Raw genomic sequence first — 115,343 nt, 5'->3', positions numbered from 1 at the left:
ACAGGAGCCATGAGTGTCTGGTCGGGCCCGGACCTGGGCCTGGCCGACAATTACAACCTCATCCTCGCCACGACTCCGCAGGGAGAACTGGTCATTGGATCTCAGGATGACGGCATCAGCGTGTTCGATCCGGTCCGCGAGTCGTTTCAGGTGTACAAGCAGCTGCGCGGAGACCGCCGGGGACTGAGTGACAACACCGTGCTCTCCGTGTTGGCCCCGAATCCGGAATCCCTGTGGATAGGAACGGATCTCGGGTTGAACGTCGTCGAGCGCACAACAGGGAGAGTGCGCATCCTGACTAGCGCGGACGGGTTGCCGAGCAACCACATCGTGGGCGTGGAACTGGATCCTCATGGGGTTCCCTGGATTGCCACCAATCGCGGTCTCTGCCGGTTTGACATGGCCCGGCGCTCGTGCAGCTTGCTCACGGTCGAGGACGGCCTTCAGGAAAACGGATTCACACGAGGGGTACACGGGCGGACCAGTGACGGTCGGCTGCTGTTCGGCGGATCGAATGGATTCAACGTCATCCACCCGAGTCGCGTCGGCCTGAACAAGACGGCACCAAGGGTCGCGCTCACCGGATTCCAGCTGTTCAACCGGGAAGTGGATCCGAAGGACCCCGACTCCCCCCTGCAGGCGCACATCAGCGTCGCGCCCAGCCTCACGCTCAGGTACGACCAGAACGTACTCACCTTCGAATATGCTGCTCTGGACTTCACCAACCCGGCCAAGAACCAGTATTCCTATCGACTCGTCGGATTCGACCCGGACTGGCATGATGTAGGGACCCGGCGCCGCGCCACGTACAGCAATCTCGACCCCGGGACCTATGAACTACTTGTTCGCGGTTCCAATTCCGATGGGGTCTGGAGCACCGAGCCCGCTTCGCTGAACATCACCGTCCTGCCCCCCTTCTGGAAGACCATCTGGTTCAGATCGCTGATGGCTCTGGTCGCCGTCGCACTCATGGCCGGCTTGCTGGTAGGCGCTCACCGCATCGGCCAGGTAGGCACGATACGCCGGAAGCTGCGCGTCGAGGCGGAGCTGCGTGCCAAGGCCCAGGCGGCCAACGTGGCCAAGGACCAGTTCCTGGCCAACATGAGTCACGAGATCCGGACGCCCATGAACGGGGTCATGGGCATGATCGAACTCACGCTGGATTCGCCGCTGACCTCCGCGCAGCGCGAGTATCTGGACATGGCGGCCACCTCGGCCAGGTCATTGTTGTCGATCATCAACGACATACTGGACTTCTCCAAAATCGAGGCCGGTATGATGGGCATGGAGGCCATCGCCTTCGATATCCGGAAGCGGCTCGGCTCCACCGTGAAGTCTTTGGCCTTCCGCGCGCAGTCAAAAGGACTGAATCTGGCGCTCGACATTGACCCTGCGGTGCCCCGCCTGCTTCACGGCGATCCGACGCGGCTGGCGCAGGTCATCGTCAATCTGGTGGGCAATGCCATCAAGTTTACCGAGACCGGGGAAATCGTGGTCTCCGTCGCTCCCACAGAACGCTCCTCTGCAGAGTCGATTGAGCTGCAGTTCTCCGTGCGCGACACCGGAATCGGAATTCCGGAGGCCCAACAATCAAAAGTATTCGAAGCATTCGTGCAGGCGGACATGTCCACGACCCGGCACTACGGCGGGACGGGGCTCGGTCTGGTGATTTGTGGCAGGCTGGTCGAGCTCATGAAGGGCCGCATCTGGCTGGAGAGCAAGCCAGGGGAAGGAAGCACCTTCTCCTTCACGGCTCAGTTCGAGCCTTCGAAGGACGTGGTGCCTAGCCTGGCCCTGGCGCAGGACACGCCGCTCGAGGGGTTGAACGTGCTTGTTGTGGACGACAACGACACCAACCGCTTTATCCTGGAGCGAATGCTCTGCAACTGGCGCATGACGCCCACGCTGGTAGCAAGCGGAGAGGATGCCCTCAGGCACATGGAGGGACCGGACGGCAAGCCGGCATTCTCACTAGTGCTGCTGGACTACCAGATGCCCAACATGGATGGCCTGGAGGTTGCCCGAAACATCCGGCAGCGCTGGGGGGCGGACGAGGTAGCGCTGGTCATGTTGACCTCTCTGACTGAATTGCACCTGACCGAGCAAATCAGCGCTCTGGATGTCGCTGTGCATGTGCTCAAGCCGTTCACCCAGTCTGAGGTTCTGGACGGCATCCTGGCAGTCACCCAGGGTGAAGTTGCCGGGATCCCTGCGGACTCCGCGTCGCTTGATGGACGCCGCGTGCGCATCCTTCTCGCCGAAGACAACGCGGTAAACCGTACGCTGGCCATTCGCATTCTGGAGAATGCGGGGCACGAAGTGACTATTGCAGAGAACGGCGAACTGGCTGTCGAGGCATTTCGCTCAGGCACATTCGACATCGTGCTGATGGACATGCAAATGCCGGTGATGGACGGTTTCGAAGCCACCCGTCTGATTCGCCAGGCCGAGTCCACCAGCGGAAGCCGCACTCCCATCGTCGCACTCACCGCGCGTGCGCTCGACGGCGATGAACAGCGGTGCCTGGAGGCAGGCATGGACGCCTACATCTGTAAACCGATTCGCGCCGCCGAACTGGCTCAAACAATTCGTCGCCTGGCCGGCGGAGCCGCCGACCGCGCTACGGCCTAGCGCACGAAAAACGGGATGTTGGCGTGGGCGGCGTTTCCGGCACCGTCGTAGACATAGACGAACAATCTGTACGCGCCTGACTGGCTGGGAGCGGTACCCGAGACGGAAGGCGAATCCGGGTTGTCCACCAGGCCCGACAGCGTCTCCGGAACAGACTCCTGGTCACCACCGGTCGAGGTCTCCGTGGTCTCTCGCATGATCTCCCAGCGGTACATGAGGTCGTCTCCATCCGGGTCGGCGGCATCCGTGGTGGCCGTGAACCGCTCTCCGGCTCCGAGATAGATGCCCTCGTAGGCCGTCATCCCGTTGATGGAAGCGGTTGAAAGCCTCGGGGACCGGTTTTCCGGCCACTCATCCGTCCAGATGTATTCCATGACATCCACGGACTCGGTGGCCTCTCCGGTCGGCATGAACATGCCGTACCAGGTTGGAGTGCGTTCCTGCTTCTGTCCCCACAGGAATACAAACGAGCCGAGTCCGAGCGTGGTATCCGGGGCGATGGCCTCCTGGTAGCGCTGAAGATAGAAGTCTGCCTTGACCGACGACGTGTTCTCAATCGACGCGCCCCAGGGCGTAGTGTCTATCTCCCAGTGCCCGGTAGCACCCCACTCGGTGACCAGATACGGGCGGTCGAGCCCGGTCTCTTCGATATATCGCGGCAGGTTGATGATGTCCGCGTACATCTGAATGCTGATGATGTCCAGATCCGGAGCCCGCTCGTTCAACTGCACAACCAGTTCGGGACCGATCCCGGCGAGGCTCGTGGTTGTCGGGTGATGGGGATCGATCTCGTGGATCATCTCCGAGATTTCGTTGACGGCGTTCCAGACCCTCGGGTTGGTGGCCTCCAGGTTCAGCTCGTTTCCGATGCCCCAGGCCAGCAGGGCGGGATGGTCCTTGTACTTCATGACCTCCTCCCTGACCGCTTCCAGCTGGGCAGCGACGGCCTCCTCATCGTCGTAGTCGAACCCAAAAACGCCTACGCCCTGACCTGGCCGTTCTCTGGCGATCTCCAGACCCATGAGCACCATCAGTCCGTGCTCGTGCGCTTCGTCAAGGATTTCGCCTCCCGTTCGACCCGCCTCGTCCGTTCGCCATGTCCGCATGGCGTTGGCTCCCCGGGCTGCGAGTTCAGCTATGCTTCCCTGCCCCGGGGGTTGGCGCTCCACGCCGGCGCCGTTTACAAAGAAGGGCTCTCCGTCGACGTAGAGCTGGTACGCTCCGTTTTCCTGGCGGACCTCAACGGTGGCTGGCCCCTCGGCGGGAGGGGCTTCATCTGAGGGAGCGCAGCCAACAAGCAGCGCTCCGACCAGGACATAGACAGGAAGGCGGTACATGGCAGTCATGGGATCAGGGGAGATCAGGCTTTGACAAGGATGGCTTCGAGTTCTTCGAGGGAACGGCCCTTGGTTTCCGGCAGCTTGGCCACCACGAATACCAGACCCACCACGGCAAACAGGCCATAGATGAAGAAGGTGGTAGCACTTCCGAGCGTGGCGAGCTCCCAGGGGAAAACCAGCTGCACGCCGAAACTGACGGCCGAGTTGATCAGACCGACAAAGGAGATGGCAATGCCCCGGATGCGATTGGGAAAGAGTTCGGAGAAAAGCACCCACATCACCGGTCCGAGCGAAACGGCAAACGATGCCACAAATCCCAGGACCCCGATCAGCACCAGCCAGGGATTCATCGAGATGGCGGCTTTGATGAAGGCGGACTCGTTCTGCGTCGCCTCCGCTTCACCAAGTGCGTCCTGCAGGGCCTGTTTGAAGGCCACGTCATTGTCGTAGGTCACGTCCTGCATGGGGGCGACGGCAGCCACGTTCAGTTCGGTCGGCAACGTGGCGATACTGTCTGCGGTCAGGGTGTACGTGGCGGAGCCGAACCCGAACGTGAGCACGAACATGGAGACCGTGATCCCGGACAGGCCCGCCACCAGCAGGGCCTTTCGGCCCAGCTTGTCGATGTACATGATGGCGATCACCGTGAACACCAGGTTGATCAGACCCACCAGAATCGCCTGGGCAAAGGACGCATCGGTCCCGATACCGGATTGCTCGAAGATCATCGGCGCGTAGAAGAACACCGAGTTGATGCCCGTGATCTGCTGGATGACACCGATCACGACGCCGATGGTGATCACCAGCCGCATGGCCGGGGCGAACAGCTCGCGCACCGAAGCCTTTTCCTTGTCGGCATCCTTGGCCAGGCTGGCCTGTATGTCGGCGACCTCCCGGTGGGCTTCCTCCTTGCCGACGGCGTCCTCAAGCACGCCGCGAGCCTCCAATTCACGACCCTTCAGCATCAGCCAGCGCGGGCTCTCAGGCACGAAGAACAGCCCGACGAAGTAGAGTAGAGCCGGCAACGTCTCCACGCCCAGCATCCAGCGCCAGTTGTTGGCCTCAAATGCCAGGGACTGCACCCATCCCGCATCGCTCTGCCCCAGTTGCAGGATCAGGTAGTTGCTGAAGAACGCGGCGGAGATACCGACGACGATATTCAGCTGGTTGAAGGACACCATCTGGCCTCGCACAGCCGGCGGTGCAATCTCCGCGATGTACATCGGGGCAATGATGAGCGATGCGCCCACGCCAAATCCACCGATCATGCGCGCGACGACCAGGGTCCAGAAGTTTGGCGCAAAGGCCGACGCAATGGCGGAAACCGCGAAAAGAATGGCAGCCCAGAAGAGGACCTTTCGCCGACCGAATCGGTCGCTGAGCGGCCCGGCGGTCATCATGGCCAGTGTTGCCGTCAGGGTAAGTGAGCTCACGGCCCAGCCCAACTCGATTTTGCTGAGGCTGAACTCCGTCTCAATGAACCCCACGACCCCCGAAATCACGGAGGCGTCAAAGCCCATCAGAAAACCGCCCATCGCGACTGTAAGCGCGACGCGCATGACATAGCGGTACTTGGTCATGGTATCAGGTGTGAGATGTTGGCCGGACGCACCACGTTATCGGCTTGGGCCCAGGTGAACGACGATGCGGTGTTCATCACCTGCGTCGAGTGCAAGAAGGTGTGATCGGGCGATGCGCAAGGTGCCGCCTTCAACCGCGATCGGTTCGGCGCCCAGTGCGGCCTCCGCAACACCGTAGGCATCGGCATCTAGACCTGCGGGATTGTTGACCTCCACGGTTAGGCGGCGACCTGCAAACCCGAAAGAGACGGAAACAGAGCCCCCTTCAAAGGCTTCGGCCGGGAGTCCCGGCGAAACGGTCAGGTCTCCCTTGTCGCCCCGCACGCCCATCACCCAGGTGAGCATGACGTGCAGGTACCAGGCCGCCGAGCCGGTGAGAAACGGATAGCGCCCACGCCCTGACGGATCCACGTACTCCGGGAGGCCCGGATACATGCGACTGCGCTCGAACCCGCAGGTGTGGCGATACAGATGGTTGACCAGTTCCCAGCATTCGCGGGCCATGCCATATCGGGCCAGACCAAACGCGAACATGACGGCCATGTGCGTGAACATGGCGCCGTTCTCCTTGTGGCCGTAGGCGAATCCGAACGCCCGGCCGAGATCCATGCGAACCTCGTCGAAATCGGTATTGAGCAGGTAGCCGGCCATTTCCGGCCGCCAGAGATGCTTTCGAGCGGATGCGTAGACCCGGGAGGCCTGCTCATCGGTGGCGATACCTGCCAGCAGCGGAAACACCTGACCCGTCAGCGTCATGCGGGCTTCTCCGTCAACGTGCCCCTCCACCCTGCGACCGTGGTTGTCGTAGTAGCCGTTGAACCAGCCGTCCTGCAGCCACTCCTGCTCGCGAACGCGCTCTGCAAGGGAGTCCGACAGGCGGCGCAGTGTGGCCGCGAGATCCCTGGCTGGCACGCGCATGCTTTCGCTCGGGCCGCTCAGTATGGCATCCACATAGTCGTCCAGCACCTTGCGACGAGGAGCGGGATCGGTCTGCCCCGCGCCGTCGAGCAGAAGCTGCAGGTCACTCGCCAGCTCCAGGGACGTCTGCCCGTTGGCCGCCAGCCAGTCCACGAGATCCGCCAGATCAGCGAGATTTCCGGCATACAGGGCGGTGAATGCCACGCTCTCTCCGCGCTCCCGGCCCAGATCCATGCCGTCATTCCAGTCGGCGTCTTCCAGGCGCAGGCACCCGTTCTCTCCCGCATTGTAGTACGCGGTGAGATGCTGGAGAACCAGGTGCTCCAGGATGGTGCCCCGCCAAATTTCTCCCGTTCGGCTTTTCTGCACTGTGCCGGAGCCTTCAGACCACTGGTCGTCCAGGGCGCGGGCCCGGCGAATAAAGCGATCCCGGAAATACACCTGCTTGCGCAGCAGGAAGTCCGGATCTCCGGACCGGTCCAGCAAAAGTCGCACGGTCAGCAGCGGCCATGCGCCATGATCCATCCAGACTCGTGCGATCGCATTCCGGTCGGCCAGGAATTCGCCCGGACGAGACCCGATGATGGTCGCGTTCGTGCCGTCCATGCGCACGCCCGCAAAGTGATTGTAGAGTTGCTCCTCGACGTCGTCTTCTCCCATGAGCAGGAGAGCCAGAGAATCCTGCCACAGGTCTCGCCAGCCGCGTCCGCCCCGACCGTAATCGTGATAGGGCAGAAACGAATTGCCGAAGTGACGGCGGAGAATGGGCTGGATGCCGACCCAGCGAAGCCAGCCGTCGCGCTGGCGGTCCCCGAATCGGAAAGACAGCGCATCCAACTGCTCATCCCAGAATTGCCGCGTGCGCTCCAGTACATCCGAATCCGGTCCGTACTTCCCGAGGATCTGCTCGGCAGCAGGTGCTTCGGGACGAATCCCCATGACCAGTGACCAGCGGCGCGTTTCTCCTGGCCTGAGGGAGCAGGTGGCAAACTCCAGAGCTGCAATAGCCTCCTCGCCGTCGACGTCACCGACTCGGCCCGCGTGCTCGGGCGCCACTACGGCGGCGGGCCAATCGAGGTCTCCCGCCTCGCCCGTGAAGGCAGGTAGGCAGGATCGGATTGCAGCAGGAGCGGCACCTTCCTCACCCGCTCCGTACACGAAATAGGCTACATCACCGCGCTTGTGACCCCGCTCGTCGAAGATCATCCGTGGCCGAACGACCACGCCGTGTTTGACGGTCTCTGCGTGATTCAGCAGGGCCGTGACGTGGCGGTGGTCTCGTACGGAATCGGCCGATCGGCCGTAGATAGGCATGGCGGGCACCAGATCGAACGACGCCTCCTGGTCACCGGCGTTTTGCACGGAGATGTGCAGCACTTCCGCATCGCCCTCCGGAGGCACGAGGCTGGTCAACTCCACCTTCAGCCCGCTCGCTGCGTGGATGCGGGTGACCGAGTGCCAGAGCGGTCCTGCGGTGACCGTGGCGGACTCGTCCCGGTCAAAGCGTGCGGCGCGTTGCGCAGCGGAGCCCCCATCGGCCGCCCAGGCTTCGTGGCCATGAATGCGCAGCCATACGGCGCGGCGCCAGCGGGCTTCATGCAGGTCCTCCACCGACGATGGCACCGAAAGGAAGTGCTCGTGGCTCAGCGCGTGATCACCGGCCATTCCCGGAGACACGGCCGCAAACGGCCCACCCTCTCCCACTAGCGGGAAATACAGGTAGCGCGTGCGGTCGGCGTCCGGCAGGCGGAAGGTGCCGCGATCGTCAAGAATCTCCCAGGACGCCATCGTTGGCGCTTCAACGGGTGCACTCATAGGGCGAAGGCTGGTGGGCGTGGGCGTCGGGGTGAAAGAATCGAACCCCTTGCGTACCTTCTTGAAAAGGTTTTCAGACCAATATAACGTCACACCATGCGTCGCGCCACGCTGCTTGTCTGCCTCCCGATCTTCCTCATTTCGTGTTCATCTGAGCCGACCTGGCAGGTTGACTTCTTCGACGACTTCGAGACGTTCGACGAGGCCAACTGGCAAGACCAGATCCTGTGGGTGAACAACGAGGACCAGTGCTACCTGCGGGATGGCGAGCACGGGACACGCGAGGTGTCGGACGGCACGCTGAAACTGCGGGTTGTGGACCTCGGAGAACCCGTCGAATGCGACAACATGAGCAAATTCGGGGAGCAGCATCCGCCGACACAGTTCGTCGCAGGTCGCATCGCCTCAAAGAACCGGAAGGAGTTCGTCAAGGGGCGATGGACGGCGCGGCTTCGCGTGCCGGGGACCGGGCAGCCGGGCATGTTTCCGGCCTGGTGGCTGCTGGGTGCGCGCAACAATGAGCCTCCCGTACAGGAGGCCGATGAGGACATCTGCTGGCCCTCGGTCGGATCCGGCGAAATCGACATCTTCGAGCACCATGGCGCCAATCCGGAGGACAAGTACGTGGCCCGGGCCATCAAGGAGACAGAGCCCTGCAACGGTGATTGGTGGACGTATCAGCGAGACCTGGAAGCGGACATTGACGAGTTCCAGGAGTACGGCGTCGAGTTCGGTGAAACGGACCTCATATACCTGCTCAACGGGCAGGAGGTGGCGCGCAACGACAGTCTGGCCTCAACCTACCCCGAGCCCCTGTTCGCCATCCTGAACTTTGCCAAGATCGAAGCGGGACCCATGGAGGGTCCGTGGGTGATGGAGGTCGACTGGGTCAGGCACGAGAGCCTGAAGTAGGCTGGTCGGCCGGCGGCACAATTTCGGCCACCGGAATCATCACGCTCTCGAGCGCTTCGCACCGGCACACGTCGCCAGAGGCCCAGACTTCTGTCTTCATGAATCGAGCCTCGCTCGGCTTGCGATATCGTTCGACCCTTCGGCCTTCCAGATCGACCACCCAGTACTCGGGAATCGCTTCCTCTGCGTAGAGTCTGAGCTTGGTAGACCTGTCGGACTCCAACGACGATTGCGCGACCTCAATAATCAGCAGACAGTCCTCCCCCCGCAGCCCTGATTCCCAGACATCGAAACCGGGCCGAAGCACAGCCACATCCGGCTCAACCTGAGTATCGCCGGCCATGTTGATCGCGTTCTGAATGGCGACCTGGATTGGCGACTCCAATTGGTCATGCAGGAGGCGTGACAGTCGCTGAACGGATGCGGCGTGCCAGTTGCCGGTCGGACTCACCGTGACCACCTGGCCTCTGATGAGTTCGACACGTTCGTCGTCGCAAATAATCCCTGCTTCCCCCATTGCGAGGTATTCCGGGATTGAGAATCGCCGTGAACCAGCCGAAGGCCGAGAGAGCGACATTGTTGTAAACATTGTAGGAGCAAGGGTCTGACGCAGGCTTCCAGTGGGGTGTTTCTCCACTAGAGGCGCGCACCATCGCTCCTGTAACGCCAGAGGGAGCGCTTGACCAGGTCCTAGTACGCTGGCCCCAGGAAGATCGCGTTGGTCAACAGCCGGCTGGATCCGTGCCAGAACGCGCGGAAATAGACTCGGTCCATGAAGGCCGTCACGTGCCCGCGCCCCTGCTGCTGAACCACCACGCCGGCCGAACCCGGGAGGTCGGCCAGCTTCTCATCGGAGATGTAGCCACTGAGGATACCCCGGTCTGAATACCGACCAACGCCTGCACTCGAGAGCTCCGGAGCCTCATAGAACGTGTTGCCCTGTCGGAATACAGGCAGCCGCTCCGGCAGCCCAAAGGCCAGCGGGTGCGTGGTATCCAGTTCGAGCTCAAAGATGGCTCCTCCGATGGCCTGGGCACCCCGCGTGTCGCCGAGATCTTCGTAGGCAACTCCGTCCAGCGGCAGGTCGAATTCTTTCGCTTCCAGCGTCAGGAGTTCATTCTGACGCGCCCAGTTGACAGCCGAGTCCTGCAGGATCAGGCGCCCGCCTCCCCGCACCCAGGCGCGGACCGCATCGGCATTCAGATCCCCGTACCACCCACCGGCCAGGATCAGGGTGGTGTAGTGGTCCAGATCGTCGCCGATTCCATCCGCGTCGCGCAGCGAAACCGGCATTTGGTAGTGCTCGGAAAGCAGGTGCCACACCTCACCGGCCTGGTACATGGACGTGCCTTCTCCGGTCACCAGGGCAACGCGGGGCAACTCCAGCGGCTGCGTGCTGCGGCCTCCGAGGTCAGGCCCTGCCGGGGTCAGCCCCGTGTCGGCTGCATACACCTGAACGCGCTCGTTGGCTACGGCTTCGGCAACCAGCGCATGCACGTCCGGGCCAGCCTCATCCGCGGAAGCGAACGCCCGCGGGACGACCGGAACGATCAGTGTGCCACGTTCGAAGTCCAGCACCTCACCCCCGACCATTGCGGAAAAAGGCCGCGTTGCGACCGTGGGTGTCACGCCCGCCTCCAGAATCCGAAGCGCCGCCCGGGCAGCCCACTGCTGGTCCCATGGGATGAGGTAGGCATGCCGCGCGCTCGTTCCGGTAATGCTTCCGGAAACGCTACCTGCCTGAACCGGGTCTCCCAGAAGCCCTGCCGGATCGGCGGTCAGTTCCGCGTACTCCAGGTCGTAGGCCAGCGGCAGGGTCCAGGTCGAGACATCGTAGAACAGCGAGTCTCCAAACGTGCGCATCGTTTCGAATGCTGCTTCCAGGAGGCGCCCCTGGCGCTGGGCGATCGGCAGCACATAGGCCGCACCGGCCTCAAATCGCCGGCCGTCGACCACCACATCGTCCGCGAGCTCAAACGCATCGATGTCGTGTCGTGCCATGAGCTCGAGCATCATGTCTGCGCGCACTCCGCCACGATCCAGACTGACCACGTAGCCCTTTACGGGGCTCCGCCGGGTGAACTCCGGGACAGCTGCGTAGAAGTCGCGGTGGTTCTCCAGAAGCTCGACACGGTGCTCGACGAGACCCTTCAACGTCGAAATGGACGTCGCGAACTGATTGCGCACGGTGAACGCGTAGGTCATGTCGCCCAGGGAAGTCGACGCCTTGAGAGCGCGCGATGAGGCCTGCTCGAACAGGATGCCGACAGCTCCATTGATATCGGGGAAGGTGGAGCCTTTGCCGTAGTAGAAATCGTCAAAGCCCTCGGCCGTGTAGTAGGCCGTACCGATTGCATCCAGCGCCGCGGCATGGTGGTCCGCCAGGGCGGCGGTCAATTCAAACGTGCGCTCCGGGGTGTTCGGATTGTTGCGGCTCGGCACGCCCGGCATGAAGAAGAAGGTCGCATCGCCACCCATTTCGTGGTGGTCTGTGAGCACCTGCGGACGCCAAGCATGAAAGACATTCATGCGGCCCTGGCTTTCCGGGTGCTGCGCCGGCAGCCAGTCGCGATTGAGATCGAACCAGTAGTGATTCGTACGGCCGTAGGGCCATGGTTCGTTGTGCTCCCGGTCTTCCGGGTCCACCGTCGCCACGGTACCGCGATTGCCGTTGACCCAATCGGTGAAGCGATCCCGTCCGTCGGGGTTGAACAGCGGATCCACGATGAGAATCGTCTGATCGAGGGCCTGGTCGATCCAGTCTCCCTGGCCTGCCGCCAGGTAGTACAGGTACAACACCGCGGCTTCGGTGCCGGAGGCTTCATTGCCGTGGATGCTGTACCCCTGGTAGGCCACCACCGGCATATCGGTCAGATCGGCCGATCCGGGGTCCTCGGAGAGCTGAGCGTTTGCCGCCTGCAGCTCCGAGAGCCGGGTGTGGTTGCCCGGGGAGGTGACAATGGCGTGGATCAGGGGTCGACCCTCATAGGAGCGCGCATGCTCGTCCACGGTGACCCGATCGCTGGCCGCCGCCACCGCCTCGAAATACCGCACGACCTCATGCGGAAAGGTGTGCTTGGTGCCTATTTCATGCCCCAGCACCTCTGTCGGCGTCGGTATCGCGGGATCGAACCGCTCGATCTCCGGGAAGGGCACCGAAAGCGAAAATGGAAAATTCTGGGCCTGCAGCGGCAGCGTCACTGCCAGCGTGACCAGCACGCACACGAAACGACTCATGGTATCCAATCGGTTGATGCCGCAACTTCCGGCATTCTTCCATGAGTTGCCTACTCCGGTGAGCGAAGCTTCGAACCTGATTTCCCGGCTTGGCCTGTCGCCGCACCCCGAAGGAGGGTGGTATCGCAGGGTCTACGAGTCGGGCACGAGCGATGCGGGCGAACGGCCCGTAATGACGTCCATTCTGTATCTGCTCGCTGCCGGCGAGATCAGCCGATGGCATGTGGTGGACGCCGACGAGGCCTGGCACTTCAGCGGCGGCGCCGGAATCCGGCTGTACACGTTCGACCCGGAGTCCCGCACCCTGCAGTCCGTTGTGCTGGGACCAGCCTCCGCCGAGGAGAGTGCCCCCAGCCATGTCGTGCCCGCGGGTGTCTGGCAGGCAGCCGAGCCAGTCGGTGCCTTGGGTCTTGTCGGCTGTACCGTTGCGCCCGGATTTCGGTTTGATGGTTTCAGCCTGATCGCCGAGACCGGCGAGGGCCGTGAGCACTTTGAGGGCCCGCTGAGGGGCCTTGATAGACTGCTCTAGTCGGCCGAGCGACCCTCCGGAGGTAATCTCCCCCTACAAACAACCGGCTCCCGACCCGTTCTCCCGCATGAAATGCCTTCCCGCCCTCCTGTCCGTGATAGTGACTGGCTCTTTCGTGGCTTGCTCGAACCCGGCGCCGCCGGCCCCCGGAGTGCCGCTGCAACTCGCTCAGGAGCGCGCCGAGCGCTTCTCGGACGTGCGCTATCGTTTACACCTCGAGCTCCCCGAGTCGCGCACCGAGCCCATCGCCGGCGAGATCACCGTCTCGTTCCAGCGGCATGCGCCCGGCCCAGTCGTGCTTGACTTCGTGCCTGGCACCGTGGACAGCGTCGCCGGCGGACTGGATTTCGAGGTCGTCAACGAGCACGTGGTCATCCCGGGAGCGATGGACTCGATAACTCTCCACTTCACCGCCGGCGACGCCTCGCTGAATCGCAACGACGACTTCCTCTACGCGCTCTTCGTCCCGGACCGCGCCCGCATGGCCATCCCCGTTTTCGACCAGCCCAATCTGAAGGCGCGCTGGAGCCTGTCCCTGGCTATCCCCGAAGCGTGGACGGCAGTCAGCAACGGGGCGCTGACGGGCGATGAGCTCTCCGGCGGAACGCGCCGCCTGGAGTTTGCCGAAACCGAGCCGATTCCCACCTACCTGTTCGCCTTCGCCGCCGGCCAATTCCAGACCGTGACCGGGGAGCGTGACGGCAGGTCGATGACCATGTACCACCGCGAGTCGGATATCGACAAGGTCACCCGGAATCAAGGCGACATCTTCGATCTGCACGCGGCATCGCTCGCCTGGCTCGAGCAGTACACCGCCATCGACTACCCCTTCGGCAAGTTCGACTTCGTACTCATCCCGTCTTTCCAGTTCGGCGGCATGGAGCACCCCGGCGCGATCTACTACCGCTCCTCGAGCCTCATGCTGGATGAGAATCCGCCCGTCACCAGGCAGCTGGGGCGCGCAAGTCTGATCGCCCACGAGACGGCGCACATGTGGTTCGGGGATCTGGTCACCATGGACTGGTTCGACGACGTCTGGACCAAAGAGGTGTACGCCAACTTCATGGCGGCGAAGATCGTGCAGCCTTCCTTCCCGGAGATCGACCACGAGCTGCGCTTTCTGCTTTCGCACTACCCCTCGGCCTACGGGGTGGATCGAACGGCAGGTGCCAACGCCATCCGGCAGGATCTGGACAATCTGAACGAGGCCGGCAGCCTCTACGGCGCCATCATTTATCAGAAGGCCCCCATGGTGATGCGCATGCTGGAGCAGCGCATCGGCGAGATCACATTCCAGGACGGAATCCGGGAATACCTGGAGCGTTTTGCGTTCGGCAACGCCACCTGGCCCGAACTGATCGAGATCCTGGACGCGCGCTCGCCGGAAGACCTGGCCTCCTGGAGCGAGGCCTGGGTTGAAGAACCAGGACGCCCCGTCGTGGACGTGCAGATTGCGGACGGCGTGCTGCGGTTTGAGGAATCGGACCCGTTCGGCCGCGGCCTGACCTGGCCGCAGGAGCATACCGCGATCGTGTTCTCGGGCGATGGGGCCGCGGCCGTCGCAGCGGGCGAAGCCGCCCCCGAAGGCGCGGCGTTCATCCTGCCCAATGCGGCCGGACAGGGCTACGCAGACTACCGGCTGGGCGCGGCAGGGGCGATGGCCCTGCTTGAAGGCGCGCCGCGCCTTGAGGCGCCGGTTGACCGTGGCGCCGCCTGGTTGACACTGCATGACGCGGTGTTGAACGGCACGCTTTCCCCGGTTGCATTCCTGGAACAGGCATCGCTGCAGTTGCCGAATGAGCCTGTGGAGTTGCTGCGCCAGCACATCGGCAGCCGAATCCGTGGCGTGTACTGGGGCCTGCTGGCTCCTTCCCAGCGCGAGGCATGGGCGCCCCGCCTGGAGGGCCTCTTCGACACCATGCGCACCGGGTCCGAGACGCCTGGCGAGCGGAACGCCTGGTACCAGGCCTGGCAGGACGTGGCGTTGAGCAATGAGGCCATCGCCCGCATGGAGCAGATCTGGATCAGCGAAGTGCCCCCTGAAGGCGTGACTCTCTCGGAGTGGGACTACGCCGGGATGGCTCGGGAGTTGGCACTTCGCGGAATTGATGTGCTGGAGGCGCAATCGGAGCGGCTGACTGATCGCGACCGCAAGCGTCGGTTCGAGGCGTCCATGGAGGCCGGCTCACCGGATCCCGCGGTGCGGGAGGCGTGGTTCGCCAGGCTCGCTGATGTCGAGAACAGGGCCGTCGAGTCCCAGGTGCTGGAGGGCATGCGCATGCTGCACCATGCGCTCCGGGCCCGGGAATCCGAGCACCTGATTCGGCCGGCTCTGGACCTGACACTCGAAATTCAGCGCACCGGGGACATTTTCTTCCCGGGGCGGTGGCTGCACGCGACCCTCGACGGACACCAGACCGGCTCGGCGGCGGGCATCGTGCGTGCATTCGTGGAGGGCCTGCCGGAGGACTATCCCGAGAAGCTGAAGGGCAAGGTTCTGCAGGCCGCGGACGGGGTATATCGGGCAGCGGAAATCAGTGAGGACTGGAGGCCCTGAGGACCCTGACGTCCTCAAGGTCCTTGGGTCGGGCGGCGGCCTCCTTGCTGGACGGCCACGGCGTAGCCACCTACGACCAGGTATCGCACCTCATGATCGTTCAATGACGCGAACAGGTCCTCGAAGTCCCGGGCTCGGTCATCCGACCCACCGGCGGCGGTTCGCGCCGATTGTCAGATCCGGACCTTCCGCGGCGCGTGCGCGATCGCGGCTGCGGGATTCATGACTGGGTGGTAGGCTCGGTGTGCGCAAGCTACCTTCTGCTCCCCCCTCCACCATTCAGGCACTCGCCATGCAAGCCAATGTCCGCTGGGGCCTCGTGCTCGGCGCCTCCGTTTTTGTTGTGACCCTGGTCTTCGCCCTGCTGGGCTGGCACAAGACATTCAGCATGTCTTTTGCCTTCCTGGCGATAGCCATCGGACTGAACATCGTCGCGGTCGTGCAGTGCCTGCGCGCCTACGGCCAGAATGCGACGTGGGGCGGCCAGGTTCTGAACGGCCTCGTGGTGGGCGCGGTGGCTTCGGTGCTGATCTTCGCCGGCTCGCTACTGGTCACCACCGTGATCTTCCCCGAGTACTTCGCGGAGATGGCGGAAGGTTACCGCACGGCCTACGCTGACATGGGGCTGTCCGAGGCGGAGGTTGAGGATCTTGTTGCCGCGACCGAAAACACCTCCGCAGTCCGGTCCGCCTTCGACGGCGTGGTGGGCACGATGGTGACCAGCCTGCTGGTTGCCGCCATCGGCGGTATCTGGATCCGTAAGAAGGACTGACCTACCAGCCGCCCTCCGGCTTCAGGATTTCCAGGACAGCATCAGCCAGCACGTCCGACGGCGTGTATGGACGCTCGTCGCTGGTATCACGCCGATAATGCTGGTCTCCGTTGGTCAGCACGACCAGAGTCACACCGCGATCCGGGTTGTGCTTGACCGTGGTCGTGTACCCGGTTGTAGACCCGGTATGTCCCCAGAAACCGTCCTTGACACCAAGGGCGAAGCTGTAGGCTCGACCCGGCTGGTTGGGAGGAAACCTGGACTCCCTGAAACGCTCGGCTCTCATGGCCGCGGAAAGACCACTTCCGCTACCGATGATTTCGGCCCATATGCGAAGGTCGGCGAGGGTTGACACCATGTCGCCGGTGCCGTAGCCCCAGGTCGGGTTCCAGTCCGTCACGTCGTGCACCTCGCGCGAGCCCTCGGCCAGACCCTGCGTGGAATAGCCTCGGGGATACGGACTGGGCAAAGAGGCATTGGTCGGCATCAGCGTATTCGACATACCGGCCGGAGTCAGCAGGTAGGTGCGAAAGAGATCACGCAGTGGTGTGCCGGTCTCCTGTTCGGCAATCAGGCCCAACATGGCCAGATTCGTATTGTTGTAGGCGAAGTCTGTCCCGGGGTCAAAACAATAGCCTGGCACGATCGGGCATTCCGCCGCTGTGTTGTCCCACCCAATCTGGATCACATCCATGGGCCGCCATGTGATGTTCCCGCCCGCGAAGAGGGCGGCCTGAAAGTCCGGGTCAAACGTGTAAGTCGCGTAGCCGCTTTCCATGCGCCCCAGATGGCGGATGGTGACCTCTGAGGCCCGCGGGGCGTCCGGCAGATACATGTCGACGGTGTCGTCCAGAGAGAGCACTCCCTCATCCACCAGGCGCAGGATCAGCTCTCCGGTGAAGGTCTTGGTGACACTGCCGATGCGGAAGTGCAAGTCGGTGCTCATCGGAGCACTCCTGGCCCGGTCAACATGCCCTAGGGTGTGGGTCCACTCATCGTCACCCATCCAGACACCTACGATGGCACCGGCCAGGTCCAGATCCGCGCGCTGGGCTTCGAGAGCAGATGACAGGGCTTCGACTGTCGCGTCGTCGAATTGGCTCGTCGTACCGTTTGGATCGGAATCACAGGCGACGAAGGCAAACAGAAATACGGTTGCTAGTAAACGGCGCATAACTGAGCTCTTCAGGACAATGCATGGGTAAATGTAACCGAATCAAGCCTTTGGGGCCAGAAGCGGATACTACCTAAGCACGTCGCGAATCGAGGCGTCCTTCTCGAACTGGGACCGCGCGAACGGACAGAGCGGCAGAATTTTGACTCCTCGCTCTCTGGCCAACGCCACCACCGAGTCCAGCAGAAACCGACCTGCGCCCGTGCCACGTAGACTGTCGTCGACCTCTGTGTGATCGATGATCAGCAAGGCGTCACCAGCGCGACTGTAGGTCATCTCGGCCTGCGGCCCATCGCTCGAGCCCACGAAGGCCCGGCCTTTCGTGTCTGACTCCTCAATGTGTACTTCCATGGCGCTAAAACCGGCGGAATCAGCAGTCTAGCCCGTCGCTTCCTGAACCATTAGCTCCAGCTGCGGCGCAAACGGCTGGTCCGCAAGTCGGCGGCCCGTCGCCTGGTACAGTGCATTCGCAAGCGCGCCAAAAATCGGCGGAAAGGGCGGCTCCCCGAGCCCCGTCGGATCGATGCCGTTGTCGACAAAATGCACGTCGATGGACTTGGGGGCTTCCCCGTGCCGGATCATCCTGTAGGTGTCGAAATTGCGCTTCTGGGGCACGCCCTGCTCGAATGTCAGCTGCCCGTACATCGCGTTGCCGATGCCGTCCACGATCGCGCCTTCCGCCATGTTGACCGCCGCATCAGGGTTGACGACAATGCCGCAATCGACGGCGCAGCAAACCCGTTCCACCACCGGCGTGCCGTCCCGCATGGACAGGTCGAGCACGTGCGCCGCGTAGGAGTTGTGGCAGAAGTAGGCGGCCACGCCACGATGCACATCCGCTGAAGCCGTCTCACCCCAGCCAGACTTTTCGCGCACCAGATCGAGCACACCGGCAAGCCGGGCCGCGTCGTAGTCGTTGCCCTGCCCCACCGGATCGTTCTGTGCCCGGTCCAGCATCTCCATGCGGAGAGCGATGGGGTCCTTGCCCATGGCCTCGGCCAATTCATCCAGGAAGGACTGCTCCGCCCCGGCGATGAAATTCGAACGCGGCGCGCGGAAGGCACCTATCGTGATGTTTGAGGGAATGGCCCATGACTCGGCGAGATAGTTCTCAACGGCGCCGGCCGGGAATCGGTTGGCAAACAGCGGGGTCTCGGGAATGCCTCCGGCCTTGACGTGAAACGCGATCAGGTTGTCGTCCGCATCCAGCGCTGCCCGATAGGTGGCGTGATAGGTCGGCCGATAGATCCCGTAGGTCATATCGTCCTCCCGCGTGTAGATCAGCTTGACCGGGGCGCCGACCTGCTGCGAGATAACTGCGGCTTCCACCATGTAGTGACTGTAGGCGCGACGACCGAACCCTCCACCCATGCGTGTCGGGTGGATTTCGATGGCTTCGACGGGCAATCCCAATCGCGCCGACAGCGTGCGCTCGATGATCTCCGGGGCCTGCACCGGACCTGCCAGGTCGGCGTGGTCTTCGGTAACGTGCGCCACGCAGTTGATGGGCTCCATCGGGTTGTGCGCGAGGTACGGGGCCGTGTAGCTGCGCTCGATCACCCGGGCGGCCCGGGTGAACGCGGCCTCGGGGTTTCCATCGCGTCTGGCGATCTGGCCGGGTCTCGCCGCCATCTCCTCCATGCGGCGCTTGTGGTCCTCCGAGTTCTCGAGTCCCTGGGGCACCGTCCCTCCTGCCGGGATGGGTTGCCACTCGGCCTGCAGGGCCCGCTTCGCCTTGAGTACCTGCCATGTGGTCTCACCGACGACCGCTACCAGCTCCGGAAAGGCGTTCGTATCGAAGAAATTGGGCTGGTAGTCGTCATTGTAGGTCTTGAAGGAGAAGACGTCCCGGATGCCCGGCATGGACCGGACTGAGGTCCCATCGACCGACCTCAGCTGCATGCCGAATGCCGGAGGGTGCACGATCATCGCCACCAGCATGCCTTCTTCCTGCCGGTCGATGGCGAAAAGCGGCTTGCCCGTCACAATGTCCTTCGCGTCGACGTTCTTGCGAGACGTGCCGATGATTCGGAAATCCGACGCGTCCTTGAGCTCGACTTCCGCGGGCACGGGGACGGCCGATGCCGCCTGCGCCATCTCACCGTAACCGGCCTCATTGCCGCTGGCGGCATGTCGCAGCACGCCGGCTTCTGCTGTGACCTCATCGAACGGGACCTGCCAAGCGTCCGCCGCGGCCTGCCGGAGCATGTGCCGAGCAGCCCCTCCAGCCATGCGCAGCCCTGACCACGCCCGGCGGATGCCCTGGCTGCCCCCCGTGAACTGCCGCGGAAATACCGCCGCATCAAACCGGGCCTGCTCCACCAGCACGTGCCTCCAGTCGACATCGAGCTCCTCGGCCACGATCATCGGCATCGACGTCTTGACGTTCTGACCGAACTCCGGATTGGGTGCTGTGATGGTCACCACCCCGTTGTTACCGATGCTCACATAGCCGTTGATGTCGAACCACTCGTCCGGCATCACCATCTCGGGCTCCTGCGGACGACATCCGGCCATCCAGTTGAACCCAATGACCAGGCCACCCCCGGCGAGCGCGGAAGCCTTGAGAAACGAACGACGATTGAGGGTAGTCTTGACGGTAGCCACGGCTGTGCGGGTCTGGGATGGGCGGAGCGCTACTCGGCGGCCGCGGTCTTGATGGCGGCGTGAATGCGGGTGTAGGTCCCGCATCGACAGATATTGCCGTGCATGGCCTCGTCAATCTCGTTGTCGGTCGGCGACGGATTTGAGGCCAGGAGCGCCGCGGCATTCATGATCTGCCCGGCCTGGCAGTAGCCGCACTGCGGCACGTCATGCTCCAGCCACGCCTTCTGGAGCGGATGATCGCCCCGCTCGGACAGCCCTTCGATGGTCGTGATGCGCTGACCCGCGACCCCGGACACCGGAATCGAACACGAGCGCACGGCGGACCCGTTCAGGTGCACCGTGCAGGCCCCGCATTGCGCGACCCCGCACCCGTACTTGGCGCCCACAAGGCCCAGATGGTCCCGCAGGACCCACAGGACCGGCGTGTCGGGTTCTACATCGACCGTGACGTCACGGCCGTTGACGGTGAGCGTGTACTGGCTCATATGCGATGGCGTGTTGGGCTGACTCGTACAGTAGGGATTGGTGAGGCGGAACGCCAGCGGCGCGGCGGCGGGCGGCGGCCGGGGGCGGCGGGCCAGCGCGGCGGCCGGCGGCGCGGCCGGCGGCGCGGCGGGCTGCGGCGGCGCGGTCGGGCCATTGCGGCGGCGCGGCGGGCCGGCCACGCGGCTGGGGCGGCTTAAGTGGAAAAATCGCCGCCGAGTCCACTCCAAGGCCCGTACCGAGGGGCACGTTGTGGGATAGAGGCCCCTATTACACATCGAGGGGCCGGGCGCCATGACGCCACGTGGAAAAAGGCCCCACGGTTCCACCTACGCACGGGCGGCCTTGCGCCGGGCGGGACTGTAATATGCGAGAATGAAGGATGGACTCAGAGAACAACCCCAAACGACGAAGGCGCAAAAAGGCAGAATCCGGTCCGCCGAACGCCCGCCTTCCAAAGCTTGCCCGAGAGGGCGCCTGCAAGCCGTTGTGGGAGAGGCCTGGCGCATGGCCTTCTGCGCCACCGTTGCGCTCGCCCTGGCGGCCTGCACGCCTTCCACGCAGCTGGACATGGAGTCGAGTTCACTTCCCGACGACATGCTTGGCTCATATGTCGAAGACCTGGACACGGCGTGTCGGCAGTACCTCCGCATGTTTTCCGTGTACAGGAGGGGCGACGACTCATTTGGGGTCCATGAAATCATCTCACAGGCAGGCCGTCTATGGGCCGGTCAGACCTACACATGGCCGGCCGGATCAATTGTCGCAGGCCGGGACAGTGGATGGACGTACCTGTCGTCGCGTGGGAAAATACTCTCTTCGATCAGCCGGCAGCCCTACGGCTTCGCGTTCCACACTCCGGATGGCCTGTGGACCAACAGGCGCCTGTACCCGGAGACCGGGCTGACCGAAACTGAACTTCCGCGCGACGCCTGGCTAGATTGGACGGGTTCGTGGTTCGTTGTGTCGGGCTTTGATGCGAAAGGTTCGGAGACGCAGATCAACTCGGATTCCGAACTCAAACTCGGGCCGGGTGCCGCCTTCACCCTATTGCGACGGGAGGCGCAGCGCAACGTCATCTGGCAAGACTCTGTGACGGCGTTGGTCTCAGAGGGAAGCGTGCACGAGTTGCGCCTCCGCGACGGAGACGTTTACCGATTGGCATGCCCGACAGTGGTCGCGGGGAAACTGACATTCTCGCTGGCACCTACCGTTTCATCGGCTGCTTCCAGGTTGCGGGACGCATTTGAGCTGGAGGACACAACTTCCTCGCTTCGGCTTGTCTGGAAGAACTCCGGTGGACTCCCGTTGGGGGCCAGGTAGACGCTCTGGTTCGCTTTCGCGCGGGTGCGGTGCGCCGGGGCGCAGGGCGACGGCGCGTTGACGGGCTGCGGCGGGGGCCAGAGGAGCGGCCAGACGCCATGGCGGGCTGCAGCGTGAGTGGAAAAGACGCCGCCGAGTCCACCTTACGCCCCCGTGCCAGGAGCGCGTTGTGGGATCGAGGCCCCTATTACATATCGAGACGCCGGGCATCGCGGGCGAAGTGGAAAGAGGCCCCGCGGTTCCACGTCCGCACGGGCGGCCCCGCGGTTCCACGTCCGCACGGGCGGCCCCTCGGGTTCACGTCCGCACGGGCGGCCCCTCGGGTTCACGTCCGCACGGGCGGCCCCGCACCGGCGGCCTCGCGCCGGGCACCGCACCTGAAACCGCGCAGACGGCACAGGGAACGCGTCAGTCGCGATACGCTCGAATTGAGTCTACTTCCAGGCCAAAGGCACCGTCAATCCCGTCGGCGATGTACAGCCCGAACCCTCGAATTCCCGCAGGATCGATCGGACTCGGGTTAACGGGTCTGCCAAACACGCTGGCCTGCAACGACGAGAAGGGCACTCTTACCCATTGCCATTCGCTCGAGGTTGGGAACGATGCCCTTCGAGACACAGCCCTTCCCCGCCACCTCGTACCGTCCGACACCTCCAGCTCGAAGGTCCGCCCGGAGCCTCGCACAAGCAGTTCAATCCCATCAAATCCGCCCAAATCGGCGCTTGCACGCGTGCGAATGGACGTGAAGCCACCGCCGCGCGTCACCAAAACGCCAGTGAATCGAAGCGCACCGTCTTCCACGGCTACGTAGCCGCGGGACCGACCGCCCATGACCCCATCGTTCACCACCTGCCACCGAGCCTCGCTCTCTGATTCGAAGTCAAACAGGTTTGTCGCAGGCATTTCGGGCGATGGGCTCTGAGCCCCGGTGGTCAGGGAGAAGAAGCCGGCGGCAAAAAAAGTGATCAGGGCAAGGCGCATCGGGTCATGGACATATGAGACCAGGTGTAGGCTTGCGACGGCGGTTCTGTTTCGCCGTTGATCCTACCCCGGCGCGTGCCAGCGCAACCGCCCATCGCCACGGACGATTGGACCCGCGAGCGCCGCGTCCGGGGCACCCGTGAGTGCCCTGTCATCCCCGTCGGCACCCTGCCAGAGACCGGCGGGGAGTGTGGAGGCGCTGTCTCGCCCATCGACCGGGAGATGCGCAGGGTGGAGCAACTACCGTTTTCCCACCCTTCCCTTACGACTATGCGCTTCCTCACTTGCTGCCTTGCCCTGGTCCTCCTTGCCCTCCCCAGCCGCGCCCAGACCAGTGACGAGTGCACCGCCCCGTTTACGGGTTCGGCCAGGCTTTCCGTCAACAGCCTTAGGGCACCTGTCAGCACTACGCGCCCTCTGTTTCTCAATGGCGGTCTGGAACTGTCCAGTATCGAGCCGGAGACCATTCTTTCATGCTTGATGACAGAACTCGTGGCCGTGAGAGGTGACACGCTCAGGCGCGCCGCCCAGCACTATCGGCCGGGCCCCCGACACATGCCGGATGGCGAGTGTGGCCCGGCGAACAGGGTGTGGCGAATCGACAGAAGCGACCTGGAGGCGTTCGACCGAACCGGGGTTGCCACCGAGGATATCCGCGACTGGCCGGTCGCGCTCGGCGCACCCGTCAGCGATGGAGACGGCCTGGCCGGCAACTACAATCTGGAGGGAGGAGACCGGCCCACGCTCTTTGGCGATGAAACCGTCTGGTGGGTCATGCACGATCGGCCCTACAACGACAACATGCAGCAGCCCGGACTCGACATTCAGGTAACCGCTTACGCGTTTCGCGGGGTCGGGGCGGTTGGCAATTCCACACTATACCGATACCGGTTCGTGAACACCTCCGGCTCTCCTCTGGAGAACGTGCGCCTGGGTCTTGCTCCGGAGGTGGAAGTACAGAATCGACGCGTATGGTCGGGCTCGCGACCAGACTCCGATCTTGCCTATTTCTATTCGTCGGCACCCGAAGTGGAGGGTCGTGCCGTAGGCATGGCTCTTCTACCCGCCACGCTCTGGCCCTCCGATGCCGGACTCAAGCCCCCGGCGACACCTGACGCATCGTCGCTCCACAGCTTCGTCGTAGAGGTCCACCGCGAGTTGGACTGGGGATACTTTGGCACCGATCAGGTCATGGATGGGCGACAGCGGAACGGCAGTGCCATCAGGGGCAAGGGGGACGGAGTGGGCACGTCGGGGCCACCGACCCGCTACATGTTCGATGGGGATCCGCTCACAGGTTCCGGGTGGACCATGGCAAACCCCGGTGCCGGCGCCTCGCTGTCGGGGTATTTCCATAACTCGATAGCCTCGACCACTCCGTTCGACCTAGCGCCCGGCGCGTCTGCGGATCTGGTATTCGCGGTCTCGGTGGCTACCGGCGAACACCCGCGTGCTGCGCTGGCTACCCTCTTTGACCAGACGGACCGCATTCGGGCCAACGCGGCCTACCTGCTCAGCCCCGACGTTCGAGCCCGCGAGCGGGTTGTGGTCCCGCCGACCTTCGAATTGTCTGCGTCGGCAGCCTACCCAAATCCCTTCAGCTCGACCTCCAGTATCGACTTCACCGTTGAAGTCGAGGCCGACGTGCGGCTGATCGTCTTCGATGCCATCGGAAGGGTGGTGCAGCGGTCCGAATTGGGGCGATTGCCTCCCGGTGAACACGCGACGCGAATCGAGGGATCGGAGTTGCCGCCGGGCACCTATCTGTACCGGCTCGCCATTGGAGCCGCCGTGACAACTGGAGTGGTCATGCGAACGCCCCGGTAGGGCGAGGCTCTCTGGCGGCGCGGTGCGGCGCCTGACGCACCGAGGCGGCGCGGGCTTGCGTTATTGACCCCGAGTCCGCCGGCAAGCGCCTCAGCGAAACGGGTCCAATCGGCGACGCCGCGTTGCGAACTGTCCGGGCGATGCCTCTATACCCTGACAACCCGTTCGAAACTGCCGGTTGTGGAATGCCGCCCCTCGCTTCCGCTTTGACCGGCCCAAATCAGAGGCATACTGTGGAATCCGACCCCCTCAATCGACTGGCGCCTGAGCTGCGTCGAGCACTGGATGGAAACACGCCCCGCGATTCCACATCGCCGGACCGGCCGCGAGGTCCCCTTGGCCGAGGTCGTCGGGAGGCGACAAAACGCATCAAGTGGACACCGGACCGGCTCTGGCTCGCCTGGCGCGCCGAGGACAAGACGCGCGTGGCCACCACACTCGGATGCGGCCTCTCAAACGTGTATGCGCGGATCCAGGCTTTTCGTTCGACTACACCGGGTGGATCGGCGGCGCGGCACTTCGTGGACCGCGACATACACCTTCAGATGGGAAGGATGCTGCAGGACGCGCGCTACGAGGCATTGGCAGCGGTGGCGTTCCTTTCCCCGGCTCCACCGCCGGTCTTCGACGACCTTCTGGCCGCGTCGCGGCGAGGCGTACGGGTCCGACTTCTGTTCCGCAGCGACAACCTGACGGGGCATATCGTGCGTTCGCTGCAAGACGCCGGGGTCGCCTTTCGCACGCTTGCCGACCTGCACGCCAAGTTTCTGGTGACGGACACTACCGCCATGAACGGCAGCGCCAACCTTACCACGTCATCCGCCGACAGAGCGTCCGAAGTCGCCACGTTCTTCAGCGACCCGGCTCTCGTCTACGAGCTTCGAACCGTGTTCTCCGCGTATTGGCGACGAGCACGTCCGTTCTGACCGCCGGGACACCGAGATCTGACCGGCCACGCGCGCCAGCGCTTCAGCCCGGGTTAAAGGAACGCCTTCGGGAGCGGGACTATCTTGACGACTCCTCCGTTGTGCCCCTTCCGCGGTTGACCACTTACACAGCATACGGCCTCGTTGTCCAGAGCGACCTGGCCCTTCCGTTTTCTCTGGCCCCGACCGGCACGACGGGGCAGGTGACGGTTCGCGCGGGCCGGTTCCATGTGCCGAGGATGAAGCGTGACGGCCCGCTGAGCTTTCGGCTTGATGACGAGTTCTGGTACTTCCAGTGGCCGGGTGAAGCGACGTACCGGATGGCGACGGACGAAGTCGTGGTGATGCTCGACGGCGATCCGGCGGCGGCGGGCGAGCGCCTGTCCGGACAACTCATGGGACTATTCCTGCGCAGGGCCGGGAGAATCGTGCTTCACGGCAACGTCGTCTCCCGCCATGGCCTGGCCATCTGCCTGCTAGGAGCCACAGGGATGGGCAAGACAACCTTGACGGGAGCTCTACTCGCCACGGGCTGGGCCTTTCTCTCTGATGACCTGTGTGTCCTGGAGGAGGGCACGGGTGGCTGGAGTGTGCAGCCTGGGCCCGGCCGGTTGAAGGTGCGAGCGGGCGGGCCGCTCAAACAACTTGAGAGGGTTACACCCAGCGCGTCTGGCGCAACACTGAAAGGAATCGCAGTACTGGAGGCCGGCGGCCCGGTGGTTTTGGAGCCGCTGGCGGGGCCCGAGGCCCTACTGGAACTGATTCGCCATGCCCATATGCCTCGCTCGCTGGACGTATCAGGGCTTGCTGACGCCCATCTGCAGCGGGTGGGAGGCCTGGCGGGCGCGATCCCGATAGGCCGCCTACGCCGAGGTTCCACCTTGACCGACCTCCCGCAGGTCGTCGAGATCCTCGACCGCATGATCCAATGACCGGCGATCCGGTGTTGCAATTCCTGGCTCGCGGTGTGGCAGCCCTGTCGCGCGGCGACACGGGTCCCCTGCCGGACCCACCCAATCCGCCCGCGAACGGCAAGCGGCTTGTGGCCCTGGCGGCCCACCACGGCCTCGCCGGCTGGGTCGAGCGCTGGCTTCCCGAAGATCATCCTGACCGGACTGCGGTGGGTGCAGTGGCGAGTCTGGCTGCCGTCCGGTCCATGGAAACATGCGGAGCGCTGCTGGATCTGGCGCAGGCCCTGGACGCCGCCGACATCCCATTTCTTCAGTTCAAGGGACCGAGCACCGCCATCAGATACCACGGGGATATTCGGCTGCGACCCTTCATGGACCTCGATGTGCTTGTGCCGCCCCAGAGCATGGACGAGGCCTGCCGGGCCGCCGAGGCCGCCGGATTCCACCTGGATCCGGCCTATGACACGGAGCACCAGCCACGCCTGCAACCGAAGCACCTGTCGCACATCCGCGGTGCGGTGCGGCTGGAGATACACCGTCGCCTGGCCGATTTCCCCGGCCTCGACGCCCCAGCTGAGCAGTTCCTTGCGGACCGGACCTGTTTTGAGGTTTCAGGCCGCAAGATCCCGGCCCTGAATCCAACCCACGCGCTGTGGCACGCAGCCACGCACGGAACCGGTCATGCGTTCCTGGCCCTGAAGTGGCTGGCGGACCTGGCCCTCATGAGCCGCGATACCCGGGCACTCGAATCCGGGCTCGAAATGGCATCGCGTACCGGAATGGCGGCGTCTTTCCTGTGTGGCATGGCCATGCTGGCCGATCTGGGAGTAGAACTTCCGGACGCAGTACGAAGACCCCTGGACCACCGCTACCGGCAACTTCGCGGCCTGGTGGCCCGATCCTGGCAGGCTCTTGAGGTGCCTCACACAGGTCTTGCACTCACTGCCCACCGTCTCCGCATGCTGCCGCCGACGCTCCGGCTGCGACGAGTGGCCCAACTGGGCTTCACGCCCAATGCGCGCGATTGGACCGCGGTGCCCTGGTTACATCCGGACACGCCGATCGTCTTCAGCGTGATTCGGCCTGTGCGCCTGATGTGGCGTACCTTTCAGGAGCTTTCGAAACAGAGAGGCGCCCGCCCATGACGGTACAGATCGCCGGACACCCGGTGGCCAGCCGGCCTGATGATGAGTCGGTGGTCATCCTCGGCTCTGACCGCAAGTACTACTCGTTGACCGGTCCCGGGCGCCTGGTCTGGGATCTCTTGTCCGCGGGCCCGCGCACACGGCCTGAATTGGTAGCTGCCATCGTCCAGTCGTACGAGGTCGAAGCCCCCAGAGCCGGCGCGGACCTGGACGCGCTGCTGGGCCAGCTGATGGAGGCCGGTCTCGTGGAGCAGGCCGCCGCGTGAGGCAGACGCTGGCGCGCGTGGAAGTCCTGGCCGAACTGTCTCTGGCCCGACTTGGGTGGCGCGCCGTGCCTCCGCCGCGGGAGGCCCCGGAGGCGAGCGAGGCTGACATTCGGCGCGCCCTGGCCCTTGCCGCCCGTGTGCACCACGTTGCCCAGGTACTTGGACTCCAGCAAGCCTGCCTGCCCCGAGCCACTGCGCTACATCACCTGCTCAAGCGGCGAGGCATTCCCTCAGGGTTCCGCCTTGGAAGTCGCCTCACCAATGGCAGGCTTGAGTCACACGCCTGGGTCGAACTCGGCGGGCGGGTTGTGTTGGGGGATCTGCCTGATCTGGAGACCTACCGGCCGTTTGAGGTCGCGGACTGACTAGCGACTCGGTGCCGACGGCAGACCGGGCGAGGCCATCGCAAACAGGCTTCCGAAGAGCAGTTGGTCCAGTCCTCCGTACTCGGCCTTTGTGAGTTGGTCCAGATTGCCGTGATCGGTGAGCACCGGCGTCTTGTATGCCTTGCGTCGCGCAGACCCAGCAGGCTGGCGGCTCACGTCCAATACTGAAGGGGAGATCCGAGTCATCTTCCTAGTAGGCTGCGTTGACGAACCGCTGCCGGGGCGATTCAAGGTCGCAAAAATACATGCCCGACGGCCGCCGACCCAGTATCGAGGTGCTCTCTGAAGCCGCGGGCGTGCGATTCCTGCCTTATCACGCGCCGAACTCCGTGACGTGCGGGGGCCAAGATGCCTCTCATGCCGCCGGCTGGCAATACCCGATTGGCCGCATGAGTGGAATCAGGCACCCGGATTCTACCTGGCCTTCCCCGCGCACAGTGGCCACATGGAATCCGACCCCCATTTTCGACTTGCCCCCCCGATCCAACGACCCATACATGGAACAGGGCCCCCGAATCCCACTTTGGGGGTAAATTCGCTTCAGCACGGGTTCCCCAAATGGATCGCACGCCTTCCCAACGCGGGGCCGACCACGTGGACTGCCATGCACCCCTCACTCGAGCATACTGCCCATCGCCCGTGGCCGCTTCCTGACGGGCGATGGACATGGCGCCAGTCCTGGTGCGACCTCCTGTTTGCGCACTGGAGAGTACCGGCGGCCCTGCTGCGCCCGCTGGTGCCGGCCGGCCTGAACGTTCAGGAGTTCGACGGATCGTCCTGGGTCGGCGTCGTGCCGTTTCGCATGGCCGGGGTCGTGCGTCGGCCTTTTCCGGATCTGCCGTGGATCTCGGCGTTTCCGGAGCTGAATGTGCGCCTCTATGTGGAGGCCGAGGGCAAACCCGGCGTGTGGTTTCTGAGTCTGGATGCCACGAATCCACTGGCCGTCTGGGCAGCCCGGCGGTGGTTTCACCTGCCCTACCACAGGGCGAGCATCAACTTCCGAAGCGACGAGTCGGGCATCCACTACGTCGCGCAGCGGGATGGAAGCGGCGCCGGCTTCTCCGCGACATACGGACCATGCGGCGAGCCGTACCGGGCCACACCGGGCGGGCTGGATCACTGGTTGACCGAGCGGTATTGCCTGTACGCCACGCATCCCGACGGGGCCCTGCTTCGCAATGAGGTGCACCACCGGCCGTGGCCGCTCCAGCCGGCCCGGGCCTGGATCACGGCGAACTCGATGCTCGCGGAATGGGGCATGCCACTCCGCGGTGAGCCGATCCTGCACTACGCCCGGCGGGTCGATGTCGTGGTGTGGGACGCCGAGCGGGTCTACGGTGCCCAGCGGGCGGCGGGATAAAACGCAGCGGCTGCTACTTTCAGGGATGAAACGACAAGGACGACTTGGCCCCCTCATCGCCTTAGGCGCGAGTCTGATCATCGGGGCCTGCCGGGCTCCGGAGACGCCTTCGGCCCCACAGCCGCCAGACACCCTGCGCGTCATGGCCTACAACATTCACCACGGCGAGGGCATGGATGGCGTGCTTGACCTCGACCGCATCGCTCGGCTGATCCTTGAGGTGAATCCGGACCTGCTGGCCCTTCAGGAAGTGGACAGTGTGGTCACTCGTACGGCCGGCGTCGACCAGGCAAGCGAACTGGGACAAATGACTGGCATGGAGCCGGTTTTCGGCCGCTTCATGCCCTACAAGGGAGGTGCTTATGGCATGGCGGTGCTGACCCGGCTTCCCGTGGTCGAATCGGAAAACGTTCGTCTGCCTGACGGGGACGAACCCCGCTCGGCGGTCTCAGTCACGGTCGAGACGCCGCAGGGCCGGCATCTGCGTTTCACCGGAATCCACTTCTATCGCACCCTCGCCGAACGCCTGGCGCAGGCGCAATCACTCGAACAACAGATCACGGGCGATGGGGTCGCGGAAGTCCTGGCCGGGGATTTCAACTCGACGCCCGGGGATTCGGTGATGGTCTACCTTGGAGAGCGGTGGAGGGTGCTCTCCAAGGGTGAGGACCGGTTTACGTTCTCGTCCTTCGCCCCGGAGCGTGAGATCGACTTCATTCTGGTGCGTCCTGATTCGTCCTTTGAGTGGCTGCGGCACTGGCTGCTGGACGAACCGGTGATTTCGGATCACCGGCCACTTGTCGCGGATTTGCTGCTGCGGGACTGAGCTGTCCGCCAAGGCCGGTTGGCGCGAACCCGGGTTCACCCTCCAAAATCCCGTTTCATGGCGGCATTGAAACGAACCAGTTGTGCCTCGAGCGGCTCCATTCCTTTCGCCGCGCGTCGATCATCCACGCGTTCCGGATCGATCATGGGGCGGGGTTCAAACTGCCCGGTCTTGTCATTCATCTCCATCTGAGTGCCATACACCTGGAGACGTCCCAGCTCGAGCTCCGTGCGATCGAGAATGTGCGCGTAGTCTGACCAATCAGCCTCGCCTGCTCGGCATGCGGACTCAAGCGCGGGGAGATACCGCTGGCGGGTCTCCAGGTCTGCATGGTTTACCAGATTTCCGGCGGCGTAGGCCGCTTCCTCTCCCACCCGCGACTTGTAGGGCCAGCCTTTTTCGTCGAGCAGCTTGAATATTACCTGCTCGTTGCGGGCGTGGTTGGCCTGCATGGCGTCAGCGAGCGCAGTCAGCACCGGAGACTCAGGTCCCATCGTTCGGAACCCGTACATGATGTGCCAGCGATACGCCCACTCGCGCATCCGGGCGTTGAGCAACTCCTTTGCGTATGTGCGATCGAAATCCTCACCCACACTGCCGGCCAGATGGTTCAGGACGCGGTCCTCAACCGTGGTCCACCTTGAATCGCGGGTCAGGAAAAACAGGTCAGGATCGTAGAGCGGCTTTGCACTCATATCGGACGCCAGCGAGACGTCCAGATAGTGGAACGCGCTGTCGGGGAATTGTCCCTGCAGGGCATATGTACTGGCGATGGCGTACGCCACGTCTGCCCCCGAACTCACGAGCGCGTCACGATAGGCTTCGATTGCGCTCGAGAAGTTGCCGCTGGCACGAAGACTGTCGGCGACTGGCACCGCTGATTCTTGCGCCCGGACGGGATCGATGGCTACGGTGACAATGACCAGGAGGACGAGTCGTGACATGGTGCGACGGCGTTGTTTCGGGCAGAAACGTAGGTTTGGCTTGCGTCGCTTGCTGAGGGTGTCGACGAACTACAGGCTTGCGTCGGTGGATTACACCTTGCACACGGCCGCGCCGGGCTCGACGGCCGGGAGCACACCCCCGGCGCCAGCAATTAGTCTACCGTCCCAGCGCCTTGGCCGGATTCACCCTGGCGGCACGCCACGACTGCCATCCGGCGGTGAACCACGCCATCGCCAGAATCAGCCCACCCGCACCGAGCACCGACCAGACGCTCAGCGGCGCCCGGTATGCATACCCCTCCAGCCAACGGTTCATGGCCATCCACGCGGCGGGGGCGCCGATAAGGAAGCCAATCAGCACCAGCAGACTGAACTCCCGGTTTAGCATGGTGACAACTCCAAACACCGAGGCGCCAAGGGCCTTGCGAATGCCGATCTCTTTGGTTCGCTGCTCGGCGGTATACGAGGCCAGTCCCAAGAGGCCCAGGCAGGCGATCAGAATAGCCAGATACGCCGCGGCACCCATCACTCCGGCAAGCCGTTGCTCCGTCTGATAAAGGGCATTGTATTCCCGGTCCAGGAACTGGTAACTGAAGGGACTCCCCCCCGTGGCCGCTCTCCAGGTGGACCTGATCGCCTCGAGCGTGCCAGAGACGTTTCGGCCATCCATTTTGACCAGGAGCACGTTCCAGGACGGCTCGACAAACAGGGCCAGAGGCTGGATCTGCTCGGTCAGGGGCAGGAAATTGTAGTCTTGGATTACGCCGACCACATCGCCCATTCTGGTCCCGCCGGAGACACTCAAGCGCTGCCCAATCGCGGTCTCCGGCGTCCAGCCCGCCAGCCGTACCATGTCTTCGTTGATGACGTATTGGTAGCGAGCGCTGTCCGGTCTGGCGAGCAGGTTGCCAGGGTTCGAGAAGCCGGTTCCTGCGATAAGCTCCAGCCCAAGCGCATCCACAATGTCCGGGTCCACCGGCGTTGCAGAAACGGATGGATTGTCGTCTTGCGGAGTTTCCAAAAAGAGACTGTAGCCTCCTTCCTGTTTGCCCGGAATGGCATTGGTCGCCGCCACCTCCAGGATGCTGGCCTGGCTGGAGAGCTCCGATTTCAGGGCGGGGATGGCCTGACGGGACGCCCTGTCGGCAAGCGGAATCACAGCGACATGCTCGCGATCAAACCCCAGGTCTCCCGTGCGGATGAGATCCAATTGACCGAGAACGGACCACGTGCCGACCAACAGGAATACAGTCAGCGCGAACTGGCTTACCACAAGTGCCCGGCGCAGGTGTCCGCCCGAACCGCTCGAGCCTTTTGCGCCCTTCAGTACCACGGCGGGGTGGAATCGGCTGAGCAACATCGCGGGGTAGAGACCAGCTGCAACGGAAGTAGCCGCCAGAATCGCCGCCAGGAGGACCCATAGCCAGGGGTCCGCAAAGGCGCTGAGCGCCAGGTCTTTCCCACTCAGTTGCGAGAAAGTCGGCAGTAGGACCATCGCCATGACGACTCCCACGGTCAGCGCGAGAAACGCCATCACGCCGGACTCACCAAAGAACTGACGCATCAGCTGCCCCCGGTGGGCACCGAGGGCTTTGCGCACACCCACTTCGACGGCGCGCCTGCCGGACCGAGCCGTTGAGAGGTTGATGTAATTGATGCAGGCCGCCCCCAGAATCAGCACCGCCAGGGCCGCCAGAATCCAGACGAATCGTGCCCGCCCTTCGTGAACGAGGTGGATATCGGTCAGCCGTTGATACGCAAAGGAGACCCCCTCCCGCGCACCCGCTTCAGACTGGGCCCGTGCCACCAGATCCCTGACGCCCTGATCAATGGCAGGCAGGGCTTCCGGGGAAGACAGCAACAGGTACGTGTAGAAATTTGCGGAGTCCCAGATCTCTCGCGACGCCCATCGAGTAGACACAAAGGACGCGAGCACATCGAATTGCAGGTGGGACGTCGAGGGGACATCCTGCATGACCCCCGTCACTTCAAAGTCCACCGACGCGATGCGCAACGTCTGGCCTACGAGGTTCGTGGTCCGAGCGAAGTAGCGGCGTGCCGCCGTTTGGCTGATCACTACCGTCCTGGGTCTAACCAGCGCCTCCTCGGGCACGCCCTCGGAAAACGGGAGCGTAAAGACGTCGAACACCGTCGAGTCGGCATACATGAAGCCATGCTCCTGCCAGCTTTCCTGGCCGGTCTGGATGGTAACCGCGCGGAATTGACCGATGTCGTAGAGGCGTGTGGCTCGCTCCACCTGCGCAAACTCCCGCGCCAACAGCGGCGCTACAACGGTCGGCGTCACTTCAATCTGGCGACCGTCCGGGACCTGCATGACCACTCGCACAATGCGATCGGCGTGCTCATTGAACCGGTCAAATGAGCGCTCACTCCTGACAAACAGGATGATCAAGAGGCTGCAGGCTATGCCGACGGCCAGTCCCGTCACGTTCAGGACGGTGTAGCCAGGGTTGCGCATGAGACCGCGGATGGCAATTACGGCCTGGCTACGAACGATGGCCCATTCAGCCAGAAGGGAGGTGCGCAGGAGCCCCTTGCGGCGGAGCTTTCCCCAGTAGACCTGCTGATAGGCCTCCCGGGTTCGCTGATCCGAAACGACTTCATCCCGCGCCTTTTCGAATGCGTCCTGCGGCGAGTAGCCCTCCGTCCGCAGTTCATGGATGTGGTCACGGACGTGGCGCTCCAGTTCGTCCAGATCTTCTGGCAGCATCGATCTGCCGGTGGCCAGGGCTTTTCTCCAGGCCCGAAGGGCTGCTTCAAGATCAAACATGGCTACCCCGGGATCAGTGCTTCGGAGCCGTGTGCCGGCGGAGCAAATAGCTTCGAAAGCAGCCCATATACCCGTTCCCACTGGGCGCTCTCGCTTTCAAGCGCCCGCTCTCCCGCGGGCGTCAGACTGTAGTACTTGCGGCGCGGCCCTTCGTCCGCCTTCTCCCAGTAGCTTCGCAGCACGCCCTCATTTTCCAGACCGTGCAGGAATGGATAGAGCGTACCGGTGGTCCACTCGATCTCGCCATCGGTCAGATCGTGGATGCGTTTGATGATGCGGTATCCGTATCCGGGACCATTCCTGAGGATGGCAAGAACCATCGGGCGAAGCGTGGCTTGGGCGAGCGGACGGCTGATTGACATGGGACTTCTGGACAGCTATGTAGAATGCCGTCATAGTATGTGTTGACATTCTACATAGTCAAGTGTTCTGACCTTGCACAGGCAAAAGGCGTTTGGGTAGGGAACCGGTGTAAGCTTGCAATTCCAGGATGCGATCCTGATATTGCATAATTAATGATCCGGATTCCGCTAGAACGTCGCCTCAGACCGCAGGTCGAACTACTCCTCAGCGAGTTCCCGGCCGTCGCGATTCTCGGGCCGCGTCAGGTTGGTAAGACCACGCTTGCGACGCTGATCGCTGACGAACGCGACGCTGTGTATCTGGACCTGGAGCGGCCGGCCGATCTGGCCAAGCTGTCGGACCCGGAGTTGTACCTCGATCAGTACAAGGATCGTCTGGTCATCATTGACGAGGTTCAGCGACTGCCTGGGTTGTTTCGCACCTTGCGCGGGTTGATCGATGAAGGCCGAAGAAGCGGAAGGAAGACCGGGAGGTACCTGCTTCTCGGATCCGCGTCGATCGATCTACTGAAGCAATCCTTAGAATCACTCGCGGGAAGAATTGCTTACGTAGAACTGCACCCGCTCAACCTGCTGGAAACTCCGGATGGGGTTAATGGCGACCTGTGGATCCGAGGTGGGTTTCCGGACAGCCTTTTGGCGTCGAGCGATGAGGCCAGCATGCGATGGAGGCACAGCTTCATCAGGACGTATCTGGAAAGGGATATTCCGCAACTCGGCCCTCGCATTCCGGCCGAATCGCTTCGGCGGTTTTGGACCATGCTGGCGCATCTGCAGGGGAGCCTCCTGAACGCCGCCCAACTTGCCCGCAGTCTTGGATCAGATTGGACGACGATCAGCCGGTACCTGGACCTCATGGTTGACCTGCTGCTGGTGCGGCGACTTCAGCCCTGGCACGGTAACACCGGGAAGCGCCTCATCAAGTCACCGAAGACGTATGTCCGGGACAGCGGCCTCCTGCACACCCTGCTTGGCATTGGGTCGAGAGAAGAACTCCTGGGACACCCTGTCGCCGGCGCCAGTTGGGAGGGTTACGTCATCGAAAACCTCGCCTCCTCTTTGCCGGAGGGAAACGAACTCTACTTCTATCGCTCAGCCGGTGGCGCAGAGATTGACCTGATCATCGGAAGACCGGGCGGGCGCACCTGGGCGGTCGAGATCAAACGAAGCCTATCGCCAAAACCGAGGCGCGGATTCCACCACGCGCGTGAGGACGTGAAGCCGGACCAGTCGTTTGTCGTCTACCCAGGTTCGGAGAGGTACCCGATTTCGGACGACGTAGAGTGCATCCCTGTGGAGCAACTTGCCAGCCTGGTCGCGGGGACCGGGATCGGGAGCCGCTGACACGAACAGCGCCCCTTTGGTGACCCAGGCCATCGCGAACACCGTGAGGTATGGCGCTGCCTCGCTATGCATGGTCGTGTCATGGCTGGCGAAGCGACCGCGGCCATAAACATGGGGACTCCATTCGCCCTCAAGGCTCGCGGCTTCGGTTACCGTCTGCCGGAGGTTCCGGAGCCAGGGTATCGAGCACAGTCTGGATGGTGGAATCAGCGCCGATCTGTGAGTCGGTCGTGGCCACGACTCGCAACCCTTGCATGGTCACCAACATCAGGTCGGCGGCGCGGTCGGCAGTGACCCCGAAGGCCAACTCGCCTCGCCGCGACTCGAACGCCGCCGTTGCTATAGCTCTAAGCTCATCGAGTGCCTTCGATGAAAGCTCGCGGCTTCGCTCGTCGTCTGCGTTTCGCTCCATGATGGTGCTCACCAGCAGACATCCACGATGGTTGCAGGTCTCGGCCGATGAGACCAGTGCTGTCTTGATGGCTTCCCGTAGCGGCACTTCCCGGTCATTGATCGTCCCGGAAAACCAGTCCCTGCCCCCTGCCGCATAGCGCTCGACCGCCCTCTCGTAGAGGGCCTGTTTCGAACCAAAGGTGGCGTAGAGCGATCCCCGATTGATGCCAAGATGGTTGACGAGGTCCTCCATCGAGGTGGCAGCATAGCCCTTGCCCCAGAACAGGTCGACGGCTGCATCTAGCGCGTCGTCGACGTCGAAGGACTTGGATCGAGGCATCGAACTTCGGCTTTTCTCCGTGGACCCCGAATGTACGACAGGAGCTCAATCCACCGGGTCTGGGCGGCAGGGAGACCGACGGCCGAACCGGCGACAATTCCCTAGCTGGATTGGCGCGGTAACCGACAGCATTTATATTGGAACGAACAGTTAGGTTTAACTAAACATCTGGCTCGACGAGACCCGTCGCAGCTGGGCCGGGCTTCCGGCAGCACGTGGCGTCGAAACCGCCGAGAACAGGGAGGAACAGAACGAACATGGATAACATCGGACGTGTAGACCTGCACTTGTATGCACCTTTTGAGGGACTTTCCGGCGGGCCTCCGGTCCCCTTGGCTGCAGCCATGCCTTTCTACTCCGACCCGGAAATGACTGACCACATTGGGACGTTGACGCTGTACGGCATTTCGATTCCATCCACGGAATTCCCCTCGTTCTTCCATTGCGACATCACGTTTTGTTGGCACGGCCCCGATCAGAACCTGACCGACTCTGACACCATGCTCACAATGACGGGCATCATGATCCAGGGCGACCCGGCGGATGGGGCCGACCAGGCACAAGGGGCTCCCTTTCTCCAGCTATTTGCGATCACCGGTGGGACAGGGCAATACGTCGGCGCCAAGGGCAAAGCGACCATTGATCCGAGTCTTGGCCTTCAGGACTATCAGATTGAATTCGCTTGATCGCAGACAATGCCTCAGAGGTCAGTATTGGCCTCCCGCCCGCCGAGAGACCCGACTCATGACTGGCCGAGGTGGCCGGGCACTGAGCAGGTAGCGCCCGGCCGGCCAAGGGGCTTCGATAGCCCCGCCTGAACCTCCAAAACACCGAGCAGCCAACACACAAGAACGCCGCTCCCCCATCAGGGAAGCGGCGTTTTTCCTGGAGCCAATGAGCGGACTCGAACCGCTGACCTGCTCATTACGAGTGAGCTGCTCTACCAACTGAGCTACATTGGCAAGTCGCGCAAAATAACGCGGGCATTCGGCTTCGGGTGCCGGTGCACGGTTATTTCAAAGTCAGCACCGTTCGGGGGCGACTCGGAGGAGTTCAGCCTGCCTGCGGCCCACGATGATGCGCGAGCATAGTATCGTCGCCGGCGTCCATGACTTCAGTCCGAATCGCCCTACCCCTAGTCCTCCTTGCGGCCGCGCCGATCTGCGCTGCGGCCCAGGATGCTCCACCATGCGGACGGGGCACGGCCGTCGCCGTCGTCGAAGGGCGCGAGGTACAGGGCGGGGCCTTCAGCTCCGGCTTTCTCTACTTCGCCACAGCGGAGCCGCGGGAGATCGTTCAGTGGCGCCACCGCCTGAAGGGCTTCGATGCGAGCCTGGTCTTTGGCGCAGGCATCTGGCTGTCCGGATCCCTCGATGGCGAACTGCGCGCCTCCGTCGCCTTCTACGGTCGACAGGATTTCTGGCCTGGCCCGCTCGGACCAGACGGCCAGCCTGCCGAGGATTGCACTCCTTTTGACCGGATCTGGTCCGTTTCCAAAGCCGATCTGACTACGTTCGCCGAAACAGGCGTTGCCACCGATGACCTGGTGTCCTGGCCGACGGGTCTGGGCGCCCCGACGCTGGACGCATCAGGCAACCGCGTGCCCATCACGACAGGCTCCATCCAGGCCCGGGCCGCACGCACCATAGACCTGGATGCCGGCGAGTGGCCCCTTCTTCGAGGGGACGTAACCCACTGGTGGGTGGTAAACGATGTGGCAGAATACCTGGAATCGGGGCGGACGCCGCCCCTGTTTGTGGAAGTGGGTGTCACGGCGTTTGCATTCGACGTCGACGGCGTGCTGGGGCGCACGCTGTTCTACGAGTTCGATGTGCGAAAGCCCGCAGGAGCGACCATTGAGGACGCGTTTGTCGGCTTCTACACCGACATGGACCTCGGGGATTTCGACGACGACTACATGGGGTCGGACTCCGTTTTGGGAATGGTCTACACGTACAACGCGGTCCCGACCGACGCGCAATGGGGCGAGCGCCCACCCGCGGTCGGCATGGACATCCTTCGGGGACCAAGGGGGCCCATGGACGAAAGGACCCCCATGACCTCCGCCATACTGCCATCCAATACCCGCACCCAGCCCGAGGTTGTTCGAAACTATTTTCTGGGTAAGAATCGGCTTGGCTCACAGCTGGTCTCCTACGGTCGGGGTCACCCTGAGCCCGGAAGAACCGACCCTACCACCCGTTGGCACTTCTGGGGAGAACCCGGGACCTTCTGGTCCGAGCTGGATTCGGATGGCTCCGGAACCGCGACGGCGCAAAGTGACCGCCGCATTGTATCAGGAGCGGGTCCCGTACCTCTCGGCCCGGAGCACCCGCAGGATGTCCTCATCGCCGTGATCACTTCAATAGGCGAGGATCACGTGGACTCGGTCAGACAACTGAAGGCAGATGATCGATTCCTGCAGCGCCTTGCCGACGACGGAATCCTGGACATCGCCTTCATCCCGGAGGTGCTCCCGACCCCGATTCCTGGCGTATTGGCAGCGTCCCTCTATCCCGTCCCGGCGGCAGACTTCGCACGGCTCGAGTACCATCTGCCTCTGGACGAGCCCGTGGAAATCTCGGTGTTCGATGCGCTGGGGCGACCAATCTCGACCGTTCCGGCCAACTCGACCGCAGGCTTCCACGAAATCGAAATCGACACCACAGGTCTCCGCCCCGGACTCTACCTGGTGCGAATCCGCATCGGGTCTCGCCTGTTTGCCAGATCCCTGGTGGTAGCCCGCTAGACTCTACCAAGGCGGGTGATGGAGCCCAGACCAAAACACGAGTGCCTACTCGCCGGCCCGGTGGCCAGCGAGAAACATGCGGATCACCTCGTCCCGCAGCACGGCAACAAGGGCCGGCTCCATGGGCCCGTAGACCAGTTGCGGCCAGACAATCGCTCCGGAGATCATCGACCAGAACAATTCCGACGCCAGCGCGGCGTCCGGCACGTCCAGCCGCCCATCGTCAGAAGCCGCGAGCAACCAGCGTTGCAGGTGATCCTCACCCCCGCCCGCCCGCTCCAGACTCTGCCGCAGCAGCTCCGGGTCGGAAACCGCCACGCTGAGCCCCACCTTCATCATGCCGAGCCAGGCCGGATCCAGAACAACCCGCTCCTTGATGGCAGCAAAGGCAGTCAACTGCTCGGCGAGATCCCGTGAGCCGTCATAGGGAATAGCTCGCACGGCGGCCATTTCGCCCATGAATCGCTCCGTGACAGCCTCAAAGAGTGCCTCCTTGCTCTCAAAGTGGTTGTACACGGTGCGTTTGGAGGCACCTGCAACCTCGGCGATGCGGTCCATGCTCGCATTCGCGTACCCCTCCGCCTGGAAGACTTCGAGGGCTGCGTCGAGGATGGATTCGCGCTTGCGACTTGTGTCTCGGGCTGCCATGCAGAAAATGTCAGGTAAACTGCACGGTGTAGTGTAACTTATGTTCACACCCTGCGTCGGAGAGTAAACTACACTGTGTAGTGTACCTCTCCAAACCCACACTAACTGCCAGAAATGAGCGTCACCCAAAAAAAGCGCCGACGCTGGCCGCGCCGCCTGCTCATCGGCCTCGCCATTCTGGCTGCACCCATCCTGATTCTCATGGTCGACGCATGGTCCGCGCTCGGTTCTCCTCCTGAAGGCGAACGTCTGGAGCGCATTTCGCAATCCCCGCAATTCCGGGACGGACAGTTCCAGAACCTGCTTCCCCTTCTCGCGGACGGTGTCTCTTTCAACACGATGAAGGAATTCTTCTTCGGCGGCAGCGAGCATCGTCAGCCTGACCAGCCCATTCCTGTGCAGCCGGTCGCCGAGGCTGCCGACGACAGTTTGAGGGTGACCTGGCTTGGCCATTCGACCCTGATCGTCGAGCTGGAGGGCACCCGCATCCTTGTTGACCCGGTCTGGGGTCCACGCGCCTCCCCAAGCCGATACGTAGGGTCCAAGCGATTCTACGACTCTCCGCTACCTCTCGAGGACCTGCCTCCGATCGATGCGGTGGTCATTTCCCACGACCACTACGACCATCTGGACCTGCCGACCGTTCGCGAGCTCGCCGGCCGCATCGAACGATGGATCGTACCGCTGGGAATCGGCTCACACCTCGAGAGTTGGGGCATCGCGCCCGACGCCATCGAAGAGCTGGACTGGTGGGACGAGTTGCCGGTGGGCGACATCCGACTCGTCAGCACGCCCGCGCGACACTTCTCCGGACGCAGTGTCACGGATCGGAACGCCACGCTCTGGACCGGCTGGGCATTCATCGGCGCTCGACACCGGATCTGGTACAGCGGCGACACGTCCCTGACGCCCGAGTTCCTCGAGATTGGAGACCGCCTGGGACCGTTCGACCTCACCATGGTGGAGGTCGGCGCCTACAACAAGGCGTGGGCAGACGTGCACCTGGGCCCCGAACAGGCAGTCCAGGCCCATCAGATGGTGCGCGGCGGCCTGATGCTGCCGGTCCACTGGGGTCTCTTTGACCTGGCCCTGCACGGATGGACGGAGCCGGCGGAGCGTGTGCGTGCCGCCGCTGGCGCAGCCGGTATCTCCGTCGCCTTCCCCCGTCCGGGAGAAAGCGTGACGCTGGATGACTATTCCAGCGAGGTCTGGTGGCCGGAACTCCCCTGGCAGAACGCGGAGGAGGCTCCCAACGTCTCGACGGGTGTCTCGGAACTGACGACAACGCGCGGCCTCTGACAACATGCGGGCACCGATTCGGCCTTTATCACGTTCTTGGAGGATCGACAAGCGCGCAGTCTCCATATCGACGTTCGAGGAAGCGGAAGAAGAAGATCGCCGCTTCTGGCATGCGAAATCCCCGGAGGAACGACTGCAGGCCCTCGAGTACCTGCGGCATCTGAACTATGGACACGATCCAGCTACCGAGCGCATTCAGCGACATATTGAGGTTGTTGAACGCCCATGAGGTGCGCTATCTGGTGATCGGCGGTTTTGCTGTCGCGTATCACGGATATCCGCGCGCAACAGGCGACATAGACATCTGGATCGATCCCGAGCAAGGCAACGCAGCGCGCGTCCATGCCTCGGTAGTGGAACTTGGATTCGATCTTCCCAGCCTTCGGGTCTCCGATTTCTCAAACCCGGACCGGGTTGTGAGGCTCGGCTATCCACCGATGAGAATCGAGTTCATGACTCGCATTCCGGGTGTCATGTTTGCTGACTGCTTCGGCCGGCGGGTAGTTGCTGACTTCAACGGGGTCGAGACAAGTCTGATCGGGCTGGCATGCCTGCGGGCCAACAAGGTCGCTACGGGGCGCTCCAAAGACTTGAACGATCTGGAGCACCTCCCGGAGTCCACGCACGGCCTCTGACAACCCGTACCTTCCGGCATGTTCACGCTGGAACACGTCTCAAAGCGCTACGGCCCCACCACGGCCCTGAACCGCTTTTCGCACGCATTCCAGCCTAACCGGACGACGGCCATCATCGGCCACAGCGGCTGCGGCAAGTCCACCCTGCTACGCCTGTGCCTCGGTCTGATCCAGACGGACACCGGGCGCGTTCTGTTCGGCTCGACTCCCCTCGGCCCGGACACGATCACCGATATCCGGCACCGGACCGGCTACGTGATTCAGGACGGCGGACTGTTCCCGCACCTGACGGCGTTCGAAAACGCCGCGCTCCTCCCGCGCCGACTCGGTTGGGAAAAGGACCGCGCCCGCGCACGGGCCGAAATCCTCACGCGAACGCTCGGCCTGAAAACCTACCACCTGGACCGCTTTCCCCTTGAGCTCTCCGGCGGTCAGCGCCAGCGCATCGGCCTGCTGCGTGCGCTGATGACCGACCCGGAGGTACTGCTCATGGATGAGCCCCTTGGGGCGCTCGATCCAATAATTCGCGCCGAACTGCAGGGGCACCTGGTGGGCCTCTTCCGGCAGATGGAAAAGACCGTGATCCTGGTGACGCATGATGTCGGCGAAGCCGGCCTGTTCGGCCACGAGATCCTGCTCATGAAATCCGGCGGCATCGAGCAACAGGGCACGCTCAAGGATCTTGTGCGCACGCCATCATCGGACTTCGTGCGGGACTTCGTCAATGCACAGCGTAGCCCGCTGGAGTCCATTCGATGATCCTGACGCTGGTCATAGCGCTCCTTTTTCAGGACGTGACTGTGGGCTCAAAGAAGTTCACCGAAGGTGTCATCCTGGGCGATGTCGTCACGCTGGTCGCACAGGCGGAGGGCCTGCCAGCCGAACATCGGCGTGAAATCGGCGGTACCCGCGTGCTTTGGAGTGCCCTCCTGGCGGGCGAAATCGATGCCTACCCCGAGTATACCGGCACACTGATGGCGGAAATCCTGAGCGGGTACGACGGATCGATCCCGGACACACTGCGCAGGTTGGGCATCGGCATGTCGCCGCGACTCGGGTTCAACAACACGTATGTGATTGGCCTGCCTCGAGCCCTAGCCGAGGAGCGCGGGATCACCACCACGTCAGACCTCCGCGCGCATCCCGACCTGATTCTGGGGTTCACCAACGAGTTTATGGACCGGGCCGACGGCTGGCCGTTGCTCCGCACCAGGTATCGCCTCCCCCAGACAAACGTGCGCGGTCTGGACCACGACCTCGCGTATCAAGGCGTCGCGGCGGGCGACATCCAGGTCATCGACCTCTACTCCACCGATGCCGAGATCGCGGCCTACGACCTGGTGACCCTGGAGGACGATCTTGGCGTCTTCCCCGAGTATCAGGCCATGGTGCTCTATCGCCTCGACGCCCCGGCGGCCCTGCAAGAGGCACTGGAACGCCTGGCCGGGGCCATCTCGGAAGCGACCATGGTTGCGATGAACGCAGCCGTGCGCCTTGAGGGAGAATCCGAGGGCCAGGTCGCCGCAGACTTCCTACGGGCGATGGGCATCGAAGCCGACTTCCAGGCCGAATCCCGGCAGCAGCGCATCGCCCGTACGACGGTCGAACACCTGATCCTGGTCGGAATCTCGCTGGCAGCCGCGATTCTGCTGGCAATACCGCTCGGCATCTGGGCGGCGCGTGGCCGGGTTGCGGGCGCCGTGATTCTGGGCACGGTCGGTGTGATCTATACCATCCCGAGCCTGGCCCTGCTGGTGTTCATGATTCCGCTGCTTGGGATCGGAGGAACGCCGGCCATCGTCGCGCTCTTTCTCTACAGCCTGCTGCCCATCGTACGCAACACCCATGCGGGGCTAACGGGGATTCCGGCTCCGCTCCGGGAATCGGCAGCGGCACTTGGACTTGGGACCTGGCGAACGCTTCGCAAGATTGAGCTGCCGCTGGCGATGCCGTCGATACTGGCGGGAATCAAAACGGCCGCGGTCATCAACGTCGGTACCGCCACGCTCGGGGCAATAATCGGTGCCGGCGGCTATGGACAGCCTATCCTGACGGGCATCCGGCTCGACGACACGGCGCTGATTCTGGAGGGGGCCGTGCCCGCCGCGGTGCTGGCGCTCGCTGCCCAGGGTCTCTTCGATCTGTTGGAACGTTTTCTTGTCCCGCGGGGTCTTCGGCTGAAGCCAGCCTGAGTCCGTCATGGAAGACCTTCGCCGCCATCTGGGCCGCATCGCTGACCTGAACGCGGCCGCCGCCGTGCTCGAGTGGGACATGGAGACACACATGCCGGATGCCGGGGTGGCGGCCCGTGCCCGCCAGATCGGCACGTTGCGGGAGTTTGCGCACGAGTTGCACGCGTCGGACGAGACCGGTGCCTTTCTCGCGGCCGCCGTGCCGTCGAGTGCCGTGGACCAGGACCTGCTACGGGTCGCCAAACGGGACTTCGAACTGGCGATGCGCATGCCTGCCGAACTGGTCGGCGAGATGGCTCGCGTCACGAGCCTCGCCCGCGATGCGTGGAAAACCGCGCGGGAGCGAGACGACTTCCCGGCGTTCGCCCCCCACCTGGAGGCCGTGATCGACTGCAACCGGCGAAAGGCAGAAGCGCTCGGATACGACGATGACCCCTACGACGCGCTGCTGGACGAATTCGAGCCGGGCATGAAAACGGCCCGCGTGTCTCAGGTCTTCGCAGATCTGCGTACCGAGCTGGTAGAACTCGTGGCGGCCATCGCCGAAAAACCAGCCCACGACGACGCGCTGCTGGGGCGCTATTTCCCGCCGGATCGGCAGTGGGATCTGGGCGAGCAGGTGATGGCCGAGATCGGCTACGACTTCAGCCGGGGCAGGCAGGACAAGTCGGCGCATCCCTTCTCAACCACGTTTTCGGTCACGGACTCGCGGGTAACGACCCATGTGCATCCTCACCACTTCAACCCCGCTTTCTTCGGCAGTCTGCACGAGGCCGGACACGCCATGTATGAGCAGGGAGTGGACGAGGCCCTGGACGGCACGCCGCTGGCCTCCGGCACCTCGCTGGGCATGCACGAGTCGCAGTCCCGGCTGTGGGAGAACCTGGTGGGCCGATCACGCGCCTTTTGGGACCGGTATTTCCCGGTGGTGCAGGCCTATTTCCCCGGCGCGCTGGCGCAGGCCGATCCGGACGGCTTCTACCGCGCCATCAACACCGTGCGCCCCAGCCTCATCCGCATCGAATCGGACGAGGTGACCTACAATCTGCACATCATGCTGCGGTTTGAGCTGGAGCGAGCCATGCTTTCGGGCGATGTGCCCGCGGCCGATTTACCGGAAGCGTGGAACGCGCGTATGCAGGAGTACCTGGGTATCGTGCCACCTTCGGATGCAGCCGGCTGCCTGCAGGACATCCACTGGTCGCTGGGCGCGATCGGCTACTTTCCGACCTATTCGCTGGGCAATCTGATGTCCGCCCAGCTCTGGGAGGCCATGGGACGCGACTGCGGAGACCTTGACGAGCACATTCGGGCGGGCAGATTCTCAGTGCTGCTCGACTGGCTACGGGAAAACGTGCATCGGCACGGCCGTAGGAAAACCGCCAGCGAGATTCTGCTGGACGCTACCGGGTCTGACCTGGATGCGGGGCCGTGGATGGCCTACGCGAAGGCGAAGTTCGGGGCGCTGTACGAGCTCTAGTAGTCGGGGCGCGTCGGACCCTCGCCCCCGGGAGGCGGGCCCGGCCACCACAGCAGAGAGCGCCTAGCGGAACGTCACGTTACCAATCGGCAACTGCGCCACAGCCGTCATCTGCGCCGAGCCGCCCGGCGTGGCCCCGGCGGGGATTTCCGCCTGGAGCACGCGAATCCCGTACGCCGTGTCTTCGAAGTCGTCCGGATTGGGCTCCACCGTCACGTAGATCGTACGCCCGGCAACGGCCAGCGGAAATGTCTCGCCGACCGGCGCGTTGCGGAGCAGGTCCTCGCCAGGAACGCCGAATACCTCCGGCTGAGAGCTGAACGGGTTGGCCAGGTCGCGGTCGGCCGGATCGGAAAACTTGCCGAGCGAGGTTGGTCCAGAATCGAAATCGATCCACAGCTCATACTGCCACCCCGCTCCAAGGTCGGGCGCGGTCATCGCGGGCTGATAGGTGCCCGGCGTGCCCAGCCAGACTCCGAACTGCTCGTTGCCGGCATCGGCATCGGTCGGAGTGCCGATGGTATAGCTGGCCGCGATGGAGGACATGTCCGCCACGGCATTGCCAAAGGTCAGCGCAGCCGCCGTACCGACCACCGGCCCACGCAATACCTGCGTATCGCTGGGGTTGGCATCGCTATCTCTCCGGCCCTCAATCGAAACGAGGATTTCGGTCGCGCCGGCCAGGTCGAAATCGGTCACGAACGTGTTCGCTACCAGGCGCCCACCCGCATCGACCAGTCGGCCTTCCGCATCGTAGTTGAACCGGGTGATCGAAAGCCATTCGCCGTCCACCCGGCCCCAGGCCTCATAGGAGGCGCCGCCATCGAGTGCGATAAGTCCGTCCATGATCAGCTGCGCCGAAAAGAAGGACGCGGGCTCTTCATCGCCCGATCCCGAATCACAGGCGGACAGGATCAGGACAAAAACCAGAGGCAGGATGCGGCGCATGGGCGATGCGGTGGTTGGCAGGGGGCACCCCTACGCCGCATGCAACCACCAGTTCTCGGGGGCATCGCGGGCTGCCCCGCCGCGCGCGCCCTCAGGAAACGACACCTGCTCCCCCGCGTTGGCGGGCGAGGACAATCCAGCCCTCATGGAACAGCACCTCCAGGCGCTCCAGCAGCCCGACTACCCAGACCCCGCAGCGTTTCAGCGGGTTGTCTCCGACCTTCGGGGCCGCCCGCCGCTCGTGACCTCCTGGGAGGTGGACCGGCTACGCAAACTGATTGCGGAGGCCTCGACGGGCAAACGGTTCCTGCTGCAGGGTGGGGACTGTGCCGAGCGCTTTGACGAGTGCCGGGCCGACATCATCACGAACCGGCTGAAGATCCTGCTGCAGATGAGCCTGGTCCTGATTCACGGTCTGCGCCTGCCGGTGATTCGTGTAGGCCGTTTTGCGGGTCAGTACGCGAAGCCGCGGTCCTCGGACACCGAAACGGTCGATGGGGTCGAGATGCGCAGCTACCGCGGCGACATCATCAACGATCCTGCGCCGCTGCCCGCTGCTCGCAATCCGGATCCGGAGCGCATGCTGACGGCCTACGGCAACTCAGCGCTGACGCTGAACTTTGTGCGGGCACTGGTGGACGGGGGCTTTGCCGACCTGCACCACCCGGAGAACTGGGATCTGGGATTCGTGCAGCACGACGGCCTTCGGCAGGAGTATCAGCGTATCGTTGATGCCATCACCGGCGCGCTCAAGTTCATGGAGACGGTCTCCAATACCACGCTCGGTGATGTCGAACGCGTGGACTTCTATACCAGTCACGAGGCGCTGCTGCTCCCGTATGAGGAAGCACTGACCCGGGACGTGCCCAAGGGGGGCACGTACAATCTGTCGACTCACTTTCCCTGGATCGGCCTGCGCACCTCGGACCCGAGTGGCGCCCACGTGGCCTACGCCGCCCGCATTCGCAACCCCATCGGAGTGAAGGTGGGTCCCGACACCGAGCCCTCCGAGCTGAAGCGGCTCATGAATGCACTCGATCCGGACCATGAGCCCGGCCGGCTGACGCTGATTACCCGGTTCGGTGCCGACAAGGTGGAATCTGCGCTGCCCCGACTGTTGGCGGCCGTCCAGTCAGCCGGGCGCAACGTGCTGTGGAGCTGCGACCCGATGCACGGCAATACCGAGCTTACCCAGGACGGCATGAAAACCCGTCGTTTCGAGAGCATCCTGCAGGAGTTGGAGCAGGTGGCCGAAATCCACGACCGGTACGACTCCGTGCTCGGAGGCGTTCACTTCGAGCTCACGGGCGAGGACGTGACGGAGTGTGTGGGAGGCTCGACGGGGCTGACGGAGAACGATCTGTCGCGGGCCTATCATTCGCACGTCGATCCGCGCCTGAATGGGACTCAGGCGCTGGAGATGGCATTTTCGATTGTTCGCCACTGGCGTTGGAATCGCGGTTAGAGCCCTTTCGGGGGTCCGGCACGAGACTGGACTCCAGCGGATCCAAAGTGGGTCCAGGCTCAAGACCGGCCCGCTTCAGGATCGTTGCCAGCGTCCCCCGCATGTTTTCGGCCGCTTCCGCCGTTAGTTCGGACCACACTGCGGGCTCACCATCCAGATCCTCAATCATCGCCCTGTTCAGGCCCTCGATGCCGCGCAGTTTGGGGCCAAACAGGTCACGAACCCGCACGATGGCCGCCAGCGCAGCCCTCGTCTGGGCCTCGGCGATTTGCACGCGGTGTTCGAGCGCCGTTTCGGTGGCTTTTCGACGACGTACGTCCCACACGCGAAGCACCCAATGCGTGGGTTCTTCGATGGGTTGGTGGGGGTCCCGCAACACCGGCTGAAGATCGATCTCGAACCACCCCGGCCACTCCGCCTGACGCCCGCCCAGTTCCACTTCCTCGCAAATGCCTGCGAGACAGCGTCTTTCCCAGAGCTCCCGAATCACGCCGACAGCCGGCCGGCCGAGTTCGATGCGGTCCCCGAAGAGACCCACGGCAGCGTTGTTGGCATCCAGGATGCGGCCGCGGTCCGTGAACACGATCCGGGCCTCTGTCATCGCATCGACAATGCGGGAATGTCCGACAGGAATCAGGTCTAGCGCATCGTACCGAAGGATGGCCACGCCATACACCGCCACCGCTGCACCGAGCCCGATTGGGGACGGATCGATGTAGGCGAAGGCCTGCTCGTTGAACACATATGCCGCGTTGAGGAGAAACGGCGTAACGGCCCCTCCGATCATAAGCACCGTCGCTTTTCTGTGTGTGCTTCGCACCAATCGCGCCCATATCAGGACCAGCCCGGCCACCATCAAGGTGTAAGAGTAGGCGGTGTGCACCCAGAACCACGACCCGCGGTAGTGTCCAATTCCCGGGTGCTCCTCGTAGGTGCGTAGTCCCTCAAAAACGAGGTGGTGAAAGTCGTTCGTGGCCAGAAGGAACAGACTCATCACCGGCACGCACGCCAACAGTGTCGTTCGACGGATCCCGATGGGATTGAAGCCCGCCGCCACGGCGCTGAACATCAACCACGTCACAGGGATGAGCGCGATCGGGATGTAGCGCAGGTCCAAAACCACGTGCTGAAGCACGCCCGGCTCGAGCAGGTTGTAGAGCAGCGCCAGAAAGCACCACAGGAAGCCCATGCAAGACAGTGCCTGAAAATAGACGATCCGCGGCCTGTCCCTGTGCACTATGGACGCACCCAGCATCCAGGCAGTAGCGATGGTGGCAATCACCATCAGCACAACTACAGGCGGAAAAGGAATCGTCATAAGGCGCAGGAATACCGGTCAGGTATCGACCGTGCGCTCCCGGAATTAACTCCGGCCGGCCTCCAGCAGCAGGATTGAGACCCCCGTCGCGGGGAATCAGCCCGCCATCACCGGTTCCTCGACTTCCCGTATCCAGGCACCGCCCAGCACATCGTCCTCCTCATACATCACCACGGCCTGGCCTGGAGTGATGGCCTTACGCGGGCTCAGGAATTCCACCTCGACCGCGTCCGCACCATCTTGCCGGACCAGACACGCCGATCCGGGGTCCTTGTAGCGCACTTTGGCGGATGCGTGGTGGGTGTCGATGAGCTCATCGTACTTGATGAGATTCAGGCCGTCGGCCCGCAGCTTCTGCCGATCCAGCGCCTCCACCGGCCCCACCGTCACTGTATTTGTTTCCGCGTCGATGCGGGTGACGTACGCCGGGTAGCCGAGCGCAAGTCCCAATCCATGCCGCTGACCGATCGTGTAGAAGGGGTAACCCTGATGCTCGCCCAGGGCCGTGCCGTCCTCGTGTACCATCGGTCCGGGACCGACGCGCTGGTCCAGATCGGGCACCCGATCGCGCAGAAACCGGCGGTAGTCGTTGTCGGGCACAAAACAGATCTCGTATGAGTCCGGCTTGTCTGCCACCTGCAGTAGTCCGAAATCGGCCGCGAGCTTCCGGATGTGCGGCTTACGATGAATACCGAGCGGCAGCAAGGTGCGGGCAAAATGCTCCTGCTTGACGCCCCATAAGGCGTAGCTCTGATCCTTGTTGGTGTCCAGGCCGCGCATCAGTACGTGACGCTTGAGGCTGCGGTCGTGGCGCAGCCGCGCGTAGTGCCCCGTCGCAATGAACTCACAGTCCAGCGCGTCCGCTCGGCGCATCAACGCCGCCCACTTGATGTACGTGTTGCACAGCACGCAAGGATTGGGCGTGCGGCCGGACAGGTACTCCTCCGTAAAGGTGTCGATGACCCAGTCACCGAACTCCTCCCGGATATCGATGATGAAGTGCGTGAAGTCGTGCTTGATGCCGACCGCTCGCGCATCATTCATGGACTCGAGCGTGCAGCAGCCGATCTGCTTTCCGGTGCTGGACGGCGCGCTCTGGGCGTAGTCCCAGGTCTTCATGGTGATGCCCACCACCTCATAGCCCTCCTCCTTCAGGAGGACGGCGGCCACGGAGGAGTCGACTCCCCCGGACATGGCTACCAGTACGCGTCCGTGCTTGCTCATGAGATTTCGAGGCAGGTGCGTCAAACCGGCTGTCCGGTTGCTGCGTTCCGTATGTTTTCGGCGTAACCGCTGTCGCTCATGCACATTCTGATTGTCAACGGCCCGAACCTCAACCTGCTCGGCACGCGCGAGACCGACATCTACGGCGCGGGCACTCTGGAGGACCTCGAGCAGAGCCTGCTGTCCCGATTCCCGGGGGTGGTGTTCGAGTTCTTTCAGAGCAACGTGGAGGGCGAACTGGTGAACAGACTGCATGACACGGCGGAGTGCGATGGAGTCGTGTTCAACCCGGCCGGGTACTCGCACACCTCGGTTGCCTTGCGGGATTGCATGGCCGCCATCCCGGTCCCTGTGGTGGAAGTGCACATCTCCAACATCTACGCCCGTGAGGACTTTCGACACACATCGCTGACCGGAGCGGCGGCGGCCGGGGTGATTTCGGGGCTGGGATTCGACGGCTACGCATTGGCCGTGCAACACCTGTTGGACCGCAGCAGGTGAGTCGCATACGCAAACTGGCGTCCGAGACGGCCGTCTACGGCATCTCTTCCGTACTCGGGCGCGCAGTCAACTTCCTGCTCTTCCCGTTCCACACCCAGGTCTTCGCTCCCGAGATCTTGGCCCCCATCGGGCTGGTTTACACGGCTTTCGTGTTTCTGAACATCCTGTACCAGTACGGGATGGAGTCGGCCTACCTGAAGTTCGCTTCGGTGGCTGAAGACCGCAGGCCTGTCTTCAGTTCGTCGATGTGGTCGCTGCTGATCTCGGCCACTCTCTTTTCCACCGCGCTTTGGTTCTTCCAGGATGCGGCCGGGCCGGTGATTGGGCTGGGCCCGGATATGACCCATCTCCTGGGCTTTGCGGCGGCCATTCTTGTGCTGGACACAGCCGCCGTGGTTCCGTACGCCGAGCTTCGCCTCTCCAATCGGGCCGGCTACTTTGCGTTTGTGCGCGTGACATCCGCGCTGGTAAACGTCGCGGGCAACGTAATCCTGATCCTTGGCGCCGGACTTGGCATCGAGGCGGTGCTGATCGCCAATGTGGCATCCTCCGCCACGGGCCTGCTCCTGCTGACGGGAGTCGTTCGACGAAACCTCCAGTTGGCCTTTGACCGCTCGCTGTGGCGGAAGTTGTTGCGTTTCGGCCTGCCGTTTCTCCCGGGCGGACTAGGCTATGCCGTGAGCGAGCGGGTCAACATCTTCTTTCTGGAGAACATGCCGGCCGAGCGGGTACTGGATCTGTATGCCTCGGACATGCCTGCCGAAACCCTCGCCGCGGTGCAGGCGGGACAGGCCGAGGCAGCAAGCTTCGTCGTCGGCGTGTACACGGGCATGATCAAGCTCGGTGTGCTGGCCGCACTGGGCGTGCAGATGTTTCGCTACGCGTGGCAGCCCTTTTTCCTGAACCACGCTCGGGATGAGGACGCGCCGGATCTGTTCGCCCGCGTATTCCTGCTGCTGACCGCCGGCCTATTTGCCGTCGTTCTGGGGGTCTCCTTGTTCGCTCAGGAGCTGGTTGCAATTCCGATCCCAGGCGGCGGCACACTCATTGATTCTGCGTTTTGGCTGGGGCTCATCATTGTGCCACCGGCGCTCATCGGATATGCATTCCAGGGGTGGTACTACCACTTCGCCGCGGGCGCGTACATCGAGAAACGCACGGGACTCTTCGTGCGATGCACGCTTATCGGCAGTGTCGTTGCACTGGCCGTCAATACCTGGGCTGTGCCACAATTCGGAATGCTGGGCGCGGTTTGGGCCACCACATCCGCGTATGCGACCATGGCGATGGCCTTGTGGCTGTATCTGCGTCCTCACTACCCGGTGCCCTATCCGTGGGCCCGTGCTCTTACCCTTGTGGCCGGATGCCTCGCCGCGCTCGTCATCTGGAATCGGAATCCCGGGCTCCAGGTCTGGTGGGCCGAGCTCGGGCTGCTGGGGGCCTACGGCCTGCTCGCCCTCGTAACATTGCGCCCGCTCACTCGTCGTGTGACTGAGACTTCCTGACTCCTCCCGCCATGCGCACGATTCTTGTCCTCGCTGCCTTGGCCCTGGTCGCTGAGACGCCCCGGGCCCAATCCCTCGATCTTCCCGGCCTGTCCATCGGCGACTCCGAGGTGCACACCGGCCTTCGGTTGAATTACCGGGACCGCAACCTGCGCAGTGTGCAGGGCATCAACGTCACCATATGGCAGCCGTACAGTCCGGCTGAGGGGCGTGTGAAGGGTATCGCCGTCGGACTTCCACTGACCGGCGGACGAAGCATCGAAGGCATCGGCGTTGGCCTCTTCGGCGTGAGTGCCGATGAATCCATCGACGGCATTTTTCTTGGTGGTCTGGGGGCCGGCGCAGGCAAGTCCGTGCGCGGAATCGGAATCGCCGGTCTCGGCATGGGCTCGGGCGAGGACCTCAGCGGCATCATGGTGGCCGGGCTTGGAGCCGGCGCCGGAAGGAACGTTAAAGGCGTGCTGGTGGGCGGCCTGGGTGCCGGCGCGGGTGGCGACATGGTCGGCATTGTGGTCGCCGGGTTGGGCGCCGGTGCCGGCGGTGACTTTCGAGGAATCAGCGTGTCCGGGCTTGGAGGCGGAGCAGGAGGCGACCTGCAGGGTCTCCACGTGGCCGGACTCGGCGTCGGCTCGGGCGGAGACATGACCGGCATCGTGATTGGCGGCCTGGGTGCCGGAGCAGGGGGGCTGCTCAAGGGCCTCGGCGTGGGTGGCATCGGCGTGGGTGCCTCCGAGGTGCAGGGGATCCTGGTTTCAGGGTTCGCGGCCGGTGGCGGAGACGTCCGCGGGCTTTTTATCGCCCCTGGCTACTTCAACGTTTCGCCGGGCGGTTACATGCAGGGACTCTCCGTGAGCGCATTCAACCGCGTTCAGGGCAGCCAGCATGGAGTGACCATCGGCATACTCAACGTAGCGCGCGACTTGCGTGGGGTGCAGTTGGGCCTCATCAACTACGCGGGCTCCAACAAGCCGGGCCTGCGATGGCTGCCGTTCTTCAACATGGACTGGCGCTAGGCCCGGCGAGGTTGGCGGCTTGGCGGCTTGGCGGCTTGGCGGCTTGGCGGCTTGGCGGCTTGGCGGCTTGGCGAATCAACTGGATCGGCCTCGTCCGCCGGATCCGCGGAGCCAGCCGGGGTCAGCGTGATAGTTGCTGGGCCAAGACCTGGGCCGGATGCAGGGCCCGGCGTCCGGTGAGGTCCGCGATCTGCGCCCTACAGCTCGTGCCTGCCGCGGCGACCACCGTCTCCTCTGGCGCGGCCCGCACCGCAGGCATGAGCCTGTCCTCGGCAATCGCCCGCGACACCTCGCCAAACTCATAGCCGAAAGAGCCGGCCATCCCGCAGCAGCCGGCATCGATCACCCGGGCCTCCGTTCCACAGACGTTGTAGCATGAGGCCGCGTCCGGAAACGTGCCGAGTGCCTTCTGATGACAGTGCCCGTGGACCAGCACGTCCGGCGCTGACTTCCAGGAGAGCTTCCGGAAGCGCTCCTGGTGCACTAGCAGGAACTGTTCGAACTCGAGCGCGGCCTTGCCGACCGCGTCGGTGCGCGGGTCGCCGGCGAGGAGCTCCCGATACTCGTCGTTGAGTGTCAGAATGCAGGAAGGCTCCAGACCCACCACCGGCACGCCCCGCTGCACAAACGGGAAGAGACGCTCCACCACCCGCAGCGCCCGACGCTGGGCCTTGGTCACGAACCCTTTCGACAGGAGCGTACGGCCGCAGCACACATCTCCCACCGGGATGACCGTGAATCCGGCAGCCTCGAGCACCTGGGTAGCCGCCTGCGGGACCTCGGGGTGCTGGAAATTGCTGAACGTGTCTACGAACAATGCGACGGTTTCGGCAGGATCGCTGATTTCGCCCACGGATCCCCCTCGCCGGGCGAACGGGTGGCGTGCGAACGTCGGCAGCGGGCGATCCTGGTCGATATTCAGCGCTTTCTGCGCCAGTTCGCCGATGGGCGCCCGCGCCAGCCGGTTCACCACGCCCGACATGGGACCGGACGCCATGCGCGCCAACGTCGGTAGCTCCGCGAAGGCCCGCGCCTTGAGCGGGGTGCCGTTGCGGCGCCAGTACCCTTCCAGCCATTCGGTTTTCATGCGGGCCATGTCCACGGCCGATGGGCACTCCCGCTTGCAGGCCTTGCACTGCAGACACAGCTCCAGCGCATCGTAGATGTGCGCATCTCCCAGCCCCTCGACCCGGCCGTTCAGCGCCATCCGCAGCACATTCGCTCGCCCGCGCGTGGAGTCGATTTCCTGGCGGGTGGCCATGAAGCTGGGACACATCGTGCCCTCGCCCAGCTTGCGGCAGGCACCGTTTCCGTTGCACTGCTCGACAGCGGAGACAAATCCGCCGTCTTCCGCAAACGGCATGATGGATACGACCGGTAGTGGGTCGTAGTCGGGACCGAGGCGCAGGTTTTCCGTCATGGCGGGCGCATCCACCACCCGCCGGGGGTTCATGATGCCTTCCGGGTCGAATGCTCGCTTTACCTCACGACACACGTCATAGAGCTCAGGACCCAGGACCCCGGGGTTGAGCCAACTCCGGGCCAGGCCGTCCCCATGCTCGGAAGACACCCAACCGCCGTAGTTGGTCACGAGCTCCGCTGAACCCGCGGCCAGGTCACGCATCTTTTGGACTTCGGCCGCATCCTTTGTGTTGATGAAGGGCCGAACGTGGAGGCAGCCGCCAGACGCGTGCGCGTACATCACGGCAGGCGTGTCTGATGCCTTCAGCAAGCCCTCCAATTCTTCGATGTAATCGGCCAGGTGCTCGACCGGCACCGCCGCGTCCTCGATGAAAGCGACGGGTTTGTGATCCCCCTTGACCCCCATGATCAGGCCGAGTGCTTCCTTGCGCACCGACCAGGCGGCGGCAATGCGCCGGGGGTCCTCCAGGCGGACCACGCGAATACCGGGCAGCCGCTTCTCGAGGCGATCCAGCCCATCGGCCACTTCCGCCCCGGAGTCACCGAAGTACTCCGTCATCAGCACAGCGCCGGGCGTGCCCTCCACAAACGTCATGCGCTGCGCAAATTCAGGCAGCGACTGGCAACGACGAATCGCTGCCCCATCAAGCAGCTCCACGGCCGATGGGCGGGTCTCGAGGATCGCCGTTGTAGCCTGAAGCGCCTCGCGCCGGGTGTCGAAATGCACTGCGCCGACGGCGGTTTGCGCCGGTTTGCGCACGAGATCGATCGTCACCTCGGTCAGGGTGGCCAAGGTGCCCTCGGATCCGCACAGGAGTCGCGCCGGGTTGGGTCGCGACTCCAGCAGCTCTTCCAGCCGATACCCGTTGCACCGGCGCCAGTGCGGCGGCAGATCGGCGCGGATGGCCTTTTCGTGGGTTCCGGCCATCTCGGCGAGCCGGCTGCGGATTTCGCCCTCCAGGCCGGCACTCGTCGAGCTGGACCACCAGTCTGGATCCAATTGCGTGACGGATCCATCTGCCAACACGACCCGCGCCCCGTGCACGTGGCGGATCATATTGCCGTACAGAATGGAGTGCGTGCCGGTGGAGTTGTTGCCGACCATCCCGCCGATGGTGGCGCGCGATGCAGAGGCCGGATCCGGACCTACCATCCAGCCTTGCCCTGCCAGGAAGAGATTGAGCACCGCGAGTGTAACACCCGGCTCAACAGTGACCCGGCCCGCTTCCTCGTCGAACTCGACCAGGCGATGCAGGTAGGGCGAGAAATCGATGACCAGCGCATCGTTCACCGTCTGACCCGCGAGTGATGAACCACCCCCGCGGGGCAGGATCGGGATGCCCAGATCACTGGCCGTTTTGACGGCCGCTTCCACATCGTCAATAGACCTGGGGATGAGCGCACCGACGGGCACGACCTCATACATGGAAGCATCCGTGGCATAGAGGGCCCGCGTCAAGGCGTCCAGCCTGAGTTCACCCTCCAACCGGCCGCGCAGCAGGTTGCCGAGTTCAAGAATCCGTTCGCGCGACAGGCCCATGACGGAAAATGGTGCGCCCGACTTCGGGGGGCAAGCCCGTGCAGAAGTCTGGCGAAAGTTGCCCCGCGGGTCGCCTACTCGGGCAGCAGCGCCACCTCTTCACCGTGCGCGGGGGTGACCACGTCGATGGCCGGATTGAAGTAGCGAATGTTATCCGCCATCCACTCGCGGGCCTGCTCGTCACCGTGCACCAGGATGACCCGCTTCGGGTCGAGGCGCTCGACGAGGTCCAACAGATCGCGTCGGTGGCTGTGACCGCTGAATCGGAAGCGACCGACGCTACAGCGCAACGTCTGGGGGCCGCGATGCTCGTCCAGAATCACCTCGGGCTCGTGCCCCTCGGCCTCCATGAGGCGGTGGGCCGGCGAGTCCTCCCTAGCGTAGCCTACCAGCAGGATGGCGTTCTTTTCGTTCTCCACCATCTCCTGTGCAATCTTGTTGGAGATGGTTCGCTCGAACATCATGCCGCTGCCCACGACGAGAATGCCGGGCTCCTGGATGGCCCGAGTCAGGCCGGCCTGGCTGCGCGGAAGGCGCTTCTGTTCGACACCGTAGACCTCGAAATCGTTGTTCAGACGTGGGGTACTGAACCGCGTCTTGTCATACACATCGGAAATCGCTCGCATGAGGCCTGCCGAATAGACCGGAGTATCCTCATCGATGAGACCGCGCCGCTTGAACCGGTCGATCATTGCCAGGACCTCCTGCCCGCGACCCAGCGCAAAGACTGGCACCAGCACCGTGCCCCCTCGATCGAGTGTTTCCTTGACCGCCTCGCCAAAGCGACGCTCTTCGGTCTTGCGGGTGGTCGTCTCCGCGTCCGGATCGGCGCCCAGGGTGGACTCCAGGATCAGGGTGTCGATGGGACCTTCGGGATAACTGCCACCGGGCAGAATGGCCTGGGGCCGGAGCGATGTGTCGCTGGTGTAGAAGATGCGGCGGGTGGGTTCTCCCTGGATCTCCAGCTCCAGACCGGCTGCGCCGAGCACATGCCCGGCGTCCCACAATCTTCCCGTCACCCGACGGGCGCCGCGGATGCCGGTGAGGTCAAACGGGATCTCGAGGTGATGAGTGAGATAGAGGTATTCGAACGCCTCCAGTTCATCGACATCGAAGAGAGGCGCCGCAGAGGACGACCCTTCTCTCAACCGCTTCACCTGGAGCCGGGCAGAAGACGGCAGCAAGACGTTGGCCAGATCGCGGGTGGCCCGGGTCATGTGAACCAGCACATGCGGGAACGTGCGAATCACCACCGGCAAGGATCCGAGGTGGTCGTGGTGAGCGTGGGAAATCATCACATGGTCCACCCACGCGTCCGGCCGGTCCCTCACCAGAGCCAGTTCCGGTATGCTGTCTTCACCCTCCTGCTCAGGGTCTGCGCCGGCGTCCAGTAGGATGCCTGTGCCCTCGATGTGGAGATAGTGACAGCTGGCGCCTATCTCGTCGGTTTTTCCAAGGCAAACCAGGTAGGGTTCCGGCATGCTCAGCCGGCGCCGTTCGAACCAACGGCAGCCGAAGCCTCAAACTGCTTCCAGTCTGCCAGGAAGCGTTCCAGTCCGATGTCCGTGAGCGGATGCTTGAGCAGTTTGCCGATCACTCCGAACGGAATGGTGGCGACATCGGCGCCGGCGAGCGCTGCGTCCACGACGTGCATGGGGTGGCGGATGGATGCCGCAAGCACCTCCGTCTCGTACCCGTAGTTTGCGTAGATGTGTACGATCTGCTCGATCAACTCCATCCCGTTGGTGGAGATGTCGTCGAGCCGGCCGATGAAGGGGCTGATGTAGGTGGCGCCCGCCTTTGCCGCAATCAGCGCCTGCGTGGGACTGAAGCAGAGTGTGCAATTGGTCTTGATGCCCTCCTCGGTGAACGACTTGATGGCCTTGATGCCCTCCGCGATCAGCGGCACCTTGACGACCACCTGCGGGTGGAGCGCAGCCAGTTCACGGCCCTCACGCATGATGCCGTCGTAGTCGACCGCCGTGACCTCGGCGGAAACGTCCCCATCCACGATGTCACAGATCTTGACGATGTGCTGGTGGAAGTCGACGCCACCCACCTTCTTCATCAGGGAAGGATTGGTGGTCACACCGTCGAGCACGCCCATCTGCTGGGCCTCCCGGATTTCGTCGAGGTCGGCGGTATCAATAAAGAACTTCATCGGAGCGGCTGGCAGTTGGGCTGCGCCGGTCCTTCCCGACGCGCCAAATCCAACGTGCCGGCGGCCGCCCGGTTCGGGAGGCGCCGTCCGAAATCCGTAAGGAGAACGGAGTCAGCCGAGCTGGCTGATGAGGCTCATCACGGCCACAAATCCTATCAGAATGCCGGCAGCAATAAGCAGCTGCCGCTTCATTTTCCTGTTCATCGCAGAGACATGGTGGGATGCTTCACAATAAACCAACATTGCGGGCCGGCCGCAAGGGCATCGCGGCGCGGGGGCGGGGCGGGCGGCGGGCGCGAGGGCCGGCACGGGGCGCGGTCCGGCGCGGGGCGCGGCGGGGGCGCGGACGCGGGAGGGCCGGAGCGGGCGGCGGCACGGACGCGGGGGCCGGCACGGGGCGTGGTCGCGGCGAAGCAGAGTGGAATTGTCTCGGCCGATTCCACATGTGGCCGGCGCGGCGGCGGCTCTGGGTGCAAAAGGTGCGCTCGATTCCGTTTCCGGCACGCGTGGCAGCGGCGGCGAGTGTAAAGGACCTCGCCGATTCCATATCTCGCGCGCGGCTGTGCCCTAGACGCGATGGACCGGCCCGATTCACCGCCGGCGATGGGCCCGGCACCGGCAGCCGCGGCAGCGGACTTGAGTGTAAAACACCCGCCCGATTCCATATGCGTCCCGCCCAGCGCCGGTGCCGAGTGTAAAAGTGCCGCCCAATTCCATATCCGGTCGGCCCAGCGCTGGCGCCGAGTGGAAAAGACACGCGCGATTCCATATCCGGGCCCGCGCGGCGGCTGCCCCGAGCCGAATGGACCCGCCCCATTTGCCGGGCGCCGCTGCACCGGCAGATCGTCGCGCTGGCGGTGCGGGCGCGGCGGTGCTCACAGGGACGCGCCGGCACCGGCCGGGCGCGCTGGCGGCACGGGCGCCGCGGTGCCCGCTACGCCGCGCCCACAAGGACGCGCCGGCGCCGGCGCCGCAACGCCCTGCCGCGGCAGAACCCAGGCGCCTAGCGCCGAAGCACCCGGCCGAGCCGATCCGCAGTCACTTCCCCATCTGCCAGGGCCAGTCGGCCTTCCAGCAGCACGTACTGCACGCCTACCGACAACTGGTGGGGGTCGGTGAAGGTGGCCTTGTCGGTGATGGTGGCCGCGTCGAACACCACGATATCCGCCCAGTTGCCCTGCGCGATCGTGCCACGCCCACGCAACTTCATCACTTCCGCCGGCAGGCCGCTCATCGATCGCACGGCCTGTTCCAGGGTCAGCACCCCGCGCTCGCGCACGTACAACGACAGCTTTCGCGGGAAACTGCCGTAGTTGCGCGGGTGGGGCACTCCCTCTCCCATCGCCACCAGGCCGCCGTCTGAGCTGGTCATTACCCACGGGCGTTTCATGAAGCGCTCGACGTCGGCGTCGGTCATGTTGAATGACACGATGCCGGCGTTGCCTTGGCGCAGCAGCTGCATCGTCGCTTCGATGGCATCCACGCCGCGTTCACGCGCCACGTCAGCGAGCGTACGCCCTTCGATGGAAGGGTCCGGCACGAACCGCCGAAACTGGATGCGCTCGGCCCCACCGCGGCGGGCCAGGTTGCCTTCGATGTCGTATCGCATGAGCAGGCTCATCCAGTCCAGTCTCGACAGCAGCGAGTCGCGACCGCCCGCCAGCAGGGGTCTCGACACGAGCGCAGTCAATCCGGTCGCCGATGCCTCGTAGGGGTACTGATCCGCCCAGATGTCGACGCCATCCGCCCGGGCCGCTTCGATCCGGTCGATCACCCGCTCCGAGTAGCCCCAGACCGGCGGGCCGAGGGCCTTCAGGTGCGTGACAATGCCGGTGGTCCCTGCGCCCCTCGCCACCTGAATGACCTCGTCCACGGCCGCCTCGAGGCCAATCGAATAGTTGGATTCGTCCCGTATGTGGCTCGCGTACACGCCGTCCGCCCCGAACACCGTCGCCAGTTCGATGACCTCGGAGAGAGCGGCAAAGCTGCCCGGGGTGTAGAAGAGTCCGCTGGACAGGCCGAACGCGCCAGCTTCCTTGCCGGCCTGCACCAGGGCACGCATCGCGATCAGTTCCTCCGGCGTGGCATGCCGGTCCTCCATGCCCATTACTTCCCGGCGTACCGAGCCGTGAGGCACGAGCAATCCCACGTGCACCCCCGGAGTCACCGCTTCCAGTCGCGCCCGTTGGGCCTCCAGATCGACCGCGCCACCGCCGTCCGGGTTCGCCATGATCGTGGTGATGCCCTGGGCCAACAGCGGCACTGCCGCCGCCAGTTCCGACGTTTCGAGACCCGGCGCCGCGTGTGAATGCACATCGACAAAACCGGGGCTCACGACCAGCCCGAAGGCGTCGATACGGTGTGCGGCCTCGAACGTCGAGAGGTCGCCGATCTGAGCGATGCGACCGTCCCGCACTCCGACATCTCCCTCGAACGCGGGCGCTCCGGTGCCGTCTACGACCTGGCCGCCCTCGATGACGACATCGAAGTCGGGCCGGCATCCAAGCAGACCCACGGCAGCGAGCAACCAGACGATCCTCACAACCAGCTTCCCCGTTCACCTATGAGACGGCGGACCGCGTCGGCATCCTCCTGCCCGGGCGTGCCCGGCGTTACATACCCGGTCGAAGCATGCATCGCTTGCGTCCACGCCTCCCGGTCACCGGCCACGTCGCGGTACGCGTCTCGAAAAGCCTGACCGTCCCGGACACGATTCAGCGCGGCGGTGGTGGCGTGCAGGGCCGGATCGTCCGCCGCGCGGGTCGCCTCCGGATTGAACCGCACACCAGGCAGGACGGCGTTCATGGCGATGAGCACATCGCCCGTGACCCGAACGGCGCGCATCACGGCTTCCTTGGTCAGTTGCAGATCGCGATGGTAGCCGGACGAAAGATTTGCCGGCAGCGTGGTCAGAAGGCTGAATTCGGCAGCAACCCGGTGGTAGCTGGCCCGCGCCAGCTCCAGCACGTCCGGATTGCGCTTCTGTGGCATGATCGAACTCCCCGTTGTGTACTCCCGGGGAAGCGTCACGAAGCCGAATTCGCTGGTGTTGTAGAGCACCAGATCCGAGGCCAGGCGGTTGATGGTCGATGTGGTCTGCAGCAGGGCATGCACCAGCGCCGCCTCGGCCTTTCCGCGCGACAGTTGCACGGACGTGACGTGCGTCTGCACGCGCTCGAAGCCCAGCCGCGCGGCCACTGCCTCTCGCGGCAGGTCCAGTGCGGGCACACCATAGCCGGCCGCGCTGCCCAGCGGGGAGGAATTGATCTGCGCGCGGGACTGCCCCAGCAGTTCCAGGTCCCCGGCTGCGAGCTCGGCGAAGCCGAGCGCCCAGAGCGCGACTGTGGACGGCATGGCCCGCTGAAGATGGGTGTAGCCCGGCAGGAACGTGTCGGGATGGCGGTCAGCCAGGTCGCAGAGCGCCAGAGCCATCGCACGCACACCGTGTCCTGCCGCTTCGGCCTGGTCCCGCAGGTACAACCGCAGGGCTGCCAGCACCTGGTCATTGCGGGAGCGGCCTGTGTGGATTTTGCGGCCGGGATCGCCCACCATCTCCGTCAGACGGCGCTCGATTACCGTGTGACAGTCCTCGTCCTCCCGGGTGACCTGCAGCGTTCCGGCGGCGTGCTCTTCCCGAAGCGTCTGGAAGGCCTGCTGGATCGACACAAGCTCCTCCAGACCAAGCACGCCGATCTGCGCCAGGCCCCACGCGTGGGCCTCTGATGCAGTGAGATCGTACGGCAACAGCACGGTATCCCAGAGGTGGTCCTCCCCCACCGTGAACCGGGTAACCCAGTCCTCCGCGCCCGTCCCGTCCTTGTTCCAGATCGGCTTCATGCGAAGTAATGTTCGATCGTCTCGCGATACACGGTCACGGCCCGCTCCAGCTCGTCGATGCGGATGCGCTCGTCCGCGGTGTGACTGAGGTTGCTGGAGCCCGGACCCATCTTCACCACGGGAATATCGGAAAGGAAGATCCAGTCGCTTGCTGTGGGCGATCCAAATGGGGTTCCGCCGCTCCCGGCAACGGCTGCTTTGGTAACACGCGCGTTCTCGGGGGTGCCGACGGCAATCATGCGCTCGGAATGCACGACGACGTCGCTATCGACCGCGTCACGGACCAGCTGCGCCAACTCATCGTGCGTATAGGAGGGCGTGGAGCGCACGTCCAGATAGAAGGAGCACAGCTCCGGGATCAGATTGCGCACGGTTCCGCCTTCGATCACTGTCGGCGTGATGGTCACGGGACCGAGCAGCGGATGCACACGCTCGGGCTTGAGGGCTTCGATTTTGAGGAGGTCCCGTGCCGCACGCAGCACGGCGTTGTCCCCCAGGTGCGGTCTGGCGGCGTGCGCACTGCGACCTCGCGCGTCGAGGCGCAGAATCAGCAGTCCTTTCTGGGCGATGCACGGCTGCAGATCGGTAGGCTCACCGACGATCGCGGCGCTCAGCGGAGGCAGGTGTGGCCTGGTCTGCTGAAGTCCGTTGTATGGCCAGCCGGTCTCTTCGCAGGCGGTGAACGCACCGACCACGCGGCCCCGGTCATACCCGTCACGCTGAAGCGCCAGCAGGGTCGCCGCCATGGCCGAGACCGACCCCTTGGCGTCCACCGTGCCCCGGCCATACAGCCATCCGTCCTTCTCAGTGGGCTGAAAGGGTGGAAACGGGTGGTTGTCGGATGGGGGTACCACGTCCAGGTGGCTGTTCAGCAGCAGCACGTCCTCGCCTCGGCCTACACTGCACCAGACATTGTTTTCAAAGCGGTGCACTTCGACGCCGCCGCCCGCCAGGATGGCCTGCAGCGCATCGGCAGCCGCGGCCTCATCGCCCGACAGACTCCTGATGCTCGCGAGCGTGCGCAGAATCTCGGTGGCCGTCATGTCTGCACCACTGTTCCGCCGGTCAGGCCCGGGCCCACAATGCGCACCCGGGATACGCCTGCCTCCAGCGCTTCGAGAGCCAGTTGCACCTTGACCCGCATGCCGCCCTGAATCCAGCCCTGGTCCAGGCCCGCCTGAAAGAGCGTGCGGTCGCATCGTTCTACCGGCTTTCCGGCATCATCCAGCAGTCCGCCGGTCTCGGTGACCAGCAGCAACTCCGTGGCTGCCAGCGCGCCCGCGATCGCCACGGAGACGGTGTCCGCATTGACATTGTAGACCTGCCCCTCGGCGTCTATTCCGATGGGAGCTACAACGGGCAGATAGCCCGAGGAGATCAGGGTCTGCAGCAAGGACGGGTCAACCCCCTGCACATCGCCCACCCATCCGAAATCCACCGTCTGGCCGTCGATTTCCCAGGGCGGCCGGCGCGTGACCTGCAGCGTGGCGCCGTCGGCGCCGGAAATGCCCACGGCAGGCAGGCCGTGTCGGCGGGCACCCGCGACAAGCGACAGGTTGATCTCACCCCGCATGGTCCATCGCACGATGTCCAGGTCCAGATCCGAGGTGACGCGACGACCCTGCACAATGACGGGATCATGACCAAGTCGGCGCGCCATGGCAGTGGCCTGCGGTCCGCCGCCGTGCACCAGCACTGTGCCGCCCGCCCGGGCCCTGACCACCTGCCAGAGCGCGTCCTGGGCGACGACCACACCGCCGCCGATCTTGATGACCGTCAGCGCACTCACAGGTCCCAGGCCCGGCACAGAATGGCCTGTTGTGCGAACAGCCGGTATGCGGCCTGTCGGAGGTGAAGCGCCTGCGGGCCGTCGAGCACCGCATCGTCCACGACCACATTGCGTCGCACCGGCAGGCAGTGCATGAATGCACCGTTCTCCGTGGCGGCCATGTGCGCGGCAGAAATCCGCCAATCCTGGAGTGCGCCCCGCTGCGCGGCTTCACGCTCCGGGTCGGTGTAGATCGCGGTTCCGGACCAGGCCTTCGCGTAGACGACATGCGCGCCGTCCATTGCGGCAGAGAGGTCGTCCGTTTCTTCGACCGTGGCGTGCCGCCGCGCGAGCGCCATGACCTCCGGGTCCAGTTCGAATCCCGGCGGCCTGGCCACGGTGACGCGCATGCCCAGCCGGGCAGCATTCAGCAAGGCCGAGTTGGGCACCGCGGTAGGCAGTGCCTTGGGGTGGTAGGCCCAGGTCAGCAGAAATCGTTTCCCGGCGGGATCGCCGCCAAACCGTTCGTGCATGCAAGCTGCGTCGGCCAGCGCCTGGCAGGGATGCCAGTACGCAGACTCCAGGTTCACCACCGGCACCTGCGCCGCGTCCAGGAATCGTCTCAGATGGTGTTCTTCGCGGTCGGCCGCCCGGTCGGTCATCCCGGCAAATAGCCGCACGCCGATCGCATCGAAATACTGCGACAGCACGCCCGCAGCCTCCCGGATGTGCTCGGCTTCGCTTCCGTCCATCCGGGTGCCATCCTGCCATGCAAAGCCCCAGGTGCCCTGGCCCGGCACGATTATGCTGCTGTGCGCACCGAGTCTCGCGGCGGCTACCTCCATCGAGGTTCGGGTGCGCAGCGAGGGGTTGAAAAAGAGCAGACCCAGCGAACGCCCTGCGGCCACTCCGGCCTTGTAGGTCCGGTCTTCCGCAAATCGGCGCGCTTCTTCGATGCAGGTCTGCCACGCGGACCCGGACTCGAGATGCCAATCCAACAGGTGGGTCATGCCGGATTCGGGGCCTCCGCCAGTGCTTTCTCCAGCGCCACTGCGAAGATCTCCACGACGGATAGCGGTGTGAGTGCCGGAGGCATCAGGCGCATCACATTCGCATGGTTTGACCCTCCGACAATGATCTTCTGCTCGTGCAGGTGGGCGATCACGCCCGCGGCCGGCATGCCGAGGTCCAGACCAAGAAGACAGCCCGCACCCCGGATCTGACGCACGATGGGACCGATCCGGTGACGTACGGCGGACTCGAAGGCGGTGGCCTTGGCCATGACATTCTCTTTGCGCAGGGCGGTCAGTGTCGCTTCGACCGCAGCCATCGCCAGCATGCCGCCGCCAAAGGTCGTGCCCTGATCGCCATACTGCACAGTGGCTGCAAGCGCATCGTTCACAAGGACCGCACCGACGGGCACGCCGTTGCCGAGACTCTTGGCCAGCGTGATCAGATCCGGTGTGATCCCGTAGCGCTCCGAAATCGAAAACGTGCCGGTTCGCCCGACGCCGGTCTGGATCTCGTCGAAGATCAGCTGAACGCCGAACTCCGAACAGGTGTCGCGCAGGGACCGGAAGTAAGCGGGTGGTGCCGTGGCAACGCCGGCCATGGATTGTATCGGCTCCAGAATGACGGCGGCAACGTCATCGCGTGTCCTCAGGAGGTCCCGCACCGCCCCGGCGTTGGCAAAGGGCACGAACTCGGTCGGCGCCGCTATGTCCGCGTACGGTTGGCGGTACTTGCCGTGGGTGACCGACAGGCTGCCGAGCGTGCGCCCGTGGAATCCGCCCTCCATGGCAACAACGACGGGTTTGCCGGTAGCCTTCCGGGCAATCTTGAGGGCCGTTTCGTTGGCTTCGGTGCCGGTGCTGCAGAAGAACACGTTGCCCAGGCCTCCGGGAGCGAAATCGGCCAGCGCCTTTGCGGCGCGGGCACGCGTCTCGCTGTAGACCGCGTTGGAGTAGAAGGTGATGTGGTCGAGTTGGCGGTGCAGGGCTTCGCGCACGCCGGCGTGACTGTGCCCCAGAAGCACCACGCAGTGGCCCCCGTACAGGTCGATGTACCGCGTTCCGTCCTCCTCCCACAGGTAACAGCCCTCGCCTCGCACCGGGGCCACCGCCTTTTTCCGGTACGTGCGCAGCTGATACTGCTCTTCCTGGGCGATGACCTCCTGCCTCTTCACACCAGTCCCTCCGTCTCGTCCAGGCCGGAAATGAGATTGAAGTTGTGCACCGCTTGGGAGGCGGCGCCCTTCAGCAGGTTGTCGAGCGCAAATCCAACGACCAGCGCATCGTCCTTGCGCACCCACCCTATGTCACAATAGGGCGTGCCGACCGACCAGCGCAGCTCGGGTAGTTGATCGGGCCACAGTCTGACGAGCGGTCTACCTTCAAAGGCTTTGCGGAACGCGGCGTCTACGTCGGCTGAGGTCTCAACATGCGCAGTGCCCCAGATGCCACGAGTCCATGGTCCGGATACAGGAATGAAATCCACCTCGGATGAGGCGCCAACCACTTCCATGACCTCGGCCATATGCTGGTGGCACAACACCTTGTAGGCGCGCACGTTGCCCTCGCGATCGGGAAAATGGGTCGTCGGCTTGGGGCGTGCTCCGGATCCGGACGCGCCCGTGAGTGCCGTGACGTGCGCCTTCAGCGGTGCCAGCGGAGCAAGCGCCAGCGTGAGGCCGGTGGCAAAACAGCCCGGATTGGCTACGCGGCGCGTTCCCTCGGCGTACGGCGCGGCGAGATCCGCCATGCCGTACACAAATGAGCCCGCCAGTTCCGGGGCCGGGTGCTCGCGCTCGTAGCGCGCCTTGTAATCAGCTGCTTCCGGAAGCCGGAAATCCGCACTCAAATCGATGATGTAGCCTTCAAAGCCGGCATCCAGCACAGCCTTGCACGTGACGGCGCCCTGCCCGTGCTCGGCGGCGACGAACAGCACGTCCATCTGTGCGGCTGCGGTCGGGTCGGGCGATGTGAACGTCAGCCTCGCGGCCGGGTCGACTCCGCGCAGCACCGAAAATGCTCCCTCTCTCAGATCGGGATGCACGTTCCACACGGGCTGACCGGCAAACGTGCGGCTGGTCACCAGGGCCAGTTCCAGGCGTGGGTGGCGACGGATCAGGCGGATGAGCTCCCGTCCCGTGTACCCTGCTCCGTGAAGCACGCCGGCGCGCATCACGCGTCCTCCCTGGCTGTGCGGGCCAGCAACGCGTGCACGGCGGCGATGCGGGCGAAGCCGCGCGCATCCCTGCCATCCCAGAGCTCGTTGGTTTCGCCGTAGGTGGCCACGTTGGCGTCGAACATCGAGTGCGGACTCTCGCAGCCCAGCACGTCAATGCGACCTTTGTGCAGACGGACCTGTACAGTGCCGCTTACGGGGACCTGCGATGACTCCAGGAAGGCCTCAATGTCACGCATGACCGGATCGAAGTATTGCCCTTCATGCAGCAGCATGCCGTAGAAGTCCGCCAACTGTGACTTCTGGAACTGCTGCCACTTGGATAGAACAACCTTCTCCAGTTCGCGATGGGCCGTGATGAGCACGGCAGGGGCGGGCGCTTCAAACGCGACGCGGCCCTTGATGCCGAGGATCGTATCGCCCACGTGAATGGCCCGGCCGATGCCGTGCGCGCCGGCCTCGCGGTTGAGCCATTCGATAAGCGTCACCGGATCCATGGACTCGCCGTCCACGGCAACGGGGACGCCGGCCTCAAATGTCAACGCCATCGCCCTCGCTTGATCCGGGGCTTCGGCGGGCGAAACCGTAGCCGGGTACGCCTCATCCGGAACGGGCTCGCGGCTGTCCAGGGTCTCCCGGCCTCCGATGGTGGTGCCCCAGAGTCCGGCATTGATGCTGTAGGTGGTGATGGAGGCGGGCACGTCGAAGCCTCGCTCCTTGAGGTACGCCGTCGTGTCGGCGCGCGAGAGTCCGCGCTCCCGAATGGGTGTGATCACCTCCAGGTCTCCCGCCAGAATGCGCAACGCCACATCAAATCGCACCTGATCGTTGCCGGCGCCGGTCGAGCCATGCGCCACGGCTCGCGCACCCAGTTTGTCCGCTTCCTCGACGATCAAACGTGCCTGCACCACGCGCTCCGGCCCCACACACAGCGGGTAGACGTTGCCGCGAAGCACGTTGCCCATCACGAGGTATTTCAGGTGGTCCTCAAAGAGGCGGCTGCGTCCATCCAGGAGGATGTGACGCTCTGCGCCCAGTTCCAGGGATCGCGCCTCAATCGCCTCTGCTTCGGCCGGATCTACTCCGCCGGTATTGACCGTGATGGTGATGACGGGCTCCCCGTACTCCTCCTTCAGGAACGGAACGCAAAAGGAGGTGTCGAGACCGCCACTGTATGCCAGAAGAATGGCCATGAGTGTTCAACAAGTAGACAATGAGGGGGTTCGCCGCTAGCGAAGCGCGGGCACGTCCGCCCACAGCTGCTCGTGGTTCTCGCGCGCACGAATCAGCGCCCTGCGTCCTTTCGGGGTGAGCGCATAGTAGACGCGCGGCCGACCGACCGATGCACCCGGCCGGGGATTCTTTCTCAGGTAGCCCCGGTCCGCAAGCGAGTCCAGGGACACCCACAGGCTGCCGACGGTCACCTTTTTGCCGACACGGCGCTTGAGTTCATCGAGAATGGAGGTACTGAACGCGTCGTCTCCCAGGCAGTGGATGGCTACCAGAAACGTCTCGTCCGATCGGGTCAACTGCTTCATCGCAGTGGGGGGCAATCGGTGCTACTAACTTTTCGGAATATCCGAAGCCCGTTGACGTGCTGCTACTTTCTGGGTAGGTCACCGTCGCCCTTGCGGGCCAGCCTGGTCGAACCCATGAGGTATTCATCCACCGCCGCGGCAGCTTCGCGACCCTCGGAGATGGCCCAGACCACCAGGCTTTGCCCTCGACGCGCGTCACCGGCCGCGAAGTAGCCTTCGCGTGACGTCGTGAAGTCACCACTCCCCACGGTACCGCGAGGGGTCGCCACCAACCCGAGGGCCTCCAGCAGTGGATTCTCGGTGCCGACGTAGCCCACCGCCAGCAGCACCAGATCGGCCTTCCACTCACGTTCCGAGCCTGGCGCGGACTGAAGCTGATCGTTCACGATCACCGTTCGCAGGCCTCGGACGTCATCATCTCCGGTGAAGGCAGTGGTCATGAGAGACCAGTGGCGGTCCGCGCCCTCCTCATGGGAGGTCGTGGTCTTCAGCTTCATGGGGAAGTACGGCCAGGGCTGATGCGCCGGCCGACCCGAAGGCAGCATTGGCAGCAATTCGAACTGTGTGACCGATGCCGCGCCCTGCCTGTTGGCTGTGCCGACACAGTCGCTCCCCGTGTCCCCACCGCCGATGACGATGACGTGTCGGCCCGCTGCGGAGAGGCCGGGCGGGACCTCCTCGGCTTCCCCGCCGACGACACGGTTCTGGGCCGCCAGAAAGTCCATCGCCGGATGAATCCCGTTCAGATCCCGGCCTGGCACGGGAAGGTCCCGCGGCACGGTAGACCCGGTGCAGAGCACCACCGCATCGAAGGCTTCCAGGTCTTCTGCGGTCACTTCCGTGCCGACCTCAACGCCGGTGACAAAGCGCACGCCCTCGGCCGTCAACAGCTGAATCCGACGTTCAACCACCCATTTCTCGAGCTTGAAGTCCGGGATGCCGTAGCGCAGTAGTCCGCCGGGTTTGGCGTCGCGCTCGAAGACGACGACCTCGTGGCCGGCCTGGTTCAGCTGGTCGGCACAGGCCAGGCCCGCTGGACCGGAGCCCACGACGGCCACCCGTCTTCCGGTGCGTTGCGCCGGGGGATGCGCCTTGGCGATTCCGTCTTCAAACGCCCGCTCGGCAATGGCCCACTCAATCTGTTCGATGGCGACGGGCTCACCGCCAATGCCTGCCACACAGGCAGCCTCACACGGCGCCGGGCACACCTGCCCGGTGAATTCCGGAAAGTTGTTGGTTTCCCTTAGCGCCTGGTAGGCGCGCGCCCAGTCACCCCTGTGCACCAGATCATTCCAGTCCGGGATCTGGTTGCCCAGCGGGCAGCCCGAGTGGCAAAAAGGGATTCCACAATCCATGCAGCGGCTGGCCTGCGTGCGCGCGGAATCCCAGGGCGGGAGCATGGCAACGTGGCGGAAATCGCCGACGCGTTCCTCCACAGGCCTGTACAGCACATCCACGCGGTCGTACTCGATGAAGCCGGTCGGTTTTCCCATTACGCGGCCACCTGTTCGCCGGCCTCGGTGGCCAGCCGTTTGAGCGCCGCCCGGTACTCGAGCGGCATCACCTTGACGAATTCCTGCAGGGCTGCGTCCCAGTTGTCGAGTACCCACTGCGCGACCGCACTTCGGGTCCAATGCAGGTGGGCTTCCACCATGGCGCGCAGTTCGCTGATGTCCTCTGGATCGGTCAGGGATTCGAGATCCACCCCATCGCCCGTACAGCGGCCCTGGCGAAAATCCCACGTGCCGTCCAGCACGTAGGCAACGCCGCCGGACATGCCCGCCGCAAAATTGCGACCCGTCGGCCCCAGGATGACCACGCGGCCACCCGTCATGTACTCACAGCCGTGATCGCCCACGCCTTCCACCACGGCGTTCACACCGCTGTTGCGCACGGCGAAGCGTTCACCGGCCCGTCCGCGGATGAACACGTCTCCCGCCGTTGCCCCGTAGAGCGCCACGTTGCCGACGGCGATTTGCTCATGGGGACGGAATCCCACGTCGTCGGGCGGCGCTATGATCACATGGGCACCGCACAGACCCTTGCCCATGTAGTCGTTGGCTTGCCCGGTCAGATGCGCGCGCAGTCCGCGAGTGCCGAACGCGCAGAAGCTCTGCCCAGCGGTGCCGACCAGCTGCAGTGTGACCGCATCGTCTGCAGGCGGACGAGGCAGATTCACGAGTCGGTTGGAGATGATGGTGCCGACCGTTCGGTCCGTGTTGTCCAGGTTGGCCCTGAGCACAACAGGTCGACCTGCTTCGATGTCGCATGCCGCCTCGCGCAGCCAGGCGCGGTCCAACTGGCCGGCCAGAAGGTCCTCCGTGCGCGGCAGGTCGAATCCCTGCAGGCGGGGATCAGCAGTGGGCACGGCCAATACACGCGTGAGATCTACACGGGCTGCCCTCCCCGGAGCTTCCGCGCGCTGGCGAAGCAACTCAACCCGACCGGTCAGCTCCCGGACGGTGCGCACACCCAGCTCCGCCATGATGGATCGCAGCTCCTCGGCCACAAAATGGAAATAGTTGACCACGTGCTCGGGCAGGCCATTGAAGCGCTCCCTGAGCACCGGATTCTGGGTGGCCACTCCTACAGGGCACGTGTTCAGGTGGCATTTCCGCATCATGATGCAACCCATGGCCACCAGCGGTATGGTCGAAAACCCGAATTCATCGGCACCCAGCATGGCGGCAATCGCGACGTCACGGCCTGTGCGCAGCCCGCCATCGCACTCCACGCGAACCCGGTTCCGGAGCCCGTTCCGCACCAGAGTCTGATGTGCCTCGGAGAGCCCAAGCTCCCAGGGCAAGCCGGCATGCAGGATGGAATTCGCGGGCGATGCGCCCGTGCCCCCATCGTGACCGGAGATGAGCACGACGTCTGCCTTCGCTTTGGCCACGCCGGCGGCCACCGTACCGACACCCGCCTCGGAGACCAGCTTGACGCTGATGCGCGCATCCGGGTTGGCGTTGCGCAGATCGAAAATCAGCTGCGCCAGATCCTCGATCGAATAGATGTCGTGGTGCGGCGGGGGTGAAATCAGACCCACATAAGGCGTGGAGTACCGCGTGCGTGCAATCCATGGGTAGACCTTCTCTCCCGGCAGCTGCCCGCCTTCCCCCGGCTTGGCGCCCTGCGCCATCTTGATCTGGATCTCGTCAGCCGACGCCAGGTAGGGCATGGTGACACCGAACCGGCCGGAGGCCACCTGTTTGATGCGGCTGCGCGCCGGGTGTGCGCGGGCATACCGCTCGGGGTCTTCTCCGCCCTCGCCTGTATTGCTGCGTCCCCCGATGCGGTTCATGGCCTCCGCCAGGGTGGCATGCGCCTCGCCGCTCAGCGACCCGTAAGACATGGCTCCGGTCTTGAAGCGGGTGACGATCTCCGTCCAGGGCTCGACCTCCTCAAGGGGCACCGGCGTGCCGGGCACGAACTCCATAAGCCCGCGCAGAGCGCCGAGTTTTCGGGACTGATCATTGACGAGCTCGGCGAATCGCGCGTACTCGCTGTCGCTGCCATCACGCACCGACTGCTGCAGCGAAGCCACGACCTCCGGCCTCAGCACGTGGTGCTCCCCGCTGCGACGCCAACGCTGGGTACCTCCCTCGGGCAGCTCGGGCTCCAGGGGCAGCCGCGGGGCCGTGGCGTGCTCATGGTACACCCCGTAATCACGGGCGATGTCGTCCAGCCGGATCCCGCCAATGCGGCTTGGTGTGCCTACAAAGGCATCCGCCACCACGTCCGGATGCACGCCGACGGCCTCAAAGATCTGCGCACCGGTGTACGACTGCACCGTGGAGATACCCATCTTGGACATCACCTTGAGCACGGAGGCGTTCAGGGCCTGCAGCAGGCGATTTGCCGCCTCAGCAGGGTCTGGAAGTCGAATGCGCGCCTGCTCCGCCAGATACTGCGCCGATCGAACGGCCAGCCAGGGATGCACGGCGTTGGCTCCATAGCCCAGCAGTGTGCAGCAGTGATGCACCTCCCGGGGTTCGCCACTGTCTACCACCAGCGAGCACCGCATGCGCCGGCCCGTGCGAATCAGGTGATGGTGCACGGCGCCGACCGCCAACAACGTGGGAAGCGGCACACGCCCCTCGCCGGGCACCCGGTCTGACAGCACCAGAATGTCCCGACCGTCTTCGATGGCCCGGGAGGCAGCGCATCGCAGGTCCTCGAGGGCGGCCTCCAACCTGTCACCGTCTGCCCCGGACGGCATCGTGGAGGAAAGCACCTCGGTGCGCTCCAGGTGTTCGAGGCGGTTCAGGGTATCTGCGCTGATCACGGGGGTGTCCAGGCGCACCAAACGAGCCGCCTCGGGCGCCTCCTCGAACAGGTTGTGGGCGGCCCCAAGATTAACGAACAGAGACGTCACCATCTCCTCCCGGATGGCATCCAGAGGCGGATTGGTGACCTGCGCAAACAGTTGCTTGAAGTAGTCGAACAGCGGCCGCGGTTGTGAAGAGAGCACCGCCAACGGGATATCGCGGCCCATACTGGCGATGGGCTCTTTGCCCTTCTCCGCCATCGGGGCCACCAACTGCTCCAGACTCTCCCGGGTGTAGCCGAATCGGCGCCAGAGCGTCACCATGTCTGCTTCGTGCCCCGGCCGCTGCACGGCAGCCTCGGGCAGGGTGTCGACATGCCGCATGTGCTCGGTCAGCCACTGGCCGTACGGCCTTCCTCCGGCCACGTGAGTCTTGATCTCCTCGTCCTCGATCAACCGACCCTCCTGCAAGTCCACAAGCAGCATGCGCCCCGGCTGCAGGCGGCCGTTGTGCTGCACGTTGGCGGCTTCGATGTCGAGGGGTCCGGCCTCCGAAGCGACGATCATGTACCCATCGTGCGTGACCGTGTAGCGCACCGGACGCAAGCCGTTGCGATCCATCACGGCCCCGGCATGCCGTCCGTCGGAGAAGAGCACCGCCGCGGGCCCGTCCCAAGGCTCCATGTGGCACGCCGTGTACTCATAGAACGCCCGCCGGCCGGCCTCCATGCCATCGTTGTGCTCCCAGGCTTCGGGTAGCAGCGTCATGACCGATTGCGGCAGGCTTCGTCCGGTGAGAAGCATGAGCTCCAGCGCCTGATCCAGCTGAAGGGAGTCGGACCCCGACCGGTCCAGAATTTGGTGCAATACACCGGTGTGCTCGCCGAAGACCTCGGTCTGGAACAGCGCCTCGCGGGCTTTCATCCAGTTCGCGTTGCCGCGCAGCGTATTGATTTCCCCGTTGTGGGCCAGAAACCGGAAGGGCTGGGCCAGCGGCCAGCGAGGAAACGTGTTGGTCGAGAAGCGCGAATGCACAAGGGCCATCGCAGACGCCATCGACGGATCCTGAAGGTCCGGGTAGAAGTCCCGCAACTGCGCCTCGGTCAGCTGACCCTTGTAGACAATGGTCGTGGCCGACAGGCCGCAGAAGTACAGATTGCCCTCGGACTCGGCAAGCCGCCTTGCAACGAAGAGGGCACGCGCGAAGGCCAGGTCATCGTCGCAGTGCTCCGGTCGGGCCAGGAAGACCTGCCAGATGTCCGGGCGGCTTTCCAGGGATGCCCTGCCAAGTCCCTCCGTGTGCACAGGTACCTGCCTCCATCCGAGGACCTTGAGACCCGCCCTTTCGGCGGCCCGCCTGAGGTCTCTCCGAGTCGTGTCGCGGTCCCGCGGGACGAACACCGTGCCCACAGCGTACGCCCCGGGGTCAGGCAGCTGAATGCCCAGGGCACGCGCCTCCTTGATCAGGAAGGCGTGCGGGATCTGCAGCATGATCCCCGACCCGTCTCCGGTGGCCGGATCCGCCCCGACGGCGCCCCGGTGCTCGAGACGCACCAGAATCTTCAGCCCCTTGTCGATGACGTCGTGACTCGGCGAGCCGTCGATGCGACAGACCATGCCGACGCCACACGCGTCGTGTTCGAATTCGGGCTGATACAGGTCGGGAAACGCAGGCACCATGGGAGAACGGGGAGCTTGGGAGCCTGCATCAATACCCTCGCCCTGTTGCTTTCGCAACTATTTAGGCCTTGAAAGCGCTTTTATTCAATAACGAAGGATGGGGTTCGTTTCTGGAAGCGGTTTCAAGCATCGCCGCTTGCGAAGTACCACACTTAGTTAGGCGCTTTAGCCTGACTCAGGCTGTCGCCCCAGTCGCGCCGATCGGCACCGCCACCCCGCTGCGCAGCAGCGAATACGTCATGCCGTCCGCGAGCGCCTGCCAACTGGCTTCGATGATGTTCTCCGACACGCCGACGGTATTCCAGGACGAGGTCCCGTCGGAGTGTTCGACCAGCACCCGAACCGAGGCCGCCGTGCCGTCCTCCGGCGTAAGCACCCGAACCTTGTAGTCCGACAGCCGCACCGTGGCCAGGCCCGGATAGAGGCCCATGAGTGCCTTGCGCAGTGCTCTGGACATGGCGTCTACAGGTCCGTGACCCTCTGCCACAACGTGTTCGCGCTGATTGCCCACGGCCACGACCGCGGAGGCTTCGGAATGCTCCGGACCACCCCCCATCTCCGTTCGGACACGCACCCTCTCAAGACGGAAGAAGTCCGTGGTCTCCCCGCGCGCCGCACGAAGCAGGAGCTCGAACGACGCCTCGGCGCCCTCAAAGGCATAACCGAGGTTCTCGAGATCCTTGATGCGCGCAACCGCCTTCCTGGCCGTCGTGGAGTCATCCAGTTCGATGCCGAACTCGGCGGCCTTGTACCGCACATTACTCTGGCCCGAGAGGTCCGAGACCAGCACGCGGCGTCGGTTGCCTACGTGCTCGGGTTCGATGTGCTCGTAGGCCCGGGGGTCCTTCATCACAGCGGACACATGGATGCCACCCTTGTGCGCGAACGCACTCCGACCCACATAGGGAGAGCGGTCGACTGGATCGAGGTTCGCCACGTCGTCCACGAAATGGGAGAGCTCCGTGAGGGCACCCAGCGCATCGCCCGGAAGACAGTCGTATCCCAGCTTGAGCTGCAGACCCGGTATGACCGAACACAGGTCGGCATTGCCGCAGCGTTCGCCGATGCCGTTGATCGTGCCCTGCACGTGGCGCGCCCCGGCCTGCACGGCGACAATGGCGTTCGCCGCGGCGCAGGCACCGTCATTGTGGGAGTGTATTCCGATGGGCTGACTGAACTGCCCCGCCACCGTCGTCACCACCTGCTGCACGGTTGTCGGCAGCGTGCCGCCATTGGTGTCGCACAGCACCAGGACGTCGGCACCGGCTTCCGCGGCCGCCGCCAGGGTCTCCAGCGCGTAGGCCGGGTCGTCGGCGTGGCCATCGAAGAAGTGCTCGGCATCGTAAATCACATGACGGCCACAGGCCTTCAGGTAGGCGACCGATGAACGAATCAGTTCCAGGTTCTCCTCGAGGGAGACACCGAGCGCCACCGTCGCATGCAGCCTCCAACTCTTGCCGAACAACGAGACGACGCTCGTGTCCGCGGCCAGCATTGCCTGCAGGTTGGGATCATCCTCCGGCGCGAACTGCGCCCGCCGCGTGGAGCCGAACGCGCAGATGCGCGCGTGGGACCATGCCTCGTCTCGGGCGCGGCGAAAGAACTCCATGTCCTTGGGATTCGAGCCGGGCCACCCTCCCTCGATAATGTCGATACCAGCGGCATCCAGGCGGCGTGCGATGCGGATCTTGTCCGCGGCCGACAGGGAAACGTGCTCGCCCTGCGTGCCATCACGCAGGGTGGTGTCGAAGATTTCTACGGAGGTCATGGTATCGGGGGTCAGGCGATCCCTCCGGCGGGATGCACCTCACGCGCGCCCGCCTCCGGAATCAGGTGGTAATCAGGCCCTGCTGACGGGCGTATTCGAACACGTTGCCGGCGCGCAGGATGTCTGCGACGTCCCCGAGGGGATTGAGCAGAAAGTCCTCGCCGGTGGTGTGGTTGTGCAGCGTGCCGCCGGTCGTGTCGATCTCGACCTCATCGCCCGTACGGATGCGCTCAATCAGGCGCTCGCGGGTATCGAATGGCACCAGGAATCCGCCGTCCACGGAATTGCGGTAGAAAATGCGCGCGTAACTCTCGGCGACGACCGCCTCACAGCCGGCCTCGGCGATGGCAAACGGCGCGTGTTCGCGGCTGGACCCGCATCCAAAATTGCTTCCGGCAATGATGACTTTGTAGTCGCTCTCGAACCTCTCCGGCTCGGTGAACGGCCGTTTGCCGAAGGGCAGGCCCTGTTTCTCGGCCGGTACACCGCTGAGCGCGAACCGGCCATACAACCTTCGCTCTTCCGGCACCGTCATGGAATAGACCAGATGGGCAGCCGGGATGATCTGGTCCGTGTCGATGGCGTCGCCGACTACCCAGGCCTTCCCGCGAATGACGTCTTTCATACAAGCACCTCGCGGGGATCCGTGATGACGCCATTCAGCGCCGATGCGGCCACCGTCAGGGGTGATGCCAGGTACACGGCGGACTGCTTGGAGCCCATGCGGCCGGGGAAATTGCGGTTTGTCGTCGAGATGACGACTTCAGTGCCGGTGGCGCGCCCAAACGTGTCGATGGGACCGCCCAGGCAGGCGCCGCAGCTTGCGTGCCCCATGAGGCACCCGGACGCGACAAAGATGTCCCAGAGAGTCTCCCCCTCAAACGTCACTTCCTTCATGCGGCGCTCGACCTCGGTCGATGCGGGCACCACGTACGTGGCCACCTTCACCTCGTGTCCTTTCAGGATGCGTGCGGCGGCCTCAAAGTCTTCCAGTTTGCCGCCGGTGCAGGAGCCGATGTAGCATTTGTTCAGCACAGTACCGGTGACTTCCGTCACGGGGGCCTTGTTGTCGGGACTGTGCGGCTTTGCCACGACCGGCACCATTTCCGAGACGTCGAACACGTACTCGGAGTGGAATCGCGCATCGGCATCTCCGTAGACCGCCTCAAAGGCGGCGTCCGTGCGGGCACGCACGAAATCGAAGGTGACCTGGTCCGGTGCAATGATGCCGTTCTTGCCGCCGGCCTCGATGGCCATGTTGGTGAGCGTCATGCGCTCCTGCATGGACAGGTCGTACACGGCTTCGCCGTCGAACTCCAGCGTGCGATAGGTGCCGCCGTCGGTGCCGATCTCCCCGATCACGGCCAGGATCAGGTCCTTGGCCATCAGGTAGGGCGGCAGCTCGCCATGAAAGACGAAGCGCATCGTTTCCGGCACCTTGACCCAGATCTTGCCGGTGCCCATGATGAGGGCGGCGTCGGTATTGCCGACCCCGGTCGAGAAGAGCCCGAAGGCCCCGCTTGTGCAGGTGTGCGAGTCGGTGCCGAAGAGCACATTGCCCGGACGGTTGAACCCTTCCTCTGCGAGCGCCACGTGGCATACACCCTTGTACCGGGCGGTGCCCACATCGTAGTAGTGCGGCAGGTCGTGTTCGGCCGCAAAGGCCCGCAGAAGTTCGATGTTGCGCCGTGCGTGCGGGTCCTCGGTAAAGATGTAGTGGTCCGGCAGGATCACCAATTTGTCCTTGTCCCAGACCCTGGCGTGCTCGCCAAACTCACGCTTGAAAATGTCGATGGTCGGCGGACCACAGACATCATGCGTCATCAGAATGTCCACGTCCACCCAGACGTTGTCACCTGGGGAGACGCGCTCTCTGCCCGCGTGCGCGGCCAGAATCTTCTGGGTCAGGGTTTGACCGGCCATCAGGCCACGCCCCCTTCAAACGCACGCATGATGCCATCGCCCACAAAGCGCACCGCCTCCTCTTCAGACCGGAACGAGGCAAGACTGTTCAGGGCATTGATGTACGCCTGAGCCGACGCCAGCACGACGTCGGTGCCACTGGCCCGACCGTTGAAGCAGGGGCCGCCGATGCCGATGAGCACCGAGACTTCACCCAGCGCGTCGGCACCTTCGGTGATGGAGCGGATGGAGTAGTTGACGAGGTCGTGGCTCTCGTCCACGGCGTGGTCGATCGCGCGGTAGAGGGCATCGATGGGCCCATCGCCCGTGGCCCCGCGCTCTACCACGCGACCGGTGCGGACGTGACGGATGCGCACCACAGCCTCCGGGGCCGCATTGGTGGCCACCGAGGCGGCGGCGTATTCCAGTTCGTAGTGCGGGGCGTTGGCGTTGGGTTTGTCTTTGTGCACGAGGTGGTAGAGGTCGTTTTCGCCGATCTCCTTCTTGGCGTCGGCGAGCTTCAGAAACTGTTCGTAGATGGCATCCCGATCCTTGTCCGCGACCTGGATGCCCAGCTTGGAAAGGCGTGAAAAGAGGCCGTGGCGACCCGAGTGTCGGCCGAGCCGGATGGCCTCGACGGCCTGTCCCACATCTTCCGCACGCATGATCTCATAGGTCTCCCGGGCCTTCAGCACGCCGTCCTGGTGAATGCCGGCTTCATGACTGAACGCGTTCTTGCCGACAATGGCCTTGTTCGGCTGCACGGGGAAACCCGAGAAAGTGGAAACCAGCCTGCTGGTTTCGAAGAGCAGACGAGGATTCAGCCCGGTTTCGATGCCGAAGCGATCCTTTCGCACCTGAAGGGCCATCACGACTTCCTCCAGCGCTGCGTTACCAGCCCGCTCTCCGATTCCGTTGATGGTGCATTCAATCTGGCGGGCCCCGGCAAGTACCGCGGAGAGCGAGTTGGCCACGGCCAGACCCAGATCATCGTGGCAATGGGCGGACAGAATCACGTCGTCGCCCAGCGAGCAATGCTCCTTGACCTCACGGAAGAGACTGGCGTATTCGGCAGGCGTGCAGAAGCCGGTGGTGTCCGGAATATTGATCGTGGTAGCTCCGGCCTCTATGGCGGCCTGAATCACCTCGTAGAGGTAGGCCCGCTCGGTGCGCCCTGCGTCCTCGGCACTGAACTCGACATTGTCCGTGAAGCTGCGGGCGTGGGACACGGCCTCGGCCGCCATCTTCAGAATGGTCGCCCGCTTCTGGTCGAGCGTCGTGCCGTATCGCGGATCGGCAAACTTGCTCTTGAGGTGAATGTCGCTCGTTGCGATAAAGGTGTGGATGCGAGTCCTTGTGCCCGACTCAAGCGCCTTGCCGGCCGCTTCGATGTCTGCCTCCTTCGCGCGTGCAAGGCCACAAATGACAGGGCCCTCGACCTCGGAGGCGACGCGACGCACGGCCTCGAATTGGCCGGGTGACGAGATGGGAAACCCGGCTTCTATGACATCCACACCAAGCCGCGCCAGTTGATGGGCGATCTGGATCTTTTCCGGGATGGTCATCGAGGCTCCGGGCGCCTGCTCCCCATCACGCAAGGTGGTGTCGAAAATGATGACGCGGTCGCTCATGCGGGGTCGGGTGTTCCTGCCACCTGGGTGGCGTGTTCAATGACGGCATCGGTGAATTGCCCGGTGCCGATGGCCATGTCGTCCGCGGCCAGGTCTGCGGTCATGCGGCCGGTCTTCAGCGCGGCGTGCACGCCAAACCGAATGTCTGCCGCGGCATCCGCCTGCCCGAGATGCTCGAGCATCATAGCGGCGCTCAGGATCATGCCTATGGGATTGGCGATGTCGTTTCCGGCGATGTCGGGCGCACTGCCGTGCACCGGCTCAAATACGCCAGGACCATCTCCCAGGGAGGCGGAGGGCAGCAGACCCAACGAGCCGGGCAGCGTTGCCGCAAGGTCGGAGAGAATGTCTCCGAAGAGGTTGCCGGTAACGATGACGTCGAAATCTGTCGGGCGGCGAACCAGCTGCATGGCAGCGTTGTCCACGTAGAGGTGGGCCAGCTGCACATCAGGGAATTCCGTTTCGAACAACTCCATGACCACGGAGCGCCAGAGGCGGGAGGATGCGAGCACATTGGCCTTGTCCACCGACGTCACGCGACCGCGACGCCTCCTGGCCCATTCACCCGCGACACGCGCGATGCGCTGCACCTCGGGCGCGGAGTATCGCATGGTATCGAGCGCCTCTTCGGTCCCTTCTCGACGCGGCTGGCCGAAATAGATCCCGCCGGTGAGTTCGCGCACGATCAGCAGGTCGGCACCCGAGACCCGGTCGGCCCGGAGTGGCGATCGACTGGCCAGCGCCGCGGGCACAGAAACCGGGCGCAGATTGGCGTATGTGCCCAGCAACTTGCGCAGCGCGAGCAAACCTGCTTCGGGCCGCTGATCTCCGGTCCCCCGGTCCCAGCGAGGTCCACCTACGGCCCCAAGCAGCACGGCATCGGCCCCTGCACAACCGGAACGCGTATCCGCCGGCAGCGGAGCGCCCGCCGCATCGATCGCGGCCCCGCCGATCAGGTATTCCTCAAACAGCAGCCGAAAGCCGCGCCTCCGCGACACGGCATCAAGCACCCGAACGGCCGCGCCTGCGACCTCCGGGCCGATGCCGTCTCCGGGAAGGAGCGCTATGCGGTAGGCATCGCCCACTCAGGCCACTTCTGCAGGTTGACGGTCTACCGGCGAATCGACCGTGTCGGATGCGGCGTTCGGGCGGAGCCAGCTCATCATGCCACGCAGCCTGCGGCCGATGACTTCCAGCGAGTGCTGGTCCGTCTGCGCGCGATAGGCCGCGAGCTGCTCGCCCCCGGTTTCGCATTCCTGAATCCACTCGCGCGCAAAAGCGCCCGACTGCACCTCACCGAGGATGCGCTTCATCTCCTCCTTGACCTCGGGAGTGACCACGCGAGGCCCACGGGAGTAGCCGCCGTACTCGGCGGTGTCGGAAACGGAGTAGTTCATGTACTCCAGGCCGCCCTCGTAGAAGAGGTCGACAATGAGTTTCAGCTCATGAAGGCACTCGAAGTAGGCGAGTTCCGCCGGATATCCTGCCTCGGTGAGCGTTTCGAAGCCGGCCTTGATCAATTCGGCGGCTCCGCCGCAGAGCACGGCCTGCTCACCGAACAGGTCAGTTTCGGTCTCGTCCTTGAAATTGGTCTCGATGACACCGGCCCGCGTCCCGCCGATGGCGTCCGCATAGGAGAGCGCCAGATCGAGCGCCTGGCCGGAAGCGTCCTGGGCCACGGCCACCAGGCACGGCACACCGTTTCCTTCGGTGTAGGTCCGGCGTACCAGGTGCCCGGGAGACTTGGGAGCGACCATGAACACATCCACGCCTTCGGGCGGCGTGATCTGCCCGTAGTGCACATTGAAACCGTGTCCGAAAGCCAGCGCCTTGCCGGGGGCAATATGCTCCTGGATGTCCGCCTCATAGACGGCCTTCTGGTGCTGGTCCGGGATCAGGATCATCACCACGTCGGCCCATCGGGCGGCGTCCTCCACGGCCAGCACGGGCAGACCTTTGGCGCCGGCGGCTTCGGCAGACGCCGATCCCGGCCGGAGCCCCACACACACATTGATGCCGCTCTCATGAAGGTTGAGCGCATGGGCGTGTCCCTGGCTGCCGTAGCCGATTACGGCAACGCGACGGTTTCTGATCAGGGCCTTGTCGGCCTCATAGTGCACATTCATCGTTCTCTGGGGGTATCAGTCTTCAAATGCTAGTTGGCGACGCATGGCAACCCGTCCGGATCGGGCGATCTCGCTGATGCCGTGCGGCTTCATCATGCCGATGAAGGCATTGACCTTCGAGGTCGGGCCCGTGACCTCAAACGTCATCGTGTCCGGGGTGATGTTGATCACGTTGCCGCGAAAGATGCCGACGATGTCCATGAGCGCCGGACGGGAGTCCACCGTATAGGCCACCTTGATCAGACACAGTTCACGCTCCACGTAGTCCTGACCGGTCACGTCGTCCACGCGCAGGGTGTCGACCAGATTGTTTAGCTGCTGAAGCACCTGACCGATGATCCGGTCATTACCTGTAGTGACAAGTGTCAGACGAGAGATATTGGGCCGGTCGGTTTCGCCGACCGAGACGCTCTCCAGATTGAATCCGCGCGCCGAGAACATGTTGGTCACGCGGTTCAGCGCGCCGATCGAGTTCTCGAGCAGCACGGTGATGACATGACGGTGAACCGTCGGCTCATCATCGGGGCGAACCGGCTCACCGGCCGCCTTGCGACGGATGATCTGCTGGGGCGTTAGCGTGGAGGCTTCAGGCATATCAGGCGGACAGTTCGGGGTTGAAGCGCTGCGTGATCATGTCGTCCGTTGCAGCGCCGGCCGGCACCATGGGAAAGACCATTTCTTCGGTCACAACGGCGAACTCCATGAGCACCGGGCGATCCGTGATCTCCCACGCGGCGTCGATGGTAGCCTGCACGTCATCCGGGCTCTCGCAGCGCAGGCCCTCACAGCCATAGGCCTTGGCCAGGGCCACGAAATCGGGATTCGTCGGTGTCAGGTCCGTATGGCTGTAGCGCTCGTCATGGAAGAGCTCCTGCCACTGCCGCACCATCCCAAGGAAGCTGTTGTTGAGCACCACGATTTTTACCGGCAGGCCGTGTGCGGCGCAGACACCCAGCTCCTGGCTGTTCATCAGGAAGCCACCGTCTCCGTTGATCGAGATGACCGGAACGCCGGTGTCCTTCAGGCCGAATGCCGCTCCCATCGCGGCCGGCAGCGAAAAGCCCATCGTGCCCAGCCCACCCGAGGTGATGTGGCTGCGCGTGCGGGCGTACGTGAAGAACTGCGCGGCCCACATCTGATTCTGACCCACGTCGGTCACGACCACGGCATCGCCGCCGGTCTTCTCACGCAGGGCCTGAATGATCTGCTGCGGGCGCAGTTTGCCATCGGGCACGAAGTCCATCGGACATTCCTTGCGCCAGCCGTCGATGCGGGCCAGCCAGTCTTCGGTGTCCTTCTCCACCAGCTGCGGCTCCATCTCCTCCAGCACCGCCTTGACGTCCCCGAGAATGGGGCAATCGACCGGCACGTTCTTCGAGATACAGGCCGGATCGATGTCAATGTGGATGATGCGGGCATGCGGCGCCCAGGCTTCCAGCTTGCCGGTCACGCGGTCGTCAAACCGGGCGCCGACGGCGATGAGGAGATCCGAATTCTGCACCGCCTGGTTGGCGTACCACGTGCCGTGCATGCCCAGCATGCCCACCGACAACGGGTCGTTTTCCGGAAACGCGCCGAGTCCGTGCAGCGTCGTCGTAACCGGAATACGGGTCTTCCGGGCGATGCGCGTCAGGAGTTCCGTGGCGCCCGAACTGATGGTGCCACCACCGACATAGAACAGCGGCTTCTGTGCCGTCATGATCATGCCGGCGGCCTTGCGGATCTGATCCGCGTTGCCCCGGGTCACATAGGAGTATCCGGGCAGCGTCACTTCATCCGGATAGTGAAAGGGTGCCTCCGCCAAAAGCACGTCCTTGGGCAGATCGACTACCACGGGACCAGGGCGTCCAGTTCTTGCGATGTGGTACGCGGCCCGTACCGTCGCCGCGAGATTCGCGACGTCTCGCACCAGGAAGCTGTGCTTGGTGATCGACCGGGTGACGCCGATGGTATCGCACTCCTGGAAGGCATCGTTGCCGATCAGGTGGGTCGGCACCTGCCCTGTGAACACGACAATCGGCACTGAGTCCATGAACGCATCGGCGATGCCGGTGACGCAGTTGGTCGCGCCGGGGCCGCTGGTGACCAGCACCGTGCCAACCTTGCCGGTAGCCTTGGCGTAGCCCTCTGCCGCATGCGTACCGCCCTGCTCGTGGCGCACCAGTACATGCTTGAAGCTCGGCTGCAGCCGGTGCATTTCGTCGTAGATCTTGATCACTGCACCGCCGGGGTGACCGAATACGTACTCGACGCCCTCGGCCTCCAGGCTCTTGATCAGGATTTCCGCACCGGACATGAGCTGGCTCTCGTGGGCCGGCTCGGAGTCGGTCTGCAGCGGGAAGTGCGTAGCAGTCGTCATAAGGTCATCCGGCCAGGACCGGCGTTTGGTGTTCGGCCCCGATGGGCGGACGGGGAATGCGCAGCACGGCACCCTGGTCGGCGCTCGTCACGAACCAGGTGTAGCGCTCCAGGTAGCCGCCTCGAATGCGCGACTCGAAGGGTGGCAGAGCGGCCAATCGACGGGAAATCTCCTCCTCGTCGACCAGCAGCTCGATTTCGTTGGACTCGATGCGGATGCGAATGCGGTCGCCCTCATTCACGGCGGCAATCGGCCCTCCGGAGGCGGCCTCGGGGGAGCAGTGGCCGATGCTCAGTCCGCGCGTCCCGCCGGAGAACCTGCCGTCGGTGATCATGGCCACCGAACGATCCAGGCCCATTCCGGCCAGCGCCGAGGTAGGCTGCAACATTTCCGGCATACCGGGTCCACCGCGTGGACCTTCGTAGCGAATGACCACCACATCGCCCTCCTGCACCTCACCTCCCAGAATGCCTTCGACGGCCGCGTCCTGGGACTCATAGATGCGGGCAGGCCCTTCAAAATCGAGCATATGCTCGGCGACGGCCCCAGTCTTCACGACCGCACCACGTGGCGCCAGATTGCCGAAAAGCACCGACAGTCCACCCGTCTGCCGGAACGGCGCCTTGCCCGTCCGGATCACGATGGGGTTGCGGTTTTCGGCTTCCTCAAGCTGCTCGCCGAGGGTCTTGCCGCTGACCATGGGCCGGTCCGTGTTCAGGTGGCCCAGCCTGTGCAGTTCGCGCAGGATGGCCGGCACTCCGCCCGCGTTGTCCACGTCCTCCATGTGCACATTCGGGGTAGCCGGAGCCACTTTGCACAGGTAGGGCACGCGGGCCGAGATCTCGTTGATGCGCTCAAGGTCGTACGGGATGTCGGCCTCCTCAGCGGCAGCAAGCAGGTGCAGAATGGTGTTGGTGGAGCCGCCCATGGCCATGTCGAGGGCAAACGCATCGTCGAATGCATCCCTGGTGACCACCTTCCGGGAAGTCAGACCCTCATCGACCAGATCCACGATGCGGCCGGCTGCCGCACGCGCCAGCTCGTGCCGTTTCGGGTCCACAGCCAGAATGCTCCCGTTGCCCGGCAGGGCCAGCCCCAGCGCCTCCATGATGCAGTTCATGGAGTTGGCCGTAAACATGCCGGCGCACGACCCGCAGGTCGGACACCCGAAGCTCTCCAGCTCGTGCAGCTCCTGCTCGCCGATCTGGCCGGACTTGAACTTGCCCACGCCCTCGAACACCGAGATCAGGTCGATCTTCTGACCGGACGGCGTCACGCCCGCTTTCATGGGTCCACCTGAAACGAAGATCACCGGGATGTCCAGGCGCAAGGCTCCCATGAGCATGCCCGGCACGATCTTGTCGCAGTTCGGGATGCACACCAATCCGTCGAGCCAATGCGCGGCGGCAACCGTCTCCACGGCGTCGGCGATCAGTTCCCGGGACGGCAGCGAGTACCGCATCCCGAGATGTCCCATGGCGATGCCGTCATCCACGCCGATGGTATTGAACTCGAACGGTATGCCTCCGGACTCGCGCACGGCCTGCTTGACCACCTTTCCGAATTCCTGCAGATGCACGTGCCCGGGGATGAGGTCGATGTAGGAATTGCAGACGCCGATAAACGGCTTCTCAAAGTCCTCGTCCGAGGTTATGGCGCCTGTGGCCCTGAGCAGCGACCGATGGGGGGCGCGCTCAAATCCTCGCTTGACGGTATCGCTTCGTCGTGGCTTTTGCATGAGATGCGGCGTTCGGGGGTTCGACCCGAAAACCGTCTCGTTGCCTTGGACTGTTGCGGATCGACTGGGGCGTCAGGTGAGGATGAGTACGACTACTCCAATTAGGGACAGAAGAAGTCCTGTCACCAGAATCAGGTTGTCGCTAATCGACGATCCGTTGACGGAAAGCATGCCCGGGGCAGCAGCCAGATCGGCGCGCGGCGTCAGGGATGTTCGGGGCATGATTCGCGTCAATTCTTTGCGGGAGGTGCAAAGAACGCGGTTCTGGGCCACCTGAACAATAGTTCGCTACCAGCGAAATGCAAGAAAGCGCTTCCTGTCGTGCAGCGAAGTTTCGCGCATGGGGCCTGATTCAGGTGAGCAAATAAGCGGAAACGCTTTCATGCACGACTAACATTTCGCCTGATTGGGCGGATTGCCTAATTTGTTGCAATCCGATACTCCTCGTCACCTAAATAATTTCCCCAAACGGAGCGGACGACAGACGAAACGCCCGCCGGGAACGCGCACCACCGCGTCCCCGCGGGCCTGACCGTCCGAATGAACAGGATGCCGAAAGGCAGCCAGTCACCTCGAACCGAACGATCATGCGCAAGATAGCCATCGCCCTGCTGCTCGCAGCAGTCGCCTTCCCCGTTAACGCCCAGGAGTTTTCCCTCGGATCGGACTTTGTGAGCCGGTACGTGTGGAGAGGAGCCGACTTCGGCGAATCACTCAGTATGCAGCCGGGACTCTCCTTTACCTACAAGGGGCTGGAGGTTGGCTCATGGGCCTCTTATTCGGTCGCGCCTGAGGGCGCCGCCGCCAACGAACACGACCTGTGGATCTCGTACACGCTGTCTTCCGAGAACTCCGGGTCGTTCTCGATTGGCGTGACCGACTATTACTTCCCAGCTCCCGGAGGAGTGGGATTCTTCGATTTCGCGGGCGATGGCCAGGGCGCCCACTGGATCGAGCCTTTTGTGTCCTATTCCGGGCCTTCTTCCTTCCCTGTCGAGCTCTATGGTGCCATGTTCGCCCACAACGACCCGGACAACTCCGTCTACGTGCAGGTGTCCTACCCCTTTGAAACGGAGGGCGTAGACCTGGGCCTCGCCGTCGGAGCGGTTACCGGAGAAAGCGGCTTCTACGGCACGGACGGTTTCGCCCTTGTGAATGTGGGTCTGACCGCGTCCAAGGATGTCTCCCTGACCGACCGGTTCTCGATCCCGGTGTCGGTCAGCTACATCCTGAACCCGGAGACGGAACGCACCTTCCTGGTCTTCGGCATCAGCCTGTAGACCTGACGTTCGGCCAGGCCGGCACGCGGAATCGCGTGCCGGCGTGGCCAACATGGCGCCGGCGGGGGAGGGAGCTGTCGCCCGCGCCTCGACTCGTGTCCGGATCGGCCGTGGGACGCCGATCCGGACCGAGTCATTTTCTCCGGAAGGCTTGCAACAGTTTTCGCTGCGAGCGTATCATCATCGCATAGCTCATCAAGAAGGGCGGAGGGTGCAGGCCCGACGAAGCCCTGGCAACCCCGAATTCAGTCTCCCTGACGCGATTTCGGAAGGTGCCAATTCCTGCCTCGATACCGAAAGGTGCCGGGGGGAGATGAGCGGGAGACACAGCACACCGTTGTTGCACCTCTTCCGCTTCACCCCGCGGGAGGGGTTTTTTTATGCCCCGTCCCGTGGAGTGCCGGCAACCGGCCGGATCGACCCCCGGAGAGGTTGGCCCTTGTTGATGAGTCCCTGAAACCGTCAACAAGAAGTGACCATGGCCACCAACGGAACCCATCGATTCGAGACGCTGCAACTGCATGCCGGGCAGAAGCCGGCACCGGGCACCAACGCCCGCGCCGTGCCCATCGTAGCGTCGACTTCATTCACGTTCGACTCGTCCGAGCACGGCGCCGACCTGTTTGCGCTGAGGCAGTTCGGCAACATCTACTCGCGGATCATGAATCCGACGACCGATGTGTTCGAGCAGCGAATCGCGGCCCTGGAGGGAGGGGTCGGCGCTCTGGCCACGTCCAGCGGCCAGGCCGCACAGCTGCTGGCACTGACCACGCTGGCCGAAGCGGGAGACAACATTGTCTCCACCAGCTACCTCTACGGAGGCACCTATAACCAGTTCAAGGTGGCCTTCCCCCGGCTGGGCATCCAGGTGCGCTTTGTGGACGGCGACGACCCCGACGCGTTCGAGGCGCTGATCGACGAGCGCACGAAAGCGATCTATGTCGAGACCATCGGAAATCCGCGGTTCAACATCCCGGACTTCGACGCACTCGCCGCGGTGGCCGCCAGGGCCGGAGTGCCCCTGGTTGTCGACAACACGTTCGGCGCCGCCGGATATCTGTTTCGACCCATCGATCACGGCGCTGACATCGTAACGGCCAGCGCCACGAAGTGGATCGGCGGGCACGGCACCACCATCGGCGGCGTGATTGTGGATGCGGGGTCATTTCCGTGGGACAACGGACGTTTTCCAAGCTTCACCGAGCCCAGCCCGGGGTACCATGGACTGAAGTTCTGGGACACGTTTGGTCCCGAGGGCGTGCTGGGCGCGAATGCCGCCTTCATCATACGGGCCCGCGTGGAAGGCCTGCGTGATCTGGGTCCCTGCCAGAATCCGTTCGGCTCCTTCCTCCTGCTTCAGGGCCTGGAGACGCTCTCCCTGCGTGTGCAGCGGGCCAGCGACAACGCCCTTGAACTGGCCCGTTGGCTGCAGGAGCGCGACGAAGTGGCCTGGGTCAGCTACCCGGGTCTGGAGGACCATCCGTACCACCGCGCGGCGACGAAATACCTGACCAACGGCTACGGGGCAGTGCTGGCGTTCGGTGTGCGTGGAGGCAGGGAGGCCGGACAGTCCTTCGTGGACAACGTCAAGCTGGCCAGTCACCTGGCCAATGTGGGCGACGCCAAGACCCTGGTCATCCATCCGTCCAGCACCACGCACCAGCAACTGACGATCGACGAGCAGGCAGCCTCCGGCGTGACCCCCGACCTGATCCGCGCCTCCGTGGGCATCGAACACATCGAGGACATCAAGTCGGACTTCGCGCAGGCCCTGGCTGCGGTCCCGGCGGTGGTCTGACATGGGCCAGGCCTGTACAACAACCGTGCGCACCCCCGCTCCGACGGTGGTGACCCTGCCGGAGCTTCCGCTCGATTCGGGCGGAAGCCTCCGGCAGGCTCCGGTGGCGTTTCGCACGTGGGGGAGGCTGAACGACCGCGGCGACAACGCCGTGGTCGTTTGCCACGCCCTCACCGGCGACACGGACGCAGCCGGCTGGTGGAGCACCCTGGTCGGACCGGGCAGACTGCTTGACACCGACCGGCTGTTCGTGGTCTGCCTAAACACCCTTGGCTCTCCGTACGGCAGTGCATCTCCGCTCACCGTCAACCCGCACACCGGGCAGGCCTACGGACCGGAATTCCCGGATGTGACCATCCGCGACACCGTTCGGGCGCACCGGCTCGTGCTGGCAGGACTGGGCGTGCGTGAGGTGGCGTTCGTCATCGGGGGTTCGATGGGCGGCATGCTCGCCCTTGAGTGGGCCTTCCACCGCCATCTGGTGCGGTCCGTCGCCGTCGTCGCCGCGGGCGGTCGGCACTCTCCCTGGAGCATCGCCTGGGGGGAGGCTCAGCGACAGGCCATCTTCAACGACCCGGACTGGCGCGAAGGCCACTACGCGCCGGAGCGCCCGCCCGAGCGCGGCCTGGCCGTGGCCCGCATGATGGCCATGGTGTCATACCGGTCCTCCGGCGAATTCGAGCAGCGATTCGGCCGCTCACGCCGCTCCGAAGGGTTCGAAGTCGAATCCTATCTGCACCACCATGGCCGCAAACTCAACGGTCGATTCGACGCGAACTGCTACGTGGCACTCACACGGCAGATGGACAGCCATGACATCGGCTTCGGTCGCGGCGGCTACGAGGCCGCCCTGGATTCGCTTCCCCAGCCCGCCCTGGTAGTCGGCATCCGCTCGGATGTGCTGTATCCGCTTCATGAGCAAGTGGAACTCGCCTCGCTGCTTCCTGCCGGCCACCTGGAGGTGCTGTCCAGCCCCTACGGCCACGACAGCTTCCTCGTCGACCACGAGGCCCTGACCGGAGCCATCGCTCCCTTTCTCTCCCGACACGTCTACCCCTACCAACTCCCATGAAAACCCAGACCCGCCTGGCGCTCGCCGGCCAACGCACCGATTCAGCCTACAACTGCATCGTGCCACCCATCTATCAGTCCGCGACCTTCCGTTTTGAGGACGTCGGCCAGACCAAGGGGTACGACTACACCCGCAGCGGCAACCCCACGCGGGCTGCACTCGAGGAAGCACTGGCGCAGCTGGACGGCGGGGCCGGCGCCGTGGCCGTTTCGACCGGAATGGCTGCCGTTTCGACCACCCTGGCCCTGCTTCCCGCCGGAGCCCGCGTGGTGTGCAGTCACGACTGCTATGGCGGGACGGAACGGCTGCTGACGCACCTTCAGGATCAGGGCAAGCTGACCGTGGACTACGTGGATCTGGGCGATGAGGTCGCGCGCACTTCAGCACTCACCGGCAAGGTGGACCTTGTCTGGATCGAGACGCCCAGCAATCCGCTTCTTCGGGTCACGGATCTCGCGGCAGTGTGCGCAGCGGCCCGACGGGCCGATGCCCTGGTGGCCGTGGACAACACGTTTCTCTCTCCTGTCTTCCAGCGACCCATCGAGTTGGGTGCCGACCTCGTCGCCTACTCCACTACCAAGTACCTGAACGGCCATTCGGACGTGGTGGGTGGTGCCATCGTCGCGGCAACCGATGAATTGAATGAGCGGATCCAGTTCACGGCAAACTGTCTCGGCACCGTGGCGCAGCCGTTCGACTGCTGGTTGGTGCTTCGGGGGCTCAAGACGCTGCCACTACGGCTGTCGCGCCACGCGGACAACGCAGACCGCATCGCCCGATTTCTGGACCGTCATCCGGCCGTTTCCCACGTCTACTATCCAGGACTGGAGGCCCATCCGGATCACGAGCTGGCCGCCCGCCAGCAGGACGGGTTTGGCGGCATGGTTTCGTTCCGGTTGCGTGGTGACGTCAGCACGCTCCTGCGGGGGACGCGGGTGTTCGCGCTGGCAGAATCGCTCGGCGGAGTGGAGTCGCTCATCGAACATCCCGCGACGATGAGTCACGCGTCGATGCGGCCCGAAGCGCGCGCCGCCGCCGGAATCACAGACGACGTGATTCGGCTTTCGGTGGGCATCGAGGCCCAGGAGGATCTGATCGCGGACCTGGATCAGGCGCTGCAGGTGGCGGCACTGGAGACGCCGCGCAGGGTGGCGGGCCTGGTTGCATGAGGCGACTGCGATGCACAGCGACAGCGAGGCGCGGCGCCGGCCTGAGCCCCCGGCGCGCGCCTACACCCCTTCCTGGGGGCACATCGGCCTGAGCACGCACGTCTCGCACTGCGGCTTGCGGGCGTGACACACCTGCCGACCGTGCAGAATGACGGCGTGGCCCAGGAAATTCCACTCTTCCTTTGGAAACGTGGCGATCAGGTCTCGCTCGACTTTCACTGGATCGGTGTGTTCGGTGAAGCCGAGCCGGAAGGCCAATCGTTTGACGTGTGTGTCGACCACAAAGCCTTCCGGCGTACCGAACCAGGTGCCCAGCACCACATTGGCCGTCTTGCGGGCCACGCCCGGCAGCCTGAGCAGCGAATCCATGGAGTCGGGCACCCTGCCATCGAACTCGTGCATGATCATGCGGGCGGCCCCGATGACATTCTTCGCTTTGTTGCGATAGAAGCCCGTGCTGCGGATTTCGTCCTGGAAAGTCTCCTGATCCGCATCGGCAAAGTCCGATACCGTGCGGTACTTCCGGAATAGATCAGCCGTCACGCGGTTTACGTTCACGTCGGTCGTCTGCGCGGACATGATCGTCGCAAACAGGAGTTCGTGCGCGTTGGTGTGGTTCAGCGCACAGTCCGCATCGGGATACAGTTCATGAAGGGAGGCTGCTACGGCTTCGTGTCTTTCCAAAGCAGTGAGAACTGGGTGAACGTCAAGCTAACAACGTTTGAGAACCCCTACATTGAGCGGCTGGATGTAACCCACCGTCGGCTTCGCCCGTTCAGGAAAGGATGATCATTGCCACTACTCCCACCATTTCCGGCAAGCGCATCACCCTCACGCACGGACTCGTGCGGGGCAATACCATCCGGGCTCGCAACCTGGGCCGCGACATCGGCGCCGTATTCAAGAATATGGTTGGCGGTGAGATCAAGACGTACGCCAAGCTCCTGGAAGATGCCCGCGAGGAGGCCCTTGAGCGCATGATGGAGGACGCCTCCAGGCTTGGCGCGAATGCGGTCGTGTCCGTGCGAATTGCGACCTCCGTCGTGATGGCGGGCGCGGCGGAGATGCTGGCCTACGGTACCGCCGTAACCCTGGTCGATGAGTAGCTGCAACCGAACGACCGCGCAGCCCGTTGGCGGGCCGCAACCCTGAATTCCATGCGACTCTTTCCCCTCCTTCTCGCTGGCCTGATTCTGGCCGGGTGCTCCTCCTCCAGGCCTGCGGTCACAGATTCAGACTCCGAGCTGGAGGAGCTATTCTGGGCGCGCCAGGACAGCGCCCGGATGAACTTCTCCGAGGCGGAGGTCGCCTTCATGTCGGGAATGATCGGGCATCATGCCCAGGCACTGATCATGTCCCGGCTGGCCGAACCCAACGGCGCAGCACCGCCTATCCGCACCCTTGCGGCGCGCATCATTAACGCCCAGAATGACGAGATCGCGACCATGCAGACGTGGCTCCGGGATAGAGGACAGCCGGTTCCGGAGGTCCACATTGACGGCCTGAATCTCATGATTCACGGCGCAGGAGACCATCACAGCCACACCGACATGCCTGGCATGCTCACACAGGGGCAGTTGAACGAGCTCGCAGAGGCCAACGGGCCGGAGTTCGACCGACTATTCCTGACGTACATGATCCAGCACCACCAGGGTGCCATCACCATGGTGGAGGACCTGTTCGGCACCGATGGTGCGGGACAGGATGAGGCCGCCTTCAAGGTGGCCTCCGACATCAACGTAGATCAGATCACGGAAATCGCGCGCATGGAACGCATGCTCGCGGCCATGACGGAAGACGGTCCGTGATTGCTTCCCCCTTCAACTCATCCATTTCATCATGAACTCCCGCCTGATCCTGTCACTCTTTGTGGTGACGTCCCTGGCCCTCGCGGCCTGCGCGCCCAAAGCGATGGTCGACAGCGCCGAAATGGCCGTGCTCACCCCGCCGTCGCCCGATCCGCGCGTCGGCCTCGGCGCCGGCCTCTTTGACGCCGAAGAAGCCATCTGGAATATGGAGCTGCTCTCCTCCACCCGGCCGCCCGAGGCGTTCATCGGCGTCACGAACTCCGACCTCGCCTTCCAGGGCAACTACGCTTTTCAGGGCAACTACAATGGCGTGATGGTTTGGGACATCTCCAATCCACGAGCCCCTGAGCTTGTCACCGAGTACGTCTGCCCCGCATCGCAGAGCGACGTCTCGGTCTACGGCGACCTGATGTTCGTTTCGGGCGAGGGGCTCGGCGGACGTCTGGACTGCGGTACGGACGGAGTACAGGAGCGCGTCAGCGAGGACCGTCTGCGCGGCATCCGCATCTTCAACATCGCCGACGTGCGCAATCCGGAGTACGTCTCCAATGTGCAGACCTGTCGCGGCTCCCACACGCACTCGGTGCTCGTCGACCCGGACGATGCCGAGAACGTGTACGTGTATGTTTCCGGCTCGGCGCCGGTGCGCCCCGAGGAAGAGCTTCCGGGATGCTCCGGTGCCTCCCCGGATGAAGATCCCAACTCGGCGCTCTTCCGCATCGAAGTAATCAAGGTCCCGCTGGACAGCCCCGAGGACGCGGCGATCGTCAGCAGTCCGCGCATCTTCGACGGCCTGGTTGCCCCGCCGCAGCACGGCCAGTCGCCTGCCGACATCGAAGAACTGGAAGCCGCTCGCGCATCCGGCGCCTACATCATCAAGTTCAACGGGAACGAGGTGGTAGTGCCCGGCCAGTTCCTCGGCCCGCTCATGCAGGCCTACAAGGCGCAGGCCGGCATTGAAGGTGACATGACCGCCGCCGACTCAAGCGACTTCCGCGCCAATATCCAGCAGGTGGCCGAGGCAGCCTTCGGCATCAGCGCCGAGGCTCCGGAGTCCGACGGCGCGGGAGCTGGCCCGACCCAGTGCCACGACATTACGCTCTACCCCGAAATCGGCCTGGCCGGCGGAGCTTGTGAAGGTTACGGCCTGCTGCTGGACATCGAGGACCCGGTCAATCCCAAGCGCATGGACGCCGTGGCCGACTCGAACTTCTCCTACTGGCACTCCGCCACGTTCGACAACGTCGGCAGCAAGGTGCTCTTTACCGATGAGTGGGGCGGCGGCGGCCAGCCCAAGTGCCGCGAGAGCGACCCGTACGAATGGGGCGCCAACGCCATCTTCACCATCGAGGAAGAGGGCATGGTCTTCCAGAGCTACTACAAGCTCCCTGCTCCCCAGACGAGCCTGGAAAACTGTGTTGCGCACAACGGATCGCTGATTCCGGTACCTGACCGCGACATCATGGTGCAGGCCTGGTATCAGGGCGGCATCTCGATCTTCGATTGGACGGACCCCAAGAACCCGTTTGAAATCGCCTTCCATGACCGCGGCCCTGTGAACGCCGAGTCAATGGGCAACGGCGGCTCGTGGTCCGTCTACTGGTATAACGGTGCCATCGTGTCATCCGAGATCAGCCGCGGACTGGACATCTTTGCGCTGACGCCGAGCCCGGCCATGTCCCAGAACGAAATCGATGCGGCGAACACCGTGCAGTGGGACTATCTGAATGCGCAGGGCCAGCCCAGCTACACATTCCCGCCCAGCTTCTCGTTGGCCCGGGCCTACCTGGACCAGCTGGAGCGCTCCGGCGGTCTCTCCCGCGCGCGTATCGCAGCAGTGCGTCAGGCCCTTGGCGCTGCCGAAAGTGCCTCGGGCTCGGCCCGCTCCAGCGCCCTGTCCGCACTTGGTGCCGAACTGCACCAGGAAGCCGATGGCGCAGCGGACTCCCGCAAGGTGCACATGCTGGCCTCCGCCATAGACGGACTGGTCGGCTGATGTTCTGACTCCGCGGGGCGTAACACCCTGCACGGCGGAGTCGCTACTTTGGCGCCCCGGACCTGGCCAGGTCCGGGGCGCTTTTTGTTTTTGCACCCTGCTGCCATGCCGCGCCTCCTTGCCCTCCTCCTGCTCCTATCTGTGTCATCAGCCGCCAGGGCGCAAGCGCCGGCCCTTCAGGCTACCCCGGACCTGAATGCTCTCGCGGCGTTATCGGAAACCGAGAGCGACCTGCGTCTGGCCCTGGAGCGCTACGGCGCGGACCGCTCTGCCCTGTTGCGGCGGTATGACGTGCCCCTTTCTCCGGTACGCCGGCTCCGCATGACCACGTTCTATCGGGACTGGCTGGAGGCGCTGGATAACACAGCGTTCGCGGCGCTCAATCACGAAGGGCAGGTGGACTACGTGCTGCTCCGCAACCGGCTGGAGTTCGAACTGGAAATGCTCGCCCAGGAATCGGACCTGGTGGGCGCAATGGCACCGCTCCTGCCGTTCGCGCGGGAGCTCGAGCAGCTGCAGGAGGCCCGCCGCGACCGCCAGCCGGTTGAGGCGCGCGCCACAGCAGACCAGTTGCACCGCATCGCGGGCGACGTCCAGGCCGCCGAAGCCGCTCTGGCGGACATGGAGCCCGTCAAGGGTGTGCTCGCAGCACGCGCAGCACGCCACGTGCGTGATCTGGCGCGGCTGGTGCGGGGCTGGTTTGGCTTCCACAACGGCTATGATCCCCTGTTCACCTGGTGGGTGCCAAGACCGCACGAGCGTCTGCAGGAAGCCCTCGCCTCCTACGCATCCGCTGTAGAGTCGCGGTTTATCGGGGATCTGGCTACGGGTCCCGTCATCGGCGACCCCATCGGTGCCGAGGGCCTTGCCGCCCACCTGAAGCACGAGATGATTCCCTATTCGGCCGATGAACTCATCGCGATTGCCGAGGCCGAATTCGCCTGGATGGAAGAGGCGCTTGTGGAGGCGGCGCGGGAGATGGGGTACGGTGACGACTGGCGCGCTGCCCAGGAAGCCGTCAAGAACCTGGCGGTCCCTCCTGGCGAGAAGCCTGGCGTTGTACTCGATCTGGAGCAGCAGTCTATCGATTTCATCAAGGCGCGCGACTGGATCACCCTGCCCCCGCTGGCCCACGAGGTGTGGCGCATGGAAATGATGAGCCCGGAGCGGCAGCGGGTTGCCCCGTTCTTTCTTGGCGGTGAGGTCATCCAGGTGTCGTACCCCACCGATGAGATGGAGCACGATGAGAAGCTGATGAGCATGCGCGGCAACAACCCGCATTTCAACCGGGCCACCGTGCATCATGAGCTCATTCCGGGACACCACCTCCAGGGGTTCATGACCCGCCGGTTTAACGCGCACCGCAGCATGTTCAGCACCCCCTTCTGGGGCGAAGGCTGGGCGCTCTACTGGGAGATGGTACTCTGGGACGCGGGTTTCCCTCGTGGCCCCGAGGACCGCATCGGCATGCTCTTCTGGCGAATGCACCGGGCTGCCCGGATCATTTTCTCACTCAGCTTCCATCTTGAGCGTATGACGCCCCAGGAGGCGGTGGACTTCCTGGTGGGCCGGGTCGGGCACGAGCGTGCGAACGCTGAAGCAGAAGTCCGGCGCAGCTTTGCCGGTAACTACTCCCCGCTCTACCAGGTGGGCTACATGATGGGTGGCATGCAATTCAGGGCCCTGTACCGCGAGATGGTTGACTCGGGCGCCATGACGTCTCGGGAATTCCATGACGCCGTAATGCTGGGCGGCCGCATGCCCGTGGAGATGGTGCGCGCGCGGCTGACCGGGCAGGCGCTCACCCGAAATCACGAAACGGCGTGGCGGTTCATGGACTGATCCGGGCAGCGAGTTCCGGAATGTCCGACAGCGGGACGCGGTAGATGTCAGAAGAGCCCCGGCGGAAGCTGTTGAAGTACAGCCATCCCCCTGACGGGTCCACCCAGGCCCCGTAGTCGAAGGCGAAGGAATTGACCGGAGCGGACAGCCGAGCCGGCGCCCCCCAGCCCGCGCCCTCACGCGGCACGAGAAAGAGATCGTCTTCCTGGGCGCCTTCCAGGCCCGCCGACACGAGAATCAGGTAGCGCTCGGCGGGATCCACAAAGATGTCAGGCTCGCTTGCGTCCGTGTTCAGCGTCGGGCCCAGCCAGGTCACGCCGGACGCATCACCACGGAACACGTCCGAACGACCTGAACCACCTGCCCGGCCGAAACTGGAGAAGTAAACCGCCCCAGAAGTGGCGACTGCCCCGTGGTAGTCGCTCACGGAATCCACGTTTATCGGGTGCGGAAGGGCCGAAACTTCCCCCCAGCCGCCTTGGCTGAGCCGATCCACACGCCACAGGTCCCGCCTGCGAACCGGCTCAGGGTAGGCCGGATTGGGTCGTGAGGAGTCGAACAGCACCCACGAGCCATCCGGAGCAAACCGTGGGGCCGCATCGCCCGGGATCGAGAAGCCGGCGGTGTCCGGCTCCGACCATTCCGTCCCCCGTAGGCTCCGCTCCATGATGACACCTCGTGAGAACAGCATGGTGGCCCCATCGGGCGAGACTGTCGGCCAGGAGTCGTCCGTGTCGGGGGTCGAGAAGAGGGGTTTGAGTTCCACCAGCGCCTCGAGATCGGCGGGCGGAGATCCCGAGCGCCGAGCCCGGATGCCCGCATCGACACCGAAGTACTTGAAGCGCCCCGTCGAGTCCGTGCGCAGCACCAGGAAACCGTTCGATCCCAGCGTGAAATACAGGGAGTCCTGATTCGATTGCCTGAGGCCGAGCGCATAGACCCTGGGCGGATCCGACTGCAGCGTGAGCCTGCCGAACACATCCTCCCCGCTGCCGACCAATTCCAGTAAGCCGGTCTCGGCGCGCGCGAAGTCCGTTACCTCCAGGCTGTAAGTCCCCGAAATGTCCGGCGCGCAGCCGGCGAGCATCAGGGCGATGAGAAATCCGGGGTTACGCATCTGTTTTACGATCTCCTGCCAGGGTGTAGGTGCGCAGCTTGTAACAGATTTCGACGGCCCTTTTCTCTCGGGTAGCCGGGCGCTTCGCGCCGCAGACATGCACGGCCAGGCTGCGCTGCTTCCCGGGCGTCCAGTTGTAGAAGCGCTCTGCGGCCTCCGGATCCTGTTCGAGTGCGGCGATCAGCTCATCGCACAGATCCACGCGATCGGGCTCGGGATCGGGCCACATCTCGACCACCATGGGTTCGCCGACCGCCAGCTTCAGATCGCGCACATAGGTCCTGCCGATCACCAGCCCGAATTCGCCATCCCTGGTGGAGAAAATGGACCTTCTGAGCTCCGTGCCGTTGAGCAGAACGATCACTCGCCGGTGACCGACCGCAATACACGCCTCGGCCACCTCGGGCGGGATCACCACGACATGCGTGATAATGCCCGTGTCCTGGCGTTCGATGGTCGTTGCGAAAACGTGGGGCTCGGTGGGCATTCCCAATCAGGAAAGATGGGTGTTCTTGAACGCATCGCTGCTCTTGAGGCCATAGCCGAGAATGCGATCCAACCCAATGTGGGCCACCCAGATCAAAGCGAGGGGGTCGGCCAGGCTCCATTCCAGAGAGGACCCGACCGCCCAGAAGAGAACCACGGTCGTGTAGGAATGACCCACATTGTAGAGGATCGCCCCCGTTCGAGGATTTCGAAGGTACCCGAGCATGGAGAGATCGGGGGTCAGAAGGAGCAGCGCGAACATCAGCCAACTCGAGCCGGAGTCCGCGTAAAGAACGACGGCGATTGCCAGGGCCACGAGACCCTCGAGTCGCAACCAGTTCACCTGCTGTCGTTCCATGGTCGGGACTGGGCGCCAGCCCGGAGTTGTACCTCGGTAACCTCCGGAACGGCAGGCTCAATTACCATTCCGTTGACCTCATCGCGTAGCTTCGCGGCCATGACACCTCGTCCCTACATCCTCGCTGAAACCACCTGGGCAGACGTGCGCGGGACGGAGTTCGAAGCAGCCATTCTTCCATGGGGAGCGACCGAGGCCCACAACTACCATCTGCCGTACAGCACGGACACCATCCAGTGTGACCACATTGCCGCTGAGGTCGCTGCCCGGGCCTGGGCGGCCGGAACGAAGACCATCGTTCTTCCGACGGTGCCCTTCGGCGTGCAAACCGGACAGCTGGACATTCCCCTGTGCCTCAACATGAACCCCAGCACGCAGTTTGCGCTGCTCCGGGACCTCGCCCGCACGCTGGACGGCAACGGGATTCCGCGGCTGGTGGTGCTCAACGGCCACGGCGGCAACAGCTTCAAGCAGATGATCCGGGAGCTGCAGCCAGAGGTAGAGACATTCCTCTGTGCTGTGGACTGGTACCGTGTGGTGCCTGGTGAGCCGTATTTCGTGGAGCCGGGCGACCACGCCGGTGAAATGGAGACCAGTCTTATGATGGTGGCGGCGCCGGAATTGGTGCGGCCTCTGTCCGAAGCTGGCTCGGGGGCGGAGCGGCGGCCTGTGATAGATGCCATGCAAAAAGGCTGGGCATGGGCGCCCCGCCCCTGGACACGCATCTCGGAGGACACGGGAGTCGGTAACCCGCAACACGCCTCCGCGGAGCGCGGAGAGGCCTATTTGGACGCCGTTTGCAGGGACATTGCCGCGTTCGTCACGGAGCTGTGTGGGACGCCGCGCGACAAGTTGTACGCAGACCGACCCTGAAGAGCCTCGCCGCGACCGTCGAGCGTGCCGCTGACCCCATCGCCCGAATCTTTGGTCAGGGCCAACCGTTTCCCGCCCGATGGATGACATCCTGCGCGAGAAACTGGCCAACCTGCCCCGAAAGCCCGGGGTGTATCAGCACAAGGATGCCGACGGCAAGGTGCTGTATGTGGGCAAGGCCAAGAACCTGCGCAACCGCGTCAATTCGTACTTCAAGGCTGGTGGACAGAGCGAAGGCAGACTTCGCGCGCTGGTGCGCAAGGTCGCCGACGTGGACGTGATTGTGACCGACACCGAGCCGGAAGCGCTGATCCTGGAGAACAACCTGATCAAGCGATTTCGGCCCCGGTACAACGTCAACCTGAAGGACGACAAGTCCTACCCGTACATCGTCATCAAGAAGGAGCCGTTTCCGCGGGTTTTCCCGACTCGGCGTGTGCGCAAGGACGGTTCGCGCTACTTCGGCCCATATGCCGACGTGAAGGGCATGCGGCTCATGCTGGATACGATCCGCTCCATTTTCCAACTGCGCACATGCTCGTTGAACCTGAGGCCGGAGCCGATTGCAGCCGGCAAGTATTCCCTGTGCCTGCAGTACCACATCAAGAAGTGCGCGGGGCCGTGCGTCGGCCTGCAACAGGAGGATGACTACGACAACACCATCCGACAGGTAGAGCAACTGCTCAATGGCAAAACCGGCAGCCTCATTCGACTTCTGAAGGATGAGATGAAGGACCAGGCGGCAGCGATGAACTTCGAGATCGCCGCCGACCTGCGGAATCGCATACGGGCACTGGAAAAGTATGCCGAGCGACAGAAGGTGGTCAGCCTGGAGGAGGTCGACCGGGACCTGTTTGCGCTGTCGGTGGACCGGGAGGAAGCGATTGCGGCGGCCGCCATGTTTCAGGTACGGGACGGCAAAATTGTGGGCAGTCGGCAGCAGTATCTCAACCGCATCGAAGAAGAGTCGGATGCCGCCCTCATGCAGATGGTGGTGGAGCGGTACTACACGGAGGCCACCTTCTACCCGGACGAGGTCTTCCTGGACACGCCCCTCGAGGATCCGGACACGCTGGCTTCGTTCCTGCGGGAGCAGAAGGGACGCAATGTGGTGCTGCACGAACCCAAGCGGGGCGACAAGGCGGCACTGGTCCGCATGGTGACGTCCAACGCGGCCCTGCTCCTGGAGGAGTTCAGGCAGCAGCGGGTCCGTCAGGGTGAAGGCCGCATCCCGCATGCCGTGCGGCAGCTACAGGATGACCTGAAACTGCCACAGCCTCCGCGACGCATTGAATGCTTCGACGTGTCCCACCTCGGCGGCACCGGTGTGGTGGCTAGTTGCGTCGTGTTCGTGGACGGAAAGCCCCGCAAGTCAGAGTATCGTTCGTTCAAGGTGCGCAGCGTGGGCGGCGGACGCTCAGACGACTTCGCGTCCATGGAGGAAGTTGTGCGGCGACGCTATACCCGGCGTATCGAGGAGAACGGCACACTGCCTGATCTTCTGGTCATCGACGGTGGCAAAGGCCAGTTGTCGTCCGCCGTTTCCGGGCTCGAGGATGCCGGCGTCTATGGACGTTTCCCGGTTGTGGGCCTGGCGAAGCGCCTGGAGGAGGTATTCTTCCCGGGCGATGGGGAGTCTGTGTTCGTGCCGAGAGCCAGCGCATCCCTGCAACTGCTGCAGCGCGCACGCAATGAGGCCCACCGGTTTGCGGTCCGGCTGCAGCGCAAGCAGCGCAAGCGCGAGTTGCGCACCGAGCTCACGGACGTGCCCGGTATAGGTGAACGAACAGCGCGAAAGCTCATCGAGCAGTTCGGCTCCGTAAAGGGCGTGCGGGCTGCGGAGGAAGAGGAGCTTCGGGACGCAGTCGGACCAAAGACGCTGGAGAAGCTGCAGGCCTGGTTTCAGGCCAATGACGAACTGGTTTAGTCCGTCGCGTCGGGTTCGTCTTCGAGGCGCATCAGGCGCTCCTTTACGTCTCGGAATTCGAGATCCTTGGCATAGACGCGCTTGAACGCGGCGACTGCCTCGTCCGTGTCGCCGGCCTTTTCGTGCAGCACGCCCAGCCGGTACACGACGTCCACCAACTCGTCCGTAAGTCGCCGCTTGTGGATGGGGGTCTGCTTCAGCGTGTCGATGGCCAGGTCAAGTTTGCCCACGGCCTCGAAGGCTTCGGCCAGACCAGTGATGGATTCGATGGTATAGGGGTCTGCGTCGAAGCGGCGTTGCGCGTGATGCAGGGCACCCTCCGGGTTCTCGAGTTCGAGGTAGGCACGCGAGAGGGCACCTTCTACCTCGGGTAGACCCGGGGCACGGCGCGCCACGATCTCCAGTGCTTCCACGGCCTCCTCGTGGCGCCCCTGCCGGGCAAGGAGAAGCCCAAGCCAATACAGGGCGTCTGCATTTTGCGGATTCAGCAGGTGTGCGTCCTGCAGCTTCTTGAGGGCGACGCCGGGTTCGCCCTTTTCCAGCAGACGCACAGCCTTCTGCACGAGCCGCATCGACTTCTGGGGCCGCCGACTCCGGTGCACGATCCAGGCCACGAAGTAGATGGGCCAGGTGGGCGGGAAGACGGCCGGCACGTAAGGCAGCGCACGAATAACCGGGTGCCTTTTCTTGGGACCCACTGTGGTCAGCGCCCTGTTTGAGGGCCTGCTGGCGACCACCATGCTGCGGCTCGGCAGCAAGTTGGTTTTCTGCAGTCGGTCTCGTGTGGAGATCTCCACCGGGGCGGGAAGGGCGAATTGGGCCATCGTGAACGTCAGGGCAAGGTAGCCCTCATCGCTACGGGGTCCGAGGCGGAATGTTGGGCACCGGCACAAAAAAGCCCCGGCCGTGCTACGACGACCGGGGCTTGCGCGTGGTCCTCGACGGCGCTACTCGGAAGCGGGATAGTCTGCGTGAGCCTTGACCTCAGCGGCCTGGGCAAGATGCCGGTCCGCGTGCGCCTTGACAAAAAGCATCCACTGGTGGCCATCCAGGGTGGCGCCGATCGGATGCTCCATCTGGTGATCACGAAGGGCCTCACCGTTCTCCTCAGCGATGGCAATCATCTCATCTCGGGCCGACGTGAAGGCCGCGACGGCTTCCTCGGGAGTTGCGTAGATGCCTTGAGGCTGAACGCCCTCCGGAGCCTGAAAACGTTGAGTGCGGTCTCCCAGCAGCATCGTGATGAAGCCGTCCAGCGAGTCCGGATTGGCCTGTCGTTCGGTCGGCTCGGTGGCCAGCACACCGTCTCGTACACCGGCGAGAGACTGTTTCTCCGTCTTGATCAGGTGCTCGGCGATCTGCGAGAGGCTCCATCGGCCGTCTTCTTCCTGGAAGGCCCACTGATCTGCGCTCAGGCCGGACATGGCCTCCACGAATCGGGCCTTGTTGGCCATAAGCTCCGCAGCGATGATGTTGGTGGGCTCTTCAGCCGTGATTTCGGCCTCTGGGGCCTCCGAATCGTTGCCCGCGCAGCCTGCGGTCAGCAGGGCTATGGCAAGCAGGGGGAGAGTTTTGCGGTACATGGGCTCTGTTTGGGGGGGTTGTTTGGGGAGCTGAGCCAGGGGATATCTTGCGATCAGTATACCCCCGATCGCCATGAGCGGCATTTCAGGAACCCCCCTTTACAAGAAGTTGGGATACAAACCCGGCTTCGTGGCGCACGTGGCTCAGCCACCCGATCACTACAGGCGGTTGCTGGCGGATATGCCGGAAGGTGTACGGTTCGTACAGCACCCGGAGGCCGGCTCCCTCGACCTGGGCCACCTGTTCGTAATGGAGCGCGCCGAACTTGCACGGTTGCTGCCGATCTTCCGGGCCCTGATCAAACCAGCGGGCATGATCTGGGTCTCCTGGCCAAAAAAGGCCTCCAGGGTACCGACGGACATGAGCGAGGACGCAGTTCGAGCCGAGGCATTCCCGCTGGACCTTGTGGACGTCAAGGTGTGCGCGGTGGATTCGGTCTGGTCCGGACTGAAGGTGGTCATCCGGAAGGAGAAGCGTTAACGGCGAGTTCCAAATCCGGAGCGATGCCGACCGGTCGGCGCGGGCTGTTTGGGAGGCCGCGGCAGAAGAAGCGTGAACGTGGATCCGATCCCCTGAGAACTCTCGACCGTAAGCGTTCCACCCATCAGGTTGGTCAGTCTGTCGGCCAGCGCCAGTCCCAGCCCGCTCCCTTCGTGGGTGCGATCCATACCCGACGACTCCTGCTGAAAGGCGTCAAACGCCGCAGGCTGGAATCCGGGACTGATCCCGATTCCTGTATCGTGCACGCGGATCATGGTCGCCTGTCGAGTGGCGCTCACGATGAGCCTGATGGATCCTGACTCGGTGAACTTCACGGCGTTGTCCACCAGGCAGTGCAGCACCCGGCGGGTCCAGCCCTCGTCCGCGAATACCGGCACCTCGTCCTCATCGGCATCCACAGAGAACACCAGACCCTTGGCCGTTGCGGCGCGCTCAAAGACGGAGGCAACCTCCCTGGCGCACGCGACCACATCGAACGGAACCGCCTCAAACGTCAGCACATCACTCTCGATCTGCGCGAGATCGATTACCGAGTCAAGTGTATTGAACAGTCGCTCGCCGCTGATTTCAATCATGTTGGCCATCTCGCGCAGATCGCCGCCCACTTCCTCCTGGAGCACGGACGCAATGCCCATGATCCCCGCAAGCGGCGTGCGCACCTCGTGGCTCATGTTGGTTAGCAAGGCGTTCTGCAGCTGCTCGGACTTTTCGGCCCGCTCCTTGGCCCGGACCAGTTCCCGTTCGTAGCGCCTCTGCCTGAGGGCAAGCGCCAGCATGTCCGCCACTTCATGGGCGATGGCCTCTGCGTCGGCATCAAACGCTCGGGCTGTCGGTGCACCCAGGTCCAGAAGCCCGAGATTTGCTCCGTCCACCTCCAGAGGAACCCGCAGGCGTGAAGGGATCGGCTCGGCACCCTCGGCGAGTCCGTAGATGACCGCATCGCCCGCAGGTTTGCGCGGATGCCCGAGCACATCCCTGGGAATGCGCCGCCCGGACCCCATCTCGGCTTCGCCGTGAAGTCTCACCGCCAGGACACGGGCATAGTTGCCCTCGTCGTCGTATTCGAGAATCGCGGACCGCGTGCTCTGCACGAGTATGCCAAGACGGACCAGCGCGGCCACCGCGATCTCTTCCGCGGTCGAGGCCGACAGCACCGAGCGGCCGATGGTATGCAGAATGCGGGTGCGCTGGGCTGCCCTTCGCAATGTCACCAGGGACTGGCTCTCGTAAAGCCAACCCAGAAAGGCCGCGAGAATGCATCCGGAGATAAGCGCCAGAAATCTCGTCGCCTCCACCTGCTCCGATGAAAACGAAGGTTCGGCCTGCAGGCCCGCCTGCTTCAGCACGTAAAGCAGTGCAACCTCTGCGACAGTCACCGAGGCAAGCGCCACGGCCGCTCGGGGACCTACAAGGAAGGCAGCCAACAGCGGCACGGCTGGAATCCAGATCAGCACCGCAGCATCGAATCCGTTGCCGAGGTAGGCCACTATGCCGACCAGTAGCGCAAACTCTGCGCAGAGCAGAGTGCCCGCCAGCACCCGGGAGCCGGTCCTCCGCAAGACCAGGGGCAGTGCCGTCGCCGCGAAGGCGCCGCCCAACAACAACACAGCGATCGGGCCGAATGCGCCTTGCTGGGTTGCCGCCACGAGTCCGAAGAATGCAGCGAACAATGCCAACCCGAACGAGCATACGACCACCAGCCGCATGCGCAGCCGAACGTCCGGCTGCACGACGCCTCTCGGCAGGAAGGCGTCAATCCATCCAAGAAGGAGAGCTGTAAACCGTGCGCGGACGGGCGCAGGGGCGGTCATGGTCAGGGGAGTTCGAGGAAGGTGCTCGTGGTCTCGTTATCGGCTGTTGCCCCACAATCCTGAACCCCCGAAGGTCTCAGAATAGCTCGCCTTGCCTCCTCCTGAAGTGTCCGGCGTTCAACGGCGGCCCCTGACGGTCGAACCCCAGCCGGTCCGTTGTCATCCTGAACAGACGGCTGAAGAGTTCGGCCCACTGTCCTGTCCCCCGCATGCGCACGCCAAAGTCGGAGTGGTTGAGCTTGCCCTCTCGAAGCGACCGCACACGATTGATCACCTTGGCAGCACGATCCGGATACTCACGCTTGAGCCATTCCTCGAACAGGTGACTGACCGTGCCGGGCAACCTGACCACGATATACGCCGCACGCTGCGCGCCGGCCTCCCGCGCGGCTTCGAGGATGGCCGGCATCTCCTCGTCTGTCAGCCCCGGAATGACCGGAGCCACCATGACTCCGGTGGGCACGCCCGCTTCGCTCAGTGCGCGAATGGCCTCCAGTCTTCGCCCAACGCGTGAGGTTCTGGGCTCCATCTTGCCGGTCACCTCATCTTTCAGGCTGGTGATGGACACAAAGACGCTGGCGGCACCCAGGGACGCCAGGTCGCCAAGCAGATCGAGATCGCGCGTGACCAGGTGGTTCTTGGTGATAATGGCCACCGGGTTACGATAGTCGTGGAATACTTCGAGGCAGCGCCGGGTCAACTTGAGCTTGCGCTCGACAGGTTGGTAGGCATCGGTATTGCCGGACAGCGCCACCACCTGCGGCTGCCACGACGGGCGCTCGAAGGTCTCTGCCAGCAGTCGTGGTGCGTCGTGTTTCACGACGATGCGGGATTCAAAGTCCAGGCCCGCAGAGAACCCCAGGTATTCGTGGGAGGGGCGCGCGTAGCAGTTGTGACTGACCAGGCCGTTCGCAATGAAGTCTGAAGTGCCTGTCGTGATGTCAACAAGGTCCCTCTCACCGACCGGGGTGATCGACACGACCCGCAGGTCGTCGGTCGTCTTCAGGGCTTTGCCTGCGATAGAGCGTTTCCTGTAGATGGCGGGGTCGCCCATTGGACGTGGTAGTTCGCCAACCCCCATCAGCCGATTATTCGTCGTCAGATATGGCCGCCGACCGGGACCAGCCATCGCGCCCGTCACATACTTCCAGCCGCGTTCGGTCAGGAACCGGTGGTCGCCACTGGCTACGATGGACGTTCCGTCGGCCAGGCCTACCTCGTAGGCCGGCTTTCGTGTCCACCAATGAGCAAATACCCGGGTGTTCACGAAACGTCGATAGGCCCCCACCTTTTGGGTCCCAACGATCTCATCGCCGGGCACTAGATCTGCGATGGCCTTTGCTGAGGAATCGGCCATGAGTACCGGCGTGCCGGGATCGAGGCAGTACACGCAGCCATGCTCGCAGCCTCGATAAGGATTCAGCGAGTACCGGAACGGCACATCCGGACTTGAATTCTCAGACAGCACCGACCGGGAGGCGTCCGTCAGGTACTGCGTGGGCACAGTGCGCAGTTCGCCCTCCTCCAACTCCGACGGGTCCAACTCCACCGAGAGTCTGTCGAACCGGTTGGCGGGATTGATTCCGGCGCCCCGCCCGCGTCGATGATGCTTGAGGTCTGCCACCCGCATTTCACCTTGCAGCATCGCACATGTTTCTGCACATATGTTTGCGGTTTGCGCAACCTTGGCCTCCCCGTGTCTGCAGCGTTCTCTATTTTCCCGGCCCCATGAAAGGCCTCATCCCCTCCTTCCCGGTCTCGGACATCAACCGCTCGGTTGAGTTCTACCAGCAGGTGCTGGGATTTGAGCTGGTCCGCATAACGGGCAAGGATGATGTCACCCGCGCCTTCCTGCGCGCCGGCGAACTGCGCATCGTGCTCAGATCCGTGTCGGGGGACTCCCTGGTCGATTACCGGCAGGCTCCGCTCGATGACCGGATCATCCTTCACATCCCGATTGCCGATGTTCGGGGTCTGTACAATCGCATACAGGGCACCGTGCCTCTCGTGCGAGATCTCGAACCCCGTCTGTTCGGACTGTTCGAGTTCACCATCGAGGACATGGACGGTATCCTGCTGACGTTTTCCGAACTGAAATCATGAGTAGCACTCCAGAAATCGGGGCCCCCGCTCCGCCCTTTGCCGGCCCCACGCAGGACGGTCATGTTTCTTCCGATGAGCTGCGCGGCAAGAAAGTGGCGCTCTACTTCTACCCGCGGGACAACACTCCGGGATGCACCAAGCAAGCCTGCAATCTGCGCGACAATTTTGAGGCGCTTCAGGACGCCGGAGTGGTCATCGTGGGCGTCTCCGACGACCCCGCCGCCAAGCACGCGAAGTTCGCCGAGAAGTTTGACCTGCCTTTCCCGCTGATCGCCGACACCGAGCACGAGGTTCTCAATGCGTACGGGGCGCGGCGCGAAAAGAACATGTACGGAAAGAAGTACATGGGAACCGTTCGCAGCACGTATCTGATTGATGAGAGCGGCACGCTGGTGGACATCATCAAAAAGCCCAAGGTGGGCAATCACGCCGCAGAAATCATGGAGCGGTTCGGCCTCTGACCTCCGTGCCGATCACGTGTGGATAACGCTGGCACGGTGCGGGAAGGGTGCCGCCCACGGAGTCGGGCATGCTTTCGGAAGCGTGCTATTTCGCAATCAGCCCGGTAGGCCCCCAGAGCAACTGCTCCACACGATTTTGATGGTGGTTTTTTTCCACACGAGCGTCTGTGGAAAGGAGGGGATTCTGGGTGGATAAGTAGCCGCCTGGAAGGTTGAAGTGGGTCGGGCGGACAACCTACCATGGTCGGGTTCGCCCCTCCCCTTTTATTCTCTTCAACCCACCTTAGCCCGCATGACGTCAGCGTCCGTCTCGCTCTGGGAACAGTGCAAGGACTCGCTACAACGCGCCGTGCCGGCTCAGCCGTTCAATACCTGGATAAGACCGGTAGAGCTACTGGATTTTGAAACGGATTCCGACTCACCCAGCGTGACACTCGGAGTCCCCGATGACTTCCATCGCACGTGGGTTTCCCGCCACTACTCCGACCTGTTGCGGGAAGCCATTGCCGACATCGACGGCCGATCCCCCGAGATCCATTTCAGGGTCCTGGGGCCTGGACATCAGAGTTCGCCCGACTCAGGCAATTCCGCTTCAAAGCCACCCGAAACCACCCCCGCGCCAGAGATACCTTCTCAAAGGCCCGGGCCGGCGAAGGCGCCGCCGGCCCGCCCCGCTACGCTCAACCCTGCCTATACCTTCGACGACTTCATCGAGGCCGACTGCAACCGGCTTGCCCGGAGTGCAGGGCTCGCAGTCGCCGAACGTCCCGGAGCAACCAGTTTCAACCCCTTCCTGATCTACGGGAAGGTGGGCCTGGGCAAAACCCACCTGGCCCATGCCATCGGTAACCTGGCAGCCGATGCGCACCCGGAGCTGAACGTGCTCTACCTCACGAGCGAGGCATTCACCAACTGCTTTGTTCACGCCGTCCAGCACAACATGCTGGGCGAGTTTGCCCGGTCATTCCGGGAGATCGACGTCCTGATCGTTGACGACATCCAGTTCTTCAGCGGTAAGGAGAAGACCCAGGAGCAGTTCTTCCATCTGTTCAACGACCTCCACCAGGGCGGAGCCCAGATCGTGCTGTGCGCGGATCGGCCCCCGTCCGAGATCAAGGGCGTTGAGGAACGACTGCTTTCTCGATTCCGATGGGGTCTCAGTGCCGACGTACAGCCGCCGGACTTTGAAACCCGCATCGCAATCCTGCAACGTGGTGCAAATCGCCACGGCCTGGATCTCCCGTTTGAAATCATCGAGTACATAGCCGCCAACGTCACGGACAACATCCGTGTCCTGGAAGGTTCGCTCAACCGCATCCTGGCCTCCCGGCACATAGACGACTCCCCACTGACCCTGGAGGTCGTCCAGCCGCTGCTGTCTGATGTGATCTCCACGTCCAAACGGCGCACGCCGTCAGCGGCGGAGATCCGGGACACGGTAGCCGAAGCCTACGGCATGACGGTCGAGCAGCTCATCGGAAAGAGCCGCAAGCGGCCCATTGTCGATGCGCGCCACGTGGCCATGCACTTCTGCAAACAGATGACCTCCCTGTCGCTTGAGGCGATCGGCCGCCGGTTCGGTGGCCGGGATCACTCCACGGTGATCCACGCCTGTCGAGCCGTGCAGGCCCGGATCGACACGGATCCCGCATTCGTTGTCGAACTGGACCGACTCGAACGCAGATTGCGTCCAGCGTGAGCAAACACACGAAAGGCCGGCTTCCTGGGGAGCCGGCCTTTTTTGTTGGCGGCTTTAGCCGCGCCGTTGCGCCAATGCGGGCCAGCCTAGCTCTCTCCGGGGCGCATGCGCTGCTCCCACGCGTCCAGATCTCTGGGCCAATCATCCTTGAGCAGTCGTGACAGCGAGCGGTCTTTCAGAACGCGTCCTTCGGTCTGGCAGGTGGCGCAATAGTTCGTCTCCGTTTCGGCATAGACGATCTTCTGAATGGCGCTCCCGCATTGCGGGCACGGCTCGCCGGCCTTGCCGTGAGCGGCCATCTCCGGACGAAAGGCGGTGATCCTGGGCCAGCCGTCGCCGGCCTGCTCCTGGATGCGCTGCGTCCACTCCTCGAAAACAGACAGGCACGCCGCCCGGAGGCGCTCCGCCTCTTCATCGCTCAGGGAATCCGTGCGCTTCATGGGAGAAAGCCTCGCCCTCAGCATGATCTCGTCCGCATACGCGGATCCGATCCCGGACAGAATGTGGGGATCGGTCAGTCCACGCTTCAAGGTGTGTCGATGCGAGCGAAGCCTGTCCGCAAACGCGCCGGCCGAAAGCGTGGCGATTTCGAGTCCTCCTGGGTCCAGCGCGCCAAGGGCCTGAGCGCCCTCGGCCACGTGAATCGACGCGCGCCGTTTGTGGCCGGCCTCCGTGAAGAGCAGCGTGCCGTGCTCAAAGTCAATTGCACAGAGGCCAATCCTGCCCGGCAGCCCGGCTCCTGGCTTTCCCCACTTCAAGCGGCCTGCTTTCATGAGGTGCATGACCACAAAACGAGTCGGCTCGAAGGCCTCGAACTCCATGACGACCCGCTTGCCCAGACGCCGCAGCCCGGAAGGGGCGTGGCCCTCGATCTCCCGGAACGGCGGTTCAAATGTGCGCACCAGGAACGGACTCTTCAGTCTGATGCGCTGGATCGCATGCCCAACCACGTCGCGCCTGAGCACATGCAGGTAGGCTTCTATGTCCGGGAGTTCGGGGATAGCGGTACTGGACGTACTTTGGTGCAAACGTACAACCGCGCCCATGCCTGAGAAACCCGCACCTGGAACCGTTACCTGGTTTGACCTGACCGTAAAGGACGCGCCACGCATTCGGGACTTCTACAGCAAGGTCGTCGGATGGAAGCCGGAGCCTGTCAAGATGGGCGACTATGAGGACTACACCATGACGGTGCCCTCGACCGGAGACCCGGCAACGGGCGTCTGCCACGCCCGGGGCGGCAACGCCGACCTCCCCCCCTACTGGATGATCTACGTGAATGTGGAAGACCTGGACCTGTCCATGGCAGCCACTCGCGGAGGCGGCGGCAAGGTGATCTCCGGTCCCAAAGAGATGGCAGGGCATGGGCGATATTGTGTCATCCAGGATCCGGCGGGCGCGGTAATTGCACTGTTTGAGCCAGCCTAGGGTGCACCTGGAGGTCCCTGTCTTCGGGGCTCGCCTGACGACCTGAATCGGCACGTGCCCCCCTCTGGACGGTTTTTCCGTTCGCGCGTCGGACTTTCCCACCTGGATCGCCTTTTTTACCGCCTGAGGGGCCCGGCAGACATAAAACTGCCTTGGCCCGTTGTTTGGACTCAGGCTGGCTGCCAGAACACCGCGTCCCGCCGCGTGGCTCCGTAAAGCCGCAACGTGGTGACGCCGAAAGAGAGCCCGGCCCCGTAAGGCCGGGTTTTCTTTTTGCCTGCTTTTTTCGGGCGATGGAGTAGCGGCAAGCCCCCCACGAGGGGCTCAGGCCGCCAGCGCCGTCACGTCCATCACGGCCTCTTCTGCAATCGCGAACACCCGGTCTCCGGCCCGCGCCCTGACCCCGTATCCGCCTGAGAATCGAGTGAACGCAGGCAGTGTCAACAGCCTGTTCGCCACATGAAAACACGGAAGGGACAGACGGTCACGCCCTGACCCGCGCAGCCGAATGGCCGGATGCACATGACCGGCCAGGACAAACCGCGCCGGATCGACAATGGGCTCGTGCCGTAAGGCCAGCTCGCCGCGGACCAGGGGCGCATCCACCAGTTCCACCTGCCACTCCGGGCGAGGATCGCCGGCCCAGGCATCATGGTTGCCGCGAACAACCACAACCTCCAATTCCGTATGGGCCTGTCGCCAGGCCGGCCAGACTTCGTCAAGGTGCGACGCCGGCGCGTGCAGGAAATCGCCGAGAATCACCACCCTCCGAACGCCCGTTCGTTGGATAGCCCGGTGCAGGCGGTCGAGATCAGCCCGGGTGTCACCTTCGGGAATGGGGATCGCATTCGCTCGAAACGTCGCACTCTTCCCGACATGCAAGTCGGCCAGATACAGCTCTCCGGAGTCCAGATTGACGACCGCTCGCTCCGGAAGCAGCGCCAGACGTGCCCCGCCGAACTCAATGACGGCGGCGTTCTCGAGGTTCATGCTTGTGACAGGGTGTCGTCAGCCGCGAGCTCCAGTTGCTGCTGCATGCGCCGGATGCGGGTACTCAGGCGTTCGGTGGTGAGGCGTTGCCCGAGACGGTCCACGAGAATGGGAAATGCCAGCGGACTCACCTTGGGCACATCCACTACCACCAGGCGTGCGGTCCGGATCCGCTCGAGCGTCGCCTCCAGTCGCTTCTGCTCCAACTGCTCTTCCCGCACCTGGCGACGGGCCTGTTTGATCAGCAAGTTGTCCGGATCATGCCGGACAAAGACATCGAACAACAAGCTGCTGGATGCCTGAATCTGGGCCGCTCCCTTGCTCCTTCCGGGGTACCCTGAGAAGACCAGCCCCGCCACCCGGGCGATGCCCCGAAACTGCCTGCGGGCCATTTCGGCAGCATTGATGCTGGACTCGATGTCCTCGATCAGATTCTCAGGCTCAAACAACCCTTCCTCCAGGGCGCGCTCCAACGGAGCCGGCTCGGCGGACAGGAATTCGATCCCGTAGTCGTTGTACGACATCGTTACGGTGATCGGGGAGATGCGCGCCATGCGCCAGGCAATGAGCGCGGCCAGACCTTCGTGTACCGTGCGCCCCTCAAAGGGATACAGGAAGAGGTGGTGACCGTCCCGGGTATGCACGCGCTCCAGAAGCAGGTCTCCTTCGCGCGGCACCACGGACCAGGCAGCCTGCAGCTCCAGAATCGGCTGCAGCGCGTCCATTTCGACCGCATCCATATGCCCTCTGCCGGCCGCGTCGTACATGCGCCGCATGGCCGCACTCATCTCGCCTGACAACGGCATGCGCCCGCCTTGCCATCGCGGAACGGCGCCTTTCGATGCGCGGCCCGGTCGCACATAAGCTTTGAGCTCTCGGATACGCACGAACTCCAGAACGCGGCCGGCGAAGAAGAACACATCGCCCTCCTTCATGCGGCTGACAAAGGACTCCTCCACGGTGCCCAGCTTGTGCCCGTTGCGGAAGTAGACTCCGATCGACGTATCGGAGGCGATGGTGCCGATGGACATGCGATGCCGTCGCGCCAATTCGTTGGACGCGCATACCATCGTGCCCTCGAAATCCACCACCCGCCGATAGTGCTCGTAGGCCCGAAGTGAGGCCCCGCCGGTGGTGCAGAAGTCAAGCGCCCAACTCCACTCCTCGTCGTCCAGCGTGCGGAAGCTCCAGGCATCCCGCACCTCCTCCAAGAACTCGGACGGGCGAAAACCTCCGCCGATTGCTACGGTAACCATGTGCTGCACAAGCACATCGTACGGCTTTTCGATGGGCTCGCGGGGCTCTACCTGCATGGCCTCCGCGGCCTGCCGGGCAGCGGCGAATTCGACCAGCTCCAGCGCGTGCGTGGGCACACAGGTGATGCGGGAGACAGCTCCAGGCTGGTGACCACTTCGACCGGCGCGCTGCAGGATGCGGGCAACACTCTTGGGACTGCCAACTTGAAACACCCGTTCCACCGGGGAGAAGTCTACTCCCAGGTCCAGGCTGGATGTGCAGACGACACAGCGCAGGGCACCCTCGGAAAGCGAGCGCTCGATCCATCGCCGTGTCTTTCGATCGATGGAGCCGTGGTGTACGGCAATCCGGCCCGCCCACTCCGGACGCCGGGCAAGCAACTCGTGGTACCAGATTTCGGCGTTCGACCGGGTATTGGTAAACACCAGCGAGGTGCTGACCTCGTCGATCTGGTCTGCGACGGCACCCGCCATGTTTTTGCCTACATGACCCGTCCACTGAAAACGCTCTACCTGGGCGGGCAGGAGGGCATCGACCACCACTTTCTTGGATTCCCGGCCTCTGACCACCGCCCCCGTGCCGGCTCGCTCGGTGCCCACCAGCACCCGAAGAGCCTCGTCGAGATTGGAGATTGTGGCGGAGACGCCCCAGAGCCGCACGGCCGGGCACCAACGCCGAAGTCGTGCCAGGCAAAGCTCCGCCTGACTGCCTCGTTTGCTACCGAGCAACTCGTGCCACTCATCAACGATCACGGCCTCGAGCGAGGCGAATTCGTCCTTGAGGTTCGCGTACGTCAGCAGCAGCGACAGGCTCTCCGGGGTCGTCACCAGCACCTCCGGCAAGCGATCCCGCTGACGGGACTTGGTGTCCGCGGAGGTATCCCCTGTGCGACGCTCCACTCGCCAGGGAATTTCAAGGTCATCCAGCGGTGCCTGCAGCGATTTCATCGTGTCGTTGACAAGCGCCCGGAGGGGGGTGATCCACAGGACCCGAATGCCGCCTCCACCCTCATCGCCGTCCCGAAGCGCCTTCAGCAGGGGCCCGAACCATGCCGCATACGTCTTGCCGTATCCCGTCGCGGCATGGATCAGTCCGCTTTCGCCTGCCAGGTATTTGCGCCATACCTCCTGCTGGAATGGGAACGGAGTCCAACCGCGCGCATCGAACCAGGAGAACGCCGGCTGCAGAACGGCGTCGTCATCG

General features: G+C 63.9%; 95 protein-coding genes, 1 tRNA gene and 1 riboswitch (2 of these 97 only partly in view). Of the genes, 40 read left to right on the top strand and 56 right to left on the bottom strand.

The features are described from left to right. On the top strand, nt 1-2,631 hold the 3' portion of the coding sequence (locus JJ896_07225; protein MBO6779429.1) for a response regulator. Its footprint begins 1,458 nt before the window's first position; the window shows 2,631 of its 4,089 coding nt (coding positions 1,459-4,089); its start codon lies off the left edge, out of view; the stop codon is at nt 2,629-2,631. On the opposite strand, the gene JJ896_07220 is transcribed toward JJ896_07225, so the two are convergent. The 3 genes from JJ896_07220 to JJ896_07210 are packed head-to-tail and all read right to left on the bottom strand — an operon-like array spanning nt 2,628 to nt 8,284. Beyond that, nucleotides 2,628-3,968 (bottom strand): hypothetical protein, encoded by a 1,341-nt coding sequence (locus JJ896_07220; protein MBO6779428.1) that lies wholly within the window; start codon nt 3,966-3,968, stop codon nt 2,628-2,630. The two genes, JJ896_07225 and JJ896_07220, sit on opposite strands and share 4 nt — an antisense overlap. Before the next feature lie 23 nt (nt 3,969-3,991). After that, nucleotides 3,992-5,551, bottom strand: a complete 1,560-nt coding sequence (locus JJ896_07215) for a sugar porter family MFS transporter (GenBank protein MBO6779427.1) — start codon at nt 5,549-5,551, stop codon at nt 3,992-3,994. 36 nt (nt 5,552-5,587) lie between these two features. Further along, the gene (locus JJ896_07210; GenBank protein ID MBO6779426.1) at nt 5,588-8,284 is read right to left on the bottom strand and encodes a cellobiose phosphorylase; all 2,697 of its coding nucleotides are present in this window, start codon (nt 8,282-8,284) and stop codon (nt 5,588-5,590) included. A gap of 96 nt (nt 8,285-8,380) precedes the next feature. On the opposite strand from JJ896_07210, the gene JJ896_07205 reads away from it, so the two are divergent. After that, nucleotides 8,381-9,196 (top strand): family 16 glycosylhydrolase, encoded by an 816-nt coding sequence (locus JJ896_07205; protein MBO6779425.1) that lies wholly within the window; start codon nt 8,381-8,383, stop codon nt 9,194-9,196. Here JJ896_07205 and JJ896_07200 read toward each other — a convergent pair. Continuing rightward, complete coding sequence (locus JJ896_07200; GenBank protein MBO6779424.1) at nt 9,174-9,713, bottom strand: Uma2 family endonuclease; 540 nt, start codon at nt 9,711-9,713, stop codon at nt 9,174-9,176. The genes JJ896_07205 and JJ896_07200 overlap by 23 nt on opposite strands. A 173-nt stretch (nt 9,714-9,886) precedes the next feature. Next, the gene (locus JJ896_07195) at nt 9,887-12,433 is read right to left on the bottom strand and encodes a hypothetical protein (GenBank protein MBO6779423.1); all 2,547 of its coding nucleotides are present in this window, start codon (nt 12,431-12,433) and stop codon (nt 9,887-9,889) included. 16 nt (nt 12,434-12,449) lie between these two features. Between JJ896_07195 and JJ896_07190 the strand changes: the two genes are divergently transcribed. The 3 genes from JJ896_07190 (at nt 12,450) to JJ896_07180 (ending at nt 16,291) form a co-directional block, all read left to right on the top strand. Further along, nucleotides 12,450-12,962, top strand: a complete 513-nt coding sequence (locus JJ896_07190) for a cupin domain-containing protein (protein MBO6779422.1) — start codon at nt 12,450-12,452, stop codon at nt 12,960-12,962. Between the two features lie 67 nt (nt 12,963-13,029). Next, nucleotides 13,030-15,519, top strand: a complete 2,490-nt coding sequence (locus JJ896_07185; GenBank protein MBO6779421.1) for a hypothetical protein — start codon at nt 13,030-13,032, stop codon at nt 15,517-15,519. 292 nt (nt 15,520-15,811) lie between these two features. After that, nucleotides 15,812-16,291: a DUF4199 domain-containing protein gene (locus JJ896_07180; GenBank protein ID MBO6779420.1), complete on the top strand. Its 480-nt coding sequence runs from the start codon at nt 15,812-15,814 to the stop codon at nt 16,289-16,291. A gap of 1 nt (nt 16,292) precedes the next feature. On the opposite strand, the gene JJ896_07175 is transcribed toward JJ896_07180, so the two are convergent. The 4 genes from JJ896_07175 to JJ896_07160 form a co-directional block, all read right to left on the bottom strand. Further along, nucleotides 16,293-17,465 carry a beta-lactamase family protein gene (locus tag JJ896_07175; protein MBO6779419.1) on the bottom strand — a complete coding sequence of 391 codons (1,173 nt, stop codon included), beginning with the start codon at nt 17,463-17,465 and terminating at the stop codon, nt 16,293-16,295. A 69-nt stretch (nt 17,466-17,534) separates the two neighbouring features. Beyond that, nucleotides 17,535-17,816, bottom strand: coding sequence for an N-acetyltransferase (locus tag JJ896_07170; GenBank protein MBO6779418.1), 282 nt, complete (start codon nt 17,814-17,816; stop codon nt 17,535-17,537). Between the two features lie 27 nt (nt 17,817-17,843). Next, a complete protein-coding gene (locus tag JJ896_07165; protein MBO6779417.1) occupies nt 17,844-20,072 on the bottom strand; it encodes a xanthine dehydrogenase family protein molybdopterin-binding subunit in 2,229 nt (742 codons plus the stop codon). A 29-nt stretch (nt 20,073-20,101) separates the two neighbouring features. Next, complete coding sequence (locus JJ896_07160; GenBank protein MBO6779416.1) at nt 20,102-20,557, bottom strand: (2Fe-2S)-binding protein; 456 nt, start codon at nt 20,555-20,557, stop codon at nt 20,102-20,104. Between the two features lie 505 nt (nt 20,558-21,062). Between JJ896_07160 and JJ896_07155 the strand changes: the two genes are divergently transcribed. After that, complete coding sequence (locus JJ896_07155; protein MBO6779415.1) at nt 21,063-21,878, top strand: hypothetical protein; 816 nt, start codon at nt 21,063-21,065, stop codon at nt 21,876-21,878. A 408-nt stretch (nt 21,879-22,286) separates the two neighbouring features. Here the strand turns inward: JJ896_07155 and JJ896_07150 are convergent, their stop codons facing one another. Beyond that, nucleotides 22,287-22,859, bottom strand: coding sequence for a CIA30 family protein (locus JJ896_07150; protein MBO6779414.1), 573 nt, complete (start codon nt 22,857-22,859; stop codon nt 22,287-22,289). A 270-nt stretch (nt 22,860-23,129) separates the two neighbouring features. On the opposite strand from JJ896_07150, the gene JJ896_07145 reads away from it, so the two are divergent. The 6 genes from JJ896_07145 (at nt 23,130) to JJ896_07120 (ending at nt 28,299) form a co-directional block, all read left to right on the top strand. Continuing rightward, a complete protein-coding gene (locus tag JJ896_07145; GenBank protein MBO6779413.1) occupies nt 23,130-24,686 on the top strand; it encodes a T9SS type A sorting domain-containing protein in 1,557 nt (518 codons plus the stop codon). Nucleotides 24,687-24,919: 233 nt separating this feature from the next. Beyond that, complete coding sequence (locus JJ896_07140; GenBank protein MBO6779412.1) at nt 24,920-25,612, top strand: phospholipase D family protein; 693 nt, start codon at nt 24,920-24,922, stop codon at nt 25,610-25,612. A 116-nt stretch (nt 25,613-25,728) separates the two neighbouring features. Next, nucleotides 25,729-26,544 carry a hypothetical protein gene (locus tag JJ896_07135; protein MBO6779411.1) on the top strand — a complete coding sequence of 272 codons (816 nt, stop codon included), beginning with the start codon at nt 25,729-25,731 and terminating at the stop codon, nt 26,542-26,544. Continuing rightward, nucleotides 26,541-27,668: a nucleotidyltransferase family protein gene (locus JJ896_07130; GenBank protein ID MBO6779410.1), complete on the top strand. Its 1,128-nt coding sequence runs from the start codon at nt 26,541-26,543 to the stop codon at nt 27,666-27,668. Before JJ896_07135 ends, JJ896_07130 begins: the two co-directional genes overlap by 4 nt. Next, nucleotides 27,665-27,934 (top strand): PqqD family protein, encoded by a 270-nt coding sequence (locus JJ896_07125; GenBank protein MBO6779409.1) that lies wholly within the window; start codon nt 27,665-27,667, stop codon nt 27,932-27,934. The genes JJ896_07130 and JJ896_07125 overlap by 4 nt, the downstream gene beginning before the upstream one ends. Then, nucleotides 27,931-28,299: a lasso peptide biosynthesis B2 protein gene (locus JJ896_07120; protein ID MBO6779408.1), complete on the top strand. Its 369-nt coding sequence runs from the start codon at nt 27,931-27,933 to the stop codon at nt 28,297-28,299. The genes JJ896_07125 and JJ896_07120 overlap by 4 nt, the downstream gene beginning before the upstream one ends. On the opposite strand, the gene JJ896_07115 is transcribed toward JJ896_07120, so the two are convergent. After that, on the bottom strand, nt 28,300-28,506 hold the full coding sequence (locus tag JJ896_07115) for a hypothetical protein (GenBank protein ID MBO6779407.1): 207 nt from the start codon (nt 28,504-28,506) through the stop codon (nt 28,300-28,302). A gap of 418 nt (nt 28,507-28,924) precedes the next feature. Between JJ896_07115 and JJ896_07110 the strand changes: the two genes are divergently transcribed. Both JJ896_07110 and JJ896_07105 read left to right on the top strand, forming a co-directional pair. Continuing rightward, complete coding sequence (locus JJ896_07110; GenBank protein ID MBO6779406.1) at nt 28,925-29,680, top strand: DUF2071 domain-containing protein; 756 nt, start codon at nt 28,925-28,927, stop codon at nt 29,678-29,680. 25 nt (nt 29,681-29,705) lie between these two features. Next, a complete protein-coding gene (locus tag JJ896_07105) occupies nt 29,706-30,506 on the top strand; it encodes an endonuclease/exonuclease/phosphatase family protein (protein MBO6779405.1) in 801 nt (266 codons plus the stop codon). Nucleotides 30,507-30,541: 35 nt separating this feature from the next. Here the strand turns inward: JJ896_07105 and JJ896_07100 are convergent, their stop codons facing one another. The 3 genes from JJ896_07100 to JJ896_07090 form a co-directional block, all read right to left on the bottom strand. After that, a complete protein-coding gene (locus JJ896_07100; protein ID MBO6779404.1) occupies nt 30,542-31,450 on the bottom strand; it encodes a hypothetical protein in 909 nt (302 codons plus the stop codon). Nucleotides 31,451-31,607: 157 nt separating this feature from the next. Continuing rightward, nucleotides 31,608-34,241 (bottom strand): ABC transporter permease, encoded by a 2,634-nt coding sequence (locus tag JJ896_07095; GenBank protein MBO6779403.1) that lies wholly within the window; start codon nt 34,239-34,241, stop codon nt 31,608-31,610. A 2-nt stretch (nt 34,242-34,243) separates the two neighbouring features. Then, nucleotides 34,244-34,561: a helix-turn-helix transcriptional regulator gene (locus JJ896_07090; protein MBO6779402.1), complete on the bottom strand. Its 318-nt coding sequence runs from the start codon at nt 34,559-34,561 to the stop codon at nt 34,244-34,246. 195 nt (nt 34,562-34,756) lie between these two features. Between JJ896_07090 and JJ896_07085 the strand changes: the two genes are divergently transcribed. Next, nucleotides 34,757-35,947: an ATP-binding protein gene (locus JJ896_07085; GenBank protein ID MBO6779401.1), complete on the top strand. Its 1,191-nt coding sequence runs from the start codon at nt 34,757-34,759 to the stop codon at nt 35,945-35,947. Between the two features lie 130 nt (nt 35,948-36,077). Here the strand turns inward: JJ896_07085 and JJ896_07080 are convergent, their stop codons facing one another. Then, a complete protein-coding gene (locus JJ896_07080) occupies nt 36,078-36,680 on the bottom strand; it encodes a TetR/AcrR family transcriptional regulator (GenBank protein MBO6779400.1) in 603 nt (200 codons plus the stop codon). A 344-nt stretch (nt 36,681-37,024) separates the two neighbouring features. Between JJ896_07080 and JJ896_07075 the strand changes: the two genes are divergently transcribed. Then, the gene (locus tag JJ896_07075; protein MBO6779399.1) at nt 37,025-37,366 is read left to right on the top strand and encodes a hypothetical protein; all 342 of its coding nucleotides are present in this window, start codon (nt 37,025-37,027) and stop codon (nt 37,364-37,366) included. Between the two features lie 200 nt (nt 37,367-37,566). Here the strand turns inward: JJ896_07075 and JJ896_07070 are convergent. Further along, nucleotides 37,567-37,642, bottom strand: a tRNA-Thr gene (locus tag JJ896_07070). A gap of 146 nt (nt 37,643-37,788) precedes the next feature. Here JJ896_07070 and JJ896_07065 point away from each other — a divergent pair. Next, nucleotides 37,789-39,429, top strand: a complete 1,641-nt coding sequence (locus JJ896_07065) for a T9SS type A sorting domain-containing protein (protein ID MBO6779398.1) — start codon at nt 37,789-37,791, stop codon at nt 39,427-39,429. A 45-nt stretch (nt 39,430-39,474) separates the two neighbouring features. Here JJ896_07065 and JJ896_07060 read toward each other — a convergent pair whose 3' ends face one another. Next, nucleotides 39,475-40,077 (bottom strand): TetR/AcrR family transcriptional regulator, encoded by a 603-nt coding sequence (locus JJ896_07060; GenBank protein ID MBO6779397.1) that lies wholly within the window; start codon nt 40,075-40,077, stop codon nt 39,475-39,477. Nucleotides 40,078-40,191: 114 nt separating this feature from the next. Between JJ896_07060 and JJ896_07055 the strand changes: the two genes are divergently transcribed. Continuing rightward, nucleotides 40,192-41,376, top strand: a complete 1,185-nt coding sequence (locus tag JJ896_07055; GenBank protein ID MBO6779396.1) for an MBL fold metallo-hydrolase — start codon at nt 40,192-40,194, stop codon at nt 41,374-41,376. Between the two features lie 28 nt (nt 41,377-41,404). Here JJ896_07055 and JJ896_07050 read toward each other — a convergent pair whose 3' ends face one another. After that, a complete protein-coding gene (locus JJ896_07050; protein MBO6779395.1) occupies nt 41,405-41,551 on the bottom strand; it encodes a hypothetical protein in 147 nt (48 codons plus the stop codon). Here JJ896_07050 and JJ896_07045 point away from each other — a divergent pair. Genes JJ896_07045 through JJ896_07030 form a run of 4 tightly spaced genes read left to right on the top strand, consistent with a single transcriptional unit; the run spans nt 41,544 to nt 45,683 of the window. Further along, nucleotides 41,544-42,011 carry a hypothetical protein gene (locus JJ896_07045; GenBank protein ID MBO6779394.1) on the top strand — a complete coding sequence of 156 codons (468 nt, stop codon included), beginning with the start codon at nt 41,544-41,546 and terminating at the stop codon, nt 42,009-42,011. The two genes, JJ896_07050 and JJ896_07045, sit on opposite strands and share 8 nt — an antisense overlap. 18 nt (nt 42,012-42,029) lie before the next feature. After that, entirely contained in the window at nt 42,030-42,770 is a 741-nt protein-coding gene (locus JJ896_07040) for an ATP-binding cassette domain-containing protein (GenBank protein MBO6779393.1), read from the top strand. Continuing rightward, nucleotides 42,767-44,203 carry an ABC transporter permease subunit gene (locus tag JJ896_07035; GenBank protein ID MBO6779392.1) on the top strand — a complete coding sequence of 479 codons (1,437 nt, stop codon included), beginning with the start codon at nt 42,767-42,769 and terminating at the stop codon, nt 44,201-44,203. The genes JJ896_07040 and JJ896_07035 overlap by 4 nt, the downstream gene beginning before the upstream one ends. A gap of 7 nt (nt 44,204-44,210) precedes the next feature. Beyond that, nucleotides 44,211-45,683, top strand: coding sequence for a carboxypeptidase M32 (locus JJ896_07030; protein ID MBO6779391.1), 1,473 nt, complete (start codon nt 44,211-44,213; stop codon nt 45,681-45,683). Nucleotides 45,684-45,746: 63 nt separating this feature from the next. Here JJ896_07030 and JJ896_07025 read toward each other — a convergent pair whose 3' ends face one another. The 3 genes from JJ896_07025 to mnmA form a co-directional block, all read right to left on the bottom strand. Continuing rightward, a complete protein-coding gene (locus tag JJ896_07025; GenBank protein ID MBO6779390.1) occupies nt 45,747-46,631 on the bottom strand; it encodes a hypothetical protein in 885 nt (294 codons plus the stop codon). Nucleotides 46,632-47,932: 1,301 nt separating this feature from the next. Further along, nucleotides 47,933-49,414, bottom strand: coding sequence for a hypothetical protein (locus JJ896_07020; GenBank protein MBO6779389.1), 1,482 nt, complete (start codon nt 49,412-49,414; stop codon nt 47,933-47,935). A 96-nt stretch (nt 49,415-49,510) separates the two neighbouring features. After that, nucleotides 49,511-50,638: a tRNA 2-thiouridine(34) synthase MnmA gene (gene mnmA, locus JJ896_07015; GenBank protein ID MBO6779388.1), complete on the bottom strand. Its 1,128-nt coding sequence runs from the start codon at nt 50,636-50,638 to the stop codon at nt 49,511-49,513. A gap of 78 nt (nt 50,639-50,716) precedes the next feature. Here mnmA and aroQ point away from each other — a divergent pair, with 78 nt between their 5' ends. Genes aroQ through JJ896_07000 form a run of 3 tightly spaced genes read left to right on the top strand, consistent with a single transcriptional unit; the run spans nt 50,717 to nt 53,657 of the window. Next, the gene (aroQ, locus tag JJ896_07010) at nt 50,717-51,139 is read left to right on the top strand and encodes a type II 3-dehydroquinate dehydratase (protein MBO6779387.1); all 423 of its coding nucleotides are present in this window, start codon (nt 50,717-50,719) and stop codon (nt 51,137-51,139) included. Continuing rightward, entirely contained in the window at nt 51,136-52,644 is a 1,509-nt protein-coding gene (locus JJ896_07005; protein MBO6779386.1) for a polysaccharide biosynthesis C-terminal domain-containing protein, read from the top strand. The genes aroQ and JJ896_07005 overlap by 4 nt, the downstream gene beginning before the upstream one ends. Nucleotides 52,645-52,655: 11 nt before the next feature. Then, on the top strand, nt 52,656-53,657 hold the full coding sequence (locus JJ896_07000; protein ID MBO6779385.1) for a hypothetical protein: 1,002 nt from the start codon (nt 52,656-52,658) through the stop codon (nt 53,655-53,657). A 121-nt stretch (nt 53,658-53,778) separates the two neighbouring features. On the opposite strand, the gene JJ896_06995 is transcribed toward JJ896_07000, so the two are convergent. From JJ896_06995 to JJ896_06880, 24 genes are all read right to left on the bottom strand, one after another. After that, entirely contained in the window at nt 53,779-56,619 is a 2,841-nt protein-coding gene (locus JJ896_06995) for an FAD-binding protein (protein ID MBO6779384.1), read from the bottom strand. Between the two features lie 74 nt (nt 56,620-56,693). Then, nucleotides 56,694-58,100, bottom strand: coding sequence for an MBL fold metallo-hydrolase (locus JJ896_06990; protein MBO6779383.1), 1,407 nt, complete (start codon nt 58,098-58,100; stop codon nt 56,694-56,696). A gap of 2 nt (nt 58,101-58,102) precedes the next feature. After that, a complete protein-coding gene (gene fsa, locus JJ896_06985; protein ID MBO6779382.1) occupies nt 58,103-58,780 on the bottom strand; it encodes a fructose-6-phosphate aldolase in 678 nt (225 codons plus the stop codon). 1,003 nt (nt 58,781-59,783) lie between these two features. Continuing rightward, nucleotides 59,784-61,322, bottom strand: coding sequence for a D-aminoacylase (locus JJ896_06980; GenBank protein ID MBO6779381.1), 1,539 nt, complete (start codon nt 61,320-61,322; stop codon nt 59,784-59,786). Continuing rightward, on the bottom strand, nt 61,319-62,617 hold the full coding sequence (gene argH / locus JJ896_06975; protein ID MBO6779380.1) for an argininosuccinate lyase: 1,299 nt from the start codon (nt 62,615-62,617) through the stop codon (nt 61,319-61,321). Before argH ends, JJ896_06980 begins: the two co-directional genes overlap by 4 nt. Further along, nucleotides 62,614-63,660 carry a M20/M25/M40 family metallo-hydrolase gene (locus tag JJ896_06970; protein ID MBO6779379.1) on the bottom strand — a complete coding sequence of 349 codons (1,047 nt, stop codon included), beginning with the start codon at nt 63,658-63,660 and terminating at the stop codon, nt 62,614-62,616. Before JJ896_06970 ends, argH begins: the two co-directional genes overlap by 4 nt. After that, the gene (gene argB, locus JJ896_06965; GenBank protein ID MBO6779378.1) at nt 63,657-64,424 is read right to left on the bottom strand and encodes an acetylglutamate kinase; all 768 of its coding nucleotides are present in this window, start codon (nt 64,422-64,424) and stop codon (nt 63,657-63,659) included. The genes JJ896_06970 and argB overlap by 4 nt, the downstream gene beginning before the upstream one ends. Continuing rightward, the gene (locus JJ896_06960; protein MBO6779377.1) at nt 64,403-65,395 is read right to left on the bottom strand and encodes an N-acetylornithine carbamoyltransferase; all 993 of its coding nucleotides are present in this window, start codon (nt 65,393-65,395) and stop codon (nt 64,403-64,405) included. Before JJ896_06960 ends, argB begins: the two co-directional genes overlap by 22 nt. Beyond that, nucleotides 65,392-66,570, bottom strand: a complete 1,179-nt coding sequence (locus JJ896_06955; GenBank protein ID MBO6779376.1) for an aspartate aminotransferase family protein — start codon at nt 66,568-66,570, stop codon at nt 65,392-65,394. Before JJ896_06955 ends, JJ896_06960 begins: the two co-directional genes overlap by 4 nt. Next, the gene (gene argC / locus JJ896_06950) at nt 66,567-67,568 is read right to left on the bottom strand and encodes an N-acetyl-gamma-glutamyl-phosphate reductase (GenBank protein MBO6779375.1); all 1,002 of its coding nucleotides are present in this window, start codon (nt 67,566-67,568) and stop codon (nt 66,567-66,569) included. The genes JJ896_06955 and argC overlap by 4 nt, the downstream gene beginning before the upstream one ends. After that, nucleotides 67,568-68,764: an argininosuccinate synthase gene (locus tag JJ896_06945; protein MBO6779374.1), complete on the bottom strand. Its 1,197-nt coding sequence runs from the start codon at nt 68,762-68,764 to the stop codon at nt 67,568-67,570. Before JJ896_06945 ends, argC begins: the two co-directional genes overlap by 1 nt. Before the next feature lie 36 nt (nt 68,765-68,800). Continuing rightward, nucleotides 68,801-69,109, bottom strand: coding sequence for a helix-turn-helix transcriptional regulator (locus JJ896_06940; protein MBO6779373.1), 309 nt, complete (start codon nt 69,107-69,109; stop codon nt 68,801-68,803). A 62-nt stretch (nt 69,110-69,171) separates the two neighbouring features. Continuing rightward, nucleotides 69,172-70,602 carry a glutamate synthase subunit beta gene (locus JJ896_06935; GenBank protein MBO6779372.1) on the bottom strand — a complete coding sequence of 477 codons (1,431 nt, stop codon included), beginning with the start codon at nt 70,600-70,602 and terminating at the stop codon, nt 69,172-69,174. Beyond that, nucleotides 70,602-75,056, bottom strand: a complete 4,455-nt coding sequence (gene gltB, locus JJ896_06930) for a glutamate synthase large subunit (GenBank protein MBO6779371.1) — start codon at nt 75,054-75,056, stop codon at nt 70,602-70,604. The genes JJ896_06935 and gltB overlap by 1 nt, the downstream gene beginning before the upstream one ends. Before the next feature lie 175 nt (nt 75,057-75,231). Then, on the bottom strand, nt 75,232-76,824 hold the full coding sequence (locus tag JJ896_06925; GenBank protein MBO6779370.1) for a citramalate synthase: 1,593 nt from the start codon (nt 76,822-76,824) through the stop codon (nt 75,232-75,234). Between the two features lie 61 nt (nt 76,825-76,885). Next, nucleotides 76,886-77,449 carry a hypothetical protein gene (locus JJ896_06920; protein ID MBO6779369.1) on the bottom strand — a complete coding sequence of 188 codons (564 nt, stop codon included), beginning with the start codon at nt 77,447-77,449 and terminating at the stop codon, nt 76,886-76,888. Next, complete coding sequence (locus JJ896_06915; protein MBO6779368.1) at nt 77,446-78,747, bottom strand: 3-isopropylmalate dehydratase large subunit; 1,302 nt, start codon at nt 78,745-78,747, stop codon at nt 77,446-77,448. Before JJ896_06915 ends, JJ896_06920 begins: the two co-directional genes overlap by 4 nt. After that, nucleotides 78,747-80,357: a 2-isopropylmalate synthase gene (locus JJ896_06910; GenBank protein MBO6779367.1), complete on the bottom strand. Its 1,611-nt coding sequence runs from the start codon at nt 80,355-80,357 to the stop codon at nt 78,747-78,749. The genes JJ896_06915 and JJ896_06910 overlap by 1 nt, the downstream gene beginning before the upstream one ends. Continuing rightward, a complete protein-coding gene (gene leuB, locus JJ896_06905) occupies nt 80,354-81,442 on the bottom strand; it encodes a 3-isopropylmalate dehydrogenase (protein MBO6779366.1) in 1,089 nt (362 codons plus the stop codon). Before leuB ends, JJ896_06910 begins: the two co-directional genes overlap by 4 nt. Next, the gene (gene ilvC, locus JJ896_06900; protein MBO6779365.1) at nt 81,443-82,483 is read right to left on the bottom strand and encodes a ketol-acid reductoisomerase; all 1,041 of its coding nucleotides are present in this window, start codon (nt 82,481-82,483) and stop codon (nt 81,443-81,445) included. Between the two features lie 15 nt (nt 82,484-82,498). Next, nucleotides 82,499-83,077, bottom strand: coding sequence for an acetolactate synthase small subunit (ilvN, locus tag JJ896_06895; GenBank protein ID MBO6779364.1), 579 nt, complete (start codon nt 83,075-83,077; stop codon nt 82,499-82,501). 1 nt (nt 83,078) lies between these two features. Beyond that, nucleotides 83,079-84,842 (bottom strand): biosynthetic-type acetolactate synthase large subunit, encoded by a 1,764-nt coding sequence (ilvB, locus tag JJ896_06890; GenBank protein MBO6779363.1) that lies wholly within the window; start codon nt 84,840-84,842, stop codon nt 83,079-83,081. Between the two features lie 4 nt (nt 84,843-84,846). After that, nucleotides 84,847-86,580 carry a dihydroxy-acid dehydratase gene (gene ilvD / locus JJ896_06885; protein ID MBO6779362.1) on the bottom strand — a complete coding sequence of 578 codons (1,734 nt, stop codon included), beginning with the start codon at nt 86,578-86,580 and terminating at the stop codon, nt 84,847-84,849. 72 nt (nt 86,581-86,652) lie between these two features. Continuing rightward, nucleotides 86,653-86,802: a hypothetical protein gene (locus JJ896_06880; protein MBO6779361.1), complete on the bottom strand. Its 150-nt coding sequence runs from the start codon at nt 86,800-86,802 to the stop codon at nt 86,653-86,655. A gap of 365 nt (nt 86,803-87,167) precedes the next feature. On the opposite strand from JJ896_06880, the gene JJ896_06875 reads away from it, so the two are divergent. The 4 genes from JJ896_06875 (at nt 87,168) to JJ896_06860 (ending at nt 91,899) form a co-directional block, all read left to right on the top strand. After that, the gene (locus JJ896_06875; GenBank protein MBO6779360.1) at nt 87,168-87,860 is read left to right on the top strand and encodes a hypothetical protein; all 693 of its coding nucleotides are present in this window, start codon (nt 87,168-87,170) and stop codon (nt 87,858-87,860) included. 189 nt (nt 87,861-88,049) lie between these two features. Further along, nucleotides 88,050-88,180, top strand: a riboswitch (SAM riboswitch). 158 nt (nt 88,181-88,338) lie between these two features. Continuing rightward, on the top strand, nt 88,339-89,658 hold the full coding sequence (locus JJ896_06870; GenBank protein ID MBO6779359.1) for an O-acetylhomoserine aminocarboxypropyltransferase/cysteine synthase: 1,320 nt from the start codon (nt 88,339-88,341) through the stop codon (nt 89,656-89,658). 25 nt (nt 89,659-89,683) lie between these two features. Beyond that, nucleotides 89,684-90,730 carry a homoserine O-acetyltransferase gene (gene metX, locus JJ896_06865; protein ID MBO6779358.1) on the top strand — a complete coding sequence of 349 codons (1,047 nt, stop codon included), beginning with the start codon at nt 89,684-89,686 and terminating at the stop codon, nt 90,728-90,730. After that, nucleotides 90,727-91,899: a PLP-dependent transferase gene (locus tag JJ896_06860; GenBank protein ID MBO6779357.1), complete on the top strand. Its 1,173-nt coding sequence runs from the start codon at nt 90,727-90,729 to the stop codon at nt 91,897-91,899. The genes metX and JJ896_06860 overlap by 4 nt, the downstream gene beginning before the upstream one ends. A gap of 60 nt (nt 91,900-91,959) precedes the next feature. Here JJ896_06860 and nth read toward each other — a convergent pair whose 3' ends face one another. After that, entirely contained in the window at nt 91,960-92,583 is a 624-nt protein-coding gene (gene nth / locus JJ896_06855) for an endonuclease III (protein MBO6779356.1), read from the bottom strand. A 101-nt stretch (nt 92,584-92,684) separates the two neighbouring features. On the opposite strand from nth, the gene JJ896_06850 reads away from it, so the two are divergent. The 4 genes from JJ896_06850 (at nt 92,685) to JJ896_06835 (ending at nt 97,545) form a co-directional block, all read left to right on the top strand. Then, a complete protein-coding gene (locus JJ896_06850) occupies nt 92,685-93,005 on the top strand; it encodes a YbjQ family protein (GenBank protein MBO6779355.1) in 321 nt (106 codons plus the stop codon). Between the two features lie 51 nt (nt 93,006-93,056). After that, nucleotides 93,057-93,707, top strand: a complete 651-nt coding sequence (locus JJ896_06845; GenBank protein MBO6779354.1) for a DUF305 domain-containing protein — start codon at nt 93,057-93,059, stop codon at nt 93,705-93,707. 31 nt (nt 93,708-93,738) lie between these two features. Further along, nucleotides 93,739-95,703 (top strand): hypothetical protein, encoded by a 1,965-nt coding sequence (locus tag JJ896_06840; GenBank protein ID MBO6779353.1) that lies wholly within the window; start codon nt 93,739-93,741, stop codon nt 95,701-95,703. A 105-nt stretch (nt 95,704-95,808) separates the two neighbouring features. After that, nucleotides 95,809-97,545, top strand: a complete 1,737-nt coding sequence (locus JJ896_06835; protein MBO6779352.1) for a DUF885 family protein — start codon at nt 95,809-95,811, stop codon at nt 97,543-97,545. Here JJ896_06835 and JJ896_06830 read toward each other — a convergent pair. Genes JJ896_06830 through JJ896_06820 form a run of 3 tightly spaced genes read right to left on the bottom strand, consistent with a single transcriptional unit; the run spans nt 97,535 to nt 99,506 of the window. Further along, the gene (locus JJ896_06830) at nt 97,535-98,662 is read right to left on the bottom strand and encodes a PD40 domain-containing protein (protein MBO6779351.1); all 1,128 of its coding nucleotides are present in this window, start codon (nt 98,660-98,662) and stop codon (nt 97,535-97,537) included. The two genes, JJ896_06835 and JJ896_06830, sit on opposite strands and share 11 nt — an antisense overlap. After that, nucleotides 98,655-99,149 carry a YdeI/OmpD-associated family protein gene (locus tag JJ896_06825; protein MBO6779350.1) on the bottom strand — a complete coding sequence of 165 codons (495 nt, stop codon included), beginning with the start codon at nt 99,147-99,149 and terminating at the stop codon, nt 98,655-98,657. Before JJ896_06825 ends, JJ896_06830 begins: the two co-directional genes overlap by 8 nt. Nucleotides 99,150-99,155: 6 nt before the next feature. After that, nucleotides 99,156-99,506, bottom strand: a complete 351-nt coding sequence (locus tag JJ896_06820) for a DUF4260 domain-containing protein (protein MBO6779349.1) — start codon at nt 99,504-99,506, stop codon at nt 99,156-99,158. A 99-nt stretch (nt 99,507-99,605) separates the two neighbouring features. On the opposite strand from JJ896_06820, the gene JJ896_06815 reads away from it, so the two are divergent. Both JJ896_06815 and JJ896_06810 read left to right on the top strand, forming a co-directional pair. Beyond that, complete coding sequence (locus tag JJ896_06815; GenBank protein ID MBO6779348.1) at nt 99,606-100,379, top strand: creatininase family protein; 774 nt, start codon at nt 99,606-99,608, stop codon at nt 100,377-100,379. 79 nt (nt 100,380-100,458) lie between these two features. Then, on the top strand, nt 100,459-102,306 hold the full coding sequence (locus JJ896_06810) for an excinuclease ABC subunit C (GenBank protein ID MBO6779347.1): 1,848 nt from the start codon (nt 100,459-100,461) through the stop codon (nt 102,304-102,306). On the opposite strand, the gene JJ896_06805 is transcribed toward JJ896_06810, so the two are convergent. After that, nucleotides 102,303-103,130: a tetratricopeptide repeat protein gene (locus JJ896_06805; protein ID MBO6779346.1), complete on the bottom strand. Its 828-nt coding sequence runs from the start codon at nt 103,128-103,130 to the stop codon at nt 102,303-102,305. The two genes, JJ896_06810 and JJ896_06805, sit on opposite strands and share 4 nt — an antisense overlap. Before the next feature lie 123 nt (nt 103,131-103,253). Beyond that, nucleotides 103,254-103,889: a DinB family protein gene (locus JJ896_06800; GenBank protein ID MBO6779345.1), complete on the bottom strand. Its 636-nt coding sequence runs from the start codon at nt 103,887-103,889 to the stop codon at nt 103,254-103,256. 73 nt (nt 103,890-103,962) lie between these two features. Between JJ896_06800 and JJ896_06795 the strand changes: the two genes are divergently transcribed. Continuing rightward, complete coding sequence (locus JJ896_06795; GenBank protein ID MBO6779344.1) at nt 103,963-104,370, top strand: hypothetical protein; 408 nt, start codon at nt 103,963-103,965, stop codon at nt 104,368-104,370. Here JJ896_06795 and JJ896_06790 read toward each other — a convergent pair. Beyond that, the gene (locus JJ896_06790; protein MBO6779343.1) at nt 104,367-106,202 is read right to left on the bottom strand and encodes a hypothetical protein; all 1,836 of its coding nucleotides are present in this window, start codon (nt 106,200-106,202) and stop codon (nt 104,367-104,369) included. The two genes, JJ896_06795 and JJ896_06790, sit on opposite strands and share 4 nt — an antisense overlap. A 76-nt stretch (nt 106,203-106,278) precedes the next feature. Further along, nucleotides 106,279-107,847 (bottom strand): PA0069 family radical SAM protein, encoded by a 1,569-nt coding sequence (locus JJ896_06785; GenBank protein MBO6779342.1) that lies wholly within the window; start codon nt 107,845-107,847, stop codon nt 106,279-106,281. Nucleotides 107,848-107,930: 83 nt separating this feature from the next. Here JJ896_06785 and JJ896_06780 point away from each other — a divergent pair, with 83 nt between their 5' ends. The 3 genes from JJ896_06780 to dnaA all read left to right on the top strand — a co-directional run bounded on the left by JJ896_06780 (nt 107,931) and on the right by dnaA (nt 110,465). Next, complete coding sequence (locus JJ896_06780; protein MBO6779341.1) at nt 107,931-108,305, top strand: VOC family protein; 375 nt, start codon at nt 107,931-107,933, stop codon at nt 108,303-108,305. Further along, nucleotides 108,302-108,766, top strand: coding sequence for a peroxiredoxin (locus JJ896_06775; GenBank protein MBO6779340.1), 465 nt, complete (start codon nt 108,302-108,304; stop codon nt 108,764-108,766). The genes JJ896_06780 and JJ896_06775 overlap by 4 nt, the downstream gene beginning before the upstream one ends. 292 nt (nt 108,767-109,058) lie before the next feature. Next, entirely contained in the window at nt 109,059-110,465 is a 1,407-nt protein-coding gene (gene dnaA, locus JJ896_06770; GenBank protein MBO6779339.1) for a chromosomal replication initiator protein DnaA, read from the top strand. A gap of 86 nt (nt 110,466-110,551) precedes the next feature. Here dnaA and JJ896_06765 read toward each other — a convergent pair whose 3' ends face one another. Beyond that, on the bottom strand, nt 110,552-111,511 hold the full coding sequence (locus tag JJ896_06765) for a hypothetical protein (protein MBO6779338.1): 960 nt from the start codon (nt 111,509-111,511) through the stop codon (nt 110,552-110,554). Here JJ896_06765 and JJ896_06760 point away from each other — a divergent pair. After that, complete coding sequence (locus JJ896_06760) at nt 111,510-111,893, top strand: VOC family protein (GenBank protein ID MBO6779337.1); 384 nt, start codon at nt 111,510-111,512, stop codon at nt 111,891-111,893. The two genes, JJ896_06765 and JJ896_06760, sit on opposite strands and share 2 nt — an antisense overlap. A gap of 324 nt (nt 111,894-112,217) precedes the next feature. Here the strand turns inward: JJ896_06760 and pdeM are convergent, their stop codons facing one another. Beyond that, a complete protein-coding gene (gene pdeM, locus JJ896_06755; GenBank protein MBO6779336.1) occupies nt 112,218-112,883 on the bottom strand; it encodes a ligase-associated DNA damage response endonuclease PdeM in 666 nt (221 codons plus the stop codon). Further along, nucleotides 112,880-115,343, bottom strand: partial view of a ligase-associated DNA damage response DEXH box helicase gene (locus tag JJ896_06750; GenBank protein MBO6779335.1) — the 3' portion only. Its footprint extends 29 nt past the window's final position; only the last 2,464 of its 2,493 coding nucleotides appear in the window; its start codon lies off the right edge, out of view; its stop codon occupies nt 112,880-112,882. The genes pdeM and JJ896_06750 overlap by 4 nt, the downstream gene beginning before the upstream one ends.

Source organism: Rhodothermales bacterium (assembly GCA_017643395.1).
Taxonomy (GTDB): domain Bacteria; phylum Bacteroidota; class Rhodothermia; order Rhodothermales; family UBA10348; genus JABDJZ01.
This window is presented reverse-complemented; position numbering and strand designations above follow the sequence as displayed.

What these genes read in the sequence shown, in the direction of transcription:
- JJ896_07220 (MBO6779428.1), bottom strand. Translation starts at nt 3,968, where the DNA reads ATGTACCGCCTTCCTGTCTATGTCCTGGTCGGAGCGCTGCTTGTTGGC.
- JJ896_07215 (MBO6779427.1), bottom strand. Translation starts at nt 5,551, where the DNA reads ATGACCAAGTACCGCTATGTCATGCGCGTCGCGCTTACAGTCGCGATG.
- JJ896_07210 (MBO6779426.1), bottom strand. Translation starts at nt 8,284, where the DNA reads ATGAGTGCACCCGTTGAAGCGCCAACGATGGCGTCCTGGGAGATTCTT.
- JJ896_07205 (MBO6779425.1), top strand. Translation starts at nt 8,381, where the DNA reads ATGCGTCGCGCCACGCTGCTTGTCTGCCTCCCGATCTTCCTCATTTCG.
- JJ896_07200 (MBO6779424.1), bottom strand. Translation starts at nt 9,713, where the DNA reads ATGGGGGAAGCAGGGATTATTTGCGACGACGAACGTGTCGAACTCATC.
- JJ896_07195 (MBO6779423.1), bottom strand. Translation starts at nt 12,433, where the DNA reads ATGAGTCGTTTCGTGTGCGTGCTGGTCACGCTGGCAGTGACGCTGCCG.
- JJ896_07190 (MBO6779422.1), top strand. Translation starts at nt 12,450, where the DNA reads ATGCCGCAACTTCCGGCATTCTTCCATGAGTTGCCTACTCCGGTGAGC.
- JJ896_07185 (MBO6779421.1), top strand. Translation starts at nt 13,030, where the DNA reads ATGAAATGCCTTCCCGCCCTCCTGTCCGTGATAGTGACTGGCTCTTTC.
- JJ896_07180 (MBO6779420.1), top strand. Translation starts at nt 15,812, where the DNA reads ATGCAAGCCAATGTCCGCTGGGGCCTCGTGCTCGGCGCCTCCGTTTTT.
- JJ896_07175 (MBO6779419.1), bottom strand. Translation starts at nt 17,465, where the DNA reads ATGCGCCGTTTACTAGCAACCGTATTTCTGTTTGCCTTCGTCGCCTGT.
- JJ896_07170 (MBO6779418.1), bottom strand. Translation starts at nt 17,816, where the DNA reads ATGGAAGTACACATTGAGGAGTCAGACACGAAAGGCCGGGCCTTCGTG.
- JJ896_07160 (MBO6779416.1), bottom strand. Translation starts at nt 20,557, where the DNA reads ATGAGCCAGTACACGCTCACCGTCAACGGCCGTGACGTCACGGTCGAT.
- JJ896_07155 (MBO6779415.1), top strand. Translation starts at nt 21,063, where the DNA reads ATGGCCTTCTGCGCCACCGTTGCGCTCGCCCTGGCGGCCTGCACGCCT.
- JJ896_07150 (MBO6779414.1), bottom strand. Translation starts at nt 22,859, where the DNA reads ATGCGCCTTGCCCTGATCACTTTTTTTGCCGCCGGCTTCTTCTCCCTG.
- JJ896_07145 (MBO6779413.1), top strand. Translation starts at nt 23,130, where the DNA reads ATGCGCTTCCTCACTTGCTGCCTTGCCCTGGTCCTCCTTGCCCTCCCC.
- JJ896_07130 (MBO6779410.1), top strand. Translation starts at nt 26,541, where the DNA reads ATGACCGGCGATCCGGTGTTGCAATTCCTGGCTCGCGGTGTGGCAGCC.
- JJ896_07125 (MBO6779409.1), top strand. Translation starts at nt 27,665, where the DNA reads ATGACGGTACAGATCGCCGGACACCCGGTGGCCAGCCGGCCTGATGAT.
- JJ896_07115 (MBO6779407.1), bottom strand. Translation starts at nt 28,506, where the DNA reads ATGACTCGGATCTCCCCTTCAGTATTGGACGTGAGCCGCCAGCCTGCT.
- JJ896_07110 (MBO6779406.1), top strand. Translation starts at nt 28,925, where the DNA reads ATGCACCCCTCACTCGAGCATACTGCCCATCGCCCGTGGCCGCTTCCT.
- JJ896_07105 (MBO6779405.1), top strand. Translation starts at nt 29,706, where the DNA reads ATGAAACGACAAGGACGACTTGGCCCCCTCATCGCCTTAGGCGCGAGT.
- JJ896_07100 (MBO6779404.1), bottom strand. Translation starts at nt 31,450, where the DNA reads ATGTCACGACTCGTCCTCCTGGTCATTGTCACCGTAGCCATCGATCCC.
- JJ896_07095 (MBO6779403.1), bottom strand. Translation starts at nt 34,241, where the DNA reads ATGTTTGATCTTGAAGCAGCCCTTCGGGCCTGGAGAAAAGCCCTGGCC.
- JJ896_07090 (MBO6779402.1), bottom strand. Translation starts at nt 34,561, where the DNA reads ATGGTTCTTGCCATCCTCAGGAATGGTCCCGGATACGGATACCGCATC.
- JJ896_07085 (MBO6779401.1), top strand. Translation starts at nt 34,757, where the DNA reads ATGATCCGGATTCCGCTAGAACGTCGCCTCAGACCGCAGGTCGAACTA.
- JJ896_07080 (MBO6779400.1), bottom strand. Translation starts at nt 36,680, where the DNA reads ATGCCTCGATCCAAGTCCTTCGACGTCGACGACGCGCTAGATGCAGCC.
- JJ896_07075 (MBO6779399.1), top strand. Translation starts at nt 37,025, where the DNA reads ATGCCTTTCTACTCCGACCCGGAAATGACTGACCACATTGGGACGTTG.
- JJ896_07065 (MBO6779398.1), top strand. Translation starts at nt 37,789, where the DNA reads ATGACTTCAGTCCGAATCGCCCTACCCCTAGTCCTCCTTGCGGCCGCG.
- JJ896_07060 (MBO6779397.1), bottom strand. Translation starts at nt 40,077, where the DNA reads ATGGCAGCCCGAGACACAAGTCGCAAGCGCGAATCCATCCTCGACGCA.
- JJ896_07055 (MBO6779396.1), top strand. Translation starts at nt 40,192, where the DNA reads ATGAGCGTCACCCAAAAAAAGCGCCGACGCTGGCCGCGCCGCCTGCTC.
- JJ896_07045 (MBO6779394.1), top strand. Translation starts at nt 41,544, where the DNA reads ATGGACACGATCCAGCTACCGAGCGCATTCAGCGACATATTGAGGTTG.
- JJ896_07040 (MBO6779393.1), top strand. Translation starts at nt 42,030, where the DNA reads ATGTTCACGCTGGAACACGTCTCAAAGCGCTACGGCCCCACCACGGCC.
- JJ896_07035 (MBO6779392.1), top strand. Translation starts at nt 42,767, where the DNA reads ATGATCCTGACGCTGGTCATAGCGCTCCTTTTTCAGGACGTGACTGTG.
- JJ896_07030 (MBO6779391.1), top strand. Translation starts at nt 44,211, where the DNA reads ATGGAAGACCTTCGCCGCCATCTGGGCCGCATCGCTGACCTGAACGCG.
- JJ896_07025 (MBO6779390.1), bottom strand. Translation starts at nt 46,631, where the DNA reads ATGCGCCGCATCCTGCCTCTGGTTTTTGTCCTGATCCTGTCCGCCTGT.
- JJ896_07020 (MBO6779389.1), bottom strand. Translation starts at nt 49,414, where the DNA reads ATGACGATTCCTTTTCCGCCTGTAGTTGTGCTGATGGTGATTGCCACC.
- mnmA (MBO6779388.1), bottom strand. Translation starts at nt 50,638, where the DNA reads ATGAGCAAGCACGGACGCGTACTGGTAGCCATGTCCGGGGGAGTCGAC.
- aroQ (MBO6779387.1), top strand. Translation starts at nt 50,717, where the DNA reads ATGCACATTCTGATTGTCAACGGCCCGAACCTCAACCTGCTCGGCACG.
- JJ896_07000 (MBO6779385.1), top strand. Translation starts at nt 52,656, where the DNA reads ATGCGCACGATTCTTGTCCTCGCTGCCTTGGCCCTGGTCGCTGAGACG.
- JJ896_06995 (MBO6779384.1), bottom strand. Translation starts at nt 56,619, where the DNA reads ATGGGCCTGTCGCGCGAACGGATTCTTGAACTCGGCAACCTGCTGCGC.
- JJ896_06990 (MBO6779383.1), bottom strand. Translation starts at nt 58,100, where the DNA reads ATGCCGGAACCCTACCTGGTTTGCCTTGGAAAAACCGACGAGATAGGC.
- fsa (MBO6779382.1), bottom strand. Translation starts at nt 58,780, where the DNA reads ATGAAGTTCTTTATTGATACCGCCGACCTCGACGAAATCCGGGAGGCC.
- argH (MBO6779380.1), bottom strand. Translation starts at nt 62,617, where the DNA reads ATGAAGCCGATCTGGAACAAGGACGGGACGGGCGCGGAGGACTGGGTT.
- JJ896_06970 (MBO6779379.1), bottom strand. Translation starts at nt 63,660, where the DNA reads ATGACGGCCACCGAGATTCTGCGCACGCTCGCGAGCATCAGGAGTCTG.
- JJ896_06960 (MBO6779377.1), bottom strand. Translation starts at nt 65,395, where the DNA reads ATGACCCACCTGTTGGATTGGCATCTCGAGTCCGGGTCCGCGTGGCAG.
- argC (MBO6779375.1), bottom strand. Translation starts at nt 67,568, where the DNA reads ATGCGCGCCGGCGTGCTTCACGGAGCAGGGTACACGGGACGGGAGCTC.
- JJ896_06945 (MBO6779374.1), bottom strand. Translation starts at nt 68,764, where the DNA reads ATGGCCATTCTTCTGGCATACAGTGGCGGTCTCGACACCTCCTTTTGC.
- JJ896_06940 (MBO6779373.1), bottom strand. Translation starts at nt 69,109, where the DNA reads ATGAAGCAGTTGACCCGATCGGACGAGACGTTTCTGGTAGCCATCCAC.
- JJ896_06935 (MBO6779372.1), bottom strand. Translation starts at nt 70,602, where the DNA reads ATGGGAAAACCGACCGGCTTCATCGAGTACGACCGCGTGGATGTGCTG.
- gltB (MBO6779371.1), bottom strand. Translation starts at nt 75,056, where the DNA reads ATGGTGCCTGCGTTTCCCGACCTGTATCAGCCCGAATTCGAACACGAC.
- JJ896_06925 (MBO6779370.1), bottom strand. Translation starts at nt 76,824, where the DNA reads ATGACCTCCGTAGAAATCTTCGACACCACCCTGCGTGATGGCACGCAG.
- JJ896_06920 (MBO6779369.1), bottom strand. Translation starts at nt 77,449, where the DNA reads ATGAAAGACGTCATTCGCGGGAAGGCCTGGGTAGTCGGCGACGCCATC.
- JJ896_06915 (MBO6779368.1), bottom strand. Translation starts at nt 78,747, where the DNA reads ATGGCCGGTCAAACCCTGACCCAGAAGATTCTGGCCGCGCACGCGGGC.
- JJ896_06910 (MBO6779367.1), bottom strand. Translation starts at nt 80,357, where the DNA reads ATGAGCGACCGCGTCATCATTTTCGACACCACCTTGCGTGATGGGGAG.
- ilvC (MBO6779365.1), bottom strand. Translation starts at nt 82,483, where the DNA reads ATGAATGTGCACTATGAGGCCGACAAGGCCCTGATCAGAAACCGTCGC.
- ilvN (MBO6779364.1), bottom strand. Translation starts at nt 83,077, where the DNA reads ATGCCTGAAGCCTCCACGCTAACGCCCCAGCAGATCATCCGTCGCAAG.
- ilvB (MBO6779363.1), bottom strand. Translation starts at nt 84,842, where the DNA reads ATGACGACTGCTACGCACTTCCCGCTGCAGACCGACTCCGAGCCGGCC.
- ilvD (MBO6779362.1), bottom strand. Translation starts at nt 86,580, where the DNA reads ATGCAAAAGCCACGACGAAGCGATACCGTCAAGCGAGGATTTGAGCGC.
- JJ896_06880 (MBO6779361.1), bottom strand. Translation starts at nt 86,802, where the DNA reads ATGCCCCGAACATCCCTGACGCCGCGCGCCGATCTGGCTGCTGCCCCG.
- JJ896_06875 (MBO6779360.1), top strand. Translation starts at nt 87,168, where the DNA reads ATGCGCAAGATAGCCATCGCCCTGCTGCTCGCAGCAGTCGCCTTCCCC.
- JJ896_06870 (MBO6779359.1), top strand. Translation starts at nt 88,339, where the DNA reads ATGGCCACCAACGGAACCCATCGATTCGAGACGCTGCAACTGCATGCC.
- JJ896_06860 (MBO6779357.1), top strand. Translation starts at nt 90,727, where the DNA reads ATGAAAACCCAGACCCGCCTGGCGCTCGCCGGCCAACGCACCGATTCA.
- JJ896_06850 (MBO6779355.1), top strand. Translation starts at nt 92,685, where the DNA reads ATGATCATTGCCACTACTCCCACCATTTCCGGCAAGCGCATCACCCTC.
- JJ896_06845 (MBO6779354.1), top strand. Translation starts at nt 93,057, where the DNA reads ATGCGACTCTTTCCCCTCCTTCTCGCTGGCCTGATTCTGGCCGGGTGC.
- JJ896_06840 (MBO6779353.1), top strand. Translation starts at nt 93,739, where the DNA reads ATGAACTCCCGCCTGATCCTGTCACTCTTTGTGGTGACGTCCCTGGCC.
- JJ896_06835 (MBO6779352.1), top strand. Translation starts at nt 95,809, where the DNA reads ATGCCGCGCCTCCTTGCCCTCCTCCTGCTCCTATCTGTGTCATCAGCC.
- JJ896_06830 (MBO6779351.1), bottom strand. Translation starts at nt 98,662, where the DNA reads ATGCGTAACCCCGGATTTCTCATCGCCCTGATGCTCGCCGGCTGCGCG.
- JJ896_06825 (MBO6779350.1), bottom strand. Translation starts at nt 99,149, where the DNA reads ATGCCCACCGAGCCCCACGTTTTCGCAACGACCATCGAACGCCAGGAC.
- JJ896_06820 (MBO6779349.1), bottom strand. Translation starts at nt 99,506, where the DNA reads ATGGAACGACAGCAGGTGAACTGGTTGCGACTCGAGGGTCTCGTGGCC.
- JJ896_06815 (MBO6779348.1), top strand. Translation starts at nt 99,606, where the DNA reads ATGACACCTCGTCCCTACATCCTCGCTGAAACCACCTGGGCAGACGTG.
- JJ896_06810 (MBO6779347.1), top strand. Translation starts at nt 100,459, where the DNA reads ATGGATGACATCCTGCGCGAGAAACTGGCCAACCTGCCCCGAAAGCCC.
- JJ896_06805 (MBO6779346.1), bottom strand. Translation starts at nt 103,130, where the DNA reads ATGGCCCAATTCGCCCTTCCCGCCCCGGTGGAGATCTCCACACGAGAC.
- JJ896_06800 (MBO6779345.1), bottom strand. Translation starts at nt 103,889, where the DNA reads ATGTACCGCAAAACTCTCCCCCTGCTTGCCATAGCCCTGCTGACCGCA.
- JJ896_06795 (MBO6779344.1), top strand. Translation starts at nt 103,963, where the DNA reads ATGAGCGGCATTTCAGGAACCCCCCTTTACAAGAAGTTGGGATACAAA.
- JJ896_06790 (MBO6779343.1), bottom strand. Translation starts at nt 106,202, where the DNA reads ATGACCGCCCCTGCGCCCGTCCGCGCACGGTTTACAGCTCTCCTTCTT.
- JJ896_06785 (MBO6779342.1), bottom strand. Translation starts at nt 107,847, where the DNA reads ATGCTGCAAGGTGAAATGCGGGTGGCAGACCTCAAGCATCATCGACGC.
- JJ896_06780 (MBO6779341.1), top strand. Translation starts at nt 107,931, where the DNA reads ATGAAAGGCCTCATCCCCTCCTTCCCGGTCTCGGACATCAACCGCTCG.
- JJ896_06775 (MBO6779340.1), top strand. Translation starts at nt 108,302, where the DNA reads ATGAGTAGCACTCCAGAAATCGGGGCCCCCGCTCCGCCCTTTGCCGGC.
- dnaA (MBO6779339.1), top strand. Translation starts at nt 109,059, where the DNA reads ATGACGTCAGCGTCCGTCTCGCTCTGGGAACAGTGCAAGGACTCGCTA.
- JJ896_06760 (MBO6779337.1), top strand. Translation starts at nt 111,510, where the DNA reads ATGCCTGAGAAACCCGCACCTGGAACCGTTACCTGGTTTGACCTGACC.
- JJ896_06765 (MBO6779338.1), bottom strand. Translation starts at nt 111,511, where the DNA reads ATGGGCGCGGTTGTACGTTTGCACCAAAGTACGTCCAGTACCGCTATC.
- pdeM (MBO6779336.1), bottom strand. Translation starts at nt 112,883, where the DNA reads ATGAACCTCGAGAACGCCGCCGTCATTGAGTTCGGCGGGGCACGTCTG.